This window comes from Winogradskyella aurantia (genome assembly GCF_002266855.1).
Taxonomy (GTDB): domain Bacteria; phylum Bacteroidota; class Bacteroidia; order Flavobacteriales; family Flavobacteriaceae; genus Winogradskyella; species Winogradskyella aurantia.
Genome location: NZ_NGJN01000005.1, coordinates 1 through 115,343 on the forward strand (window position 1 = coordinate 1; position 115,343 = coordinate 115,343).

At 36.6% G+C, this 115,343-nt stretch carries 115 protein-coding genes, 2 tRNA genes and 1 pseudogene; 45 read left to right on the forward strand and 73 right to left on the reverse strand.

What is annotated here, in order from left to right:
- Window positions 1-124: T9SS type B sorting domain-containing protein (locus CA834_RS09650; protein WP_133085482.1), on the forward strand; the 124-nt coding region annotated here is incomplete at its 5' end.
- Between the two features lie 69 nt (window positions 125-193).
- Here the strand turns inward: CA834_RS09650 and CA834_RS09655 are convergent.
- A complete protein-coding gene (locus CA834_RS09655; RefSeq protein WP_094968503.1) occupies window positions 194-1,705 on the reverse strand; it encodes an OmpP1/FadL family transporter in 1,512 nt (503 codons plus the stop codon).
- Between the two features lie 33 nt (window positions 1,706-1,738).
- Complete coding sequence (locus CA834_RS09660) at window positions 1,739-2,851, reverse strand: hypothetical protein (protein WP_094968504.1); 1,113 nt, start codon at window positions 2,849-2,851, stop codon at window positions 1,739-1,741.
- 101 nt (window positions 2,852-2,952) lie between these two features.
- On the opposite strand from CA834_RS09660, the gene proS reads away from it, so the two are divergent.
- The 3 genes from proS (at window position 2,953) to rpsT (ending at window position 4,884) form a co-directional block, all read left to right on the forward strand.
- Window positions 2,953-4,431 (forward strand): proline--tRNA ligase, encoded by a 1,479-nt coding sequence (gene proS / locus CA834_RS09665; protein ID WP_094968505.1) that lies wholly within the window; start codon window positions 2,953-2,955, stop codon window positions 4,429-4,431.
- Window positions 4,432-4,537: 106 nt separating this feature from the next.
- Window positions 4,538-4,609: transfer RNA gene (locus CA834_RS09670), tRNA-Glu, on the forward strand.
- Window positions 4,610-4,632: 23 nt separating this feature from the next.
- On the forward strand, window positions 4,633-4,884 hold the full coding sequence (gene rpsT, locus CA834_RS09675) for a 30S ribosomal protein S20 (protein WP_094968506.1): 252 nt from the start codon (window positions 4,633-4,635) through the stop codon (window positions 4,882-4,884).
- An 83-nt stretch (window positions 4,885-4,967) separates the two neighbouring features.
- Here the strand turns inward: rpsT and rho are convergent, their stop codons facing one another.
- Window positions 4,968-6,590 carry a transcription termination factor Rho gene (gene rho / locus CA834_RS09680; RefSeq protein WP_094968507.1) on the reverse strand — a complete coding sequence of 541 codons (1,623 nt, stop codon included), beginning with the start codon at window positions 6,588-6,590 and terminating at the stop codon, window positions 4,968-4,970.
- A gap of 215 nt (window positions 6,591-6,805) precedes the next feature.
- Between rho and CA834_RS09685 the strand changes: the two genes are divergently transcribed.
- Window positions 6,806-7,216, forward strand: a complete 411-nt coding sequence (locus CA834_RS09685) for a DUF4293 domain-containing protein (RefSeq protein ID WP_094968508.1) — start codon at window positions 6,806-6,808, stop codon at window positions 7,214-7,216.
- Between the two features lie 57 nt (window positions 7,217-7,273).
- Here the strand turns inward: CA834_RS09685 and CA834_RS09690 are convergent, their stop codons facing one another.
- On the reverse strand, window positions 7,274-7,771 hold the full coding sequence (locus tag CA834_RS09690; protein ID WP_094968509.1) for a metallophosphoesterase family protein: 498 nt from the start codon (window positions 7,769-7,771) through the stop codon (window positions 7,274-7,276).
- A gap of 74 nt (window positions 7,772-7,845) precedes the next feature.
- Between CA834_RS09690 and truA the strand changes: the two genes are divergently transcribed.
- Window positions 7,846-8,592: a tRNA pseudouridine(38-40) synthase TruA gene (truA, locus tag CA834_RS09695; RefSeq protein WP_094968510.1), complete on the forward strand. Its 747-nt coding sequence runs from the start codon at window positions 7,846-7,848 to the stop codon at window positions 8,590-8,592.
- Window positions 8,593-8,637: 45 nt separating this feature from the next.
- Complete coding sequence (locus CA834_RS09700) at window positions 8,638-10,404, forward strand: ABC transporter ATP-binding protein (RefSeq protein WP_094968511.1); 1,767 nt, start codon at window positions 8,638-8,640, stop codon at window positions 10,402-10,404.
- 3 nt (window positions 10,405-10,407) lie between these two features.
- Here CA834_RS09700 and CA834_RS09705 read toward each other — a convergent pair whose 3' ends face one another.
- From CA834_RS09705 to folP, 5 genes are read right to left on the reverse strand one after another with little or no spacing between them, the layout of a single operon-like run.
- Complete coding sequence (locus CA834_RS09705) at window positions 10,408-11,211, reverse strand: DUF3667 domain-containing protein (protein ID WP_165764787.1); 804 nt, start codon at window positions 11,209-11,211, stop codon at window positions 10,408-10,410.
- Between the two features lie 2 nt (window positions 11,212-11,213).
- On the reverse strand, window positions 11,214-12,002 hold the full coding sequence (locus tag CA834_RS09710) for a DUF3667 domain-containing protein (RefSeq protein ID WP_094968513.1): 789 nt from the start codon (window positions 12,000-12,002) through the stop codon (window positions 11,214-11,216).
- Window positions 12,002-12,784, reverse strand: a complete 783-nt coding sequence (gene cdaA / locus CA834_RS09715; protein WP_094968514.1) for a diadenylate cyclase CdaA — start codon at window positions 12,782-12,784, stop codon at window positions 12,002-12,004. Before cdaA ends, CA834_RS09710 begins: the two co-directional genes overlap by 1 nt.
- A gap of 39 nt (window positions 12,785-12,823) precedes the next feature.
- Window positions 12,824-13,510, reverse strand: coding sequence for a hypothetical protein (locus tag CA834_RS09720; RefSeq protein ID WP_094968515.1), 687 nt, complete (start codon window positions 13,508-13,510; stop codon window positions 12,824-12,826).
- Window positions 13,511-13,516: 6 nt separating this feature from the next.
- Entirely contained in the window at window positions 13,517-14,341 is an 825-nt protein-coding gene (folP, locus tag CA834_RS09725; RefSeq protein ID WP_094968516.1) for a dihydropteroate synthase, read from the reverse strand.
- A 94-nt stretch (window positions 14,342-14,435) separates the two neighbouring features.
- Between folP and CA834_RS09730 the strand changes: the two genes are divergently transcribed.
- The 6 genes from CA834_RS09730 (at window position 14,436) to CA834_RS09755 (ending at window position 19,467) form a co-directional block, all read left to right on the forward strand.
- On the forward strand, window positions 14,436-14,975 hold the full coding sequence (locus CA834_RS09730; protein WP_094968770.1) for a DUF1599 domain-containing protein: 540 nt from the start codon (window positions 14,436-14,438) through the stop codon (window positions 14,973-14,975).
- Window positions 14,976-15,062: 87 nt separating this feature from the next.
- On the forward strand, window positions 15,063-16,157 hold the full coding sequence (locus tag CA834_RS09735) for a BT_3928 family protein (RefSeq protein WP_094968517.1): 1,095 nt from the start codon (window positions 15,063-15,065) through the stop codon (window positions 16,155-16,157).
- 82 nt (window positions 16,158-16,239) lie between these two features.
- A complete protein-coding gene (locus CA834_RS09740) occupies window positions 16,240-17,316 on the forward strand; it encodes an ABC transporter permease (RefSeq protein WP_094968518.1) in 1,077 nt (358 codons plus the stop codon).
- A gap of 87 nt (window positions 17,317-17,403) precedes the next feature.
- A complete protein-coding gene (gene tpiA, locus CA834_RS09745) occupies window positions 17,404-18,153 on the forward strand; it encodes a triose-phosphate isomerase (RefSeq protein WP_094968519.1) in 750 nt (249 codons plus the stop codon).
- A 146-nt stretch (window positions 18,154-18,299) separates the two neighbouring features.
- Entirely contained in the window at window positions 18,300-19,136 is an 837-nt protein-coding gene (prmA, locus tag CA834_RS09750; protein ID WP_094968520.1) for a 50S ribosomal protein L11 methyltransferase, read from the forward strand.
- A 55-nt stretch (window positions 19,137-19,191) separates the two neighbouring features.
- Complete coding sequence (locus CA834_RS09755) at window positions 19,192-19,467, forward strand: ATP-dependent Clp protease adaptor ClpS (protein ID WP_094968521.1); 276 nt, start codon at window positions 19,192-19,194, stop codon at window positions 19,465-19,467.
- 64 nt (window positions 19,468-19,531) lie between these two features.
- On the opposite strand, the gene CA834_RS09760 is transcribed toward CA834_RS09755, so the two are convergent.
- The 7 genes from CA834_RS09760 to CA834_RS09790 all read right to left on the reverse strand — a co-directional run bounded on the left by CA834_RS09760 (window position 19,532) and on the right by CA834_RS09790 (window position 23,997).
- Complete coding sequence (locus CA834_RS09760) at window positions 19,532-19,801, reverse strand: heavy-metal-associated domain-containing protein (protein ID WP_094968522.1); 270 nt, start codon at window positions 19,799-19,801, stop codon at window positions 19,532-19,534.
- Between the two features lie 5 nt (window positions 19,802-19,806).
- Complete coding sequence (locus CA834_RS09765) at window positions 19,807-20,013, reverse strand: YgaP family membrane protein (RefSeq protein WP_094968523.1); 207 nt, start codon at window positions 20,011-20,013, stop codon at window positions 19,807-19,809.
- A gap of 30 nt (window positions 20,014-20,043) precedes the next feature.
- Complete coding sequence (locus tag CA834_RS09770; RefSeq protein ID WP_094968524.1) at window positions 20,044-21,450, reverse strand: MBL fold metallo-hydrolase; 1,407 nt, start codon at window positions 21,448-21,450, stop codon at window positions 20,044-20,046.
- Window positions 21,451-21,524: 74 nt separating this feature from the next.
- Window positions 21,525-22,328, reverse strand: coding sequence for a sulfite exporter TauE/SafE family protein (locus tag CA834_RS09775; protein WP_094968525.1), 804 nt, complete (start codon window positions 22,326-22,328; stop codon window positions 21,525-21,527).
- Window positions 22,328-22,744 carry a DUF6691 family protein gene (locus tag CA834_RS09780; protein ID WP_094968526.1) on the reverse strand — a complete coding sequence of 139 codons (417 nt, stop codon included), beginning with the start codon at window positions 22,742-22,744 and terminating at the stop codon, window positions 22,328-22,330. Before CA834_RS09780 ends, CA834_RS09775 begins: the two co-directional genes overlap by 1 nt.
- A 2-nt stretch (window positions 22,745-22,746) precedes the next feature.
- Window positions 22,747-23,304, reverse strand: coding sequence for a YeeE/YedE family protein (locus CA834_RS09785; protein WP_094968527.1), 558 nt, complete (start codon window positions 23,302-23,304; stop codon window positions 22,747-22,749).
- Window positions 23,305-23,361: 57 nt separating this feature from the next.
- Window positions 23,362-23,997, reverse strand: a complete 636-nt coding sequence (locus CA834_RS09790) for a Crp/Fnr family transcriptional regulator (RefSeq protein WP_094968528.1) — start codon at window positions 23,995-23,997, stop codon at window positions 23,362-23,364.
- 86 nt (window positions 23,998-24,083) lie between these two features.
- Between CA834_RS09790 and CA834_RS09795 the strand changes: the two genes are divergently transcribed.
- Window positions 24,084-24,157, forward strand: a tRNA-Arg gene (locus CA834_RS09795).
- 443 nt (window positions 24,158-24,600) lie between these two features.
- Here the strand turns inward: CA834_RS09795 and CA834_RS09800 are convergent.
- Window positions 24,601-25,053 carry a pyridoxamine 5'-phosphate oxidase family protein gene (locus CA834_RS09800; RefSeq protein WP_094968529.1) on the reverse strand — a complete coding sequence of 151 codons (453 nt, stop codon included), beginning with the start codon at window positions 25,051-25,053 and terminating at the stop codon, window positions 24,601-24,603.
- Between the two features lie 141 nt (window positions 25,054-25,194).
- Window positions 25,195-25,353 (reverse strand): SsrA-binding protein, encoded by a 159-nt coding sequence (locus tag CA834_RS09805; RefSeq protein ID WP_094968530.1) that lies wholly within the window; start codon window positions 25,351-25,353, stop codon window positions 25,195-25,197.
- A gap of 557 nt (window positions 25,354-25,910) precedes the next feature.
- Between CA834_RS09805 and CA834_RS09810 the strand changes: the two genes are divergently transcribed.
- On the forward strand, window positions 25,911-27,869 hold the full coding sequence (locus CA834_RS09810) for an endonuclease (protein ID WP_094968531.1): 1,959 nt from the start codon (window positions 25,911-25,913) through the stop codon (window positions 27,867-27,869).
- A gap of 33 nt (window positions 27,870-27,902) precedes the next feature.
- Here the strand turns inward: CA834_RS09810 and CA834_RS09815 are convergent, their stop codons facing one another.
- Complete coding sequence (locus CA834_RS09815) at window positions 27,903-29,990, reverse strand: M56 family metallopeptidase (RefSeq protein ID WP_094968532.1); 2,088 nt, start codon at window positions 29,988-29,990, stop codon at window positions 27,903-27,905.
- A 2-nt stretch (window positions 29,991-29,992) separates the two neighbouring features.
- Entirely contained in the window at window positions 29,993-30,352 is a 360-nt protein-coding gene (locus tag CA834_RS09820; protein WP_094968533.1) for a BlaI/MecI/CopY family transcriptional regulator, read from the reverse strand.
- Window positions 30,353-30,514: 162 nt separating this feature from the next.
- Between CA834_RS09820 and CA834_RS09825 the strand changes: the two genes are divergently transcribed.
- The gene (locus CA834_RS09825; protein ID WP_094968771.1) at window positions 30,515-31,471 is read left to right on the forward strand and encodes a calcium/sodium antiporter; all 957 of its coding nucleotides are present in this window, start codon (window positions 30,515-30,517) and stop codon (window positions 31,469-31,471) included.
- 57 nt (window positions 31,472-31,528) lie between these two features.
- Here the strand turns inward: CA834_RS09825 and CA834_RS09830 are convergent, their stop codons facing one another.
- The gene (locus tag CA834_RS09830) at window positions 31,529-32,545 is read right to left on the reverse strand and encodes a glutamine synthetase beta-grasp domain-containing protein (protein ID WP_094968534.1); all 1,017 of its coding nucleotides are present in this window, start codon (window positions 32,543-32,545) and stop codon (window positions 31,529-31,531) included.
- A 175-nt stretch (window positions 32,546-32,720) separates the two neighbouring features.
- On the opposite strand from CA834_RS09830, the gene CA834_RS09835 reads away from it, so the two are divergent.
- From CA834_RS09835 to CA834_RS09885, 10 genes are all read left to right on the forward strand, one after another.
- Window positions 32,721-34,907 (forward strand): glutamine synthetase III family protein, encoded by a 2,187-nt coding sequence (locus tag CA834_RS09835; protein WP_094968535.1) that lies wholly within the window; start codon window positions 32,721-32,723, stop codon window positions 34,905-34,907.
- A 226-nt stretch (window positions 34,908-35,133) separates the two neighbouring features.
- On the forward strand, window positions 35,134-35,259 hold the full coding sequence (locus CA834_RS14785) for a hypothetical protein (RefSeq protein WP_262508274.1): 126 nt from the start codon (window positions 35,134-35,136) through the stop codon (window positions 35,257-35,259).
- A gap of 217 nt (window positions 35,260-35,476) precedes the next feature.
- Window positions 35,477-36,127, forward strand: a complete 651-nt coding sequence (locus CA834_RS09845; RefSeq protein WP_240507559.1) for a Curli production assembly/transport component CsgG — start codon at window positions 35,477-35,479, stop codon at window positions 36,125-36,127.
- A 39-nt stretch (window positions 36,128-36,166) separates the two neighbouring features.
- Window positions 36,167-37,366, forward strand: a complete 1,200-nt coding sequence (locus CA834_RS09850) for an AIR synthase related protein (protein WP_094968537.1) — start codon at window positions 36,167-36,169, stop codon at window positions 37,364-37,366.
- A gap of 4 nt (window positions 37,367-37,370) precedes the next feature.
- Window positions 37,371-38,372, forward strand: a complete 1,002-nt coding sequence (locus CA834_RS09855) for a DUF3078 domain-containing protein (protein WP_094968538.1) — start codon at window positions 37,371-37,373, stop codon at window positions 38,370-38,372.
- A gap of 325 nt (window positions 38,373-38,697) precedes the next feature.
- Window positions 38,698-39,240, forward strand: a complete 543-nt coding sequence (locus tag CA834_RS09865; protein WP_133085483.1) for a hypothetical protein — start codon at window positions 38,698-38,700, stop codon at window positions 39,238-39,240.
- Between the two features lie 73 nt (window positions 39,241-39,313).
- Entirely contained in the window at window positions 39,314-40,012 is a 699-nt protein-coding gene (locus CA834_RS09870; protein ID WP_165764788.1) for a CsgE family curli-type amyloid fiber assembly protein, read from the forward strand.
- A gap of 12 nt (window positions 40,013-40,024) precedes the next feature.
- A complete protein-coding gene (locus CA834_RS09875) occupies window positions 40,025-40,444 on the forward strand; it encodes a curli assembly protein CsgF (protein ID WP_094968542.1) in 420 nt (139 codons plus the stop codon).
- A 30-nt stretch (window positions 40,445-40,474) separates the two neighbouring features.
- Window positions 40,475-41,857, forward strand: a complete 1,383-nt coding sequence (locus CA834_RS09880; RefSeq protein ID WP_094968543.1) for a CsgG/HfaB family protein — start codon at window positions 40,475-40,477, stop codon at window positions 41,855-41,857.
- 91 nt (window positions 41,858-41,948) lie between these two features.
- Window positions 41,949-43,460 carry a carboxypeptidase-like regulatory domain-containing protein gene (locus CA834_RS09885; RefSeq protein ID WP_165764789.1) on the forward strand — a complete coding sequence of 504 codons (1,512 nt, stop codon included), beginning with the start codon at window positions 41,949-41,951 and terminating at the stop codon, window positions 43,458-43,460.
- A gap of 552 nt (window positions 43,461-44,012) precedes the next feature.
- Here CA834_RS09885 and CA834_RS09890 read toward each other — a convergent pair.
- The gene (locus tag CA834_RS09890) at window positions 44,013-46,352 is read right to left on the reverse strand and encodes a hypothetical protein (protein ID WP_094968545.1); all 2,340 of its coding nucleotides are present in this window, start codon (window positions 46,350-46,352) and stop codon (window positions 44,013-44,015) included.
- A 76-nt stretch (window positions 46,353-46,428) separates the two neighbouring features.
- Window positions 46,429-47,664: a hypothetical protein gene (locus tag CA834_RS09895; RefSeq protein ID WP_094968546.1), complete on the reverse strand. Its 1,236-nt coding sequence runs from the start codon at window positions 47,662-47,664 to the stop codon at window positions 46,429-46,431.
- A 951-nt stretch (window positions 47,665-48,615) separates the two neighbouring features.
- On the opposite strand from CA834_RS09895, the gene prfA reads away from it, so the two are divergent.
- The 3 genes from prfA to CA834_RS09910 are packed head-to-tail and all read left to right on the forward strand — an operon-like array spanning window position 48,616 to window position 51,384.
- Entirely contained in the window at window positions 48,616-49,692 is a 1,077-nt protein-coding gene (gene prfA, locus CA834_RS09900) for a peptide chain release factor 1 (RefSeq protein WP_094968547.1), read from the forward strand.
- 26 nt (window positions 49,693-49,718) lie between these two features.
- Complete coding sequence (pyrF, locus tag CA834_RS09905) at window positions 49,719-50,534, forward strand: orotidine-5'-phosphate decarboxylase (RefSeq protein WP_094968548.1); 816 nt, start codon at window positions 49,719-49,721, stop codon at window positions 50,532-50,534.
- Between the two features lie 58 nt (window positions 50,535-50,592).
- Entirely contained in the window at window positions 50,593-51,384 is a 792-nt protein-coding gene (locus CA834_RS09910; protein ID WP_094968549.1) for an ABC transporter substrate-binding protein, read from the forward strand.
- A 274-nt stretch (window positions 51,385-51,658) separates the two neighbouring features.
- Here the strand turns inward: CA834_RS09910 and CA834_RS09915 are convergent, their stop codons facing one another.
- Window positions 51,659-52,369: a DUF4197 domain-containing protein gene (locus CA834_RS09915; protein ID WP_094968550.1), complete on the reverse strand. Its 711-nt coding sequence runs from the start codon at window positions 52,367-52,369 to the stop codon at window positions 51,659-51,661.
- Window positions 52,370-52,552: 183 nt separating this feature from the next.
- On the opposite strand from CA834_RS09915, the gene CA834_RS09920 reads away from it, so the two are divergent.
- Both CA834_RS09920 and CA834_RS09925 read left to right on the forward strand, forming a co-directional pair.
- Window positions 52,553-55,996, forward strand: a complete 3,444-nt coding sequence (locus CA834_RS09920) for a methylmalonyl-CoA mutase family protein (protein WP_094968551.1) — start codon at window positions 52,553-52,555, stop codon at window positions 55,994-55,996.
- 146 nt (window positions 55,997-56,142) lie between these two features.
- Window positions 56,143-56,760 (forward strand): DEAD/DEAH box helicase, encoded by a 618-nt coding sequence (locus CA834_RS09925; RefSeq protein ID WP_094968552.1) that lies wholly within the window; start codon window positions 56,143-56,145, stop codon window positions 56,758-56,760.
- A gap of 11 nt (window positions 56,761-56,771) precedes the next feature.
- On the opposite strand, the gene CA834_RS09930 is transcribed toward CA834_RS09925, so the two are convergent.
- Window positions 56,772-57,167 (reverse strand): hypothetical protein, encoded by a 396-nt coding sequence (locus tag CA834_RS09930; RefSeq protein WP_094968553.1) that lies wholly within the window; start codon window positions 57,165-57,167, stop codon window positions 56,772-56,774.
- A 117-nt stretch (window positions 57,168-57,284) separates the two neighbouring features.
- Between CA834_RS09930 and CA834_RS09935 the strand changes: the two genes are divergently transcribed.
- Window positions 57,285-57,725 (forward strand): Lrp/AsnC family transcriptional regulator, encoded by a 441-nt coding sequence (locus CA834_RS09935; protein ID WP_094968773.1) that lies wholly within the window; start codon window positions 57,285-57,287, stop codon window positions 57,723-57,725.
- A 5-nt stretch (window positions 57,726-57,730) separates the two neighbouring features.
- On the opposite strand, the gene CA834_RS09940 is transcribed toward CA834_RS09935, so the two are convergent.
- Together CA834_RS09940 and CA834_RS09945 are read right to left on the reverse strand one after the other, a co-directional pair.
- Window positions 57,731-59,326 carry an amidohydrolase family protein gene (locus CA834_RS09940; RefSeq protein WP_094968554.1) on the reverse strand — a complete coding sequence of 532 codons (1,596 nt, stop codon included), beginning with the start codon at window positions 59,324-59,326 and terminating at the stop codon, window positions 57,731-57,733.
- Window positions 59,327-59,428: 102 nt separating this feature from the next.
- A complete protein-coding gene (locus CA834_RS09945) occupies window positions 59,429-60,403 on the reverse strand; it encodes a YpdA family putative bacillithiol disulfide reductase (RefSeq protein ID WP_094968555.1) in 975 nt (324 codons plus the stop codon).
- Between the two features lie 53 nt (window positions 60,404-60,456).
- Here CA834_RS09945 and CA834_RS09950 point away from each other — a divergent pair, with 53 nt between their 5' ends.
- Complete coding sequence (locus CA834_RS09950) at window positions 60,457-61,053, forward strand: DUF1684 domain-containing protein (RefSeq protein WP_094968556.1); 597 nt, start codon at window positions 60,457-60,459, stop codon at window positions 61,051-61,053.
- Between the two features lie 48 nt (window positions 61,054-61,101).
- On the opposite strand, the gene crcB is transcribed toward CA834_RS09950, so the two are convergent.
- Window positions 61,102-61,467 carry a fluoride efflux transporter CrcB gene (gene crcB, locus CA834_RS09955; protein WP_094968557.1) on the reverse strand — a complete coding sequence of 122 codons (366 nt, stop codon included), beginning with the start codon at window positions 61,465-61,467 and terminating at the stop codon, window positions 61,102-61,104.
- Window positions 61,468-62,490, reverse strand: a complete 1,023-nt coding sequence (locus tag CA834_RS09960; protein ID WP_094968558.1) for an SRPBCC family protein — start codon at window positions 62,488-62,490, stop codon at window positions 61,468-61,470.
- 95 nt (window positions 62,491-62,585) lie between these two features.
- Between CA834_RS09960 and CA834_RS09965 the strand changes: the two genes are divergently transcribed.
- Window positions 62,586-64,625 carry a dipeptidyl-peptidase 3 family protein gene (locus CA834_RS09965; RefSeq protein ID WP_094968559.1) on the forward strand — a complete coding sequence of 680 codons (2,040 nt, stop codon included), beginning with the start codon at window positions 62,586-62,588 and terminating at the stop codon, window positions 64,623-64,625.
- A 138-nt stretch (window positions 64,626-64,763) separates the two neighbouring features.
- On the opposite strand, the gene CA834_RS09970 is transcribed toward CA834_RS09965, so the two are convergent.
- Window positions 64,764-64,949 carry a hypothetical protein gene (locus CA834_RS09970; RefSeq protein ID WP_094968560.1) on the reverse strand — a complete coding sequence of 62 codons (186 nt, stop codon included), beginning with the start codon at window positions 64,947-64,949 and terminating at the stop codon, window positions 64,764-64,766.
- A gap of 52 nt (window positions 64,950-65,001) precedes the next feature.
- Here CA834_RS09970 and CA834_RS09975 point away from each other — a divergent pair, with 52 nt between their 5' ends.
- Entirely contained in the window at window positions 65,002-65,391 is a 390-nt protein-coding gene (locus CA834_RS09975) for a pyrophosphohydrolase domain-containing protein (protein ID WP_094968561.1), read from the forward strand.
- A gap of 37 nt (window positions 65,392-65,428) precedes the next feature.
- Here the strand turns inward: CA834_RS09975 and CA834_RS09980 are convergent, their stop codons facing one another.
- Window positions 65,429-66,502 carry a branched-chain amino acid aminotransferase gene (locus CA834_RS09980; RefSeq protein WP_094968562.1) on the reverse strand — a complete coding sequence of 358 codons (1,074 nt, stop codon included), beginning with the start codon at window positions 66,500-66,502 and terminating at the stop codon, window positions 65,429-65,431.
- 116 nt (window positions 66,503-66,618) lie between these two features.
- Between CA834_RS09980 and CA834_RS09985 the strand changes: the two genes are divergently transcribed.
- From CA834_RS09985 to CA834_RS10000, 4 genes are all read left to right on the forward strand, one after another.
- Entirely contained in the window at window positions 66,619-67,122 is a 504-nt protein-coding gene (locus tag CA834_RS09985) for a DUF4920 domain-containing protein (RefSeq protein WP_094968563.1), read from the forward strand.
- Between the two features lie 100 nt (window positions 67,123-67,222).
- On the forward strand, window positions 67,223-67,558 hold the full coding sequence (locus tag CA834_RS09990) for a hypothetical protein (RefSeq protein ID WP_240507560.1): 336 nt from the start codon (window positions 67,223-67,225) through the stop codon (window positions 67,556-67,558).
- Complete coding sequence (mnmD, locus tag CA834_RS09995; RefSeq protein ID WP_094968565.1) at window positions 67,559-68,284, forward strand: tRNA (5-methylaminomethyl-2-thiouridine)(34)-methyltransferase MnmD; 726 nt, start codon at window positions 67,559-67,561, stop codon at window positions 68,282-68,284. It begins immediately after the preceding gene.
- 130 nt (window positions 68,285-68,414) lie between these two features.
- Window positions 68,415-69,329: a TIGR01777 family oxidoreductase gene (locus CA834_RS10000; RefSeq protein WP_094968566.1), complete on the forward strand. Its 915-nt coding sequence runs from the start codon at window positions 68,415-68,417 to the stop codon at window positions 69,327-69,329.
- A 125-nt stretch (window positions 69,330-69,454) separates the two neighbouring features.
- On the opposite strand, the gene CA834_RS10005 is transcribed toward CA834_RS10000, so the two are convergent.
- Both CA834_RS10005 and CA834_RS10010 read right to left on the reverse strand, forming a co-directional pair.
- Entirely contained in the window at window positions 69,455-70,243 is a 789-nt protein-coding gene (locus tag CA834_RS10005; protein ID WP_094968567.1) for an anti-sigma factor domain-containing protein, read from the reverse strand.
- Window positions 70,243-70,797: an RNA polymerase sigma factor gene (locus tag CA834_RS10010; RefSeq protein WP_094968774.1), complete on the reverse strand. Its 555-nt coding sequence runs from the start codon at window positions 70,795-70,797 to the stop codon at window positions 70,243-70,245. The genes CA834_RS10005 and CA834_RS10010 overlap by 1 nt, the downstream gene beginning before the upstream one ends.
- 130 nt (window positions 70,798-70,927) lie before the next feature.
- Between CA834_RS10010 and CA834_RS10015 the strand changes: the two genes are divergently transcribed.
- Window positions 70,928-71,440, forward strand: a complete 513-nt coding sequence (locus tag CA834_RS10015) for a fasciclin domain-containing protein (RefSeq protein ID WP_094968568.1) — start codon at window positions 70,928-70,930, stop codon at window positions 71,438-71,440.
- 174 nt (window positions 71,441-71,614) lie between these two features.
- On the opposite strand, the gene CA834_RS10020 is transcribed toward CA834_RS10015, so the two are convergent.
- From CA834_RS10020 to CA834_RS10035, 4 genes are all read right to left on the reverse strand, one after another.
- Window positions 71,615-72,664 (reverse strand): proline iminopeptidase-family hydrolase, encoded by a 1,050-nt coding sequence (locus CA834_RS10020; protein WP_094968569.1) that lies wholly within the window; start codon window positions 72,662-72,664, stop codon window positions 71,615-71,617.
- Window positions 72,665-72,711: 47 nt separating this feature from the next.
- The gene (locus tag CA834_RS10025; protein ID WP_094968570.1) at window positions 72,712-73,104 is read right to left on the reverse strand and encodes a DUF302 domain-containing protein; all 393 of its coding nucleotides are present in this window, start codon (window positions 73,102-73,104) and stop codon (window positions 72,712-72,714) included.
- A 271-nt stretch (window positions 73,105-73,375) separates the two neighbouring features.
- The gene (locus tag CA834_RS10030) at window positions 73,376-73,999 is read right to left on the reverse strand and encodes a hypothetical protein (protein ID WP_240507562.1); all 624 of its coding nucleotides are present in this window, start codon (window positions 73,997-73,999) and stop codon (window positions 73,376-73,378) included.
- Window position 74,000: 1 nt separating this feature from the next.
- The gene (locus CA834_RS10035; RefSeq protein ID WP_094968572.1) at window positions 74,001-74,255 is read right to left on the reverse strand and encodes a hypothetical protein; all 255 of its coding nucleotides are present in this window, start codon (window positions 74,253-74,255) and stop codon (window positions 74,001-74,003) included.
- Between the two features lie 510 nt (window positions 74,256-74,765).
- Here CA834_RS10035 and CA834_RS10040 point away from each other — a divergent pair.
- On the forward strand, window positions 74,766-75,395 hold the full coding sequence (locus tag CA834_RS10040; protein WP_240507566.1) for a 2OG-Fe(II) oxygenase: 630 nt from the start codon (window positions 74,766-74,768) through the stop codon (window positions 75,393-75,395).
- Window positions 75,396-75,821: 426 nt separating this feature from the next.
- Here CA834_RS10040 and CA834_RS10045 read toward each other — a convergent pair whose 3' ends face one another.
- The 6 genes from CA834_RS10045 to CA834_RS10070 form a co-directional block, all read right to left on the reverse strand.
- Window positions 75,822-76,619 (reverse strand): CDP-alcohol phosphatidyltransferase family protein, encoded by a 798-nt coding sequence (locus tag CA834_RS10045; RefSeq protein ID WP_094968573.1) that lies wholly within the window; start codon window positions 76,617-76,619, stop codon window positions 75,822-75,824.
- 307 nt (window positions 76,620-76,926) lie between these two features.
- Window positions 76,927-77,955 (reverse strand): DUF6090 family protein, encoded by a 1,029-nt coding sequence (locus tag CA834_RS10050; RefSeq protein ID WP_094968574.1) that lies wholly within the window; start codon window positions 77,953-77,955, stop codon window positions 76,927-76,929.
- A 538-nt stretch (window positions 77,956-78,493) separates the two neighbouring features.
- Window positions 78,494-79,036, reverse strand: coding sequence for a DUF4287 domain-containing protein (locus CA834_RS10055; protein WP_094968575.1), 543 nt, complete (start codon window positions 79,034-79,036; stop codon window positions 78,494-78,496).
- A gap of 5 nt (window positions 79,037-79,041) precedes the next feature.
- On the reverse strand, window positions 79,042-79,410 hold the full coding sequence (locus tag CA834_RS10060; protein WP_094968576.1) for a VOC family protein: 369 nt from the start codon (window positions 79,408-79,410) through the stop codon (window positions 79,042-79,044).
- A 244-nt stretch (window positions 79,411-79,654) separates the two neighbouring features.
- Entirely contained in the window at window positions 79,655-80,389 is a 735-nt protein-coding gene (locus tag CA834_RS10065; protein WP_133085484.1) for a DUF6090 family protein, read from the reverse strand.
- 357 nt (window positions 80,390-80,746) lie between these two features.
- The gene (locus tag CA834_RS10070) at window positions 80,747-81,796 is read right to left on the reverse strand and encodes a DUF481 domain-containing protein (RefSeq protein ID WP_240507569.1); all 1,050 of its coding nucleotides are present in this window, start codon (window positions 81,794-81,796) and stop codon (window positions 80,747-80,749) included.
- A 474-nt stretch (window positions 81,797-82,270) separates the two neighbouring features.
- Here CA834_RS10070 and CA834_RS10075 point away from each other — a divergent pair, with 474 nt between their 5' ends.
- The gene (locus tag CA834_RS10075; protein WP_094968579.1) at window positions 82,271-83,920 is read left to right on the forward strand and encodes a hypothetical protein; all 1,650 of its coding nucleotides are present in this window, start codon (window positions 82,271-82,273) and stop codon (window positions 83,918-83,920) included.
- Between the two features lie 199 nt (window positions 83,921-84,119).
- On the opposite strand, the gene CA834_RS10080 is transcribed toward CA834_RS10075, so the two are convergent.
- From CA834_RS10080 to CA834_RS10090, 3 genes are all read right to left on the reverse strand, one after another.
- The gene (locus CA834_RS10080) at window positions 84,120-84,578 is read right to left on the reverse strand and encodes a hypothetical protein (RefSeq protein ID WP_094968580.1); all 459 of its coding nucleotides are present in this window, start codon (window positions 84,576-84,578) and stop codon (window positions 84,120-84,122) included.
- Between the two features lie 84 nt (window positions 84,579-84,662).
- Complete coding sequence (locus CA834_RS10085; protein WP_094968581.1) at window positions 84,663-85,127, reverse strand: Crp/Fnr family transcriptional regulator; 465 nt, start codon at window positions 85,125-85,127, stop codon at window positions 84,663-84,665.
- A gap of 323 nt (window positions 85,128-85,450) precedes the next feature.
- Window positions 85,451-86,833 (reverse strand): TlpA family protein disulfide reductase, encoded by a 1,383-nt coding sequence (locus CA834_RS10090; RefSeq protein ID WP_094968582.1) that lies wholly within the window; start codon window positions 86,831-86,833, stop codon window positions 85,451-85,453.
- Window positions 86,834-86,960: 127 nt separating this feature from the next.
- Between CA834_RS10090 and CA834_RS10095 the strand changes: the two are divergent.
- Window positions 86,961-87,189, forward strand: a pseudogene (locus CA834_RS10095) (tRNA uridine-5-carboxymethylaminomethyl(34) synthesis GTPase MnmE); the annotation flags it as partial.
- A gap of 109 nt (window positions 87,190-87,298) precedes the next feature.
- Here CA834_RS10095 and CA834_RS10100 read toward each other — a convergent pair.
- The 6 genes from CA834_RS10100 to CA834_RS10125 all read right to left on the reverse strand — a co-directional run bounded on the left by CA834_RS10100 (window position 87,299) and on the right by CA834_RS10125 (window position 92,389).
- Window positions 87,299-87,910, reverse strand: coding sequence for a hypothetical protein (locus CA834_RS10100; RefSeq protein WP_094968583.1), 612 nt, complete (start codon window positions 87,908-87,910; stop codon window positions 87,299-87,301).
- Between the two features lie 107 nt (window positions 87,911-88,017).
- Window positions 88,018-88,743: a DUF6090 family protein gene (locus tag CA834_RS10105; protein WP_094968584.1), complete on the reverse strand. Its 726-nt coding sequence runs from the start codon at window positions 88,741-88,743 to the stop codon at window positions 88,018-88,020.
- 91 nt (window positions 88,744-88,834) lie between these two features.
- Window positions 88,835-89,860: a serine hydrolase domain-containing protein gene (locus CA834_RS10110; protein ID WP_206186866.1), complete on the reverse strand. Its 1,026-nt coding sequence runs from the start codon at window positions 89,858-89,860 to the stop codon at window positions 88,835-88,837.
- A 46-nt stretch (window positions 89,861-89,906) separates the two neighbouring features.
- Entirely contained in the window at window positions 89,907-90,677 is a 771-nt protein-coding gene (locus tag CA834_RS10115; protein ID WP_094968585.1) for a DUF6090 family protein, read from the reverse strand.
- Window positions 90,674-91,774: an acyltransferase family protein gene (locus CA834_RS10120; protein ID WP_094968586.1), complete on the reverse strand. Its 1,101-nt coding sequence runs from the start codon at window positions 91,772-91,774 to the stop codon at window positions 90,674-90,676. The genes CA834_RS10115 and CA834_RS10120 overlap by 4 nt, the downstream gene beginning before the upstream one ends.
- A 27-nt stretch (window positions 91,775-91,801) precedes the next feature.
- On the reverse strand, window positions 91,802-92,389 hold the full coding sequence (locus CA834_RS10125) for an ankyrin repeat domain-containing protein (protein WP_094968587.1): 588 nt from the start codon (window positions 92,387-92,389) through the stop codon (window positions 91,802-91,804).
- Window positions 92,390-92,619: 230 nt separating this feature from the next.
- Here CA834_RS10125 and CA834_RS10130 point away from each other — a divergent pair, with 230 nt between their 5' ends.
- Entirely contained in the window at window positions 92,620-94,746 is a 2,127-nt protein-coding gene (locus tag CA834_RS10130; RefSeq protein WP_094968588.1) for a helix-turn-helix domain-containing protein, read from the forward strand.
- 120 nt (window positions 94,747-94,866) lie between these two features.
- On the opposite strand, the gene CA834_RS10135 is transcribed toward CA834_RS10130, so the two are convergent.
- From CA834_RS10135 to CA834_RS10225, 20 genes are all read right to left on the reverse strand, one after another.
- Window positions 94,867-95,853, reverse strand: coding sequence for a PliI family lysozyme inhibitor of I-type lysozyme (locus tag CA834_RS10135; protein WP_094968589.1), 987 nt, complete (start codon window positions 95,851-95,853; stop codon window positions 94,867-94,869).
- Window positions 95,854-96,047: 194 nt separating this feature from the next.
- Complete coding sequence (locus tag CA834_RS10140) at window positions 96,048-96,398, reverse strand: bleomycin resistance protein (protein WP_094968590.1); 351 nt, start codon at window positions 96,396-96,398, stop codon at window positions 96,048-96,050.
- A gap of 294 nt (window positions 96,399-96,692) precedes the next feature.
- Complete coding sequence (locus tag CA834_RS10145; protein WP_094968591.1) at window positions 96,693-97,457, reverse strand: DUF6090 family protein; 765 nt, start codon at window positions 97,455-97,457, stop codon at window positions 96,693-96,695.
- A 388-nt stretch (window positions 97,458-97,845) separates the two neighbouring features.
- The gene (locus CA834_RS10150; RefSeq protein WP_094968592.1) at window positions 97,846-98,832 is read right to left on the reverse strand and encodes a HupE/UreJ family protein; all 987 of its coding nucleotides are present in this window, start codon (window positions 98,830-98,832) and stop codon (window positions 97,846-97,848) included.
- Window positions 98,829-99,653 (reverse strand): peptidyl-prolyl cis-trans isomerase, encoded by an 825-nt coding sequence (locus CA834_RS10155; RefSeq protein ID WP_240507575.1) that lies wholly within the window; start codon window positions 99,651-99,653, stop codon window positions 98,829-98,831. Before CA834_RS10155 ends, CA834_RS10150 begins: the two co-directional genes overlap by 4 nt.
- Window positions 99,654-99,694: 41 nt before the next feature.
- Window positions 99,695-101,551, reverse strand: coding sequence for a DUF3604 domain-containing protein (locus CA834_RS10160; protein WP_094968594.1), 1,857 nt, complete (start codon window positions 101,549-101,551; stop codon window positions 99,695-99,697).
- Between the two features lie 261 nt (window positions 101,552-101,812).
- The gene (locus CA834_RS10165) at window positions 101,813-102,991 is read right to left on the reverse strand and encodes a serine hydrolase domain-containing protein (RefSeq protein WP_094968595.1); all 1,179 of its coding nucleotides are present in this window, start codon (window positions 102,989-102,991) and stop codon (window positions 101,813-101,815) included.
- Window positions 102,992-103,064: 73 nt separating this feature from the next.
- Complete coding sequence (locus tag CA834_RS14670; RefSeq protein ID WP_165764791.1) at window positions 103,065-103,241, reverse strand: hypothetical protein; 177 nt, start codon at window positions 103,239-103,241, stop codon at window positions 103,065-103,067.
- Between the two features lie 202 nt (window positions 103,242-103,443).
- Window positions 103,444-104,172: a hypothetical protein gene (locus CA834_RS10175; protein WP_094968597.1), complete on the reverse strand. Its 729-nt coding sequence runs from the start codon at window positions 104,170-104,172 to the stop codon at window positions 103,444-103,446.
- Window positions 104,172-104,669 (reverse strand): RNA polymerase sigma factor, encoded by a 498-nt coding sequence (locus tag CA834_RS10180; protein WP_206186867.1) that lies wholly within the window; start codon window positions 104,667-104,669, stop codon window positions 104,172-104,174. The genes CA834_RS10175 and CA834_RS10180 overlap by 1 nt, the downstream gene beginning before the upstream one ends.
- Window positions 104,670-104,686: 17 nt before the next feature.
- A complete protein-coding gene (locus tag CA834_RS10185) occupies window positions 104,687-104,974 on the reverse strand; it encodes a hypothetical protein (protein ID WP_094968598.1) in 288 nt (95 codons plus the stop codon).
- A gap of 215 nt (window positions 104,975-105,189) precedes the next feature.
- Window positions 105,190-105,261, reverse strand: a complete 72-nt coding sequence (locus CA834_RS14825) for a hypothetical protein (protein ID WP_394346596.1) — start codon at window positions 105,259-105,261, stop codon at window positions 105,190-105,192.
- Entirely contained in the window at window positions 105,245-106,000 is a 756-nt protein-coding gene (locus tag CA834_RS10190; protein ID WP_094968599.1) for an agmatine deiminase family protein, read from the reverse strand. The genes CA834_RS14825 and CA834_RS10190 overlap by 17 nt, the downstream gene beginning before the upstream one ends.
- Window positions 106,001-106,326: 326 nt before the next feature.
- On the reverse strand, window positions 106,327-106,821 hold the full coding sequence (locus tag CA834_RS10195; RefSeq protein WP_094968600.1) for an SRPBCC family protein: 495 nt from the start codon (window positions 106,819-106,821) through the stop codon (window positions 106,327-106,329).
- A complete protein-coding gene (locus tag CA834_RS10200; RefSeq protein ID WP_133085485.1) occupies window positions 106,818-107,441 on the reverse strand; it encodes a hypothetical protein in 624 nt (207 codons plus the stop codon). The genes CA834_RS10195 and CA834_RS10200 overlap by 4 nt, the downstream gene beginning before the upstream one ends.
- A gap of 265 nt (window positions 107,442-107,706) precedes the next feature.
- On the reverse strand, window positions 107,707-109,248 hold the full coding sequence (locus CA834_RS10205; protein WP_094968602.1) for an amidohydrolase family protein: 1,542 nt from the start codon (window positions 109,246-109,248) through the stop codon (window positions 107,707-107,709).
- A 133-nt stretch (window positions 109,249-109,381) separates the two neighbouring features.
- Complete coding sequence (locus CA834_RS10210; protein ID WP_094968603.1) at window positions 109,382-110,152, reverse strand: hypothetical protein; 771 nt, start codon at window positions 110,150-110,152, stop codon at window positions 109,382-109,384.
- A 307-nt stretch (window positions 110,153-110,459) separates the two neighbouring features.
- The gene (locus CA834_RS10215) at window positions 110,460-111,635 is read right to left on the reverse strand and encodes a C45 family autoproteolytic acyltransferase/hydolase (protein WP_094968604.1); all 1,176 of its coding nucleotides are present in this window, start codon (window positions 111,633-111,635) and stop codon (window positions 110,460-110,462) included.
- 88 nt (window positions 111,636-111,723) lie between these two features.
- A complete protein-coding gene (locus CA834_RS10220; protein ID WP_094968605.1) occupies window positions 111,724-112,233 on the reverse strand; it encodes a nuclear transport factor 2 family protein in 510 nt (169 codons plus the stop codon).
- 162 nt (window positions 112,234-112,395) lie between these two features.
- Window positions 112,396-112,947 carry a MarR family winged helix-turn-helix transcriptional regulator gene (locus tag CA834_RS10225; RefSeq protein ID WP_094968606.1) on the reverse strand — a complete coding sequence of 184 codons (552 nt, stop codon included), beginning with the start codon at window positions 112,945-112,947 and terminating at the stop codon, window positions 112,396-112,398.
- 105 nt (window positions 112,948-113,052) lie between these two features.
- Between CA834_RS10225 and CA834_RS10230 the strand changes: the two genes are divergently transcribed.
- Window positions 113,053-113,466: a hypothetical protein gene (locus CA834_RS10230; protein ID WP_094968607.1), complete on the forward strand. Its 414-nt coding sequence runs from the start codon at window positions 113,053-113,055 to the stop codon at window positions 113,464-113,466.
- Between the two features lie 160 nt (window positions 113,467-113,626).
- On the opposite strand, the gene CA834_RS10235 is transcribed toward CA834_RS10230, so the two are convergent.
- Window positions 113,627-115,222: a S41 family peptidase gene (locus tag CA834_RS10235; RefSeq protein WP_240507570.1), complete on the reverse strand. Its 1,596-nt coding sequence runs from the start codon at window positions 115,220-115,222 to the stop codon at window positions 113,627-113,629.
- Window positions 115,223-115,343: the final 121 nt, after the last annotated feature.

A 115,343-nucleotide genomic window follows, 5' to 3' on the forward strand; every position in this document is an offset into this window, starting at 1 on the left:
CTGGGACGGAACCTTCAACGGGAGCATGATGCCGAGCAGCGATTACTGGTTCACCCTGACCTACAACGAGCCGCTCACGGGAGCGCGAAAGGAATTTAGGGCCCATTTTACCTTGAAACATTAATAACGGACCCTTTCAAACATAAAAAAACCCAGATTATTCTGGGTTTTTTTATGCTTTTATGATATTACTTTAGATGTTGAACGCTAAAGTGAGAATGAAATCATTGAACGTTGAATCAATTTGTGCGCTATCCGTTAAACCTACCGTATAAAGTTGATAGTTGACATCTCTCTGCGAATGGCTAAACGCAAAATCAATGGTCATACCACCAAAATTATAACCAAGTCCAGCGGAGTATCCATTTAAATCACCAAATAGGGCATTATTTATCGTCGGACTTTCTTCGAACCGATACCCTCCTCTAAAACTTATTTGCTTATAGCGGTATTCACCTCCAATACGATAAGAAATTGCAGTGTCAAGCGTGTTGTTTATTTGGTTATTTAAATTTGAGAAAAATATATCTGATGATGGTCTAAATTGAATATTACTATAGTCCTTTAATGAATAGTCAAAACTAATCAATCCTTTATTTCCAAAAACATAGGCCAAACTACCTGTAAGCTTACCAGGGGTTTGGAGTCTGTATTCAGGATAGATATTAATCACATTTGGGCTTATAGTGACTGGACTTTCATCTATTCGTGTTGAAGATAGAAACTGTGATGTTTCTTCAGAGATGCGATACCAAGTTGGTGAGTTGTATGATAAGCCAACCCTAAATTCGTTCGTAATTTTTGCGATAGCACCCAATTGAAACGAAAAACCACCACCGGTAACCAATAGGTCATTGCCAAAATTAACATTTCTCACACTAGACGTTTCATTTGAGTTTGATTCTCTTAAAAATGTGGAACGTTCATAGTTAATGAAATGTGCATTTAAGTTTATTCCAAAATAAATTTTATCTTCATAACTAGTGGCAAAATTGAATGCAAGCTTTCCATTATATCCCCTGCTGGCAAGGGAATATTGTTGATTGAAATCAACACCATTTATATTGCTCGTGTATTGTGTATTTTCATCTGTATCATTGACAGGGTCTATAATATAACCTTCAAATCCTAGAAAAGCCTGTTGGTTACCAAAACCATAAAGAGAGCCAATGGCGCTGTAAGCTTCAGAAAACGTTTCATCTTCAAAGGCTGAGATTTCATCTAAGCGTCTGCCTTGAGCATATTCTAAAAAGTAATTGCCTATACTGGTATTTGGGTTTACGCCACTAGCCAACCAATCTTGGTTAAAATTTGCCGAGCGATCATAGGCAAAACCTAAAGAAAATTTTTTCCAAGGCGAATCGGTGTAATTATTTCGGAAAACGAATACAGCTCCTATTTGATTTAAATCAAAATTTGTATCCGCTGAAGAATTAACCTCATTAAAATAGGAGACGTCGCGGTCTTCGTTGGATAAACCGAAGGTTAATGATGCATGATTTAGATTGAAAATCGCAGCACCTGCAGGGTTTATATTAACAGCTGACATATCACCACCCAATGCGCCAAATGCTCCGCTCATAGCTCTAAATCTTGCCGTTCCCTGAATCTCATCCATAGAATATCTGAGTCCGTCCATTATGTCTTGAGCATTAATTATGGAAATAGAACTAAGGCCTATGAATATTATGATAAATTTTTTCATAAGTATTTTTGATATTACATAAACGTTGTTAGATTAACCTCTACCGCGTCCTCCTCCAGAGGATCTAGAACCACCTGAAGACCTTGAACCTCCCGAGGACCTCATGCTTCCTGAAGACCTTGAACTACTGCCCGAGGACCTCATGGTTCCTGAAGACCTTGAACTTCCTGATGATCTTGAAGGGCTATTGTATATGCGAGTATTACCTGATGAAGCCCTTGGGGTTCGGGAACTTGGTCGTCTAGTAGAATTATTTCTAATATTTCTATTTGGTCGCGTCACTCTTGTGTTTACCCCTCTATTAGATGATTCTGCTCTAATGCCAGTAGTTCTATTCCTTCTATTAATAGTTGAAGAATTATATAATCTACTATTAGCAGAATAATTTCGTCTCGATATAGCTGCATTACTTCTTCCAATTCTGTTTAAATCATTATTGTAAAGCAGTGATCCACGTCTACTGTTAGAAAAAGCTATTCTGTTATTACCGTAGTAACCATTGTTCCATCCCCAACCAGGATAGCCATAGCCAGCACCCCACCAGCCTCCAAGACCCAGGCCCCAACCGGGATAACCCCAGCCCCAACCAGGACCCCAGCCCCAGCCTACATTCCATCCCCAGCCTACATTCCATCCCCAGCTGCCCCAGCCTACATTCCATCCCCAGGGATAATATCCAGCTCCACCGGGAAAGCCCCAACCAAATCCTCCATTCCATAACCAAGGGTTATTCCATCCCCAGCCGTTGTCTATAAAGTTTATGGTAACATTTTCGTTGGCTTGTCCCCAACCACCGTAAGGTTCTCTATATAATAACGAGTCTTGGGCTATGGAATCTAATTCTCTTTGGACAGTATCACTTTTATATGAATCTGGGTCCGTAAAAACTTCGTTTTGGGAAGCCGTTATGGCGTCTACCTGCGCTTTATTCTCAGCGAAATAATTTTTAAAATAATTGATATCGCTTGCTGAAGTTGTTACGGGAGCTTGTTCAACAACTTCTTCCTCTTCGTATCTATTATCTGAGTAAATACCATCATTGTCATACCCTACATTTTGGTAAGACCCACATGATGTTAATACCACAAATGTACCAAGGGCAATAAAAAATGGCAATTTTTGAATTGTATTGAATTTAAATTGCATAACTTTTTTATTTAATTGTTGAACATAACAAAAATAGTTAGTTTTGCGCTACTATTTTTTCTATTTAACATAAGCACAATATCTGTGCCAAACAAATTAAAATGGGTAAAAATCTTACAAGTAGGGCAGAAGATTATTCTAAATGGTATAATGAACTTGTCGTTAAGGCTGATTTAGCCGAAAATTCTGCTGTACGAGGCTGCATGGTTATTAAACCTTATGGGTATGCGATTTGGGAGAAAATGCAAGCTGAATTAGATAGGATGTTCAAAGAAACTGGTCATCAGAATGCCTATTTTCCATTATTTGTTCCTAAGAGTTTATTTGAAGCTGAAGAGAAGAATGCGGAAGGTTTTGCCAAAGAGTGCGCCGTAGTAACGCATTATCGACTTGAGAATGACCCGGATAATGTTGGTAAACTAAGAGTTGATCCAAAAGCAAAGTTAGAGGAGGAGTTGGTTGTTAGGCCAACAAGCGAGGTTATCATCTGGAATACGTATAAGAATTGGATACAGAGTTACAGGGATTTGCCGATTTTGATTAACCAATGGGCTAATGTAGTGCGATGGGAAATGCGAACGAGGTTATTTTTAAGAACCGCAGAGTTTTTGTGGCAAGAAGGTCATACAGCGCACGCCACTAAGGAAGAAGCTGTTAAGGAAGCCGAATTGATGAACGATATCTATGCTGAATTTGCAGAGCAGTTTATGGCCATACCCGTAATAAAAGGTGTGAAGACTGAGAGTGAACGCTTTGCAGGAGCCGTTGAAACCTATTGTATCGAAGCGTTAATGCAAGATGGTAAGGCCTTACAGGCCGGGACATCGCACTTTTTAGGTCAAAATTTTGCTAAGGCTTTTGATGTTAAGTATGCAAATAAAGAAGGCACACTTGATTATGTTTGGGCGACTTCTTGGGGGGTGTCCACACGATTAATGGGGGCATTAATTATGACCCATAGCGATGACAGAGGCTTGGTGCTTCCTCCTAATCTAGCGCCATATCAAGTTATTTTTGTACCAATATACAAGAGTGAGGAGCAGCTAAAAGCCATATCAGAGAAAGTCAGTGAATTTATGCAACAGCTTAGGGCACAAGGTATAAGCTGTAAGTATGATGATAGAACTACCCACCGACCTGGTGCTAAGTTTGCACAACATGAATTACAAGGTGTGCCCTTGAGAATCGCTATCGGTCCAAAAGATTTGGAAAATAATACTGTTGAATTGGCCCGAAGAGATACCTTAACCAAAGAGATTATTCAAATGGAGGATATTACAGGTATCTCAAAAGAATTGCTTTCGGATATTCAGGAGACATTGTATAAGAAGGCCTTAACATTCAGGGACACCCATATTACCGAAGTTGATAATTTTCAAGATTTTAAAGACCTCCTTGAAACTAAAACAGGATTTATATCAGCACATTGGGATGGCACCCCTGAGACGGAACAAAAGATTAAAGAGCTAACCAAAGCTACCATACGTTGTATTCCTATGGATAACAAAAAGGAGAATGGTAGCTGTGTATATTCTGGCAAACCTTCAAACCAACGCGTTTTGTTTGCCAAGGCTTATTAAATTTTTTAAAAAATATATATAAGGAGTTGCAACATTTAAAAATAGTTGTATTTTTGCATCCGCAATGTGAACATTGTGGCTCATTGAAGAGTGAAAACAACTTAATGGCCCGTTCGTCTATCGGCTAGGACGCCAGGTTTTCATCCTGGTAAGAGGGGTTCGATTCCCCTACGGGCTACAATTTTTTAATAAAAAAACATAATGGCAAATCATAAGTCAGCTTTAAAAAGAATTAGAAGTAACGAAAAGAGACGTGTACTGAATAGATATCAGCACAAAACGACTCGTAATGCGATTAAAAAATTGCGTGAAATTACAGATGCAAAAGAAGCAGAGAAAACGTTACCTTCTGTTATTGGTATGATTGATAAATTAGCCAAGAAAAATATTATTCATTCTAATAAAGCTAATAATTTAAAGTCGCAATTGACAAAGCACGTGGCTGCATTGTAATAAGGATAATACAATTAAGAGAATTATATAAAAAGCATTTCCATTTGGAAAGGCTTTTTTAGTTTTAAGTCTTTTATAATGTATTAACCATTCATTGAAATTAAGAACTCTTCATTGTTTCGAGTTTGTTTGAAACGGTCATTTATAAATTCCATAGCTTCAACAGGATTCATATCTGCGAGATACTTACGCATTACCCACATTCGTTGAATAGTATTGTCGTCTAACAATAAATCATCACGTCTTGTGCTTGATGACATTAAATCAATAGCAGGGAAGATTCTTCGATTAGAAATTTTACGATCCAATTGAAGCTCCATATTTCCTGTCCCTTTAAACTCTTCGAAAATAACTTCATCCATTTTAGAACCTGTTTCGGTTAACGCAGTCGCAATAATGGTTAAGGAACCCCCATTTTCAATATTTCTGGCCGCACCAAAGAAACGTTTTGGTTTGTGTAAAGCGTTAGCGTCTACACCACCCGATAATATTTTACCTGATGCTGGTTGTACCGTATTATATGCTCTAGCTAAACGTGTAATGGAGTCTAATAAGATGACTACATCGTGTCCGCATTCAACCAAACGTTTAGCTTTCTCTAAAACAATATTGGCAATTTTTACATGCTCGTGTGCTTCTTTGTCAAACGTAGAAGCAATTACTTCACCATTAACATGACGTTGCATATCCGTGACTTCTTCAGGACGTTCGTCAATTAACAATATCATCTGATAGACCTCTGGATGATTTGCTGCAATTGCGTTGGCCACGTCTTTAAGTAACATGGTCTTACCTGTCTTAGGTTGTGACACAATCATACCCCGCTGACCTTTGCCAATGGGTGCAAACAAATCCATGATGCGAGTCGATATCGTAGATTGCCTTTCTGCAATATTAAATTTTTCCTGAGGGAACAATGGTGTTAAATGTTCAAACGCAACTCGGTCTCTTACCACTTGAGGATTCTGGCCGTTTATTTTACTCACTTTAATAAGCGGGAAGTATTTTTCGCCTTCTTTCGGAGGACGTACATGACCAAGAACCGTATCTCCAGTTTTTAAACCGAACAGTCTTATCTGCGATTGGGACACATAGATATCATCTGGAGAGGATAAGTAGTTATAATCAGATGACCTTAAAAATCCATAACCATCTTGCATGATATCTAAAACGCCTTCACTTTCAATTATGGCATCAAATTCAAAATCTGGCTCACGGTAGCGATTACGACTGTCCTTGTTGCCATTATTTGAACTATTATTAGTGTTTTTGCTTCTACTGTTGTTATCTTTTGAACGACTTTGTGGTCTATTATCGTTGCCTTGATTTTGGTTAGAGCGTTTATTGTTGTCCTTACGGTGACTAGGCTTTTTATCCTGAGCACCACTATTTTGCTTGTTTTGTGTATCTTGTTTTTTAGAACTGTCGCCTTCATTTTTACTATTTGAAGACTTATTGTCCTTATTATCTTGTGGTTTTTTCTGAGCTCTTGGAGATTGTTGTCTAGGGCTGTTTTGTTTTGGCTCAGTTTTATTGTCTGCTTCTACCTTGGCCTTGACGGCTTGAGGATTAGCAGCTTGATAATCTAAAATTTGATAAACCAAATCCAGTTTTTTCAAACTGCGATATTTAGGAACCTTAAGTTGTTTTGCTATATCCTGTAGCTCAGGAAGCTTTTTAGCTTTTAACTGGGAAATTTCGAACATTCGTGTGTGATATATTGTATAATAACTTTGATATAATTAATTCAAGATTTTCTAAATGAAATAAAAAGAAAAAAAGTGAAATTAACTTGGAAGATTTGACGAAGCCATTAGAAAATGGTTTCTTTCTAATGCAATAATACAATTTTATTTTAAAATAATTTCTATCTTTTTAAAAAATAAACTACTAATTTTGCAGAGATTTTGAGATAACGGTAATGATTCAGCGTATACAAACACTATATTTAGCGTTAGCGATTATTTTTTCGGCAGGGTTGATTTTTGTATTCCATCTTTGGGAAGACACAGCGGGTGAAAAGATATTTGCTCTAGATAATTACACCTATTTAGGCTTGTTTTTAGGGTCTGCGCTATTGTCTCTTATATCAATTTTTAGATTTAAAAACAGGAAGTCCCAATTTGTTTTGGGGCGACTTAATATCATATTAAACTTTATTTTACTAGGAGTCTTCGTTTATCAGTCTCTAAATTTATCTGGAGAAACCAATGTTTCTGAGAAAGGTATTGGGATGCTTCTTCCTATTTTTTCTATTGTGTGTTTAGTCTTGGCAAACAAGGCTATTAAAAAGGATGAAGATCTTGTAAAATCTGTGGACAGATTGCGATGAACCTAACATCTTAGTAGTATTAGTGAGAAAAACCCAGACACTGCCGTCTGGGTTTTTTTAATATCTTTTATCAAACTCTATAACTTCGAGGTCCTCTATAGTAGCCTTGTTTATCTTAAAGCGCAGCATGGTCCTTATTTTATGGAAGCCATGCTTGCCCACTGCACCAGGGTTCATATGAAGTAGATTTAATTTTTTATCGGGCATGACCTTAAGGATATGCGAGTGGCCACAGATAAAAATATCTGGCGGATTGGCTGTAAGTTCGTTTCTAACCTTACTGTTGTAATTAGGTGGATAACCTCCGATATGGGTTATCCAAATATCCATCCCCTCACATTGAAACCGGTTGTGCAACGGAAATTCAGTTCTTGCCTTGGCGTCATCGATATTGCCAAAAACCGCTTTGAGTGGTTTTAAGGCCTTTATTTGATCAGTTACGTTTAAGTCGCCAATATCTCCAGCGTGCCATACTTCATCGGCTTGTTTTACATATTTAAGAATGCCCTCATCTATATGTCCATGTGTATCTGATAATAGGAGTATCTTTCGCATTAAGATAATATTGTGATTTTACCTACTGATTCTAATTATATTTGTACTTCTTTAAGCAAAAATAGGGCAATCTTTTGAGATATTTTGTAGAGTTCTCATATAACGGTAAGGCGTATCATGGATGGCAACGACAACCTAACTCCATATCTGTGCAAGAGGTTTTGGAGACAGCTTTGAGTACTATTTTAAAAGAAGAGATAAGCTTGTTAGGTGCAGGAAGAACAGATACCGGTGTACATGCTTCTCAAATGTTCGCCCATTTTGACCTTAACCATATAGTTGACAAAAGTGATTTGGTTTATAAATTGAATTCATTTTTACCTACTGATATTGCTGTACGCGATTTATTTGAGGTAAAACCAGATGCTCATGCTAGGTTCGATGCACTTAGTAGAATGTATCACTACAGAATCTCTACATCTAAAAATGTATTTGGATTTGACTTTACATATAGTATTCAACAGCCCTTGAACGTTGAAGCTATGCAAGAGGCGTGCAAAATCTTATTTGACTATAAGAATTTTCAATGTTTTTCTAAAAGCAATACGGATGTAAAGACCTATAACTGTGATATTATGGAGGCTAGTTGGGAGAAAAAGGATGACGAGATTCTGTTTATAATTAAGGCGGATCGTTTTCTGAGAAACATGGTTAGGGCTATCGTAGGCACCATGGTAAATATAGGTTTGGGAAAAGTAAAGCCTGAAGAGATGCACCAGATTATTGCGTCTAAGGATAGGAGTAAAGCTGGTTTTTCAGTACCAGCACATGGTTTGTATTTGGTTGAAATAACGTATCCTGATGATTTAAAATTGAAATGAACTAATTTAGTAGTGAGTTAATAATTCCTGTGAAACGGGCAAGAAATGGCAGAAAAGGAAAAAAAGATATTTGATGTTTCGTTATTTAAACGACTATTGCAGTATATACAGCCCTATCGTACCGTATTTATAGTTTCGTTGTTTTGCGTTATTGGATTATCCCTTTTTGGTGCTTTGAGGCCATATGTATTACAGCAGGCCATTGACACCCAGATTGCCCAGAAAAAGTATGATGGCTTTGTTATTTACATTGTCATTATGTTGGTTCTACTTTTGGTAGAGGTATTTTCCCAATTATTGTTTATTTATTATGCCAGCTGGTTGGGCCAATCCGTCGTTAGGGATATTAGGGTGAAGTTGTTTAAGCATATGCTAAAGTTTAAAATGACCTATTTTGATAAATCTTCAGTAGGTGTTTTAATCACTAGAGCCGTAACCGACATGGAGCGTATTGCCGATATTTTTGGCGAAGGTTTATTTATGATATTTAGCGATATTCTTAAAATGCTTGTTGTTGCTGGTTTCATGCTCTACATGAACTGGAAATTAAGTCTTGTAGTATTTACAACTTTACCGCTCATTATTTTCGCAACCAAAATATTTCAAAAGTATATGAAACGTGCTTTTGAGGATGTACGAACAGAAGTTTCTAATTTAAACTCCTTTGTTCAGGAGCGGGTAACCGGAATGAAAATTCTACAGCTTTTTACAAGAGAGACAACAGAATACAAAAAGTTTAAGGCCATAAATGAACGTCATAAAAAAGGATGGTTAAAAACGGTGTGGTATAATTCTATATTTTTTCCAATTGCCGAATTTTTATCTTCTTTAACCATGGGAGCCGTTATTTGGCTAGGTGGACTCAACACTGTGATTGGTCAAACGGCTAGTATGGGTGACTTAATTGCCTTTACTATGTTTATTCCCATGCTATTTAGACCCTTGAATCAAATCGCAAATAAGTTCAATACACTTCAAATGGGAATGGTGGCGGCTGACCGCGTTTTTAAAGTACTTGATACGGATTCTAATATTGATGATACGGGTACTATTGAAGCTAACCATTTTCAGGGTGAAATAGAATTTGATAACGTTCGTTTCTCCTATGTAAAGGATGAGGAGGTACTAAAGGGTGTTTCATTTAAAGTGGAAGCTGGACAAACTGTAGCTATCGTGGGTGCTACTGGTGCAGGAAAGTCGACCATTATTAATTTGCTCAATCGCTTCTATGAAATTAATTCTGGCAGTATCCGAATAGATGGTGAAGATATAAGAGCCATGACCTTAAGTTCCTTGCGAAATCAAATAGCGGTTGTTCTGCAGGATGTATTTTTATTTGCTGATACCATATTGAATAATATAACCTTGAATAACGAATACATCACCGAGGAGGATGTTATTACTGCAGCTAAATCTATCGGAATTCATGAGTTTATCTCTAGTTTGCCCGGAGGTTACCATTACAATGTCAAAGAACGTGGTGTGATGTTATCTTCTGGGCAGCGTCAGTTGATTTCGTTTTTAAGGGCTTATGTCACTAACCCTAGTATTCTAATTTTAGATGAGGCCACATCTTCGGTGGACTCCTATTCAGAGCAACTCATACAAGATGCTACGGATACCATAACCAAAGGAAGAACGTCTATTGTTATTGCCCATCGATTAGCTACTGTGCAACAAGCTGATAAAATTATAGTTATGGATGCTGGGCAAATCGTAGAAATGGGAACACACAAGTCTTTGCTTAAAAAGAAAGATGGGTATTATAAAAATCTATATGAGGTTCAGTTTTTGAAAGCTGAAACGGTTTAAGATTTATGCCTTGGGTTTAAAGTCTTCTATATTATACTGGCCAGTTACAAACCCCATAATAAAAGATACTATTCCAAGAATAACATAAAGGACAAAGAAAATTGCCAAAAATAAAATGGTCTTTACGAACAACTCCAACTTACTGAGATCGAAAATACGTTTGAGTAAATAGCAGTGATATAAGAGAATTATTGGGTATGTTAAAAAAATAAAAGTGATGTAGAACGTTGGATTTAAAAGCAATATAATCTGACCAGCAACAACAGAAAAAATAGAAACTAACGACATGCTGTAAAGGTAAATTACAATATGTTCAGTAAAGTTGTATTTCTTGTCCCAAAAAACAACCCATGAAATCAGACCAAAAACCGGTACAATTGCAGAATAAATTAAGGAGCTATATTCCATGGTGTCACTTGCGGAATAATTAGCTAAAGCTTTCTGTGATGCAGGATTATTGAAAATTTCTAGACTCGACATCCAAGCCACAATATCAAAATACTCAAGATAAAATTTTTGAATCAGAAAGACCGACAAACCAGAGAGTGTTAAGGACAAGCCGAAGAAGCTGATTGGATTAACATAGCGCTTCCTAACACCATCAATATAAGTTGCGATAACATCTTCGGGTTTTTTACATAAATCGATAATAGTTCTTAGTAGTTTGTTGTCATAATTAAAAAAGGTTTCACTTAAATGTTCAAATAAGTTTTTAAGGGTTAAACGCTTTCTTACAACCTTTCCACCGCAACTGCTGCAGTAATCAAACCCCTCTTGTAACTCAGTATAGCAGTTTTTACAATTCATTATCATTTATTTAAAAGTCCTATGGTAATAACTGCAGCTATAAGTGATAAAATCAATCCAAGAATTATATAGCCAGCAATGTAAACCACAATCACCAACAAGAGCTTAGCTATAGTGTCAACGTGACGTTCGTTAAATACACGTTTCAGTATAAAATACCAATAGATAAAATAAGGTATCATTAATAAGGTGGAAACAATTAAATAGTTAAGTCCAAATAATAAGAACAGGATACTTAAAACAGCAGTTATTATTATTACTTGTGCGGAATAATAAAGGTTTATAACTATATGTTCGGTAAAATTATAACGTCTTTCATTTACAAGATAATAAACAAACCATGTAGAAAAAGCGGAAATCGGAACTCCAATAATATAAAACAAGCCTTGATAATTTGTAAAAAAACCAAAATCCATATCCTTAAATGGATTGTTTTCTTGGCCTGGCATATTTTCTAATTTTTCATACATATTAATGTCTAGTGCTTCCTTAAAAAAGGTTGACATCAAAAAAACTTGAATCCCGGCTAGTGTTAAGGCAAATGCAAAATATTGTAAAACATCCACATATTTCTTTCTTGTGCCATCAATGTAGCCTACAATAACATCCTCAGGCTTGGTAAATAAAGTTATGAACGTACTTAACAACCTGTTGTCAATGGATAAAAATTCCTCATTGATTTGATTGGCAATGACCTTGAGCGTAAGCCTGTTTTGCAGTATTTTAGCCCCACACTCGTCACAAAACCTCTGGCTGTCTCTCAAACTATTGTGGCAATTTTTACAGTCCATCAGCCCAAATCCTTTTTAATTTTCTTCATGAGTTCATCGGTATCTTTAAACATCACAAACTCCCCATTTTTTAAATAGGATATTTGTCCGGTTTCTTCACTTACGGCAATGGCCAAGGCATCCGTTTTTTCGGTTATACCAACAGCAGCTCTATGCCTTAAACCGAAACGTTCTGGAATATTTTTCTCATTGTTAACAGGTAAAATTACTCGGGTTGCTTTAACAATGTTATTGTCAATAATTATTGCGCCATCATGAAGTGGACTATTCTTAAAAAAAATACTTTCTATAATGGGTTGAGAGACCAAGATATTCATTTCATCTCCTGTGTTGGTGAGAAAGTCGAGGTTATTGTTGCGTTCAATAACGATTAACGCGCCAGTATTGGAGGCTGCCATTTTAGTACAGGCCTTTACTATAGCTTCAACATCGGTAGTCGTTTGATCATCGTTTTTTAAGAACTTAAAATTTTTGAAAAGCCCTTTTTTTCCTGCAATATTGGTAGAGCCAACTAGTAGGAGAAACTTACGTATCTCGGGTTGAAAGACAACGATTAAGGCTATAATCCCTACCTTCATAAATCCATCAAATATGCTGTAGAGCATATACATATTGAGATAGTCCGTTAAGCGCCAGGCAAAATAAATAATGAGAATACCAATGAAAATATTAACGGCAACTGTCCCTTTTACAAGTCGGTAAATATAGTAGAGTAGAATGGCCACGAGGAATACATCTACAAAATCTATGAATCTAAAATCCCACAATTGTAAGTTGTCCAAGGTTAGCGCTTTTTGCTAATTTAACAAATAAAAATAGGATTATTGAAATAGATATTCAATTTTAGAAATTTTAAGAACATCTCTAGGTAACTGGTCTAGATAACTCTTTATGGTGATATAGCGTTGAAATGATAAGGTATCTTCAAAAAATAAAATGATATGGCTTGATTCTATCGATTCCAGTAGCTTGTAAAAATCGCTGTAATTTTTAATATCCTTAATTTCAGCCAGTATTATCTTAACATCGCCATCTAAGTCTATAAGTTTCATACTCCCATCTTGGTAACATTTAATTAGGGTATAGTGTTCTTGGTTTGATTTGCTGAATTCGATAAAGTCTGGATTTTCATTTTTGTAGAAGACATCAGTAAATTCGATAAACCCTAAATTATTGATAGATATATTATTACAGGTATAAAAGTTTTTGGCATTTTCATTTTTGTGCATTTGTGCATTACGCTTTTTGTCTTGCATAAATGTTATATGGGGAATGGCTTGCCTTAAAGATAGGCGCTTATCAACGTTGACGAGCCAGTTGGTTGTGCTAATTAAGTTTTTGCGATTTAAATGGCTAGAATCCGGTTGGGTTTCATCATAAAAAACATAGGCTGGAGAAACATCAAGGACTTTTGTGATTTTAGTGCGTGTAACTTCGGGTAATAGAATTACGCGTTCATTAGAACAGTTAAAGCAACATAATATTATAAGTAATAGGATTTTTCGCATAACTCATTAAAAATTCAGCTTACTAAACAATGTAACGCATTCCACAGCTTCTTTGACATCATGTACACGAAGAATTTTAGCTCCTTTTTGTAAGGCTACCATATGAAGTGCCGTGGTACCGTTTAAAGCACTTGCTGAATCTGTTTGCAGCGGTTTGTAGACCATGGATTTTCTTGAAATACCAACTAAAATCGGTTTATCGGCTATTTTCAATAATTCCATTTTTTGCAATAATTCGTAATTCTGTCTAAGGGTTTTTGCAAAACCAAAACCAGGGTCAATAATAATGTCATTGATTTTTGCCTTGTGAGCTTTGGCAATACGTTCTGAAAAGTAGGAAAGCATTTCTTTGATCAAATCCTCATAGTCAGTTTGCTCTTGCATGGTTTTAGGGTTACCTTTCATATGCATCATAATGTAAGGCACACCCATTTTGCCAATTGTTGGTATCATTTCGCCATCGAGATGACCCGCTGAAATATCATTTATTAGCGCAGCTCCTGCATCAATGCTTGCTTTTGCAACAGTACTCCTGAAGGTGTCTATGGATAAGATTGCATGGGGAAACGTTTTCAGAATCAATTCTACCATTGGGATAACCCGCTGTAATTCTTCTGATACGCTGACATGATCTGCTCCGGGTCTGGAGCTGTAACCCCCAATGTCTATAAAAGTAGCACCTTCATGGAACATTTTCCCTACCTGATTTAGAATCGCGGTTTCATCTTTGTATTGCCCGCCATCATAAAACGAATCCGGGGTTACGTTGAGTATGCCCATTACTTTAGGGCTAGATAAATCAATGAGTTGGCCTTTACAATTTATGGTCATTACAGGTGTAGGATACTAAGGTTAAAACTTTAAACCTCAAACTTTGAACTTCTAATTTATTTATGCGAAATTTACGGAAATTTTAATGGATTACATGCAAGACACTTCTAAAGAATACGATGCCATTGTTGAAGAATGCCGTACGCTATTTATAAAAAAAATGAGTGATTATGGTAGTGCGTGGCGCATCCTTAGACTCCCCTCACTTACAGACCAAATCTTTATAAAAGCACAGCGTATTAGAAGTTTACAGGAAAATGCCGTAAGAAAGGTAGATGAAGGTGAAAAAAGTGAGTTTATTGGTATTATCAATTATTGCCTTATGGCTCTAATTCAACTAGAGAAAGGAGTTGTTGAGCACCCCGATTTAAATGTTGATGAGGCAACGAGATTATACGATGAAAAAATTGCCTTAACCAAACAGCTAATGCTAGATAAGAACCATGATTATGGCGAAGCATGGCGCGATATGAGGGTAAGTTCCTTGACCGATTTGATTTTGCAGAAGCTATTGCGTGTTAAGCAAATTGAAGATAATGCGGGTAAAACCTTGGTAAGTGAAGGTATTGATGCTAATTATCAAGACATGATAAATTACGCCATCTTTGCATTGATTCATTTGAAAGAAAGTTGAATAATGCTGTCTAGCTGAGCATAGTCAAAGCCTGCTGCATTTAATTAATTTAAAAGATTCCTGTTCCCGCAGGAATGATAAAAAAACATGAAGTATTTAGTACAATTAAGTAGAGTTTTTGTTGGAATATTATTTATAATCTCTGGGTTTATAAAACTCAATGATCCACTTGGCTTTTCATATAAGCTCGTAGAATATTTTGGTGCAGACGTTTTAAATTTAGAATTTTTAATTCCTTATGCATTAGGTATTTCGGTCTTTGTTGTGGTACTCGAGGTGGTATTGGGGGTGTTTCTATTGATTGGTTACAAAATTAAGTTCACGATTTGGAGCCTTTTAGCCATGATTGTTTTCTTTACCTTTCTCACCTTTTATTCAGCTTATTTCGATAAGGTCAAAGACTGTGGTTGTTTTGGTGATGCATTAAAACTTACACCATGGGAGAGTTTTACGAAGGACGTTGTTTTATTGGTGCTTATTTTGGTTTTGGTTTTAGGCATCAAATACATTAAACCTTTATTTTCACAGTTGCCTAACACCATAATTGCACTTATTGCATTTATTGTATCCCTATGGTTTGGTTACCACGTATTGATGCACTTGCCTGCCATAGACTTTAGAGCTTATAAAATCGGCAATAACCTTCAAGAGCAAATGATAATACCAGTAGATGCTGCTAAACCCATCACTGAATACACATGGACGTTTAGTGTTGATGGTGAACAACAGACTTTTGTCACCGATGGCAGTTATCCAAATGTAGATGGAGAGTATATCGGCGTGGAAACCAAATTGATTGACGAGGGTTATATACCACCCATACAGGATTTTTCAATTGAATCTAATGACGAAGATTTAACCGCTGAATTTTTAAACGAAAAGCATTTGATTATTGTTGCCATGTACAGTATTACTAATGCTGAGTTAGATGGTGTAGTAAAGCTTAAAGCGTTCACCGATGAGGCTATGAAAAAAGGTTATACAGTTATTGGATTAACCTCTTCCGGTGAAGAAGACAAGGAGAATATTACATCACAATACGAATTGAATTTCAATTTTTATTTGTGCGATGAGAAAGTTATTAAAACCATTGTAAGAGCCAACCCAGGTATTGTTGTGCTAAACAAAGGTACGGTAACCCAAAAAGCACATTGGAATGATATAGACGATATTCAACTTTAATGGAATGATAATAACTACTAATACTAGATAGCTTTAAAAGTTTGGTTTGGCAGCATAAGCATTAAAAAAAAAGCACCGTTTCTTGGGAAGATATTTAATTAATAAGATTTTTTACGCCTTTATAACCCTTATGGGTGTGATTACCGTAATTTTCTTTTTGTTCACTATTTTACCTGGTGACCCTGCAAAAATGATGCTCGGCCAAAACCAAACAGCAGATCAGGTTGAGGCAGTAAAACGGAAATATGGATTTGATAAGCCTCTTGGGACGCAGTATTTGTATTACCTCAATGATTTATCGCCACTGTCATTTCATTCCAAGGATAGTGCTGATTATACCTTCTTAAACCCGAATAAATATAACGCTAAATCGCTATTTTCTTTTGGAACTACAAATGTGGCAGTCAAAACACCTTATTTGCGTGAATCCTTTACAAAACAAGGCAAAAGTGTGACGGCGGTTATTGGTGAAACGCTTCCAAATACATTTGTACTTGCTGTATCAGCCATTATTATCGCCATTTTTTTGGGAATTATCCTAGGGATAGTTTCTGCACTTAAACAAGATACCTGGATAGATAGGACGATTCAGGTCTTGAGTACACTGGGTATGAGTGTGCCATCATTTTTTAGTGCTATTTTGTTTGCTTGGGTATTTGGGTTTTTACTGCATGAATATACCAATTTAGAAATGACAGGAAGTTTATACGAATTGGATGATTTTGGAGAGCAAATGACCATAAAATGGAAAAATTTGCTATTACCCGCCATAGTTTTAGGAATCAGGCCCTTGGCTGTTGTTATTCAACTTATGCGAAATTCATTGCTTGAAGTGCTGGGTCAAGATTATATTAGGACAGCAAGGGCCAAAGGCTTAAGTCAATTTAAGGTTATAAAGAATCATGCGGTAAAGAATGCTTTAAATCCTGTGGTAACGGCAATATCGGGTTGGTTCGCCTCCATGTTGGCTGGTGCTGTTTTTGTAGAATATATTTTTGGCTGGAATGGACTAGGAAAAGAAATTGTTAATGCCCTAAATACATTGGATTTACCAGTCATTATGGGTGCGGTTCTGGTCATAGCTATCGTTTTTATAACTATAAATATTTTTGTCGATTTCATTTATGCATGGTTAGACCCAAGAGTGAAGCTATCCTGATAATTAGATGATAGTAGTCACTAACTATTGTTCTATATTATCTTATTTTTATAACTTTTAATGTAATACATTCAAAACACCATAATTATGAGAAAACAAATTGTTGCAGGGAACTGGAAAATGAATAATGGTCTAATACAAACGGAATCTTTGATCACGGAATTAAAACAGCAGGTTAAGACATCAGAGGCTGAGGTTATGATAGCACCTACGTTCACGAACTTATGGCATGCTTTTCAATCCACCAAGAACACCCACATAGAAGTTATTGCGCAAAACATGCATTTTGCTGAAAAAGGGGCCTATACCGGGGAAATAAGCGCGGGTATGCTAACAAGCCTTGGCATTAATACTGTTATTTTAGGGCATAGTGAGCGCCGGGCCTACTTTAATGAAACCGACGAGGCTCTAGCCAAAAAAGTAGATACGGCTATAGCCCATGACATGCGTGTTATTTTCTGTTTTGGTGAGGAATTGGCAGATCGTAAAGCGGGAAATGAAGACACGGTGGTTGAAAATCAAATTAAAAATGCCTTATTCCATCTTAAAGGAGATGCCTTTAACAATATTGTTTTAGCTTACGAACCCGTCTGGGCCATTGGTACAGGGGAGACCGCTACTCCAGAGCAGGCTCAAGAAATGCACGCTTTTATCCGTAAGACCTTGGCAGAAAAATACGGCAATAATGTAGCAAATAACGTGTCCATTCTTTACGGAGGAAGTGTAAAGCCCGATAACGCTAAGGAGATTTTTTCCAAACCTGATGTTGATGGTGGTTTAATAGGTGGCGCTTCTCTTAAAGCAGAGGATTTTTATGCTATTGTGAACGCATTTTAGAAGGTTTGTAGAATTCGCTGAAGATGAATTTCTATAACTTCCAAAGGACGTGTCTTCACATTAAATGGAAGAATTAGAATGGGGTTTCAGCCGTTGATATAGCATTCAATTTAAGGATTTAAGTAGTGAATTAGGGTAAGGGCATCATGTCAAATATGATTTATTTAGGATACGAGTTTAAAATTAAACCATTGCAGCCAGGAACAGAAATCCTAATTGCGGAATTGGGCTATGCCGGTTTTGAGAGTTTTATAGAGACGACGACAGGTGTTATTGCATATATTCAAAAAAACGATTGGTATCCGAATATTCTTGAGGATATTTTTATTTTAAAATCCAAAGAATTTGATATTTCCTTCTCATTCAAGGAAATACAGCAAACGAATTGGAACGCGGAGTGGGAAAAAAGTTTCCATCCCATAACTGTTGCCGATAAAGTGACTGTCCGTGCACCGTTTCACAGTGCGCCCACTACTGAATTTGATATTATAATTGAGCCTAAGATGAGTTTTGGGACAGGTCATCATGAAACCACACATATGATGGTTGAGCATATTATAAAAAATGATTTTAAAGGTAAATCCGTTTTAGATATGGGCTGCGGAACTGGTGTTTTGGCCATATTAGCTGAGAAAGTAGGAGCCTCTAAAATTGATGCTATTGATATTGATAATTGGTGTTATTTGAACAGTCTGGAAAATGCAGAACGCAACAATTGCAAAAATATCTCCGTCTATGAAGGAGATAGCCAGCTTTTAAATGAAATGTCCTATGATATTATTATGGCGAACATCAATAGGAATATCCTCTTACAGGATATTGAACGTTATGCTAAATCCCTTAACAAGAATGGCTTATTGTTTTTAAGCGGTTTCTACAAAGCCGATATTCCAATAATAGAGAAACAATGTAATTTGTTTATGTTAAAATTGAATGAAATTATTGAAAGAGGGCAGTGGATATCATTAAAATTTATAAATTAGTTGACGTTCGTGTTAAAATCATGACCTTTTAATGTGTCATTTTTAAGCATATGCTATGAGTACCAAAGAAAAACAATCGGAAGAATTACTTCTAGAAGAAGAAGTTATTAAACAAAATGAAATAGTGTTATTCAATGATGATGTCAATACGTTTGACTATGTTATTGATACGTTGATTACGGCCTGTGACCACACCCCAGAGCAAGCAGAACAATGCTCAATCATAGTGCATTATAAAGGAAAATGTACTGTTAAGACAGGTCCTTATGACGACTTAAAGCCTAGGTGTTCTAAGCTGTTACAAGCCGGTTTGAGTGCCGAAATAGTATAAAAAAAGCCTGCATATAGCAGGCTTTTCTGATTTTGTACCTCTAATCATTAAAAAATGGTAGAGATTATTTTGTTATTCTGCCAACGGCACAACTCACAAATGATTTAGCTTTTTTTGGGAATGAATTGGATTCGCCCACCATTGGATAGCCCAAATCGGATAATTTTTTTCTCACCAGCTCAAATTCTTGTTCAGAACCATGACTGAAACTGACTTCGTCAGTATCGTTATTTACGGTGACATCAGAAACATGATTTAATTTTGAAAGCTGCGTAATAATGGTATTGGCACAGCCGTGGCATTTCAAATTTTGAATTTTAACTGTGGAAGTCATATCTCCTATTTTTTAGTGCTACAGGTACTCTTTCCTAAAGCAGCGTATAAAGGGCAGAAGTTAGCAAAACTTGTTATAACTAGTACCATTGCCACAGCCAAAAGGATAATAGAGGCTGTACCTGTAATAACTTCAAAGTAACTTAATAAAACAACTACTGCTGCTATTAATACACGTATGGTCTTATCTAAACTTCCAACATTTTTTTTCATGATATTTTAATTTTGTATTTATTTAATGACCTATAATTTTGATGGGCAAACAAATGCCGTTGTTGGTACATCTGTTTTGTTAATTGAAGTAAAACCACCAGCTATGTCAACAAGCTTATCAAAACCGCGCGCCTCTAATATGGACGCAGCAATTACGGAACGATAACCACCAGCACAGTAAATATAGTAAGTTTTGTTTTTATCTACTTTATCCATTTGGTCGTTGATATAATCCAAGGCAAAATGTTGGGCATTCTCTACATGAGATGATTGGTATTCGCCATCTTTACGAACATCCAATACATTAATATCTGAAGCTTTTGCCCTTTTAGAAAATTCTTCAGCTGAAATTGATTCTATGGTCTCAACGTCTTTGCCAGCAGCTTTCCAAGCTTCAATACCACCTTCAAGATAGCCTAAAGTATTATCATAACCTACACGGGATAATCTAGTCACTGCCTCTGCAGATTTACCCTCTGGAACCACCAAAATAATAGGTTGTTTTATATCTGTGATTAAGGCGCCTACCCAGGGTGCAAATTGGCCGTTTAAGCCAATAAAAATAGAATTTGGTATGTGAGCTTTAACAAATTCAGATTCTGGTCTTACATCTAAAACCAATGCGGACTCATGATTAGCCATGGCTTCAAAGTCTTCAGGGCTTAAAGGGGTATCACCAGTTTTAAGAATGGTGTCGAAAGCGTCGTATCCCATTTTATTCATCATGGCATTTTTTGCAAAGTATTGTGGTGGTGGGGCAATGCCATCTAGAACCTCTTTTACAAATTCCTCCTTGCTCATATCAGCCCTTAGGGCATAATTGGTTTTCTTTTGTTCACCTAAAACCCCTACTGTTTCTTTACTTAGGTTTTTACCACAAGCAGAACCGGCACCGTGTGCCGGATAAACGATGACGTCATCAGCCAGCGGCATTATTTTGGTTCTTAGGGAATCGTATAACATTTTGGCTAAATCCTCTTTAGTTAAGTCAGATTTAATAGCTAAGTCTGGCCGTCCTACATCTCCAAGAAAAAGGGTATCTCCCGAAAAAATAGCATAGTCTTTACCATTTTCATCTTTTAATAAATAGGTTACGGACTCAAGGGTATGACCAGGGGTATGCAATACCTTTATGGTTAATTTTCCAAGTTTCAATTCTTCACCATCACGAGCTGAATGAATATCGTAATCTGTTGTGGCGCCTGGTCCAAAGACAATGGTAGCACCTGTTTTTTTTGCCAAATCTACATGTCCTGAAACAAAATCTGCGTGGAAATGCGTTTCTAGGATATATTTTATTTTGGCATTATTAGATTTTGCCTTGTCAATATATTGTTGCGTTTCTCGTAATGGATCTATAATAGCAACTTCACCTTCAGACTCTATGTAATAAGCCCCTTGTGCTAAACATCCTGTATATAATTGTTCTATTTTCATTTTCAACTAGTCTTTATTTTTTACAAAATTACAAAACTACAATTTTTCAAGTGTGATAATAATCACTTTAACTCTCAGAAGAGTTCTTTATAAATAATATAAAATGCCATAATAAGAGTAAAATAGCCAAACCCTTTCTTCAATTTTGTACCACTTATAAATTTAGAAATATAAACACCAATAATTATTCCAACAATTGATAGAGCTGTAAAAATAAGCAAGAAACTCCAATCAATGCTTAAGTTAGACAAGTCACCTAAAAACCCAATTAAGGATTTTACGGCGATAATCAATAAAGAGGTGCCTACGGCTTTTTTCATGGGTAGCTTGGCTAAAACGACTAAGGCTGGTATGATTAAAAACCCCCCGCCGGCCCCAACGATTCCCGTGAGAACACCAACCACAATACCCTCTAATCCGATGAGGGGATAATTGTAAATGATGTCGCTAGTTTCGTCATCATTGCTATTGTTTTTAGGTGTACGTATCATCGATAAGCTTGCCAAAAGCATAACAATGGCAAAAAAGACCATGATAAAAACAGCGTTAGTCACCTCAAAATCGCCAACCGTAAAAACTACGTCGGGAATCAAGGAGACTAGAAAGCGTCTTGTGAGATAAACAGCAATTAAAGCCGGAATAGCAAAAACCACTGAAGTTTTTAAATCTACCAATCCCTTTTGGAAGTTCTTAATGGCACCGATTACTGAAGTCACACCTACCACAAAGAGCGAATATGCCGTAGCTATAATGGGGTTGAGACCAATTAAATATACTAGAATAGGAACTGTTAGGATAGAGCCACCACCTCCAATAAGACCCAGCACAAGTCCAACGATGAGGGCGCCCAAATAACCTAGAAGTTCCGTCAATTCCATTAATGTGGCAGTTTAGATTGTATAGCCCCATAAACGTAAGTTCCAAAAACAGCAGCTATAATTACGATTAACATTGTAAAAACACCAGTGCCGACCAAAATATACATTGGTCCAGGACATGCGCCGCATAGGGCCCAACCAAGGCCAAAGATACTTCCTCCTATAATATAGCGCACAAGGCCCTTGTCTTTAAGGGGTACCCTCAAATAAGTACCTTCTGTTGTCTTCAATTTCATTTGTTTAGACACCAAGAGTAAAATTATACCTGTAATTACAGCACTTCCAATAATGCCATACATGTGGAAGGACTGGAACTTAAACATTTCAAAAATGCGATACCAAGAGACCGCTTCAGATTTAACTAATACGATTCCAAAAAATATACCTACCAAAAAAAACTTTAAATACTTTCCCATAATTAAAATAAGATTGGATAAATGAGATGAATCATAATTAAACCGCCTATAAAGAATCCTATAACCGCTATTAGCGATGGTAATTGTAGGCTACTTAGACCAGTAATAGCATGGCCTGACGTGCATCCTCCTGCATAACGGGTGCCAAAACCAACTAAAAAACCTCCAATGGTTAGAATAAGAAACCCCTTTAAACTAACCACTGCATTCCAACTAAACAACTCCGTTGGTAATAAGCTCTTGCCGACATCGTGAAACCCTAATTTTTCTAAATCTGTTATGGCAGCTTGACTTAACTCTATATCTATTGGATTAGATAAAAAATTATGAGCAATGTAACCACCAACTATAGCACCACAAACTACAATCAGATTCCATTGGTGTTGCCGCCAGTCAAAATCAAAAAACTTCACACGCTTACCTGCACCACCTATAGAACAGAATGTACTTAAGTTAGACGACATCCCAAAGGTTCTCCCGAAGTACAAAAGTAGAAACATGACAATTGCGATAAAAGGGCCGCTCACATACCAGGGCCATGGTTGTAAAATGTATTCCATAGTCAATCTGTTTTACAAAATTAGAAGTATAAAATATAGATAGTGTGACAAAAGTTACTAAAAGTCCAGAACAGTAATCTTATTTCGACCGAGTTCAATTCGCCCTTCTTTTTCCAATTGTTTCAAAAGTCTAGAAACCACAACCCTAGAGGTGTTTAAGTCTTCCGCAATCTCTTGGTGGGTCATTTCCAAGGTTGTTGAAGCGGAGAGTTTTACGTGGTCGATAAGGTACTTGTAGAGGCGTTTATCCATTTTCATAAAAGCCAAGGTGTCAATGGTTTCAAGCATTTCGTCAAAACGAATTTGATAACTTTGAAGTATAAAAATGCGCCAACTTTCATTGGTTTGAAACCAGGCGTGCATCTCATTAATCGGTATCATGATAACGTCCACATCTTCATCGGCAATGGCACGGATTTTACTCACTGCATTGGCCATGCAGCAGGTTAGGGACATGGCACATGTGTCACCAGATTCTAGGACATATAGCAATAATTCATTCCCATCTTCATCTTCACGAAGAACTTTAATATTTCCCCGAATAAGAAGTGGGATGAACTTTAGTTCTTGGCCTATGTCAATAATGATATCGTCTTTTTTAAAGGTCTTTATTTTAGCGACCTTTTCTATATTATTCAGAATCTCTTCATCGAAGAGATAACTAAAGGTTTGAAGTTGCTCTTGTGAAATCATGTTTCAAAAATAGGCAATTCCATTTTTGAAATAAATAGTTTGGTTGTTTTTTAAGTTTTATGTTATATTTGCACCCACTTAAAAACGGCCTCGTGGCGCAACTGAATAGCGCATCTGATTACGGCTCAGAAGGTTACAGGTTTGAATCCTGTCGAGGTCACGAATAAATCCTTCAAATTAGAAAAAACGCCAAGCTTGCTTGAGCGTTTTTTTGTTTGAAGGATTTTCAAAGCGTAGCAAAAAGGATGCGATAGCAATCCTGCGGCGCTTTGATATGGTTTTAACTGCGCGCGAGGTCAGCCTAGCGGAAAGGATGCGATAGCAATCCTGCGGCGCTTTGATATGGTTTTAACTGCGAGCGAGGTCAGCCTAGCGAAAAGGATGCGATAGCAATCCTGCGGCGCTTTGATATTGTGTTAACTGTGCGCGAGGTCAGAGGAGCAAAAAGGATGCGATAGCAATCCTGCGACGGTTTGATACGGTGTAAGCTCTAAGTGTTGTTAGGCGAGTCTAGGATGGGTAAAAATCCAAAGGCTTCCGGACACCAATTAGATACCATATTTTGGAATATGGAATTGTTAATGACGAAAGTGCGTCTTTTTGTTATGACCGCATTTTCCCTGTAAGTTCTTCAATCCTTATCAAGAATACTATGGGGATGTCCTCTGCATAAATTTTACTCGAAAATTCGCTGATGTAATCTAGGTCCTTGTTCTCTGTGTCCAGAATGATTTTCTTTATGCCTAGGGAAAACTCGTGCAGATATAGTTTAGCTGTACCGCCGTTAATTTCATCATAATTACCATGTACTAGAACTGATTTCCACTTGTTGGATCTGAAAATTTCAGCCACGGTTAACGAAATGGAAATCTGTTTGCGCATAGCTCTAATCTTGTGACCTAACCCAGAATAGCAGATGATATAATTCTCTTTTTTGTTAAAAAAATAGGTTATAGGTACAGTGTAAGGCCTTTTATTCTCAATGTAAGATAGGTAACCGACATAATTACGCATTAATACGTCCTCACAGTGCTTTTGGTCTAGACTCTTCATCATTTGAATAGGATTTAACCATGAAGTTAAAGTTAATACAGTTTATTTCAAATGACTTAAGTCAGTTTTTGAAAATGTTTAAAGACAGCAAGATTTAGTGCTTAAAAAAAGGCAATTTATAGGGTGCTTTGAAAGGCGTTGGAATTATTTTGAATCTAAAGCATTCTTCGTAACGTAAGTGCGCCAGCCTATTATAGCTAGCTGTAGTTTTGACGCTTTGCTCAAATCTAATTGCCGCTTAGTGTAAGACGGTAGAACAGTTTTGTTTAATTTTGCCAATAGCCTAAAGATCAGTTGTTTCATTCTGCATGATTCTAAATCTTCGGTAAAAGTAGTAAAACTTATCCTAGAACTAAGTTTTACTATATTTAGGTTGGTGTGCTTAATGTTGGTTATATCGATAAAATAATATCGATGATTAATTTGGCTAAAACTATCATAATGTCTTTGGTTTAGAGTTTAATTAATAATATTTGTTCTGATTGAGTATCCAATATATAGTATGGATGAATAGTCCTCCAAATGATTTTATTATTTTCTGCCAAATTGAATTTATTTTTATAACTAAAAAAACCATATATGTTATATAAATATACCATACGCCTTATAGTAAGTAATAAAATGTAATAATAATAGGGGTTTATGATTTCAAATATAAATAAATGAAGGGCTTTTTTTAGGTGTTTTTGAAAAACGTAGAGGCTAACTATTTCAAAATAGTCCTTTATTTACGATTTGATCTTTTTGGTTGCCTATGTTGATGCCTTTGCCCCTCGAAATAAGGACAAAAGAGTTTAATTTATTTTTTGGGTAATCTTTAGGCCTGATATTACGATTATATTTGTTCAAAATTCATTTTCATGAAACTGTTTTTATCATTATTACTTTTTTTAGTATCACTTTGTAGCATGGCACAGGATTTAATTATTAATGAACTTGATGCGGATACGCCTAGTACGGACACGGCAGAGTTTATTGAGCTGAAGTCCACTGTACCTAATTTCACCACTGACGGATTTATTCTGGTATTTTTCAATGGATCGAGTAATGGCGGTGATTCCAGTTACTTAGTTATTGACCTTAATGGTTATGTCACTGACAATAATGGATTGTTGGTTCTAGGGGGTTCTGAGGTTGTGCCTTACCCTCAAGTCTTACTGGCAGACAATATAATACAAAATGGTGCTGATGCTGTTGGGATATATCAGGCTTCTATTGACGATTTTCCCGAAGGAACGCTAGCCAACCAAAATAATTTAATTGACGCTTTGGTCTACGGTACCAATGACGCTGTCGATACAGAGCTGTTAGCGCTATTAGGTGAAACCGTGCAGTATAATGATAATGGTACAACAACTACCCCTAGGTCTATACAACGTTTTGTAGATGCCATGGGTAACGAAAGCTACGTTGCTGATACACCCACACCAAGAGGTGAAAACGATGGGTCGGGAATCCCTATCAATCCCATAGCGATTTCAGTGTCCCAAAGCCAATATAATGAAGGTGATGTATTTGATATTGTCTTTACGGCTGAAGTAAATCTAAGTTCCGACTTAAATTTCACTATTGGACTTAGCAATGGTGGGTTTGACACCGCTGATTTTACAGGAAACCTTAATCTTACAATCCTAAGTGGTGCTAATTCAACTTCAACAGCAATAAATCTCATTAATGACACAGCGGATGAAGGCGATGAGGTATTGCGAATTCAATTTTTGGACTTGGTAGAACCTATTGTACCTGCAAATAACAATATCGAAATTAGGGTGGTAGATGATGATTTTACAATGGCTCAGTGGGGAACACCTGTAAATCCTACTACTGGACTCGTTGCAAGTACACAACCCAATGGTTATTACAATAGTTTAGACGGTTTGGCAGATATAGAATTGAGGCAGGCCTTACAGAATATTATCGCAGATCCATCTATGGTAAGGGCACAAACCTATGCAGATGTTATTGATATTTTGTTAGAAGCGGATGAGAACCCTATGAACAGTAATCAGGTATGGTTGGTCTATTCAGAAGAGGGCCGCCCTAAATTAGATTTACAGACGGGTAGTAACAGCACAGGCAAATGGAACAGGGAACATACATTTCCACGTTCTCGAGGAGGGTTTGATAGTATAGAAGAGGATGATATAGCTGATGGGATTGATATCTTTTGGACAACAGAGGCCGATTCTCTGCGCCATGGCAATTCTGATGCTCATGCGTTGAGAGCTGCCGATGCTGCGGAAAATAGTTCTCGTGGCAATCAACATTATGGGGAATATGTTGGACCCACAGGAACCTTGGGAAGTTTTAGAGGAGACGTTGCAAGAAGCGTTCTTTACATGGAGATAAGATATAATGGGTTAGAAGTGGTTAATGGCTTCCCAGATACGGTTGGTCAATTGGGAGATCTGGCAACACTTTTAGACTGGCATAGGAATGACCCACCAGACGATTTTGAAATGAACAGAAATAATATTGTCTATCAATGGCAGCGCAATAGGAATCCGTTTATAGATCAACCGCTTTTGGTCGAATATATTTGGGGTGATAACGTTGGGGAAGTTTGGAATCAACCGCTTAGTATAAACGTTAACACCCTATCGGAATTGATAGTTTACCCTAATCCGGCGAAAGACCATGTATTTATTTCAGGATTGTCAAATACTACTAAATTCGAGATTTGGACTGTAGATGGTACATTAGTACAACGGTATACCTCCATTGCTCAGCCTTTGCAACTGAATTTGGCTCCAGGCCTCTATATAATGAAAGTTGAAGAAGGTCATCAATCTGTAACACGGAAATTGGTAGTTAAATAAAGAAGGTGACCCTTTGCAGGTCACCTTTAGAGTTTAATCGTTTTTGAAATTCATTTCACTAGTACGTGCAATAAGTGAGCCTTCGGAAATTCCATATTCTATTCCCGGAATACCGTCATCATTTTTCCAAGAGGCAGAACTTTCGTCACCAGAATTGTGCTTTACACTGATTTTGATACGAGTAATTTCCCCAGCTTTGTTACGTCTGATTTTTGAATACTTTACCGTAATTCCAGCTTGCTCTAATAGAGTTTTGTTTTTGTCTAGGATTCTATCTGGCGTATACTTAGTAATGTAGGCCAGGGTGGCATTTTTACTTTCGTCGTCACCTATGTAAGCCACGCTACTTACTTCCACTCTGTCAATAACCCATTTTGCTTTTTCCTTGGAGCTAGACCCTTTGGTTTCTACTATAATTACACCGTTTTTGCCTTTTTCACCATAAGAAGTATCTGTGATGGCCATATCGCCTTGTATAACATTAATCGATTTTATTTTATCTGGTTTTATATTATTTAAATCTTTATATTCAAGCACCTTGCCATCTACTACTACTATTGGCTTATCTGGTCTATCCAAAACCAATTTTATTCTGTCAATATTATCAGAAGTGGGATTTGGTATGTATATCTCTGATCCATTTATTTTGGTAGTGATAGTATCAGATATGCTATAAGAGGTACGATTATTTTCGCTATTTTTTGGGTTTGTCGAATCCGATCTATAGCCTTTGACAATATAAATTGTGTCAGTAATCCTTGTGTTTTTAGGGTTTTCAATAATCTCTTCTACTATAATATCGTCTTTTTTAATAACTTTAACCCTGGCATCTTCACTATCTTTAATAATTACTTCATGATGGCCATCACTTTTATGGATGATTGTGTGTTTACCGTCATGTTTAATGTCATCAATCAGAATTTCCTCCACAATCACAATATTATTTTTTTTATCGACAGCACCAACACCAAAACTGCCATCCTTTGAGGATCTAAAGTAAAAATCAGAGATACCATCTTCTTTTTTTATGGCATAATTGGCCGATCCGTTTTCGGTATTGAAATCTACGTCAATTGAAGAAATGTAGCCATTAGAATTACGTTTCAGTTCTTTTATTACCATGGTAATTCCATTAGACTTCAATTCTCTCTTAATGTCCTCCAGTTGTGTGTCAGTTGTAGCCTTGGTAAAAATAATTTCAATTTGTGGATTTGAGTCTGCATGATCTGCATGTATTGCAGTTTTAGAGGGTGTTTCAACATAAACCTCCTTGGTATTCATGCTCATTAAGACGAGCGCTAATAATGGGATAATTAAGGCATATCGCCATTGCTTTTTAGACTGTGATCTTGATTTTTGTAACATAACTATTCGTTCTTTGATTAATGAATTATAAAAATTATTGGTCAATGCGATATTGTGATTAACAATACTTGTTTTCAACAGCAATTTCTGGTAGGCTTTACAGTTTTGGGCTATTTCCTGGGTCTTAAAATCGGCGATGTATTCTAGGTTTTGCTTGGTCGCCTTTCGATATAACCATACTATGGGATTAAACCAAAAAATGGTGTAAGCTAGCTCTATTAAGATAATATCGATGGAATGTAATTGGTTTACATGCACTTTCTCATGGGTGAGCATCATATGCAGCTCGTCGTGGTCAAAGGAATTGGGATTAAAGACGATCCACTTAAAAAATGAAAAAGGCGATATTTTATTTTTGATAATAACATAGGTGTAAATGCCATCTTTTCGTTTAGGGTGTGATATTAAAAGTAGGGCTAGGGACCCAAATTGAAACAAGAATTTCAGGAGGAAAATCACTAACCCCAAATAATAAATAATTGGTACAACAGATTGCCATTCAAATTCCGCTTTATCCGTACTGGGTGTATCCACTAAGTTTGTGCTCTGCTCTAGCGCAAGAGAGGAATAAGGGACCGGTGAGGATTCAATAGGTATTTCTACAGTAATAACAACCAATGGTAGTACTAGGGCAGTAAAAACACCAATCAATAGAAACCAGCGGTTATGGTTGAAGAAGGTTTCTCGCTTTAAAAAAAGTGAGAAACACAGATAAAAAATGGCGATGACGATGCTAGCTTTTAATAAATATTCCATGTTCAGTCCTTTTTTTCAATTAAGGCTATAATCTCCTTTAGTTCATCGACACTTATTTTTTCTTCTTTAGCAAAAAAAGAAACCACATTCTTGTAGGAACTGTTGAAATAGTTGTCAATTGCCGAATTCATAAAACGCTTTTTGTAGTCTTCTTTTGAAACAATAGGATAGTATTGGTGGGTTTTTCCATATGCTGTGTGATCTACGTAACCTTTTTCCTCAAGATGCCTAATTATGGTTGATAAGGTGTTGTAATGTGGCTTATCATGTTTTATTTCAGCAAGTACATCCTTGACAAAAGCCTTTTCTAAATGCCATAAGATGTGCATTATTTCTTCTTCTTTATTGGTTAGTTTTTGCATAATCGCACCGTTTTAAAAGATAATTAAAATCAAATATAACTACTTTTTTAGTTTTATAACTATAAAAATAGTTATTTAACGAAAAATTTAGTTTTAGTTTCTAAACCAATCATGTCTTATCTTCGCAACTTATTTCAATAAGATATTGATTATAACATGGCGATGAGCATTTTTTTGGTATTGGTGGGGCTGGTATTGTTAGTTGTCGGTGGTGAGTTTTTAGTGAGGTCGTCAGTGGCACTTTCTTTTAAATTAAGACTTTCAAAGTTGGTTATTGGCATGACCGTTGTTTCCTTTGCAACATCCGCTCCAGAATTATTGGTGAGTATGCAAGCTGCATTCGATGGGGTGTCGGATATTGCTTTGGGGAATGTCATTGGCTCTAATATTGCGAATATTGGCTTGGTTTTGGGAATTACGGCAATTATCTCACCTTTAATAGTAGAACGTGATTTTTATCGCTTGCATTGGCCCATGATGATGCTATTGTCTTTTGCACTCTATTTCTTTTTAAAAAATGATCTCTTGTTGAGTGCTATTGAGGGGGGGATTTTTTTTATCTCACTATGTATATTTCTGTTTTTTTTAATCAGGAATTCCAGGAGATCTTTGTCTGCTGTTTCGGTTGGTGATGAGGTCGATGATGCGCTTTCTAGAGTGTCAAATTTTAAAATCATAATATGGCTTTTAATTGGTGCTGCCGGCTTGTATTTTGGATCAGAATGGCTGGTACAGGGTGCGAAGCAGTTAGCCACATCTGTTGGAATTAATGACTATGCTATATCGGTAACGGTAATTGCTATTGGTACAAGTGTCCCTGAACTAGCAGCATCGGTAATTGCGGCCATTAAGCAGGAAAAAGCTATTTCTATAGGTAATTTAATAGGCTCAAATATCTTCAACATTTCCTCGGTATTAGGCCTTACGGCGATGATTAAGCCTATTCCCGTTAACCCTGAAACCCCTGAGATTCTTTCAACCAATATTTTTTGGATGATTGGTTTCGCTGCTATCTTGATTCCATTGATGTTGCTTCCTAAGCGTTATTTTATTAGTAGAGGTAACGGTTTTCTATTATTAGTTGCATACTTGGGCTTTATCGTCTTAACCTTTATATAATAAAAAAACCCGCTTTATTCAAGCAGGCTTTTTATTACTTTCATATTCTAGTAGAACCTATACTTTAGCGGTTTTGACGGTTCTAACAATTCTTCCAGCTACTTTGTATGGATCTGCATTAGATGCTGGTCGTCTATCTTCTAACCAACCTTTCCATCCTTTTTCAACGGTGATAATTGGTATTCTAATAGAGGCCCCTCTGTCCGAAATGCCATAGCTAAACTCATCAATGGACTGCGTCTCATGTTCTCCTGTCAAACGCTGATCGTTAAATTCACCATAGACCTCAATATGTTCCTTAACAACTGGTCTAAAAGCTTCACATATTTTTTCATAAACCTCTTGGCTACCACATGTTCTCAATGTTGAGTTTGAAAAGTTAGCGTGCATACCAGAACCGTTCCAGTCCATATCTTTACCAAGTGGTTTTGGATGATACTCTATATAGTATCCGTATTTTTCGGTAAGACGGTCTAATAAATAGCGGGCGACCCATATCTCGTCACCAGCTTTTTTAGCGCCTTTAGCAAATAATTGAAATTCCCATTGCCCTGAGGCAACCTCTTGATTAATCCCTTCAAAATTTAGACCAGCAGCTATACACATGTCGGCATGTTCTTCAACTAAGTCCCTGCCGTGGGTATTTCTGCCACCAACCGAACAATAGTATAGACCTTGGGGTGCGGGATAACCACCAACAGGAAAACCTAAAGGCAATTGTGTCTTTCTGTCCATGATGAAGTATTCTTGCTCAAAACCAAACCAAAAATCATTATCATCATCATCAATAGTAGCCCTTCCATTGGATACGTGAGGTGTGCCATCTGGATTTAAAACTTCAGTCATGACTAGGTAGCCGTTCTTCCTCGCTGGATCCGGATAGATAGCTACAGGCTTTAAAAGGCAATCAGAAGAATCACCAGTTGCCTGACGTGTTGAACTTCCGTCAAAAGACCAAATAGGGCAGTCTTCTAATTTACCACTAAAATTGTCTTCTACTTTAGTCTTACTTCTCATATTTTGAGTAGGTTTATAGCCATCTAGCCATATATACTCTAATTTCGATTTGCTCATCGTGTTTTTATTTTTAAAAAATTGACCGTACAAAGATTGTGTTTTTTTTATTTCGGTCAAAAAAATAAGGGTCTTTTAGATGAAATGTTATTAATAATTGTTGATAACCCCTTTTTTTTAAGGGTATGAATTACAAAATGTGCATTTTTCGTACTTTTGGCAAAAATTTTCCCATATGTCGACCTTACGTTTTTATGCCCTTAAAGCATCTTTAAATAGAAAGCCAAAATTCCTTGACGAGACTGAACGACGTTCTGAGCTTTTCGGGCGTCACGTTTTTAACGAAACGGCTATGCGCCAATATCTAACCAAGAGCGCCTTGTTACGAATTATAGAGGCCAAAGACAAAGGCACAAAGATCGATCGTTTAACGGCTGAACATGTGGCCACAGGAATGAAGGAATGGGCAGTTTCAAAGGGTGCCACACATTACACGCACTGGTTTCAACCATTAACTGGGGCAACAGCCGAAAAGCACGATGCTTTTTTTGAAACCATTGGAGACGGATTAGCTATTGAAAAATTTGATGGCAGTCAATTGGTACAACAAGAACCTGATGCTTCAAGTTTTCCGAGTGGAGGAATTAGAAATACATTTGAGGCAAGGGGTTATACCGCTTGGGACCCTACTTCTCCCGCTTTTATTTTAGGTACAACATTGTGCATTCCAACTGTGTTTGTGTCTTACACAGGCGAAGCCTTGGATTTTAAGACACCGCTCTTACGTGCGCTGCACGCAGTGGATAATGCAGCAGTAGCGGTATGTAAGTATTTTGATAAAAACGTAAAAAAAGTAAGTGCTTCCTTGGGTTGGGAACAAGAATACTTCTTAGTTGACAATGACCTAGCTAAATCGAGGCCAGATCTCGTTTTAACTGGAAGAACCTTATTAGGACACTCTCCTGCCAAGGGGCAGCAACTCGATGATCATTATTTTGGTAGTATTCCATCTAGAGCTATGGCGTATATGCGTGACTTAGAGCATCAATGTATGCTATTGGGTATTCCTGTTAAAACTCGGCACAACGAAGTAGCGCCTAATCAATTTGAATTAGCGCCTATTTATGAGGAAGCTAATCTCGCGGTGGATCATAATTCCCTGCTCATGGATGTTATGCAAAAAGTAGCTAGACGGCATGAGTTTATCGTGTTGCTCCATGAAAAGCCCTTTGCGGGTGTTAATGGGTCTGGTAAACACAATAATTGGAGCTTAAGTACAGATACAGGTGTCAATCTGTTATCGCCTGGAAAAACACCCATGAGTAATTTACAGTTTCTGACGTTTTTTGTCAATACCATTAAAGCAGTGCAAACCTATGAAGAGTTGTTAAGAGCTTCCATTGCATCTGCAAGTAATGACCACCGTTTGGGTGCTAATGAAGCACCACCAGCCATTATTTCCGTCTTCATCGGAGAGCAATTGACCAAAGTTTTGGAAGAATTAGCCACAGTCACAAAAGGTAAGCTGTCGCCTGAAGAAAAAACAGATTTAAAACTCAATGTTGTGGGTAAAATCCCAGAAATTTTATTGGATAATACCGATAGAAATAGAACGTCCCCTTTTGCTTTTACTGGTAATAAGTTTGAATTTAGAGCAGTGGGTTCTAAAGCAAATTGCGCTAACCCTATGACGGTTCTAAATTCGATTGTCGCCAAACAACTTTTAGACTTTAAGCTTGAGGTCGATACACTTATTAAGGATAAGGGCATGAAAAAGGATGATGCCATTTTTAATGTTCTTAGAGAGTATATCAAAACATCAAAAGCCATTTTATTTGAAGGAAATGGTTATAGTGAAGCATGGGAAAAAGAGGCTAAAAAAAGAGGGCTGAGCAATAACAAAACAACCCCTGATGCTTTGAAGGTGAAAATATCGACAGAGGCCATTGAACTTTTTGAATCTTTAGGGGTAATGAATAAGATTGAATCCCAAGCTAGGTACGAAATCGAAATGGAAGAGTATGTAATGCATCTTCAAATAGAAAGTCGAGTTATTGGTGATATCGCCCGTAATCATGTGGTTCCAACCGCTGTGAGGTATCAAAATATTTTGATTGATAATGTAATGGGTCTAAAATCAATTTATGGAAACAAATATATGGCCTTAGCTAAAGAACAGCTCTCTTTAATAGAACAGATTTCTTCGCATATCGAAGCCATAAATTCTTTGGTTACGACTATGACGGAGGCACGAAAAAAATTCAACGCAGAAAAAAATATAGATAAACGCGCCAAGGGTTATTGCGAAAACATTAAGCCAAGTTTTGAGGATATAAGATATCATTGTGACAAATTGGAATTAATGATTGATGATGAGCTTTGGCCCTTGACCAAATATAGAGAGCTTTTGTTTACCAATTAGTCGTAAAACTCTACACAAAAAAGCATTCATGTGTTGTGCATGAAGGTTTCCAACTACGTAGAACTACGTATAAAAAAGGGTATAATTTTGTTTTACATGTCGTTTGTCGATAACATTAAACTCCTTGTCGAAAACCCCATCGAATTAGTCAAAAAAACAAGTTTATCCATTTGGCAAACTTTTTTATTTAGTATTTTTGTAGTGCTATTAATCAATATTTGTTAAGATGAAAAAGTTACTGTTAAGTGTAGCTATTCTTGTGGGTGCAACCTTAATTCTTTCACAAGACAATTCAGAGGATTTAAAGGATATTTCTAAAGAGGATGTGGCAAGCATCCAAACGAAAATATAATAACGTTCTGATTTAATTGAAGTGAAATACAGGCAGATTGTGCCTTTAAGAATAAAGAAAGATAATCTCATTTAAAATGATGTTATCTTTTTTTTTTTGCCTATTAACTATAAGTTCCTATTCTAGGATATGTTATATTTTTCTATCTTGCGCAAATCTTTTTTTTTGACTTTAAATAGAATAACATTAGATGTTTTATAGTGGTACAAAGTTTCGCTTGAATTTAATTTTCTTTTTGCTTGGTGTAGGCTTTGTTTATGCTCAAGGAGATGTCTTGGATGATCGAAAATCAGAGTTCAAGAGGTTGACTTTTTACGATTACAGGGGCACTAATTCCATTGATTTGGCTTTTGGCACTTCAGTCCCAAATGGAGACCTGCTAGAGCCTCAATTTGAGATTTACTTTAAGGGAGGCTACAAGCTCCATTTTGCAGAGCATTTTAATTTAGGTGTATCTTACAGTAAGTACAATATTGCATTTAAGGATATATACAACCAAGGCTTTATGTCGTTTGATATAAATCTCGAATATCTCATGTTACCCTATAACAAATTCACACCGTTCATATATGCTGGCTATGGGTACAATGCGGCCAATTATTTTGAAAGTACGTCCAGCAAGGTCCAGGGAGCAGCGGGATTGGAGTATATATTTGCAGATCGATTTGGCTTGCGCTTGTTTGCAGAGTACAATTATGCTTTTTCAGATGAGCTAGATGGATTAATAGCGGGATCCGGTGACGATACTTTTATTAGAACGGGATTAGGGCTTCACATGTATTTTGGTGGTCGTAAGAAAAAAGAACGGATACGGAAAAAATTAAAAACGGTCATTAATTCCAATTTAATCGTACCTTATAATAAATAGCATTGTGTAGTTTTGCACAGCGAGCAAAAATGAGATAAAATGAGTGGTTCGGTTAGTAAAAGATATGCACAAAGAGGTGTTTCTGCATCAAAGGAAGACGTGCATAATGCCATAAAGCATATAGATAAAGGCTTGTTTCCGAAAGCTTTCTGTAAAATAGTTCCAGATTATTTAACAAACGATGAGGATTATTGCCTCATTATGCATGCCGACGGGGCTGGTACAAAGTCTTCGCTGGCTTACATGTATTGGAAGGAAACGGGAGACATGTCTGTTTGGAAAGGCATTGCACAAGATGCACTAATAATGAACATTGATGATCTGCTCTGTGTGGGTGCTGTAGATAATATTATGTTGTCTTCAACCATAGGGCGAAATAAAAACTGTATTCCAGGAGAGGTAATTTCTGCTATTATAAATGGCACAGAGGAGCTCATCGAAGGGTTAAGATCATTTGGTGTAAACATACATTCCACCGGTGGGGAAACTGCAGATGTTGGTGATTTAGTGAGAACTATCATCGTAGATTCAACGGTCACTGCGCGCATGAAACGTAAGGATGTTATCGATAATGCTAATATCGCTGAAGGTGATGTAATTGTAGGCTTAGCTTCCTTTGGAAAAGCATCATACGAAACCGAATACAACGGTGGTATGGGTAGTAATGGTTTAACCTCTGCTCGCCATGACGTTTTTTCGAAATATCTTGCCCATAAATACCCTGAAAGTTACGATGCGTCAATACCTGAAGATTTGGTGTATTCAGGAAAAACCTTATTAACGGACAGCATTGAAGGTGCTCCAATTGATGCTGGTAAGTTAGTTTTGTCGCCAACACGCACGTACGCACCAATTATAAAATCCATTTTAGACAAGCACGACAATAGTGAAATTCACGGCATGGTGCATTGCAGTGGTGGCGCACAAACAAAGATTTTACACTTTATTGACGACCTACACATTATAAAAGATAATTTATTTGCCATTCCACCGTTATTCAAGCTTATTCAAGAACAATCCAAAACAGATTGGAAAGAGATGTATCAAGTATTTAATTGTGGCCATAGAATGGAGCTATATGTTAAACCAGAACTGGCTGATGATATTATTACAATTTCAAAATCCTTTAATGTAGACGCTCAAATTATAGGTCGAGTGGAAGCATTTAATTCTAAAAAACATCCAGACCAAAGTAAAAAACTGACCATCAAGAGCACATTTGGTACGTTTGAATATTAGATGCATGAGTTACGGTAAACGCTCAATTCAACTATTTTTTTCGCTGTTATTTTTTACACTGGCACATGCACAGCCTAGCACCTTATTTTTAAAACCTGACGACACCAAGAACTACGGCTGGAAAACGCTTGATGAGGTGGGTCTCTATTTAAATCAGGTATCCTTTACTAATTGGAATTCTGGTGGAGCGAATTCAATTTCGGCCATTTTTAATGGTAGAGGCGAAGCCAATTATAAAACAAAAAAGTTATTCTGGAATTCCGCCCTATTACTCAGCTACGGTATTAACAAACAGGACGGAGAGCCCTTAAGGAAAACCGAAGATGCCATTTCTCTGATTTCTAATTTTGGTTATGAATTTCGGAAAAATAGCAACTGGTTTTATTCAGCAAGATTCAGTTTCAACACCCAATTTGCCAATGGATTTAATAATCCTGATGAACCTCCTATTTCTCGTTTTATGGCACCAGGCTACTTGTTTTTAGGGGCTGGGGTTGAATACGGTAGACAAATTGAAAAGTTCTCGCTTTATGCCTCACCGATAACGTTTAAAACGACTTTTGTTTTAGATGAAGATCTTTCTAACTCGGGAGCCTTCGGTGTAAGACCTGCTATTTTTGATATGGAGGGTAACTTGGTGCGGCAAGGTGATCGGGTCCGTACAGAATTTGGTATTCTCTTGACCAATCAATATCAGGGTCAATTGATGGATAATATTAAGTTTAATAGTCTGTTACGACTTTACTCGGATTATTTGAACAGCTTCGGAAATATTGATATCGAATGGGAGGTCAATATAGATTTTAAAGTCAATAAATACATAAGTGCCATGTTAGGGTCGCACCTTAGGTATGACAACGATATCAAAACAGAGGTTGTTAGGGATGAAATAACCAATGTAGACAGAGTCGTGACAGGGCCAAAGGTACAGTGGAAGCAACTTTTAGGTATCGGTGTTGTTATAGATTTGAAAGAATTTATAAAAAATGAGGAAGACACGCCATAATGATGTTTCCAATAGCTTCGATGTTGATGAATTGTTTTATGGATTTCTTAAGTATCTTAATTATTTTGGTAGTTTATTGGTAATTCCTCAATAAATTCAAGGCTTTTTTTACAATTTTCGATAAACACGCCAAATACTCGTTTATTGATTTTTTTATTCGCCTTATTATGTTTTCTTTTGTATAGAGGCGTAGTGAGTTTAAAAACAAGATGTTAGATAGGTTAAATTTTAATTTGGCCATTTGAAAATCAAATTGCATGTATATCTTAAGCTCTTGAATGTTCCAAAGCCGTTTTGTTTGATTATAGATTAAAAAAAGTCATTTATGAAAAATCTTTATATTAAGTGTTTAGTATTCTTTTTGGTTTGGTCGTTAATGTCTTTTTCTCAAGAAAAGAAAGAGATAGACAACCAAAAAACACAAGAGGTTTCTGATATTTATAGTTATAGGGAGCAGGTAACAAATTTTTTACAGATTTCTCAAATCGAAAATGCGTCAAACAGAAACCAAAATACTAATCTTCAAAACGATAGAAATATAGCTGTTATCAGACAGGTGGGAATTGCCAATAATGCCTTAACACAAACCATATCAAATTCCAGTGACATTCAATATACTCAAATAGGTATAAGAAATACCATTGAGAGTAAAAATAACATACCTAATATTACAGAGCGGGTGATGCAAACAGGTATAGGAAACTCACTTACTAATTTCTCTTACGGTACTATAGAGACTTCAAATCTCAACGTCATGCAAACGGGGAGCAATTTAAATTTTGAAAAGTTTGGGTCTAATGCTCAAACTAATGGTATGTCATTTAGGATGTTGGGTAACAACCAGACCCTCATCGTTCGCAGTTATTAAAACCCAATTTCTAGATTTGGCCTCAAACAAAATAATATCCGGACTCCTTTGCTTATTCCTATCGTCTACGCTTATGGCACAGATAACAAATAAAGATGTTGTCGCTAAAATCAAAACTGAGAAGGTACTAGACCTCATCACCATTACAGGAACAGTTGAAAGTAAGACACCAGTTATAAAAAGCTTGCGCTACGTGATGTATGTTTATAAAGAAAATCCCGAGACATCAAATGTGTCTAAAAATGAACAATCGGGAAGGATTGTCCTTCAGCCCAACGATAGAAAAGAACTTTCTCAAACTAGAATAAATCAAAACACCAAAGATAAAGTTACGGTACTGCTGTTAGTCTATGACTTAGATGACTACCTAGTGGCTAAAGATCGACTAGTAGTGCTTAACGATGATGAAAAGGGTAAAAAAGTGATTACTGTAGAAGAGGATGACGCAAACGAAAACGAGGGTTTCACGGGCTTTAGAGGTATTGTTATTGAAGACACAAAGACCAAACCTGGAAGGGACTTCTACTTGGATTTTTATTCTAATTATCGTCTAAAGGGAATAAATGGAAAAGAAGTTGTAAAAATTACCGAACAATTTAGTTTCGGGAGAAATACTATTATGGAAGTTAGTGTTGGGGGAACCATTGTATATAGATTTTTTGTACAGCCAACCCGAGACTTTATTGAGAAACAATCTGACCAAGCCATTATAGCAGTAGCCAAAAGGCTTATTGCTTTAGAAAATCAAAAAAACTTTATCAGACAATACTAAGAGCCAATCGTTATGAAAAAATTAATCATCTGTTGTTGTGTTATCACATGCTTTTGTATAACAGAGTCCTTCTCTCAACAGCTTGTTTACAGGCCTGTAAATCCAATGTTTGGAGGAGATACGTTTAATTATCAATTCTTGCTTCAAAGTGCTCAAGCTCAAAATTCATTTACTGCAAATAATGATGATCCTTTTGGAAGACAGAACGATTTAGAGCGATTTACGCAGAATCTTAACAACCAACTATTAAGCCAGATTTCCAGAACTTTATTCACACAGCAATTTGGAAGAGATGGGGAATTACGACCCGGTACCTTTACTTTTGGTACCTTGTCCTTAGAAATATTTGAAACGGCTGAAGGTCTCGTTATCGATATATTAGATACGAGTAACGGTGACCAAACACAAATTATTCTACCCGGTTCTAATTAATTAAATAACAGTCAACTTTTCCCCATATCTATGAGAAATTTCAACGGTATATTGTGCTTATTTATAATGGTAACTTTGTCAAGTTGTGGTACGTATTTTAATCAACCCGTTACTGAAGAGACAGCACGTTTAGGTGAAGATACGAGAGTAAGTAAAATATTGTCCGAACTGCCAGAGCCGCAGCAAAAGGTGGTGGTTGGAGTATATAACTTTAGAGATCAAACAGGGCAATTTAAACCTACTGATATTGGGAGTACGTTTAGTACTGCAGTTACCCAAGGGTCTACAGCTATACTATTAAAGGCTTTGGAAGATTCCAAATGGTTTATTCCCACCGAACGGGAAAATTTGAATAATTTACTCAATGAGCGTCAAATCATAATATCTACACGGCAAGAGTATGCCAAGGCTAGTGGAACAGCTCCAGAACGCTTAAGACCGCTGTTATTTGCTGGTATATTGCTAGAAGGTGGCATAGTATCCTATGATACCAATATTGTAACTGGTGGAATTGGTGCTAGATATTTTGGTATTGGAGGTTCTACAAAATATAGACAAGACCGTATCACCATCTATCTAAGGGCTGTTTCAACCTCAACGGGAGAAATATTAAAAACCGTATATGTCTCGAAGACTATTTTATCCCAAGCCTTAGACGCCAATTATTTTAGATTTGTTAGCTTTCAACGCTTGCTAGAGGCTGAAACGGGTTTTACACGTAATGAACCCATTCAATTAGCTGTGACCGAAGCTGTGGAAAAAGCAGTGCATTCCTTGGTTATAGAGGGAATTGCAGATAACCTATGGACACCAAGTGAAGATAACCAAAAGAGAGCCCAAGAATTAGTAGATAGTTATTACAATGAGAAAACCTTAGAGAGCGATACAAGATTATACGATAGGCTTTACAGGGAAAGACGGGGCAGGAGCGTTATTAGTCTTGCAGGTGGTATCAACGCCATTGACGGAGATTTACCTAACTCCACACCAGATATTTTTGGAAGACTAGGCTATAAGCGGTATTTAACACCACATTTAAATCTCAATCTGTCTTTAAACCAGTTTAATTTAAAGAATGAAGACCTTTTCGAGGACTCGTTTACCTCCGTTGATATCAATGCAGAATTTACAGTTTTACCGTTTGATAACCTTACACCATACATTTATTCGGGCGTTGGATTTCACGTACAAAGTGACTTTCCTTACTCGGACACCAAACTTCAAGTAGGTGTTGGTCTGGAGTATTTGATTAATGAAAGCCTTGGGATAAACCTACTGGCGGAGTCAAACTTCACCTTTAGCGATGAAATTGACGGTGTCATTAATGGGAAAAGGGACGACTTCTATTACCGATTCGGATTGGGTCTGAACATTTACCTGAACCCTCCGGTGCACAAGAGTAAACGAAAGTAAAGATTTGAAAAAGGATAACGGCTAAAGACAGTACAATGCCTGAATATCAAAGAAAAAAGTAATGATTTGGAGCAATCAAAATAAAAATAACATGAGTCAGTATATTAACAGGATAATCGTGATGATATGCTTCGCGAGTTTGGCGATGGGTTGTAGCGAAGACACCATAGATAATTTTGAGACCGGTACGCTTACGGGTATTGTGGTCGCTGATGGTACAAACGAACCTTTAGAAAACGTAAAAATTTCTACAAATCCTAATACGAGTACCGTTTTTACTGATGTTGAAGGAGCGTTTACCATTGAAAATATTCCCGTAGAGCAATACTCTGTCCAAGCAGAATTAGAGGGGTATTTAACCACATTTGAAGCGGCTGAAATCACATCTTCAGGTGCAGCGGTTAACGTGGTTTTTGAGCTCCAGGTGGAAACGGCGAATAACAGACCACCAAACACACCAGTTTTGGAGACGCCAGCAGACAATGCCGTTGATATTCCATTAAATACAACCTTGGTGTGGTCCGGTAGTGATCCAGACGATGATGATATTACCTATACCATAGAATTGCGGAATAATGTAGATGATGAAATCTTATCCTTTTCAACGGTAAACGATACATTAGTTGAAGTATCTGGTTTGCGCTTTGGTTTGAAGTACTTCTGGCAAGTTGGTGCTGAAGATGATATTAACGACGACGTCATCCAAAGTGAGGTTGGTGTATTTAATACTATTGCTTTACCAGAAAACCGATACGTCTTTGTCAGGGAAATTAACGGTAATAACGTGATTTTTTCAGCAGATGAGGAAGGTAATGAATTAATGCTAACATCTGCTTCTTCTAACAGTTACAGGCCGCGCCAAAATACCTCAGTGAATAAAATTGCCTTCTTATCTAATGTAGGCTCAGAAACTCATATTTTTATTATGGACGAAGACGGCTCTGACGTGACCCAAATTACCTCACAAGTTCCGGTTAATGGCTTTAAGTTAGAAGAAATTGACTTTGCTTGGACCCAAAATGGAGATCGTTTGATTTATCCTAATTTTGATCGTTTGTATTCCGTAAACATTAACGGCGAAGGACTGCAGCAAATTTATCAAACTACAGATGGTAGTTTTATCACCGAGGTCGTTATAAGCCAAGACGAGAGTATTACCGTACTTAAGACCAATGATGTTAGTGGTTATAATGTTTCGATTTTTACCATAGATAATTCGGGTGCCTTGTTAGATGACATCCTTTCTGGTGTTGATGGTGCTGCAGGAGGGCTAGATATTTCAGTGAACAACCAAGCGGTGTTGTACTGGTATGATGTGTCAGGGTTTGAAAGCCCAAACTACAGACAGTTGAATGCAAGGGTCTTTTTATTTGATAGGGCTACAGCAACAGCCGTAGACCTTTCAGACGGCAAACCCGGCGGTACCAATGATTTTGATTGTAGGTTTACCCCAAACGAGGCGGAAATTATATTTACCAATACCTCCAACGACGGGGTATCTCAAAAGAATATAGTCATCGCAGATACTGATCCGGATCAAATTAATAATGCTTCTGAAAGAGCAGTGTTTATTCCGAATGGTAAAATGCCGGATTATGAATAAATTTTTGATTATAACCCTTACAAGAAAAAAGCATTTAAGATATATCTTAGGTGCTTTTTTATTTATGGAACTATGTGCAACTTTCCGAAAGCAAGGCTTAAGGTAAATAGTAGCTATTACTTTATAAGTTTATAGAAGGGTCTTAGTGACCTCGCTATTAGAAAATTAAGGAGTAGAGCTAACAACTTTGGCTAATAAGCGGTTTTCCTTCCTTTTTAGTTTTGCCTATGAGGCTGATTGTAATGCTATGTAGAAATTTCTAACGGTAAGTAACTTTTAACCATATCATTAATAAAAGAAGTATTGAAGGCTCGAGCCTATGTTGGCTAAATAATTTTAATACCGCTACAGCAGAGTAAAAAAATAAATACAACTCCGCTATATTTTAAACTTTTTACGATAATTAGGGAAGCTCGTCCATAAATACGATTACATCATGTAGCATAAGCTCAATTTAAATGTCAACAAGTGAAAAAAGACGTATAAAAAAAGCCGTTCCTGTAAAGAACGGCTTTTACAATTAGTGTTATACTAATTTATCTAAAGTCAAAATTAATTTTGCGTTACATTAGAGATATTTGAATTACCAATCTGTGAAACAGTGCTCATTTGATTAAGACCTGTCTGTAATACATTACTTGTGTTAAGATTTCCTGTTTGAAGAACTGAACTCATAGATCCAAAACTAGATGGGCCTAACAATAACCCTTGATCTGTATTAGCCGTGTTGTTATTTCCAGTTTGTAACACATCAGACATGTTGTTATCACCAAATTGGTAAGATGTAACAAAGTTATCATCACCTGTGGTACGGCCTGCGGTCATGTTATCATTACCTACTTGCCAGAAGTCATAAGTATTGTTATCTCCAATGATATTTACTCCTTCTCCTGGTAAGAAATCATCACCAGCGTTGTTTCTGTCTCCCCACTGATCCCATAGAACAGAGTTATCATCGCCTGTGACATCAATTAAAGAACTATTATCATTACCAGAAGCTGAGGTTTGACCTTGTCTCATTGTAATATCATTGCTATCACCTAATACTTCGGTGACATTATTGTTTCCATCACCTAATTGACGAACAAAAGAAATGTTATCATTACCGTTAATTCGGTTTACAATGCGGTTATCTACACCATTTTGATTTGCAGTTGATGTGTTACTATCACCTGTCTGACGGATAAATGCATCATTTTCAGATCCGTTTTGTATCGTTTCTACGGTATTATCATCCCCAATTTGTCTTTGCTCAGATTCATTATTGCCACCAAAAGTCTGGATATTTTGCTGAGTTGATGCATCATTTCCGTCACCTTCCTGATACTGAATACTAGAGTTTACATCTTCTTCTTGGTTAGTAAAAGCAGTGTTTCCGTCTCCTAGTTGATCTTGGTCTACAGTACCACCTCTTGATTCCCAGATGGTAGTACCTTGCTGAGATGTTGCTGTATTGCCATCACCTGTTTGGTCTTGATTTAAGGTATTATCAGTACCGTCTTGTTGTCCATTAGCAGTGTTACCATCACCTGTGGTGCGGCCTGCCATATCGTTGTTATCACCAACTTGATTGTAGTCATAGGTATTGCCATCACCAATAATGTTTATACCTTCACCTGGTAAGAAATCATCAGCGGCGTTATTAAAGAAGCCTTCCTGATTCCAATCCACATCATTACCATCGCCAGTAACATCAATTAATGCGCTGTTGTCTTCACCAGCTGTATCATTAAATACATCGTTGTTGTCTCCTAGGACTTCCGTAACGTTATTGTTTCTTACACCGTTTTGAATGACTTCAGTACGGTTATCATCGCCATTGATTCTGTTTACAATGCGGTTATCTATACCATCCTGAAACGTAAAAGATTCGTTTAAGTCTCCAGTTTGGCGGACGTTAGACTCGTTTAAATTACCAAATTGTTGTAGAACCATATCGTTATCATCTCCAATTTGACGACCAAATGCATCGTTATCATCCCCATTTTGATTAATGACCATTAAGTTGTCATCGCCTATAATATTGGCACCATCGCCAGGTAAGAAATCGTCACCAGCATTGTTGCGGTTACCATTTTGATTGAAATCTACAAGGTTGTCGTCCCCATCAACGTCAACCAGCGCGCTGTTATCGTCACCACTTTGAGTCACATAGGCTTGGTTTGCATTTCCCGTAAATTCAGTAACATTGTTGTTACGGTCACCTATTTGACTAAGAAATGTGAGGTTACCGTCACCAAACGCTCTTGTTCTTGCTCTGTTGTTATTGCCGTCTTGAGTAACCTCAGAGTCATTCCCATTTCCATTCTGTGTCAATTTAGAGTCGTTTAAATCTCCATTCTGTAATACACCAGTTTCAGAATTATTACCTGCATCGTTGTCGTTACCGATTTGGTCAACCTCAGAGTAGTTGTCATCGCCATATTGCTCGGTCTTTTGGCTGTTACGATCTCCGTCTTGTACAACATAGGATTCGTTACGCTCAGCAACTAATGCAGGGAGATCCCACTGCTGAACAACAGAACGGTTGGTATTACCATCTTGGGTAACCTCACTTTTGTTCTCACGACCAAGTCTTGAGGTGCCACCAGCGCTATTGATTTGGCCTTGGCTAACTCGAGAATTGTTGTTGTTTCCCCCTAATTGGGTTACGGTACTCATGTTCATCTCATTGACTTGACCTACTTTAGATCTGTTGTTTCGCCCTGTTGAAGTCACCGTACTAACATTTAAGTCTCCACGTTGTTTAACTTCAGAATTGTTAACTTCTCCGGTTTGAGTAACTGTTGAGGTATTCGTTGTTCCTTCTTGTTGCACATCACTTGTGTTTTCTTGGGCAAACATTAAAGCCCCACACATCAGTGCTGCTGCACATATATATAATTTTTTCATATTAAATTATTTTTAGATAATAGAAAATTTCATAGCCTTAAAATCATATTTTAAGGCTATGAAAAGTCTTTATTTATTAGTTGTTAGACTGTGTAACTGTAGAAATATTAGTTGTACCAACTTGCAATACAGTACTCATATGATAAGTTCCAGTTTGTGTAACTGTACTGGTGTGACCAGTTCCATATTGTGTCACATTACTCCTATTAAAATCTCCATTTTGTAAAATTGTACTAAAAGACCCTGAACTCATGGGAGCCCCTATTGCGTCTTGGTAACCTTGGCGAACATCATTGATGTTTCCATTACCGTTACTATCAATATCAGAATTATTACCATCACCAAATTGTTCAACATCAGAGGAGTTATCATCACCTATCTGAAGCACGGAAGAAAGGTTTCCGTCAGCACCAAACTGTCTTACCTCAATTCTGTTGTCATTTCCTTCTTGATAATTATCACTACTATTACCTGAACTCAGTTGTCTGCTTCTGGCATAATTGTCATTTCCATTTTGGAAATTTTGACTAAAATTAAAATTTCCTCTTTGAATACTCTTAGCCGTGTTGTCATTTCCGTCTTGAGAGTTGTTAGAATAGTTGTCATTAGCACCTGACGCTAAAGAACTGGTTTGGTCTATATCTGCAACGTTGCCATCTCCAAATGATTCGTTAATAGCAGCATTACTATTACCTTCTTGAGTGGTGGTTGACTCATTATTATCACCTTCTTGTTCGGTGGTTGCATAATTATCTATACCCCCGTCAGGTGCAACATTGAAGCCGTCTTGTGTAATGGAAGCGGTATTACCATCACCACTCTGATCTATATCAGCAACATTTAAGTCACCTTTTTGATAAATGTCTCCTGTATTGTTATCACCTACTTGGTCAATAAACGCTTCGTTGCCAAGAACAAATCCATTCTGAGCTCGTTGCCATACATCCGCAGAGTTATCATTTCCTTCTTGTAAGACGTAAGCTTTATTTTTCTGCCTTCTTTGAAAAAGCCCTAATGTATTGCCATCTCCAATTTGGTCTAATTCTAATACACTTTTTTGACGTTGTCTTGCATAAGGAGCATCAGAAGTTTGAAGCTTCGAGTTTTCTAGTATATTACCATTTCCTTCTTGATTGACTGTTGCTAAATTAGCATTAACCTCTTGTTTAAGGTTACTTAAGTTACTTTGTCCAACCTGATTTATTGTAGCGTCATGATTACTTCCTGTCTGATTGACAGTACTTTCGTTGTTTTGTGCGAACATTACTGCGCCACACATGAGTGCTGCTGCACTTAAATACATTTTTTTCATGTTAAAAAAATTTGAATTAATTAATAGTATTATTTATGTTAATAGCATACCACAGTAAGCAAAAAGGTTACATGTAGAATGGGGCTTAATTGTGTGCTATTAATCAAGGGGGGAAATAGTGTAAGATGTACTATCTTACTGACATAAATATAATTCTTTTCAAGAAAGTCACCTATGTAATTCGCTGAAGTGCAAATAATTCAGTTAAACCATTTTAAAGGGCTAAAAATATCGACGAATATTTTACTATTTCGAAGTAAACTGTTGAAAAAATTATCATATTATCAAAATAAAGCTCTTCGTTATAGCACTTATTGTGAATTTAATAATAGCAAGGTTTCGTATTTAGATGAATTCACTTAATGATAAATCTTGGTAGCACCACAGTTAATGCCACAAATAAAATACCTAGATAACCACTTACCGGTATAATCATTGTTGTAGGAATTATTCCCGGTGATATTATTATGGGTTATAAGGAAAATGTAAAGGAGAAAATGAGTTTCGGTATTGCTCAACGCCATATAAAATCTCAGTTGCCTCATAGTTTTATATAAAGCCTTTTATAATGGCGATAAAGGAGCACGTAAGAATACTATCGAGAATAAAAAGTACCGTAAAAAACTTAAAATTAGAGACACCACTTATGCGATAATACTGCAGACGCTTTCTTACGCTACGATCCCTAAGCATGATCCACAATAGAAAAACCAAAAATAGCTTAGTGCATAGGGCCAGGATTAGTTCCGGGTTGATAACGGTAATGGCCAAGGTCAACAGGAAGGACCAAAGCGCGAGGGGTTTATAATAGTTTAGTATAGCAGTGACTTGCTTTCGCATATATAGGATAACGCTAAAGTCACCAAAAATATTTTTGTAGTGTTAGCCCTGAAACAAAAATTTTTAATCCATAAAATATCGTATTTTTGATGTTCAATTTTCAGAAGATCGATGGTAGAGAAATTACAGATAGTTGAGCAACGGTTTGATGAGGTTAATGACCTTATTATTCAACCTGATATTATTGCAGATCAGAAGCGTTATATAAAACTAAATAAAGAGTATAAAGATCTTAAACAGATCATAGATAAAGGGGTTGTCTACAAAGAACTTTTAGCCAATATACAAGAGGCCGAAGAGATTATTTCAGATGGTTCAGATGATGAAATGGTTGAAATGGCTAAGATGCAATTGGAAGAGGCCAAAGAAGCCTTGCCAAAGATTGAGGATGAGATACGCTTTTTATTGATTCCCAAGGACCCAGACGATGCTAAGAATGTTGTCGTGGAAGTTCGGGCGGGTACTGGTGGCGATGAGGCCAGTATATTCGCAGGGGATTTGTTTAGAATGTACTCCAAGTATTGCAGTGATAAAGGATGGAGTGTTGATGTGGTAAGCATGAACGAAGGGACCTCGGGAGGCTTTAAGGAAATTATTTTTGAAGTAACTGGTGAGGATGTTTATGGTACCTTAAAGTTTGAAGCTGGGGTACACCGCGTGCAACGTGTGCCACAGACTGAAACCCAAGGGCGTGTGCATACCAGTGCGGCAACGGTCATGGTCTTGCCTGAGGCTGAAGACATCGATTTTGAGCTCGATATGAGCGAAGTGCGCATAGAACGCACCACATCCACAGGACCGGGAGGCCAATCTGTAAATACAACCTATTCTGCCATTAAATTACACCATGAGCCTACAGGAATGATTGTAAGTTGTCAAGATCAGAAATCCTCACATAAAAATTTGGAAAAGGCGATCAAGGTGTTGCGTTCGCGCTTGTACGATTTAGAATTGGAAAAGCAGCGTGCGGCAGATTCAGAAAAACGCAAAAGTATGGTTAGCTCTGGTGATAGAAGTGCAAAGATTAGAACCTATAACTATCCTCAAGGCCGCGTAACTGATCATAGAATCGGTTTAACACTTTATGATTTGTCTAATATTATTAATGGGGATATTCAAAAAATAATTGACGAATTAATGTTAGCGGAAAACACTGAGCTGTTAAAAGCTAGTGACGATGTATTATAAGCTCAAGTAATGAGGGATAGGTATTTATGACAACAGATTACTTAATAGCACAAATCCATAAGAAAAAATCCTTTCTCTGCATTGGCCTGGATGTCGATTTAAATAAAATCCCAAAGCATTTATTAGAAACGGACGATCCTATTTTTGCCTTCAACAAAGCCATCATCGATGCCACACATCACTTATGTGTAGCTTATAAGCCAAATACGGCATTTTACGAGGCATATGGATTAAAAGGTTGGCAAGCCCTTGAAAAAACAATTCACTACCTCAATACCAACCATCCAGAAATTTATACCATAGCAGATGCCAAGCGCGGTGATATTGGTAATACTAGTACCATGTACGCCAAGGCCTTCTTTGAAGATTTGGGTTTCGATAGTGTAACCGTAGCGCCTTACATGGGAAAGGACTCGGTAGAGCCTTTTTTGGCCTTTGAAAATAAGCATACCATTTTGTTGGCGCTTACCTCTAATGCAGGGGCCTTCGATTTTCAGACCAAAAGTGTGGATGGCGTAGAGCTTTATAAACAAGTTTTGGAAACCTCAAAATCTTGGAAGAATTCAGAAAACCTCATGTATGTTGTAGGTGCAACCAAAGCCGAATACTTGGCAGATATACGTCAAATCATACCAGATAGTTTCTTGTTAGTGCCCGGTGTAGGAGCTCAAGGTGGCAATTTGCAAGAGGTTTGTAAATACGGAATGAATGATTCGGTTGGCTTGTTAATTAATTCGTCTCGAGGGATTATTTACGCATCCCAACAAAAGGATTTTGCGCAAGCTGCAGCAAACAAAGCAGCAGAGCTCCAGCAACAAATGCAAGCTGTTCTGTCAAAATAGAAATTGGCTAGTTTGTGTTTTTTGAATTTTTTCCCCTGTTTTTTATTAGCACTTTACTATGATAGTTAAAGACCAATTACAGCGATCTGTTCAACTCCAAGGCGTTCCAAAACGTATTGTCTCCTTGGTGCCATCACAAACCGAATTGTTAGTCGATTTAGGCTTGGAGACTTCTATCGTCGGTGTGACTAAATTTTGCGTTCACCCCTCACATCTTAGAAATAAAAAAACAGTTGTCGGCGGTACAAAGTCCGTTAAATTGGAACGTATCCAAGCCTTGAACCCAGATATCATTCTTTGTAACAAGGAGGAAAACACTAAGGACATGATTCGTCAATTGGAAAAAATTGCCCCCGTCCATGTCAGTGATATATACACGATGATAGATGCACTAGAATTAATAGCGTTATATGCTGCTATTTTTTCTGTTGAATATGAGGCTAAGAGCTTATTAGATAACATCTTAAATGAAGATGACAAGTTTAAAAACTGGCTGAGAAAGGAAGGCAGAACAAAAAAGGTAGCCTATTTTATATGGAAAAATCCTTTTATGGTAGCGGGGTCAAATACATTTATCAACAGTATGCTTTACGAAGCCGGATTTGAAAATGTTTTTGCTGAATATGAGCGCTATCCAGAAATTGAACTTCAGGATAAGGTGCTGAAAAACGCTGACTGTATTTTTCTCTCTAGTGAACCGTTTCCGTTCAAAACAGAAGATATAGAATTCATAAAAGAGAAGTTTCCGACCAAGGAGGTAAAAATTGTTGACGGTGAATTGTTCTCTTGGTATGGCAGCCGCCTACGCCATTCGTTTGACTATTTCAAAACCTTACATCACCTAAAATAGAAAAGTCGATACGAGTGTACCGACTTTCTAATCTAACTAACTTCTGCAATCTCTTTTAAGACTTAATCTAACTGTTCTTTTGCAATACAAAGATGTTGATTTTCTGAGCATTAAATGTTATCCTAACATTAGCATTTAATTAAATGTAGTTTAATAGTTTAGCATGCTGCTAAAATCCGTATTGAATAATGTATTATGTTTTATTATTTAATTCTTTACAGACACCTTCAAGGTTTAGCAAAGCTATAAGATTTTACTTAGGAACATGCAGGTATTAATCTTGAAGCACAAAAACCTTTTTTAGTAAATCTGTCGTGCGAGAGGATACATTAGTGCGTATTTCTTTTTCCTCAACAGCAATCATTTTGTAAACCCCATCTAACGCTTCATTGGTAACATAATCCGTAAGATCGGGATTGACGTTATTGGTTAAGGGAATACTGTTGTATTTTGTAATGAGATTGGTCCATATTTGATCTGCACCAACTTTGTTAAAGGAGGCATTGATAACAGGCTTAAACTTAACATATAGCTCATTTTGGGTTTTAGAGGTCAAATACATTGTAGCCGCATTGTCTTCTCCCAAAAGGATGTTTTTGGCATCGTTAAACGTGATCTCCTTAACAGCATTTACAAAAATAGGTGTGGCTTCCTTAACAGCATCTTCGGCAGCTCTGTTAAGTACCTTTATACCTTCATCGGCTAAATTACCAAGTCCAATGCTCCGGAGGGCATCATCTACTTTTTGAAGCTCTTCTGGTAATAAAATTTTAACAAGGTCATTTTTAAAAAAGCCATCTTTTTGTGTCAGTTTAGTAACTTGTTTATCAATACCCATATTTAAAGCCTGTCTTAGGCCGGAAGCTATATCGGCATTGCTTAAAACCGGATTGGATGGTGGCAATTGGTCCACCACTTGCTGTAATTCTGCACAAGAAAAAAACAGAAACATTACGACGAAGTAAGCACAGGTCTTTTGAAGCATAATAATTTATATAAGCACCAAATATAAGTCTATTCTAAAATCTAATTAAGCTTTTTCGGACCGAAAAGAAAGACATAATTATAAATTTTAAACGTATGAAAGTCCTTATATTATTCTTAATAAAGCAGATAATTTTTTCAATATTCCGTAAATTCGCATCACTAAATTTCTATAATTTTACGAATGGAACAAGTTGCACCCTATAAGCCAAAACACAAAGTTAGAATTGTTACCGCGGCGTCCTTATTTGATGGACACGATGCTGCGATAAACATCATGCGCCGTATTATTCAGGCAACAGGTGTTGAGGTGATTCACTTAGGACATGACCGAAGTGTTGAGGAAGTCGTAAATACAGCTATCCAAGAGGACGCTAATGCCATAGCCATGACCTCTTATCAAGGGGGACATAACGAGTACTTTAAATACATGTATGATTTACTCCAGGAAAAAGGAGCTGGCCATATTAAAATCTTTGGTGGCGGCGGTGGTGTAATTCTTCCGGAAGAAATCAAAGAGCTTATGGATTATGGGATTACGAGAATCTATTCTCCAGATGATGGGCGTGAGATGGGGCTGCAAGGCATGATTAACGATTTGGTGCAACGATCAGACTATGCCATAGGCGATACTTTAAACGGAGAAGTTAATGTTCTAAGCAAAAAGAACCCCAAGGATATTGCAAGGGTAATTTCTGCCGCTGAGAATTTCCCAGAGGTCGCTAAAGAAAGTTTAGAGCTTATTGAACAGAAGAATAAGAACTCTAAAACCCCTGTGCTTGGTATTACAGGAACAGGAGGGGCTGGTAAATCTTCCCTTGTTGACGAATTAGTGCGACGATTTTTGATTGATTTTCCCGAAAAAACAATAGGACTTATTTCTGTAGACCCATCAAAACGCAAAACGGGTGGTGCCTTACTAGGCGATCGTATTAGAATGAATGCCATCAATTCGCCAAGGGTTTACATGCGCAGCTTGGCAACACGTCAATCGAATTTGGCGTTGTCAAAATATGTGAATGAAGCGATAGAGGTTTTAAAGGCAGCCGAGTTTGATTTAATCATTCTAGAAACGTCAGGTATAGGTCAGTCAGATACAGAAATCATGGAGCACAGCGATGTGGCATTATACGTCATGACACCGGAATTTGGTGCCGCAACACAGCTTGAAAAAATTGATATGCTCGATTTTGCTGATTTGGTGGCTATTAACAAATTTGATAAACGCGGTTCTTTGGATGCTTTACGCGATGTGAAGAAACAATATATGCGTAATAACAATCTTTGGGATATTCCACAAGATGAGTTGCCGGTTTATGGCACAATAGCTTCTCAGTTCAATGATCCGGGAATGAACACGCTGTACAAGGCCATTATGGATAAGTTGGTTGAAAAGGCGAATTCGCCATTGAAATCCACTTTCGAGATTTCCCATGAAATGAGTGAAAAGATCTTTGTGATTCCACCCAATAGAACACGATACTTATCAGAAATCGCCGAAAATAATCGCGCTTATGACAAGAAGGCCATCGAGCAGGTTGAAGTGGCCCAAAAGTTATACGGGATTTACAAAACTATTTGTTCCGTGGCTGGTATCTCAGTGGAAAGTGAGTCATCACATCTCAGTAAGTTTGGTTTGAAACAAGATGAGCTACTTAAACAAGTTAAGGAAGCAAGTACAAAGGAGTTTTTAGAGTTGCTCTTTAAGGAATTTGACCGTGTAAAACTAAATCTAGATCCATACAATTGGGAGGTTATTACCGGTTGGGATGAAAAAGTGAATCGCTATAAAAATCCAATCTATACGTTTAAGGTAAGAGATAAGGAAATTAAGATTAAAACGCATACTGAATCATTATCGCACACACAAATTCCTAAAGTGGCCTTACCCAAATACCAAGCTTGGGGCGACATCCTTAAATGGACCTTACAGGAAAATGTACCAGGAGAATTCCCTTATACGGCAGGGTTATATCCATTTAAGAGAACCGGTGAAGACCCCACACGTATGTTTGCGGGTGAAGGTGGTCCAGAGCGCACCAATAGGCGCTTTCATTATGTGAGTATGGGTCTACCTGCAAAACGATTATCTACCGCTTTTGATAGTGTTACCTTATATGGAAATGACCCTGACTACAGACCAGATATTTACGGTAAAATAGGTAATGCCGGTGTTTCCATATGTTGTTTAGATGATGCCAAAAAACTGTACTCAGGATTTAATTTAGCTGACCCAATGACCTCGGTTAGTATGACTATCAATGGTCCTGCTCCCATGTTGCTCGGGTTTTTTATGAACGCGGCGATAGACCAACAGTGTGAGTTGTACATCAAGGAAAACGACTTAGAAAAAGAGGTAGAAGATAAAATCAATAAAATTTACAAGAACAAAGGGGTTCCCCGTCCGAGATATAATGCCGATTTGCCTGAAGGTAACGATGGGTTAGGTTTGATGCTATTAGGTGTGACGGGTGATCAAGTTTTGCCTAAAGCTATCTATCAAGATATAAAGGCAAAAACCATTGCTCAGGTTCGAGGTACGGTACAAGCAGATATCTTAAAGGAAGACCAAGCCCAAAATACCTGTATATTTTCCACGGAATTTGCCTTGCGGTTAATGGGTGATGTACAAGCCTATTTTATAGAGAATAATGTACGCAATTTCTATTCGGTGTCTATTTCAGGGTATCATATTGCTGAAGCTGGGGCGAATCCTATCACACAATTAGCATTGACCTTATCTAATGGGTTCACTTATGTGGAGTATTATTTGAGCCGTGGTATGGACATTAACAAATTTGGACCCAATCTATCCTTTTTCTTTTCAAATGGTATAGACCCAGAATATGCCGTTATAGGTCGTGTGGCACGAAAGATTTGGTCTAAAGCTATGAAGCATAAGTATGGCGCTAACGAGAGAGCCCAAATGCTGAAGTACCATATTCAGACTTCGGGGCGCAGCCTGCATGCGCAAGAAATAGATTTTAACGACATCAGAACAACACTGCAAGCGCTGTATGCTATTTATGACAATTGTAACTCCTTACATACCAATGCCTATGATGAGGCTATTACCACACCTACAGAAGAATCTGTAAGGCGTGCTATGGCTATACAGCTAATTATCAATAAAGAGCTCGGTTTAGCTAAGAATGAAAATCCTATTCAAGGAGCGTTTATTATAGAAGAATTGACGGATTTGGTTGAGGAAGCTGTATTATTGGAATTTGATAGAATAACTGAACGTGGTGGTGTGTTGGGCGCTATGGAAACCATGTATCAGAGGTCTAAAATACAAGAAGAAAGTCTATATTATGAGACTCTAAAACACAATGGGGAATTTCCTATAATAGGTGTTAATACCTTTTTAAGCAGTAAAGGGTCTCCAACGGTTCAGCCTGCTGAAGTCATTAGGGCCACAACAGAGGAAAAGGAACTTCAAATCAAAACTCTCGAAAACCTTCACAAGGCCCATGATACGGAAGCACTATTGAAAGACCTTCAAACCAAGGCTATTACTAATCAAAATATATTTGAAGCTCTAATGGAGGTATGTAAGGTTTGTTCTTTAGGTCAAATTACAACGGCTTTGTTTGAAGTTGGAGGTCAGTATCGCAGAAATATGTAAGTAGTGAATCGTGTTTTCTGAAAAGAAAATTAAGGGATTTACCACTGGCAATGACGATTCAGGTATTGTTATTCTTAACCATAACTAGAGCTGAGGCCCAAGGTTTTAGAGCTGTTATTTTAATATGGTATTAAAACCCTAGATGTATGTCCTTCAAAAAACTAAACCCTCTATTAAAAGAAGCCTTAGACAATTTGGGTTTGGAAAGGCCTAACGCACTTCAGAAAAAAGTCTTACCCGTACTAAAAGGCGGAGCTAGTGCTTACATCATTGCTCCAAAAGAATATGGTAAAACTACAGCTCTTATTATTGCAATAGTGCATAAGTTAAAAGCTGAAGCCTTTGAAGATTCACCAAGAGCAATAGTCATTGTAAAGGACAAACAAGAAGCCTTGATATTAAAGAATGCGTTTGAAGGGTTTACAAGATCTACGGATTTAAGAGTTTACGCACTTTATGACGAATATGATATTGAAAAGCAAAAGGAGGAAGTCTATTATGGGCAAGATATTGTAATTGCAACACCATCAAGATTAAGTAAGCTCTATTTTTTAAATGGGATTCATTTGGGCCAAATTCAATTATTTGCCATTGAGGATGCCGATTATTTATCCAAAAATAATGCCAATAACCATATTTTACGGCTCTCTGAAAGCATAAAAAAATGCCAGTACATTATCATTGCAGATACTTGGAACATGCAGCTATTTAATTTTCAAAATGGATTTATGAGTAATGCCCAAGTCTTAAGCCTAAAAGGATAAGGTAATGAAGGTTAAAGCGTCATCATCCAGCTGCGCTGTAACTTCCTGAACTTTTTAAGTTCACCTCGTAGAATTGGTAGGTAGTCCCTGCCGTTACTATTAGAATTTTCCAGACGCTTACAGTTCTTGTGTAATAAATAGGTAAGTCTATCTAAGCGCTCTAGGTGTTTTTTCTTCTTGTCTGAATGACGTTCACGTTCTGCATTAATAATTTCCGGTGCCAGGTTAGTGGATTGTTGAACAATGTCACCTGAAAAATAAATGTGACTATCTTCAGTACCATCCGCATTTAAATAGCATAAATCTTGTTTGAGATAGGTAGATATGCTCCTAGAGAGCATAATAATATCTAGTGCCTTTCTATATATAGGCAAATCAGCAAATTGAGAAGGTAGGTTATAATTCATTTTTTACTAGCAAGGGTTACGAAATTACGTACTATAAAATATAATATACTTTAATATTTAAAGAAAATAGATATATTTACTTTAGAAATTATGTTTATTTACATTAAAACAATTAAAATGAGTCTTGATACCCTTAATTGGAAAATTTTAAAGCTATTACAGCAAGATGCACGAATGTCGAATGCAGAAATAGGAAGGCGCATAGGCATTAGCTCTCCTGCTGTAGCCGAGCGTATTAAAAAGCTTGAGGATGCCGAAGTTATTCAAGGTTACACTGCGTATGTGTCGCCATTTAAGGCTGGTTATCAACTTAAAGCCATAATAACCCTACGTGCCTTTATGGGAATGCTGAAGCCTTTTTTGGAGAAAGTGAAATCCTTTGATGAGGTGGTTAATTGCTATAGAATCACAGGTAATGAAAATATAGTTATGGAGGTAGTACTTAAAAACCAAAAGCATCTTGAGACTTTTATCGATAAGCTCATCACCTATGGTGAGACCAAAACCCAGATTGTGTTATCACATGTGGTCAAAGACAGTGAAATTAAACCTGCTTAAGTGCTTTACTCTTTTATCCCAGGTTGCTTCAATACCCAACCTGTTTTGTCCTTCTCTGTATCGACCATCTCCTTGACGTCTTTTAAGAGTTGTTTAGCATCATAAATAATTCCATCTTTAATGGTATACTTAACGCCACCAACTCTCACAACCTCATTGTCCTCTGTCAATTTAATAGCACCTGTGCCATAAAGTACTTTAAGATTTTCTAGAGGATTTTCTTCAACAATAACAAAGTCGGCTAGTTTACCAATTTGGACGGAGCCAATTTTATTGTCCCAGCCCAACGCTTCGGCACCATTAAGTGTAGCTGATCTAATGACTTCCAGTGGATGAAATCCTGCTTCACGCAAAAGTTCTAATTCCCGGATATAGGCAAAGCCATATAGCTGATAGATAAAACCAGAGTCTGACCCAGCAGTCACCCGACCCCCTCTATTTTTGTATTCATTTATAAAAGTCATCCAAAGCTTGAAATTCTGTTTCCATTCTATTTCTTGTTCCGTACCCCAATAATGCCAATAACTGCCATGACTAACCTTACTTGGTTCGTAGAATTTCCATAGTGATGGCAGCGTATAATCCTCATGCCATTCTGCTCGTCTAGCCCGATGCAGGTCTCTACTTGCCTCGTAAATATTGAATGTTGGATCTATGGTAAAATCTAATTCCAATAATTCATTCATAACGCCGTTCCAGTGCTCAGAATAGGGTTTGGCTGCTTGTTTCCAGAGTTTTCCAGCCTCTTCGAACCGATCTTGTTCATTTTGATAATTATAATCTAGTGGATAATCCTGAACGGTTCTGTCTTCAAATAAGGCTTCCGGTAAGCCATACCAGTGTTCCATTGAGGTTAGCCCAGCTCTAGCAGAATGTAAAACATTCCATCTTGCGACACTCAATTGGGCGTGATGACAAGCCGACCTCAATCCTAATTTCTTGTTTTCATCTAAAGCTGCTGCCATGATTTCTGGTTCTGCTCCAAAGAACTTTATACCATCGGCGCCATTTTTGGCATTGGCTCTTACCCATGCTCTTGCTGCCTCAGGTGTACTAATGGGTGTATCGTTTAAGGGATTAAAGGTTTTAGTAGTTTGCCCAAATCCTGTATAGGCGAAAATTCGAGGAGCCACAATAGAATTTTCTGCACTTCTTCGTTTTAAGTCTAATGTCCAATCAATACTGCGTCCGCTCGGCTCTCTTACTGTAGTTATGCCATGCGCCATCCATAATTTAAAAACATAGTCCCAATCCGCACCTTGAGCCACACCACCAATATGCCCGTGCATATCAATAAATCCGGGTAATAAATACATGCCTGAAGCGTCTAGTTCTTTACCTCCCGGTTTCAGTTGAGGTCTATCGCTAGCCTTAATTTCAACACCAGGATAACCAACAACTTTGATGTCTTTGATTGTATTGCTCTCAACGACTATATCAACTGGCCCTCTCGGTGGCGCACCATCACCATTTATTAAGGTCACTCCTCTAATAATAAGTTGTTCATAAGGGCCATCACCAAGACTGGTATTCTGAGCATTTAGAAAGCAGAAGGCTGTAATGAGAATTAAATAAACGAGTAGGAAGGACGTGTTTTTCATGGAATTTGAAATAGTTGATTTAAAAATACGCAATATTGATTATACCCCACCTAGAAGTTTTAATTAAAACGATATTTTAAAGGATAGATTAAAAATTAGCCTCTAAGACAATTCGGCTGAGATATGTTTTATAATTAGTTTAGCATGTATCCTTGAGTTTTCTATAAACCATTTGTGGGTTTCCATTCCGCCACAGATAACTCCGGCTAGGTAAATACCTTTCACATTGGTTTCCATAGTCTCCTCGTTGTAATGTGGTATATGTTTTTCGTCTTTGGAAAATGTAATACCGCAATCTTCTAAAAATTTAAAATTGGGTTTGTAACCGGTTAGGGCCAACACAAAATCATTCGGTTCCGTGACATCACCTTTTGGTGTACTAATGGTGATTTTATCCTTTTCTATGGCTTTTATTGTTGAATTGAAGTAGGCCTTTATACTTCCTTCTGCTATGCGATTCATTATATCTGGTCTTACCCAATACTTCACGCGTTCGCCCACATTATCGCCTCTTATTACCATGGTGACTTTACCACCTTTACGATAGATTTCCAAAGCAGCATCGACGGCAGAATTACTTGCGCCAACTACAGCAACATGCCGTAAGCTAAAAGGGTGGGCTTCCTTATAATAATGAAAGACTTTAGGGCTTTCCTCACCTGAAACATTAAGCAAATTGGGAATATCATAAAATCCCGTGGCAATAATGACTTTTTGAGTATGGTAGTGTGCCTTGTCCGTGCTGACTGAAAAACCAGATTCTTGAGGGGTAATGGTACCTACTGTTTCATATAAATTAATTTTTAAATCGTTGGAGGTTACTACTCGCCGATAATATTCTAAAGCTTCGTTTCGTGACGGTTTTGGGGTATTGCTGATAAAGGGAATACCATCAATTTCTAATTTTTCTGAAGTAGAAAAAAAAGTCATGTTCAACGGATAGTTATATAAAGCGTTGGTAAGGGCGCCCTTTTCAACCACGATATAGTTTAAATTTTCCCTCTTACAGGCCAAGGCACAAGCAATACCAATAGGACCTGCTCCAACGATAAGTACATCTGTAGCTTGTTCTTCCATCAATTTTTTATCGAAGATAAGTCGTATTTTTGATACATTAAAATTTAAGCACGATGCGTTATTTTTTTATGATTTTATTAGGGCTTTCCTTGTCATGCTCAAATTCTAAAACCCCTATTTTAGGAGAGACCGATTTCCAAAAAAGATTGAATGCTGAATTTAAAGATGCCTCTGTCTCTCCATTAAAAGCCAAAGATTTAAAAGCCTTCAAAGGTCTCGATTTCTTTCCTTTTGACTCTACTTTTGTGGTTGAGGCCGAACTAAAGCGCACACCAGACTCGGAATGGTTCAGCATGAAGACCACAACGGATCGTATTTCTAAGGAGCGCGTTTTTGGAATATTAAGTTTTAAATTAAAAGGACAACCGTATCAGCTTAAGGTGTATCAAGGCGAGGAAAATATGAATACTGAAGGCCTTGAGGATTATCTTTTTTTACCCTTTTTAGATGATACCAACGGCGAAAGTACTTATGGGGGTGGACGTTATGTCGATTTGAGAATACCAGATAGCGAAACCATATTGATTGATTTTAATACGGCCTACAATCCTTATTGTGTCTACAACGAAAAATTCTCTTGCCCTATAGTGCCACGTTCCAATTATTTAGATATAGAAGTAACCGCTGGTGTAAAGGCTTTTAAAAAATAGAGGATTTGCAAGGTTAAGAAAAACCTATAGCGCTCGCAGTGGATGAGCCTACTTTACTAAAAACATCCCAAAAAATACAGCCAAAAAACCTATTATAAAACTACTAATGGTATAGATGGCAAAGCTTGTGAAGTCACCAGATTTTAAAAAGACATGATTTTCGTAGGCAAAGGTTGAAAAAGTAGTGAAGCCACCACAAAAACCAGTTGCTAGGAAAAGGGTTTGGCTAGGAGAGAGGCTGTCCTGTTTGGCTGCCATTCCTAAGATGATGCCAATTAATAAGCTGCCTAAAATATTCGCCGCAAATGTGCCGTAGGGAATACCATCTGAAGTACTGTTGAGCCATTTTCCGATTATAAAACGTAAAACGCTTCCTATTCCACCACCAATAAAAACCAGTATAAGTTGTTTCATTTATTTTACTGCAACAAAAATTTCGGTTACCCAGTCTGCTGGGTTTGGTTTAAGTATTGGGTCGGTAACATATGTTTCTAACATAGGGCCTTTAGGGTCTATTTTCAAACTATTAGTTTCAATGTAAGCCATGGTTTTTTCCCATGCTTCCTTAAGATTATCGTAATTCCCTTTTAAAGTAGTTTTAACACCTTTAAAAGCGTTTAATTGTCCTGTAAGAATATCGGGATCGTCTGTGATTATTTTTGAATTGGTAGGGTAACAGGAAGAGAAAATGACGGCGTTATTTCCTTCATCCCATTTGTGATAGAGTACAAATGGTGCCCCAGACCGACTGATATTATGTGTTAATGCATAGCTGCCTACTTTCGCTAGCATATCTTTCATTTTGTTTTGGAATTCAGAAAATTTACATGATGTGGTGTTGAAAAGGTAAAAGCCTCCGCTATGCTGTGTTACACCATTAACATCTATGGAGTAGACTCTCATTTCTGCATTAACTAGACTGTCTAGTTTAAAGAGCCCACGTTCAAAATTAGGACCAGTTTCAGATTCGATAGAACCCATTACGACCGTAAACAGTTTAGTGAGGAAATCTTGTTTGCCATTCATTGACCAAGTAACCTTAGTCCCTTCTTCAGAACGTTCAAAGTCCCAATTAATATTGGATGTCGCCTCGTAAGGTGCCGTAAACTCTATTATTTGTGCAATACTTGTATTGTTTTTTACTTCTAAAGTTCGCATGGTCCCTTCTCCAAGAACTTCACCTTCCCATGAATACCAAGCACCTTCTCCCGAAGTTTTTTTGCCGTAAGTCAGAGTAGCTTCGGTATCTTGCTCAATCCATGGTGAAAAGCTCGGCCAGTTTTTAAAATCATTCACCTTATTAAAAAGCAAGGACTTTGGAGCCTTTATCATTCGGCTTCTGCTAAAACTATAATCATTAGGTTGCACTGCAACATAAATGGAGAAGCCAATGACTAGCACAAGTAATAGCAGTAAGATGTATTTAAAGGTTTTCATCAATTGATTAGAGTTAGTCCTTTACCAAAGATAACAATTTTATGATATGTGATATTAGTATTACATTTGTGGATAACTCAAAATCAACAATACGAATGAAATTAAAATCCCTAATGTACTACCTCTTTTTTGCGTTACTTTTTGTGGCGTGCAAAAACGAGGCAAATGTCCAAGTTGATGAAAAAGTAGCATCAACCACCCAAACAGAATTTAACTACAATGTTGAGCAATTTGCAGACATTAAAATACTGCGTTATCAAATCCCAGGTTGGGAAAACTTAAGTCTAAAGGAACAAAAATTAGTGTATTATTTGGTTGAAGCAGGACTGGCCGGTCGCGATATTATGTGGGACCAAAACTATCGTCATAACCTAAAGATTCGCAAGGCTCTCGAGTCTATTTATACCAATTATGATGGTGATAAAACCACTGACGATTGGAAGGCTTTTGAAGTATATCTAAAACGCGTATGGTTTAGCAATGGGATACACCACCATTATTCAAATGATAAGCTAAAACCCAATTTCTCTGAGGATTACCTCAATTCTCTTTTGGCTAATAGCAATACCACACTGGATGGTGAAGCATTTGATGTTATTTTCAATAATGAAGATGCAAAAAAAGTAAATCAAGCTAAAGGTGTTGATAATGTGGCTTTATCTGCTGTAAATTTCTATGGGCCAAATGTCACTACCGAGGACGTCATTAATTTTTATAAGAATAAAACATCTCCAAATCCAGAACGGCCATTATCCTTTGGATTAAATTCGCAATTGGTCAAGGAAAATGGTGAATTAAAAGAGCGTGTGTATAAGTCTGGAGGTCTTTATGGCAGTGCTATAGATGAAATTGTGAAATGGTTAGAGAAAGCCCAGGGTGTTGCTGAGAATAAGGCTCAAGGGGATGCTATTGGCTTATTGATTCAGTATTACAAAACTGGCGATTTACAAACGTGGGATGACTATAACGTTGCTTGGACTGCTGCTACAGCTGGTAATGTCGATTACATCAATAGTTTTATAGAGGTGTATAATGACCCTATAGGCTATAGAGGCTCCTACGAAACTATTGTTCAAATCAATGATTTTGATATGTCGCAAAAAATGAAGGTACTATCAGATAATGCACAATGGTTTGAGGATAATTCCCCATTAATTGAAACCCATAAAAAGAAAAATGTTGTTGGTGTCACCTATAAGGTCGTGAATGTTGCTGGTGAGGCTGGTGATGCTTCTCCTAGTACCCCAATTGGTGTTAATTTACCAAATGCCAATTGGATAAGAAAAGAAGTGGGCAGTAAGTCCGTATCCTTGGGCAATATTATCAATGCGTATAATAATGCCGGGAGCTCTGGTCGACTCAAGGAATTTGTCCACGATGATGAGGAATATCAACTTGAAAAAGAATATGGTCAGCTTGCAGATAAGCTCCATACGGCCTTACACGAGGTTATAGGGCACGCCTCAGGGCAGTTAAATCCTGGTGTTGGTGAAACTAAAGAAACCTTAAAGAATTATGCTTCAACCTTAGAGGAAGGCAGAGCTGATTTGGTGGGCTTATATTACCTCTACGATTCAAAATTACAGGATTTAGGCTTAGTCGTTGATTGGAAGAACGTTGGTATGGCGGCTTATGATGGGTATATTAGAAATGGCTTAATGACCCAATTAATTCGGTTGAATTTAGGGGATGATGTAGAGGAAGCTCACATGCGAAATAGACAGTGGGTTAGTGCTTGGGTATATGAAAAGGGTAAGGCCGATAATGTCATTGAAAAAGTAACACGGGATGGTAAGACCTACTTTAATATTAATGACTATGAAAAATTACACGACTTATTCGGGCAACTTTTAAGGGAAACTCAACGCATTAAATCTGAAGGCGATTATGAAGCTGTTGAAGCTCTGGTTGAAGGTTATGGAGTTAAGGTGGATCAAGACATACATGCCGAGGTTTTAGAGCGTAACAAGCAGTTTACGTCGGCGCCTTATAGTGGTTTTGTAAATCCGGTGCTTGTACCTGAGATGAATGATTCAGGAGAAATTACGGCGATTAAGGTTACCCAGCCAGAAGGCTTTCCGGAACAAATGCTAAACTATAGTGCTAAGTATAATCATTTGCCAGAAGTCAATTAGATTAAACTGAAAAAGAAAGAAAAAGCAACCTAAATGAGGTTGCTTTTTTATTTTAAGGCTTTTTAATACATTCGATGTAAACGGAAGTTATTATTCCCTGTAGAACGGGAGCTTTGATTTAAATATCGAAAATGTCTTTTACATAAATAAAAATTTAACCGTAGCAAGCATTGCAATAAACCCAATGAATGCAATCAATATCCAAACTGTGCCTTTATAATAGCGCTTATGAAGTTTTAAATCCTTGCGATATTGAATGGAAATAATAATGACGAAGGCTACAAAGAATAATAATGCAAAAATCAGTTGACCACTCGAAAACATTCTTTTAATTTTAGGCAAATTTAAGAATTAATCGTGTTAAAAAGTCAAAACCATGCAAGATAAGATCAATGCTGTCAAAACCTTTCATACAGCCTTTAAAATAGGTCATCGCGAAACACCAAAAGCCAATCTAGGTCTAGAGAAAAATATGCTGCGCTATAAACTGATGCGCGAAGAAAACGAGGAGTATCTTGAGGCTGCAAATGACAATGATTTGGTTGAGGTTGCAGATGCTCTTGGCGACATGCTCTATATCCTGTGCGGGACCATTATAGAACATGGACTACAATACAAAATAGAAGAAGTCTTCGAAGAAATACAGCGTAGCAATATGAGTAAGCTGGGTAATGATGGAGAACCTATATATAGGGAGGACGGCAAGGTATTGAAAGGCCCCAACTATTTTAAGCCCAACATTAAATCCATACTCGATAAGTCGTAGATTGTAATTATAAAATAAATGTGCCGGAAACCAGGCCTTATTTTACCTTATATCGCCAATGATGTGGGTCTTCAGATAGGTTATGCTGAATCTGTAAAAGTTTTTCCTTAAACAAGCTAGCATAAGAATCCTTTTCCATTTGCTCTATTTCAAAAACATCACCACCATGCTCAAAAGCTGACACTGGACTAATTACGGCAGCTGTTCCTGCACCAAATATTTCCTTTAAGCTTCCATCTTTGGCTGCAGATTTTATTTCCTCAACACTAACGCGACGTACTTCACAATCAATATTTAGGTCCTCAGCCAATTGTATAACGCTTTTACGGGTTACACCGTCCAATATTCTATCGTTATTAGGTGCTGTAACAAGTTTATCGTTAATTCTAAAGAAGATATTCATCGTTCCTGCTTCTTCGAGATATTGGTGGGTTGAGGCGTCGGTCCATATGATCTGTTGAAAGCCTTTCTTTTGGGCCAGGCTAGTAGGGTAAAACTGCGCTGCATAATTACCTGCTGCTTTTGCAAAACCAACACCGCCATCGGCAGAACGACTAAACTTTTCCGCAAAAAGAACACGTACAGGTTCGTTATAATAGGCTTTCGCTGGAGAGCAAATTATCATAAAACGATATTGATTGGCAGGAGAAGCAGAAATCGCCGGTTCTGTTGCAATGACAAATGGTCTTACGTATAGTGAATTGCCCACGCCTGGTTTAATCCAATCCTTATCTAATTTTAGTAGGGTTTGAAGGCCATCAAAAAAATACGACTCTGGAAATTCTGGAATGGCAAGACGGGCAGCTGACGTGTTTATCCTTTTAAAATTTTGGTCTGGCCTAAATAAAAAGATATCATCATTCTCATCCTTGTAAGCTTTCATTCCTTCAAAAACAGCCTGTCCATAATGAAATACCCTGGCAGATGGTTCAATGGTCATCGCTTGGTAAGGTATGATTTGTGGTGTTTGCCATTTACCATCTTTAAAATCACAAATAAACATATGGTCGGTAAAGACACGCCCAAAAATGAGATTACTAAAATCTACACTATTTATTTTAGACTGTTCGGATTTTACTACAACGATTTCGTTTGGGGTATCTTCTGTCATCAACTGTCGGAATTTAATTTGTGCAAAACTACAAAATCACAGGCGTTAAAAAAAAGTAATATTATCTTAATATTCCGTAAATTTGCAACACTAAAAATCAATTTAAATCTATAGAAATGAAGAAATTTTTTATGGTTTTCGTCTTGGGATTAGCCCTAATCTCTTGCAAAAACGAACAAAAAGGAACATCAGAAACAACAGAAGACATAAAACCGGAAATAGCCTATGCTTCCTTCGGTATGGACATAAATGATGCTGATGCTTTAAATGCAGAAGGTATGATGGAGCAGTACAAAGGGTTAAAAGTTGGCGATACGATTGATGCAAAAATGAGAGGAAAGATTAAGGAAGTATGTTCTGTGAAAGGATGTTGGATGACTCTTGATATGGGCGATGAGAAGCAGGTGATGGTTAAATTTAAGGACTACGGATTCTTTATGCCTTTAAATGCTGAAGGTGAGGTAGTGGTTAACGGTAAGGCCTTTATTACGGAAACACCGGTTGAAGAACTGAAACATTACGCTGAGGACGCTGGTAAGTCTTCAGAGGAAATAGCTGCAATTACAGAACCAAAATTGGAATATCGTTTTGAAGCCGATGGCGTTTTACTCAAACAGTAATGGGTTTATCTGCTTTTGTCTTCTAGTATTAAGTTTCTGGGGTTGCAAGGATAAGGTTGCCGAAAAGCAGGAGTCAGTAACAGAGGAAAAGTCGTACGTGATGTACCAGCCTTCTGAAATGGCTACTTTTATGAATGCTATGTATGCCTATAATCAAAAGGTAAAACAGCAGATTATAGCGGGGGAGACCCCTACACATTTACCTTTAGATTTAATGGAGTTGCACAGTGCCGAAATGACTGCCGGTAAAAGTAGAACACCTGTTTGGAATAGTTTTGTGAATGTATTTATTGATTCACAAAAAGCAGTACTGGATACTTTGTCGAATATTGAATTGAAAGAACGTTATAATTCAGCTATTACTAATTGCCTATCCTGTCATAAGACGGAGTGTGTAGGGCCTATTCCTAAAATCAAAAAATTACTGATTCAATAGTTGAAGCGTAGAATTATAACGACCTCGGATGGTTCAAAAACCATTCAAATTGAAGACTGGAATGAACAGTATCACTCCATTCACGGTGCTATCCAAGAGGCGGAGCATGTCTTTATAAAGCACGGATTGCATTTTTTTTGTAATGCTGGCAATTCTTCTTATGGTAGTCAAGACCACCAGAACGCTTTTGTAGAAGTTGTTGACCATAACAAATTATCTATACTTGAACTTGGGTTTGGTACGGGGTTAAATGCTTTTTTAACTTTGATTGAGGCTGAAAAATTAAAACAACCCATCCATTATATGGGTATTGAGGCCTATCCTGTTCGTAACGCCGAATTAGAGCAATTAAATTATGCCTCATTGATTTCTGCAAATCACGAAAGAATATTTCATGAGCTTCACAAGGTCCCTTGGGAGGAAAACCATCAAATTTCGTCGTATTTCCAATTAGCAAAACAGAAGAAATTGTTTAAGGACATTAAGACTAAGGACCAGTATGATATCATTTATTTCGATGCCTTTGGTCCTCGAGTACAACCCGAGTTATGGACGGAAGCTATGTTTAAGTTGATGTTTGATGTACTCAGGGAAAATGGTATTTTGGTTACCTATTCGGCAAAGGGCAGTGTGCGCCGGGCTATGCAATCCGTAGGGTTTGATGTGGAAAGGTTACCTGGTCCTCCAGGAAAACGCGAAATGCTAAGAGCTCACAAGGGTTCTTAACAGGCGATTAAACGCAGTGAGCCAATGTTTGCGTGCAGAAAAATTTCTTAGTTAAGACGTTGAGTTCTTAAAACGTTAAATCCAAACTAAAGTATTATACTTAGCCTGAAGCCTTTCTTATCTTTACATCATGGATAAACAGTGCGTTTTAATTACGGGTGCAACGGGTTTGATTGGGAAAGAGATTGTGAGGCAATGTCATGACAAAGGTATCATTGTCCACTATTTAACGACCTCCAAATCCAAACTGAATAATACTGAAAATTACAAAGGCTTTTATTGGGACCCAACCCATGGTGAAATCGATCACGAATGTTTTGTTGGCGTAGACACCGTTATTAATTTAGTTGGTGCGTCTATTTCCAAACGATGGACCAAAAGTTATAAAAAGGAAATTATAGAAAGTCGCACAAAAACAGCGGAGTTATTGCAACATGCAATTCGGTATAATGATTACAAAATCAAGCACATCATCTCGGCTAGTGCCATAGGGATATATCCATCAAGTTTAACCAATTATTACGACGAAGATTTCACAGCAGTATCTCCAACTTTTCTAGGTAAAGTTGTGCAAGAATGGGAAACAGCTGTCGATGGTTTTAAGTCCTTGGGTTGTAAAGTCGCTAAAATTAGAATAGGGTTGGTATTGGCAAAGGATGGCGGTGCTTTACCCGAGCTTGTAAAACCCATTAGATGGGGTGCAGGTGCTCCGTTTGGTAGTGGCGAACAATGGCAAAGCTGGATTCATGTCGAGGATCTGGCGGGGATATTCCTTCACGTATTTGATAACGGTTTAGAAGGTATTTATAATGGCGTTGCTCCAAATGCCGTAACTAATAAGGAACTCACTGAACTAACAGCTAACGTCCTACAAAAACCATTGATTTTACCTAATATTTCAAAATTTGTAATGAAGTTGGTCTTAGGTGAGATGCATATCCTTTTATTCGAGAGTCAGCGTGTAAGTTGTCAAAAAATTGAAAACACAGGATACAATTTTCAGTTTGCTAATTTAAGACCAGCTTTAGAAGATTTATTGTTATAAATGGCTCTTTTTTAGTTCGCCTAACTTTAGAGAGAGCCGGCCTTCAGGTTACTTCCCTATAAGCTAGCCGTAATAAATGGTGTTATGCCAATACAGAATGGGTGGCCACAATCGTTTGCCAGAGTTTATCTCAAAATTACGTTAGTAACTAAACGCTCAACAGTGGGATGGTCATTACCACCGGCAGGTTCAATCGTAACATTAAGCGATTCAGAATGATCAATATAATTCATAGCTATTAAGGGCTGGGTTTTATCTATAACACCCATGTTAATCATTTCACCTTCTACATCAGCCCACATCTGGTAGTCGTGTGCTTCATCAAGCTTCGGCAGGCGCTCTGTATTAATAACCACTGATTTGGTACTGCGGTTTACATAGCTTATGATTTTACCTTCTGGCATTAGAGCGTTACCCTCTAAAATGTACTGTTTGGTGTCTGGATGGGTTATGGCCGCATAGAGTTCTGTATTTTGAGTCAACTTACCTTTTAAATCCTCAACCGTACCATTAAGGTTTACATTTTCGGTTTCTATGCTTTGTACTTCACCCTTCAGTTTACTTAATTCCGAATACATCCAAAACGAACTCACAAGTAAAAGTGCAGCAAGGCTTGCAGCTATACCAAAGTAAAACTTAAAGTTGGTTCTGTTGGTCTGTGAATCAATTTGTGCAGTTTTGGAGCGTGAGGATTTGATTTTGTCCAGAAGATTGTTCTTTACCGCAGGTGGCGGGGAAATGGCATTATCCATTCCTAAACGTTCTAAATCTCTCTCTAAAGCATCAAAGACATCTCTCAATTTAGAATCGGCCCTTAAAATTTGCTCCACCTGATGACGCTTCTCAAGGCTGAGTTCGCCTAGTATATATTGTTCTAGTAGTCCTTTTTCTAATATCGTTTTCTTATCCATCATCACAGCACATACAGTATTAATAATAGCACATTCATAGCTTTCGCATAAGATGCCCTAAGTTGTTTAAGCGCTTGCCGCACGTAAGATTTAAATGTGCCTAGGGGTACATCCATTTCCTGATGTGCTTCCCTATGTGTCAACCCCCTAAAGTACACCAATTCAATAGCTTGACGATGATGCAGCTCAAGTTGGGTTATGGCTCCATTGAGCTCTAAAAATTTTGGATCAATACGTATGGCGTCTTCTTTATTCTTATATACACTTAAATCATCGCTTTGGATGAGCGGTTCATTTTTTCTTAGAATATTTAAGGTCTTATTCCGTGCGATGCGGAATACCCAAGTATAAAAGCGTCCTTTAGAAGAATCGTATTGTTCTGCCTTTTCCCAAACGGTCAAAAATGTTTCTTGAAGTATATCTTGGGCCTTACCTTCATCTTTGATCATTTTCAGAATAACACTGTAAATGGCGGCAGAATACTTATCGTATAGCCCGGACAATGCGCGCTCATCACCTTTTTTAAGTTGTTCTATCAGCGCCGTATCGTTTTCCATGAGTGTTAAAAATTTCCCAAAAATTGAAGATTGCTCATCCATAGCAAATGAGCGAGTGTAAATATAAATGAAAGCACTTCAAAAACGAAAAAAGTGCATTAAATAGTTTAACCAAAAATTTTAAAAAATTATGAAAAAGTTAGTTTTTATCTTAACAACTTTTGTAGCCCTAACCTTGACACAACAGGCGACAGCTCAAAAAACAATTGTGGATGTAGCAGTAAGTAACGAGAACTTTTCAACCTTAGTAACAGCTTTAAAGGCTGCTGATTTGGTCGGAGCTTTACAAGGTGATGGTCCTTTTACTGTGTTTGCACCAACAAATGCGGCTTTCGCTAAAATTGATAAAGAAGCTTTAGGAAATCTTTTAAAGCCAGAAAACAAAAAAGCATTAGCTAACGTATTAACATATCATGTTATTCCAGCCAAACTTATGGCGAGCGATGTTGTTGCGGCATTGAAGAAAGGCAATGGACAAGTAGAGGTAAAAGCCTTAAACGGTGGTGTTTTAACGGTGATGCAAAAAGATGGAAAAATATGGTTGAAAGACCAAAACGGTAATTACAGTGAAATCACAGCAACTGACGTAACAGGCAGTAACGGTGTAATTCATGTAATTGACACTGTAGTAATGCCTAAATAATAAGGTTTAGTGTATTAATAGTTTTCAGATTACTACAGTTAGCTATTAATCAATTGTGGTTGATGGTTAATGATTAATAGCGCCAGCGATTTAATGTTTAAATTGCTATGAAAGGAAAAGCACTTACAGCAATGTAAGTGCTTTTTTATTGTGAATAATCGAACTAATATAAACTTATTGAAAATCTCCAGAATCTACATCCTTAATAAAAGTTATCAATCCTGTAAAGAAGTTTTCTGGGTCGTCAAATTGAGAACAATGGCTTCCGTTAGTGATTACACTTCTGCCGTTTTGGACCTCTGTAGCCATCCATTCCATGTATTTTGGATCCATGGTATCGTACTTGCCTCCAAGCATTAAGGTTGGCACTTTAATTTCTTTTAGCCTATTGGATACATCCCAATTTTTCAGGGTCGCATTACCTGTCATCCCAAATTCACTATGACCTTGCATATATACATAAATATTTGGATTCAGGTGCTCAAACAATAAGTTTATTGACTTTGGCCATTTTTCTAGAGGCATTCTCAGAATATGCTTCGTATAATAATGAGTCATTAAAAGCTCGCTGTATCTTGGATTGTCAAAATCATTATTTGCCTCCATATCCATAATTTCCTTAAGAACCTCAGGGTCCATTTGCGGACCTAAGACCTCATTGGCGTATCTGGTATAAGCTGGGGCGCTTGCCATCATGTTGCAGATGATGAGTCCTTTTAGATTATCCTGATATTTTAAAGCATATTCCATAGCCAAAATACCGCCCCAGGATTGTCCGAGAAGATAAAAATTATCCTTGTTTAGGTTTAATGCCTTACGCACTTGCTCAACTTCCTCTACATAGTGTTCGGTGGTCCAAAGGGTAGAATCGTTGGGTTTGTCGCTGTAATAAGAATCGAGTTGGTCGTAATAAATATATTCGATTTCTTCATTGGGCAGATAGCCTTCAAAATTGCCAAATTCCTCATGAGTGCCTCCGGGCCCACCATGAAGCAACAATACACGCATTTTGGGATTGTTGCCCATGCGTTTTGTATACACATTGAATGTCCCTTTGGGCGTTTCGATAGGAATCATTTTAATACCACCCGTAACTTGGTCATCGCTGTTAGAGTAATCGAAGTAAGCGCTTTCTTTTACATTAGTGTTATTCTCTTTTTGATTAGATGTACAGCTCATAGCTGTTAGCACTATGATGAGTGTTAATGCTGTTAAATGTTTCATGGTTGTTTATTAGAGTTAGTGTTGATTATTAAGTGTACCAAAGGGGTTTAATTAAGGCTGTTGACTACCTTAATGAGCTTTTGTTGAACTTCTGATGCAAGATTTCCTAAGTTCTTATTTTCAACTGTACCCATGGAAGCAATTGGGTCTACGGCAGAAACTTCAATATCTCCATTTTCATGCTGTTCCACAATAACATTGCACGGTAATAAAACGCCTATTTTATCTTCACTTTGCAATGCTTTATGGGCAAAGTGTGGGTTGCAAGCCCCTAAAATCCGATACTTTTTAAAATCAACATCTATTTTATCTTTTAATGTCTTTTTAACATCGATTTCAGTGAGCACACCGAAGCCTTCTTTTTTTAATTCAGCTGTGACTTGGTCAATGGCTTCATCGAAGCTTTTACCTTTTAATACCTTGTTAAAATAATAGCTCATAATTTAGTTTTAAAGTTATCTGTAATGCGATAGAACACTAGAGCAAAATAGAGGTTTGCCAAGTGTATTAAAGATAACAAATATTTAGGACAATGATTTTTTTAAACCAATTAATCTGCGCCTAGGCACGGAACAACATGGTATAAACGATTAGACTTTTACTTATCAAAATATAGGAATAAGTAGCGCTTAAGCCGATACTCTGATTTTGAAGGGTAGTGGGTAGGCTTGCGCTAGCAATTAAATATTATGCTTCTGTGTATGCGTTTTTCTATAGATCAATCATAAATATTACGCCAAGTGAATTTAAGTTTTTCATTTTTTGCTTGTCGTTTATGCCTTGATTATTATTTGATTCAAACTTGCTAAAATCAGATTGCCCAATATAATTGATTCCCGCACTAAAATCATCAAACAATTTGAATACAAAACCGACGCCTATTTGGAATCCAAAATTCCAACCGTCATAGGCGTTTTTTTGGGTAATGTTAATATATCTGTAGTCGTCTTTGATAATAGTTTGCCCATAAAGACCAAAATTTGCAAAAAACCTCAAATGTTCAGACACTTTTGAGTCCATTGTTAATAATAATGGAATTTTAATTAAAGTTCTTTCCTGATAAAAATTGCCAATAGAATTAAATCCATTTCCAGACAACTCATTAAGTCCAATTCCAGTCGCAATTCCGTAAACTTTACTTATTTTATAATTCAATAAAAATTCAGCATTATTTGTGTTCAAGTTATAATTAGGTTCGTTATCATTTTCCACAATGCCGTAACCTATACCACCATAGCCGATGAGATTAAACTTTGATTCTTTTTCTTCTTGAGCTTGTATCATATTATAAGTCACAAAGAAGATAAGTAGTAATATATAGTTCGGCTTTTTCATTTCATTTATTTTTTTTGTATTTCTTATGTTCAATTTTTTTCTTTTCCAAAATGGCATAAAATTTCCGTGGTGATATTTTTAGGTCTTTAGTTATATCGCTCACTTTTTTCTTTCCCTTTTTATAGAGCTTTAAATTTTCATTTACTTTTTTATTGAAGTAATGATTTTCTAATTTCTGAACGATTTGCATTTCGGTCAGACTTGATTTACCCGCATAATTTTCAATTTCTGTTTTAATCTTTGATAAATTACTCATAAGTCTCGTTTTTAACATTTTTGCCTCAATGAATGCCAGCGTTTTTGCTATAGGTTATACCGTCAGTTCGCTACTTTATTCATCTTGAGTCATTGTGAAATGGTTTTGTGGACCAATTTAGCTAACGTGCCCATTCGAAGTTGGGCCAATGCTAGCTAAACCAAAGATAACAAATATAAAAGGAATTTCCGAGAGGAAATTCCTCCACAATGTATTATAGCCATTGTAACCAATACTTATTTTTATTTGAAATCCAGGAATCCAAAAACGTATTCCGTTCAAATTGGTCATAATTTATCCATAAGCCCCGACCGTCTGACGCTATACTTCATTAAAGCTCAAATTCTAAATTCGATAGAAACGGTACGATAATCGCGCGAGCAAAATTCATGAATTCAGATAGAACATAAACATCACAAGAATTAAGTTGCTTTCTGGACTCGTTGGGGGCAGTTATTTTCAAATTTTCTATTAGGAAATGAATTATATTTACCAACTTTTTTGAATTAATTGGAAAATTGCCACAAGCTAGAGGATTGGCTTTCCTGGATGGATGAGCTTTCCTTAAATGATTTCGTTATCGTAGATGAATTTTTGGATGAGCATAGATTGAATGTGATTCAGTCTTTTTTTGAATCTCATCTTGAAGGATTTACAAAGGCTGGAATAGGAGCATTGGGCGACCATGTTATTCGCAGAGACATACGCGGCGACTATACGTTTTGGCTAGACAGAAAAAGAGATTCAGAGTTGAACGAAATTTGGTGTTTGATTGATGAAACCTTGTACGTGTACAATCGCTATTGTTTTCTTGGATTATCTGGTTATGAATTCCATTTAGCACATTATCCAAGAGGTGGGCATTATGACAAACACTTAGATCAATTTAATAATAGAAATAATCGTACCATAAGTATGGTTATTTACTTGAATAAAGACTGGAAAAAAGGGGATGGCGGTGAGTTGGAGATTTTCTTGAAAGATGGCTCATCCGTCCTGGTGGAACCCATTGAAGCAAGATGTGTCATGTTTAAGAGTGCGAGCGTTCCACATGCTGTGTTGGCATCTAATAAACCACGATTTAGCCTAACAGGTTGGTTGCTACAACAACCATCTGCACTAGGTCAGTTTTTTGGTTAGGCCTTGTTTAGAAATTATTACACCCATCAGTTTCTGCAATGACTTCGTTGAGTGGTTAATCACCTAATTTAGCAAACCTGCCTGCCGGGAGGCAGGTACAAATCCCATAGATGCGAGCGCAGGGGAACCTGTCCGTCCGCAGTTGGGCTGTCACTGGCTAAACCAAAGGTAGCAAATACATAGAGAATTTCCGAGAGGAAATTCTGCCACAATCGATTATAGCTATTGTTTTACAAACTACGGTTATTTCCATTTTTAAATGCCGGAATTGTTGTTTTGTCAATTACTTATTTTCAAATTTTGTCAGTCAAAATCAGTTCGGTTCCAGTTCTAGTAGCATTACCGATTTGTCGACATGGATGGCACATAACAATTGTTAAACCATTATTTTTTTCTGCATCTCCGACTCTCAAATCATTGCTTAAATCAGTTGTATATTTTTTCATTTCCCTTTAGGTCTTGAAAGAAAAACTTTCTGATACCGATAAAAACAAAAATCATAACTGAATAAACTGAAAAGAAAGGTAGAATAAAGGCTTTTAAGTCTAATACAAGCATAACTGCAATTACCAGCAATTGAAAACCCAAACCAAACGTAGAAACACTTGTCATCAACCAATTTGGTAAAACTATACCTTTAGGAGCATTGCTATCGAAGGCATAAATGGTCTTGTCAAAAGCACCGTAACATAGTTTGTACAAACCAAAAAGAATATTAACATGCTTTTGTTTTTCACCTTCTAGCGCTATTGGTGTTTTGTTTTCAAACACACGACTAGTAGTGTCTCCAGAAACATTCGTTCTTAAAATAACATAGTAGTAATTGTATAGTGTGCCCTGTAGTTGCAAGCCTATGAACGCTAGAAGGTATAACCATAAAGAAGTGTCGGTAATATACCATAAGGAAAAAAGAAATAGAGCGTTCAATATAATATCTGCTACAGAATCTAAATAACGACCCGTATAAGATGGTTTTTGTTTCACACGGGCCAATTCACCATCTGCTGCATCTAAAATGGACTTTAATAGTAAAAAGAATGCAGCTAGCCAGAAATACCCTTGAATAATACAATAAATGGCAATGAGACCAGATATTATAAATGCAATAGTAACGTGAATTGGTGTGAAAGAAGTATTTTTTAATTGGTTCGCTATGACTTTTGCTATAGGTCTTCCATAATCTGAAAGATCAACAAATTTATATTTTTTAGGTAATTTGGACATGTATTATTTAGTGCAAACCGTAAAGTGGAATATACCAAGGTCAAAAGCGGTAAAGATACTGTTAAACTAGGTCTTATGGATACCTTTGAAGTGAATATATTGAAAAAGAAGTATTCAACTATATGACTTTAATATTGATCAAGGGTTTTGACCAATACAACGCCCTCGACTATGTGAAGTTGCAGGTTCCGGCACTAGACCTTGCAAGCCTGCCTGCCTGCCGGCAGGTACACACCAAGTTAATTTCTCGTGGAATTCCCTAAGTAGGGGGGGACAGCGCCATTAATTTTACTCGTTTCTGCTTAGGTTAGTTTTCAACCTTTTCATATTCTATTGGATCTCTGTCAATAAATTGGGTTAAAACTTTGTTTGTACCATTATCATCACTTCTAAACTCTAGGGTTTGACTCCAGTAAATAGCGTAGAAAAGAGAACTATTCAATTGTACGAGTCGCGATTTTGCTCCGCCCCACCCAGTAACATATAGAGATTCATTGGCATAACTAATTTCTATGGGTTCAACAGCTTTATTGGTGTAGCTTCCAATGTATTTGCTGTATAATTCTTTTTCGGGTGTGAGTTCATTAAAATTAAACTGATATAAAACCTTATTTAAAGATTTGAGCAGGTTCTTATGGTATATGACTCTACCGGTTTCCCGTTTCGTTTTTTGAATCAAAAAAGCTAAAAATGATTCATTTTCATAAAGATTCTTAACTGCTATTTCTTTTTCTTTTAAAGTGTATTTCTTTTTAAGAGCAATAGATCTCCTCATGCCATCATCGCTTAAAGGTGGAAAAAAATCTTTTGAAGCGGTCATCATTAAATTTAAAAGATTATCAGATTTAGCTTCATCTTCAAAACCAGCTTGGTATTGCGAAGAGAAGTTTGCTAAAGCTTTGAGCAATTCTTTATTTTTAATGATAGAGGTTTTTCCTGAACCTATAATTGCGTTGTAACTTCCCGTAACCGCTACCGCTCGATGGTCTGAAAAGGCACCCCTGCGAATATATTCTCTAATAATATCTGGATGAATTGAATAATCTTGAGCTTCTATAGCGTCAATTAAATCTCGAGAACCCAATATAGACCGTTCCTGATTCTTTATAGTTTCAAGAAAATTTAAACGTGTGGCTATAAAATCCTCTTTAATGTCTGAAAGAATTATAGCTTCTTGGTCTTTCTCTTTTCTTAATTCATTACTGTTGTTAATTTGTAAAGCAATTAATATTCCAATAACTACGAGAATAATCTCACCTATAGCATATTTAAAATACTTTGCAGTTTTGTTTTTCTCCATGAGGTCATATCTGATTTTTCGAAAGAATTTTATCATTTTCTGATGCTTAAAGTACAGTTTGTCTGCACAGCAAAGGTCTACCAGACCTTTGATTTTGCAAAGGCAAAATTATACTAGGATAGTAAAACACTTTATCATAAATCTAATTTAAGCATTTATTATGTCCGCAAGTGGCTATCTCCCTTAAATGTCCACGGGACATTTGATTTACTATGTAAATATTGGCTCGATAATATCATTGGTTAGCTGTTAAGTGACATTAACTGAAACGATCTGCTAAACGCAATCGCGTATCTTGTATCAAAAGTCACTAAATTCTGAAGCAATAATTGGAGAAATAATCTTGGTCCTTATTTGGAATTCTTGATGGTCAAGCAGCCTCGCACGCCGAGATGTAAATTATAGTGACGTCATGCAGATTAAAGCTAGCTTTTGTCAACCGGAGCACAGCGAACGGATAAATTCCTATTTATAAAATGGCTATTTTTATGAATATTGTGAGCTATAACTTTTAGTATTTGAATCGTGATATCCCGTAGGCTACTATGATGTTGAATCTATTGGTGTCGTCGGTTTATTGTGATTTCTCGTATGCTTCTCTCATCCAACTTTTCAATTCATCATCAATTTCGGATGCATCAGTCAATCTTACCCTATGCGTACACATTGTGCCAAAAGGGCCAGAGTTTTCAAGTCTATTGGTAATCGGTTTGTCTTTTAATTTAAGGCCTAAGTCTATTCTTGTTTTGGTAGCAGGTTTAATCAATACAAATTGTCGATTACGAATAATGCTCACACTCCCTTTTTTAGGCGTTATTGTAACATCAGAACCTAAAGATTGAATATACTTGATCAGTTCCTTGTAGATAGGAATTAACGCTTCTTTTCCTTTGTACTGAGATTCTACAAGGTCGTCTGATGTTTTATCATCTTCCTTCGATAGTACTACAATTGTATTCGCAAACCCGTGTGTAACGTTATGTTCTGACTTAAGATAGTTAACGCTTTCCGAATGTTTAGTGAAAGACTTTGTGTCTAATATTTTTTTCCATTCCTCTAATGATTTACCTGTTTTTTCAGGCATATTTTCAATCATCGTTTTTAGTGCCTTGTCCATACGTTTTAGTGTGCATTATTATCATCTTGCCAAAGTCCATGAATATTCCCATCTGGGTCTTTAAAAAAAGACAACCAACCAGATTTTGGAATAGGAGTTTTGGGAACAACAATGGTACCTCCCGAATTCTCTATGGCTTCCATACTTTTATCTATGTCTTCAACTGAAATAGAATTTGTGATTGGCTGATTGGGGTCTCTTTTCTTCATTATAGCTCCATTAATCCCAGGTGTGCTGTCATCTCCCGTATGCGTAAACCAATAATCTTGATCGCCAAACTTTTTAAAGGACCAGTTGAATACAGTTTTGAAAAATGCCATGGTTTTTTCAGGGTCATCGCATGGAATTTCAAAATGAGTTACTCTATTATCCATAATTAGTTCTGTTCAATTACTTGCATCAGGTTGTTTTAATTCTCTTTAGCCTGTTTGTTAACGATTTAGTTGCGTATTTCTGAATCTAATTTAACGAATACAAATTAAATGGACATAAGCAAACCTGTTTGTGGTAAGGTGGGTAGATTTCAACAATTCTCGTATTCCTATCCGAGTTTGTCGAAGTGATGCCAGTAACGGAGCCATCAAATCTACGCACTATTTAGCTTTAGATATTTCTGAGTTAACCATGAACCTCGGCTTTATACTTTTCTAAGTTTTGAATTAAACTGGAACATCTTTTTCTTAAATCATTTATAGCGTCCATCCGTGCAAAAGTGAAATTGGCTCTAATACCATTTATAAATTCATTGTCCTCAAGTGCTACATAAATTTCGTCTTTGGTCGGTTCTAATACATTTCTAAAATAAGTTCCTGCAAGGTTAACTAATTTTACATTTGCACTATTGAACATATCTTCTGAAAATACCTCGTAGGAATATGTATTATAAAGTGAAACTATTTGTCGCCTCAAATTAATATCTCTTATAATATTTAGTTTTCCACTGTTTTTTAATTCTTCAATGGTAATGCTTGTCGGTGTAAATCTATTTCTAACGGCCCATTGAATTGTGAAGTGATAATCAATAGAATCGATATCTACTTTATGTCCGTCAAGTAGAGGTTCTATTTTTGTTTTAGATGCTGATTTAGATTCCAAAAAAATATTAATTTGGTTGAGCATAATAGCATCATTTTTTAAGTCCTGAATTAAATCGTTTAAATATCTTTTTTCCGACAGAATATTTTTTCTATTTTCATTCCAGTCACTAATTGAGAGGGCTATCAAAATCCCGATAACCACTAGAATAATTTCTCCGACTGCGTATTTCAGATACCTTCCTGTCTGGTGGGCAGGCTTTCCTGTTTTATTTTTCCCTATAAGGTCGTAACGTATTTTTCGAAAGAATTTTATCATATTTCTAGTTTTAATGGCCAACGCGGTAAGCTGGCCCTATCACTAAAACAGTCCGCTGGACTGTTTCTAAACGTTCGGTCCTGTATCCTCGTCCAAGGTCTTATAGACCTCGGCTTTTTCATTTGAAAAACTAAATTTGGATAGTGTCTAAAAAACTTTATCATAGCTTTAATTAGTGGTTTGGATGTGCCTGATTGCGGATACCTCATAACAGCCTTTTAACCCGACTCTTCTCTAAAATAGCTATTAGACATGTGTTTAAAAGTCCTTGGAGGCCTGTCTTACTTCATAAATTATTACTCAATATTATCAATGATTAACGGCTAACATAATAAAGCAGAACAGTTTCATTTATGGTTACCATTTCCACCCAAAACCTGTGGTAAAAATATAATCTACTTCTTTTCCTGCCTCGACTGGACGGTTATCATAATTTAATGTAAAACCGGCTCTTATGTAAAAGTCCTCTATAAAAATATCATCATAGACTGCATCAAATCTAAAGTCTGTACGCACGCGGCCAGATTTTACATTAGATGCAGAAACAATTGTTGGATAAACAATTACGTTAGTTAGCAGGTTTAAATCACCAATATCGTATAAGTTTAATTCAGTGCCAATAAATGCTTCCATGGAATTTCTACCCGGCGCTTGCGTTGTAGTTCCATCATCTGGATTAAATACAGATGAAAAGGTTTCTTTGTTAAATGCAACTCCCGCAGAAATATTCCAATAAGAAGAGTTCGTGCGGATAACATAATTACCGACACCAACCTTACCAGTAGTACGCAGTTCTAATGATTGCTCTGTATTTGATAGAAAGATTAGGTTAGCTCCTAAGTTCCAGTCTCTTGGCAGAAAGTAGATAAAGCCAAGACCCGCATCGTTTCTTTGTATATCAGTTACATTATCTTGAGTAGTTAGCAACGAGTTGTAGTACACTTCAGTAGACCATCTGTCAGCCACATAGCCCATTCTCAAATTACTATTTAGTTGCCGCTGATTATTAGCTTTCGTTAGGGAAAAACCAAAGTCTATATTCGCATAGAGTCGACTTAAAAAGCCACTGTCAACGCTTTTTATATTAACAACGTCACTTTGATTAACGGTGAGATCCTCGCCATCTTCATTGTCAATGAGAATTTTCCCTTTACCTTCACTTCTGAATGTACCATTGATTCTTTGACCATCAGAAAGCGTAATTAAGTAGCGCTTTAATGCTATCACTTCTACTATATCGTTCCATTTGATCTTAAAATCGGCATCAGAATATGTCGGTTCAATAATTAAAACGCCTTTTTCCATACTTTTTAAATCTCCAACAATTACATCGCCATTGTTGAGTTTTAGAGTATCATCCTGCCCGAAACTTAAATAGTGAATATTAAAAAATAAAAAAATTAGCACATAAAATTTATTCATAATTGTTTAATTTTTAAGGAATTTAATTTTTTCAAATGGTCGCCAACATAAGCATTAAACCACTTTAAAGGTTGAGAAAGGCTCTGTTCTAATTCGAGGAATAAAAGATAATAAATTTTTAAATAATACTAAGTGAAGAATAGTTCCAATACGCTGTGACTAATGCCTATCATTTAGCTGTGCTTAAGCATGGAGCATATTGTAGAATGTATTAGATTGAGACCTCTAGAGATAGTGCTACATGCACATCACGTCCAAAATGGACAGCATTATGGGGGGGGTAGTAATTGAAACGGACCCCGAATGAAAAACGTTACATGGGTCGATTCGATATAGATTATGTGGTGATGTCGAAAAACTAACGATGTGATACTGACCAACTTTAAACAATGTGTGGCATTTTTTACTTGGATAAGGTCAAAAAATAGTATATTCATTTAGTCTTTTTAAAGTAACAGCATGAAACGAAAGCGTATAAAACTCTTAGGAATTTCATTGTCCGTGATCGCGATTCTGCTCTTGAGTGTCAACCCTGCGTTAGAATACGCAATACACCATTACCTACAAAATAAGATGCGCATTCTACAGGATTCTTCCGCGTATGTCGTCTCATACAAGAAGCTCAATCTGAATATTTTTAATACTGAGGCTCAGTTCACCGACCTGAAATTCCTGTCGGTTTCAGGTGAAGACCCTACGAGTTCTAAAAAGGGTTTAGGCCTTCTGAGAGAAATAGATATAGAGAGGGCCCGCATTAAAGGTGTCGACATCGGACATTTCCTCTGGAAAGAATCTCTTGAAATTTCTCGGATAGACTTTGATTCGGTCAATCTCACGGTGCTAAAACCGGTTGCATCAGTGGAATTTAATAATGAGGAATCCGTAAAACCGGTAATGGATTCGCTTAAATTACCAGGCATAAAGCGTATCAAATTAGGAGATATAGGTGTTAGCAATTTAACTCTTAACATACTGAGCGCTCAGCTTGGTGACACAATTTCGAGTTATAGGAGTAAGGATATTCATATTGAAGGAGTTGGTCTGAGTAGACATGGGGAAGGTGAGGGAAACAGCTTTATACCGGAACTGGACGAAATGGTTTTCCGTTTGGGGGAGCAACAGTACCTCCTAGAGAATGGACTTTATTCTATGGCCTATAAAGGCTTGTTATACGTTCATAAAGATGAATCGCTTCTCATCGATAAATTGCAAATTGCACCTCACATTTCGGTAGACTCTTTTGCGACGCGAAATTCTGGTAAGAACTACGACCGTCTTAGCATGGGACTTCACGCTCTGCGCGTTGAAGGTCTAGGATTGCATCGCATAATCAGTACAGGTGCCGTCCAACTTCAGAAGATAGAGCTAGACAGCCTTGAAATAGATATTTTCAAAGACCGCAGCCACCCCCTTGATCCCAATTTGGATATTCCATTACCGAGCAGGACACTGGAGGATTTGGGGCTCAACCTTTCTATAGATACCGTACTATTCAATGGTCATCAGCTTTCATTTTATGAAAAACAGCCTAACAGTAGTAGACACTTGGAGACCTACTTGACTGGGCTGAGAGGAGAAATACGCAATATTAAATCAGGTGGGTCGGCCCGGCATTCAGAGGTGCCATTGGAACTTAAATTACAGGGTGATTTACTCGGTGCGATTAAATTGGAGCTAGATATTAAGTTCCCCTATGGTAAGGACGCTTTGTACATCAATGGTCGTACAAGTGGTAGTTCTAATCTTGCTTCCTTGAATCCGACCATGATTCCAGCTATGAATATGCGCTTTGGAGATGGCAAGCTTGATGGGCTTACATTCCAGGCTAATGGTAATTCCCAGAATATGGAGGGCGAACTCACCATGTTGTTTTCAGATTTGGAAGTAGAGCTTTTAAAACCAGATCATCATGAGGACCTAACCTTGTCCTGGCTTGCCAATGCTGTAGTAAAGGACTCCAACCCCAATAAAAGAGGCAGAACCCTAAGAGCAACGATTTATGCAGAGCGCGACCCAAACAAGGAGCTTATGAAATATATTATTAAAGCAATTAAATCAGGTGTGGTCAATACTTTAAACCCTTTGGGTAAAAACCGTAGAGATAGGTAAGGGTTTCAAAAACATGAGGTATTTTCGGCTCTCTATTACTTTTAAGACCATTTTTTGTCTCTTTCTTTGATAGAAGTGGAAGCGCAAATTAGTAATGTTTTCCTTCAAGGAAATTGATCTCAATTTTGGGAAATTAAAACGAAGCACCTGAGTTTTTAACCAAACCGCAATTGCTTTTATACAATGCTGAATACCGTTATTATTCGGGTGGGTTTATTTTCCGATTTTTATAATAGTAATAGAAGCTTGTCAAAATGGCAAGTGCGGAAATTATTGTCATTATCGAACCAGGAACAAATTTCACATAACCACCCAAGTCTAGAAATAAGAAGTAACCTAAATCCGCTAAACCACCAGTAATAGTAGCAAGAAAAATAGCGTTTTTATGTCCTTTCCAAATAAAGAAAGCCGAAATGAAGGTCACTATTCCAATCCAAAATAAATTAAATCCGTGCTGTCCTATTACTGCACCTGTTGCCTTCGGATAGTTCATTTGCAGCGATGATGGGTCAACCGCATCTGCAATTCCTGTAATTGAGGAAGAAATATCTTCACTCAAGATTCCATTCATTGTCATTATTCCTGCCAGAATATGAACAATTCCCCAAATAATCCACAGTACTGCCGAAATCTTTAATAGTATTGATAAGTTTTTCATTTGTATATAAATATAGTTTATACAAATGTCTTAGACTATTCTGTAGTACGCATTAATGTAGATTAAGAAATGACGCTGTCATTTCTATTTTATTCGCTCTTTCTTTATTTTACTTAAGGCCTCAGGTGTTATGCCTAAATAAGAGGCAATCATTTTTTGAGTAACACGCTGAATAATGTCAGGATAGGTTTCTTCAAAGTGTTCATATCGTTTTAGGGCCGAAAAACTCATTAACATAATAACTCTATTTTGCAATACTGCAAGACGATTTATAAAGGCACCAACATTTTGGCTTTCTCTTTTAATGTCTTTATTGAAGGCAATAATTGTTGAGTCCTCTAAAGCGTCAATGTATAAATCGCAAGGTGTGTCTTTTGGTTGGCTATCCGCTATTGTCCAATTTTCAGGTGCGAACATGAAGATATGCTCTTTTCCTTTTTCGTCAATTGTAAAACTTCTTAAAAGTCCTGAAATAACGTGATAAACACTACTGTTTAAATCTCCACTCCTCTGAAGGATTTCTCCTTTCTTGACGTTAATTTTTTTCAATTACTCGGGTTTTCTATGATGGTATTCGCTTGACTTGTACATGGTTTTGTTCCGCTGTTTATTATTATCCGTTGGTTTTTGTCTTCGCCATTTTATTTAAAATATCCAACAAAAATCTCCTAGTTTTAATAGTTGTCTCCAGCATTTGAGCCCTTTAAACATCTTATTGGTTAGGTGATTCGACAATTAAATTAGCAAATACAAATCAGATTGAAAGGAGCACAGCGAGCCTACTTGTCCGGCAGGCGGTCTGGTTCAGTAATATTTGTATTCAGTACCTGTGACCCAGTAATGATTTAATTGATGCGATCTTGTTGACTAGATTAGTTGGCATGAAGCAGCTCATTAAGTGTTTCCCTTATCTCTTCTGAAGACGGTTTATCAGCGACAGAATCAATAATTTTACCTTCAGTATCAATAAGAACAAAAGATGGGAGCCCATTTACTTGATACTCCTTATAGACCTCAGAATCAAAATATTCTGTCGCTCTTAGGCTGGTACCCACATTCTTTTTGGCCTTGACATAATCTCGCCACACATTTTCGTCCTCATTCACCGAGATACTAACAAAGGCTATGTTCTCAGTGTTATATTCGGATTGAAGTTTTAAATAATGCGGTAGCTCTCTTGCGGAACGCGGACATAGAGTTTGCCAAAAATCTAAATACACATACTTGCCCTTAAAATCGCCTAAAGAGACCATATTTCCATCAACATCTTTAAGGGTAAATTCTGGTGCTGGTTGACCAGGAGCAATTTTCTTCTTTTCTGCATAGGCCATTTCCATTTGTGCTTTGTAATAGGGGTCGGTATTAGTTGTTATGAAATATTGGTAATGTTCTTCGAAATCATTTATACCTGATTCTTTTAATTTCATGATCATAGCATTGTAAAAACAATAGGCTCTAATAGCTTCATTTTCCAATTCTTCAATCACCTTGAGGCTTTCGTTAAATTCAACCTCTGGTGACTTTTGTTGTTTTGCATCTAATTGTTGTACTCTTAAATTCGTTTCTCTTTCAAGATAATATACCAAAAATGAACGGTATTTTGAAATGTCTAATAGTTCTGGTTTAGAAAGGGTAGTGGTATTTAGAAAATCATAATAATTATCTGGCTGTTCATCTTTGCGTTCTCCTAGCATTAGTTTTAAAAATGCTAGATCATATTTTATGTATGCTTTTGTGTAGTCTTGAAAATCACTTGAAGTAGGATTTGTAGAAGTTAGCTCTTGTAGTAACTTATAGCTGTCCTCTTCCAAGGAATCAATATACTTTTTGGCCACTTCTAAAGGTTGCGAAGACACAAAAGGGAAATCAACCGTTTGTAGCCTTGAAGAAACAGCATCTAATATTGAATTTTCATGGGCTAAATCACCATCATATTTAAAGGTTCCTTCTTGTATATATACTATTAACGATTTATTGGGTTTAAGGAAAATATCCTTTCGCGTATTTCCGTAAGCTAAGGTTTTAAATACAGGTGTATTGATGTTTAAATTGACAGTAAATGCACTATCCATTACTTCAATATCCTGTTGCCATTGGGACTTCCCGAGGAAATCAAATAGTTTTAACTTGTGTTTTCCCGGATTGGATATTTTGCCTGAAATGCTAGGGTTAGAGTAACTTGATGCTTCACTTTTTTTCTGACAAGATGAGCAGCATAGCAGTGCTACTAATACTAAAGATATGGCCGTTTTCATAGTTAGGATGGTTAGTGTTAGTTAGCAACTAAATTAGTGAATAATTCATGGAATGAAAATTACACCAGACACTAGGGAAGTAAACCTACCCGTCCGGCAGGCGTACTGGTGCTAGCAATTTAAGTAAATGAGCGATAATAAAACCATTGTAACCAACTCACGCCATTATGATGCCCTTTTTTAAAGCCTTTGAGGAAATTCAAAAAGTCAAGGAAGGTCTTGAAACTGGTTTATCTCGAGATTTACTGGCCATAGATATTCGCCAATCTTTATGCCACTTTGGTGAAATCACAGGTGAGATAACAACGGATGATTTATTGGGTAATATTTTTGCTAATTTTGATATCGGCAAATAGAATTGAAAGGTATTGTACAAGTCTTTCTAAAGTCAGATTTGATGTAGATGATGTATTAAATACTTTAGATTCTTTTACTTAAAATAACTAAAAACAATTGGATTTTAGCTTAGTTCATCGTTTTGCTTATTTTTGGTTTTGAATATTCAATTAATTCCTCCACGTAGTGAAAATCACCTTGATTCTGAGTGAGTTTTATGAAATTTTTTACAGCAGGTGCATATAACCAAACTTCTGTTTCATTTGCATTATATCCTCTAGAATTTATGGTTTTACCCGTGTATTTTATGGTGTAGGCCATAAATGTTCCTGCTTCTACTGTTTCTTCTTGGTAGGATAATACTTCGGCATTCTGACTTTGGTTTCCAGTAGTTCCATCTTGACTTGTCCAACTGTTTTCATATTTCCATTTTTTACCCACTTCGAGAGGCCAGTCGTACTTTGGTGTATCGCTTACCTCTGGTTTAACGATTTCAGTAAGGGGAATAGTATCTTTACCAATAGTCATACCTAGGGCTCCGTCAAAACTTACTATTACCCTTGTATCTGTTCCATCTGAGCGTACCTCTCCTTCAGTCGTCACACCTTTGTATTTCCAGACCCATTGCTCACCGAGCTGATAGTCAGTTAGAGTTGGTTGGTAGGTAATTCTGGATTTAGTGGAGTCGTCACAAGCACTAAATAGCACTAACGCCAATATTATTAGAATTTCATTTTTCATTTTATTCTTTAGATCTATATGACATGTTTGATTTAAACTTGTTACAATTACTAAAGGTAACTGCCAAGCAGAGAATTATATGCGTCTTAAGTTAGTCTTTCGATATTCTATTCTAACGTATGATATTCATTGTTTATTCGGTCGATTAACTCTGCAATATTCTTTTTTAATAAAACTGACTGCCTTGTATAATAATTAAGTTGTCTAGATGAAATATAAATATCAGCTAAAATTTGTTTATCAGTAATTTTAATTGGTGAGCCAAAATCACCATATTTTATTTCATGCGCATATTTATTTCGTAATTCATTGGACCGTTCCAATACATCGTCCCCAATACTTATGATATTTTGGGCTTCCAATTCATAGATATTTTGAATATTATTAAATAGCTTACGATTGCTAATAATATTTGATTTTCCCTCAGATATCATTGAATTATAAGTTCCGATTTTTGGCCGAAATTTTCTGTCGGTAAAGAAGATATATTCTAATTCAGATACGCCTTCCACTTTAGGAAGCTTACCAATAATTTCCTCGAATATAAAGTCAATAGTCGAGTCCTGAGACATTAATTGAGCAATTCGCCATTTATGATCTTTAATGACTTGAGACAACAATAATGTATCTTGAATTAAATCACTCTTTATTTCTTTTAGATAGACTTTCTCTGCGTCTCTGGTTTTTTTTAATTCATTCGAATTATTTATACTAAGCGCAATTAGAATACCGATAACCACTAGTATAATTTCTCCAATAGCATAAAGCAAATACTTAATAACCTTGTTATCCTTAATCATATTTTGTCTTGTTTTTCTGAATAATTTTATCATAAGTTAATGGTTTCTGATAATTAAGTACGTTGGCTCCCTTATGATGTCGTAACTGACTATAGAAGGCTCTGCGCTATGCGCAATGTTGTGGCTACTTTTTCTTTCTTATAATTTTCACAATTCGGTTGATATTAATTTCCGATAAATTCCATTCGTAGCCATTAAAATCAGTGGTGTTTATAAATTGAACAACAACCGTATCAATATCTTCGTGATACTCTGCAAGACTTTGATAGCCAACAACCAAACCTCCATGATTATATTCATAAGGGTAGATTTCCTGTTCACCTTCATCAAAAATGGTCCCATCGTTTAAAGCTCTCAAGAATATACCCACATCTTGTACTGTAGCTAGCATACCATAATCACGATCTTTAAAATCTTCGTCATACCCCACATAATAACCACTCATCACATCTTCTAAGTCTACCTCGTTAATCGAAAAAAATGTATTTTCAATTTTAAGAGGTTTCAAAATGTTTTCTTCGATATATTCGTTATGATTGTATCCTAAAACATTGTCCATAATCCTACGGAGTAATAAATAATTGGTGTTTGAATATTCATAACCTTCACCAGGTTCAAAACTAGCCGGTAGATCCAGAGCAAAATCGAGTGCATTTTGTCCGTTGTCCTGTTCGTTGTCCCAATACTTGGGATTATCCGTGAAGTTTGGAATGCCAGAACGGTGTTGAATCATCATTTTCAATGTGATATTTTCTGCATGTTCAATTCTACCAACAAGTTCCGGAAAGTACTCCCCAAGAGTTTGATCAAAAGACAACAGTTGATTTTTGACCATTTTAGTCAGTGCGACTGCCGTATACAACTTGCTAATGCTTGCAATTTTAAAAAATGAACTGGGGTCAGCAGGTATTTTTTTATCTCGGTCTTTCCAACCGCCTGTATAAAAAGCAGGTGGTTTTCCTGCTTCATCCACATAAACAATCATTCCGTCAAATCCGTGACTAATGGCTTCATCAACTTGTTCTTGTACTGTATCTGGCAGTGGTAAAATCCAAGCTTTTACTAAAATCCATGGCACAAAGTATAAGGAGATTGCTGTCCCTAGCAATAAGACTATTCTAAATAGTTGTTTGGCGTACATTTTTCTCATTTTACCTAGGATTAATAGCTTATAACTGTTGAACGTTTTTGGGATTTTATAAATTATTTTCTGTAAGCTCCTCTATTTCTTTGATGACGAGCGCTCCAGTATGTTTTAATTCTTGATACTGGTCTATCATCGTATCGTATTGAAAGGCTGCAAGACTTACAACATTTCTAAATGGAGCTAGGGACGAATACGCCTTAAAAGTTTTAATCAGCTTTGATTCTGGTATATCTAATTGTGCCAAAGAATCTTGTGGCATAAATGCGGAGGCCAATACTAGCGTTCTATCAAAATGCTTAGAGATATGCGCTTCTTGTGTAAGTAAATAGTCGTTGTAGCTCTTTTCGTTTTCAGCAATTTGCTGAATTATACCATGATACTGAATCAATAACGAATCCAAAGCTGTATTGTTAATTTTTCCGAAAGAACTGGAATTTTTTAAAGATTCATAGCCGTCTGTTTTGGGTTTAAAGTAAAAGTCTGCGAACGCAGTGCCACTTACCATCATCAAGTAAACATTATCCTCTTCTGTCTGGGTAAGCATGGCTACTCTAGCTTTTTTACAAATATCCGCTATCCGTTTTCGACCCTTAGAAATGCTATCTAATTGACGCAAGTCTTCTTTGGTATGCGACTTTATTTTTACCAAATATTCATGAAGTATGCTGTTTTCCTTTTTGGCTTCATTCCAATTATTAATCTGTAAGGCAATCAAAATTCCAATAACCACCAGTAGAATTTCTCCAATAGCATATTTTAAATACTTACTGGCTTTTCCATTTCCTATAAGTTGAAATCTTATTTTTCTGAAAACTTTCATTGGTCCAGTGTTTTAGTGGCTATTTCTTGTTTCTTTTTACCTTCTAGAAATTTAAAATTCCACTTTAGCCCGAATAAAGGATGCAATAGGTTAATTCTTCTTAAAACGAATTCATAAATGATATAACATCCAATGAAGGTAATTAAAATAATTAAAGGAAATGACATATATACGGGTAGCTTTAGCGGTAAAACTAATGCTGATGTGCCATACAGCACGATCATATGTATAATATATACAGGATATGCCGCCGTGCTCAGATAGGATAAAACTTTACTTGATTTGTTTAGGTATTTATGGCAAAATCCAAATACAGCAAAAATCCAACTATTAGATTCAATCACCATTAAATATCCAGGCGCTTCAGTAGCGTAAATTGTAAATCTTATGGTGAAAAGAATAGCAGCAATACCAAAGTATAACCATCTCCATTTTAAAATATTTTCCCAAAATGATTTTCCTATGTGCATGAAGAAGAACCCAAAGAAAAAGCATAAGAATCCTAGGAAGAATCCATGCCAGGTTTTAGCATACATTGAAAAAGGACTTGGTTTAAGTATAAAGGCTTCAGTAATGAATAGTACATTTATAATAAACGGTGTTAAAGGATATACCATCAATTTTTGCCAAATCAATTTTAGTTTATTGTTTTCATTTTTCTTAAGCCATAAGAACAGAGGCAATAATAATATGACATACACGAAAATGTTTCCTAAAAACCATAAGTGCCCCATATGAGGGTAATAATTTAATGCCATGTTATAGTACTTTTGAAATACAAACATGTGCAAGGGTGTTATTGCCACAATGCCAAATAAAAAGGGTACTAAAATGCGTTTAGTACGTTCCTCAATGAGTTGCATCCAATTTCGCTTTCGCATAGCAAAGAATAATCCCATACCAGAAACATAAAATAGGATAGGTATTCTCCAAACATTCAATAAGGTCATTGGTTTCCACAGTTCTGTAGACAAGATGTCGCTTCTAATAAAGGCTAAGAACATTGCCCACGGTTGAAATACTATTGCGATATGATAGATTAATAACAACCCAATTGCAATCACTCTCAACCAATCTATATCGTATCGTCTTTCCATTGTATTCGAGTTTAAATTTTTGATTAATTATTGCAACATCATAGCAACTACAGGTCTTGCTTTTTCTACCTCATTGAGGTCAAGTTTGAATCCCATGGGTTCTAGTTGCAAAATCATCATTTCATAAAATGGTTTGATTTGTTCAAAATCTCCTAAAACTGTTTCTCTTGGTGTAGCGCCAAAGTTGTTTTTTATGGTTTTATCTGCATTTGCATCAATAAGCATTTGCACCATTTCTACTTTTCCGAAAAAAGCAGCCGTATGCAAAGCAGTAGAACCGTCATTGTTTTGAATGGATAAATCTACATCGGCTTTTAACAAGGCTTTCGCCATTTCTGTTTTGTCAAAAGTAATGGCTGTAATTATTGGTGTCGATCCACCCATGGCTTCCTTTTTATTAATATCTCTGCCGGCTTTAATGTGCTGTTTTAAAACTTCGAAATTATCAGTGATTATAGCCTCATGAATGTCTTGTTTTGGGGCTTCAACTATGGAAGTATTTTCTGATTTAGATGATGTCTCTTTGTTTTGCTCTGCACATGAACTTGCAAATAGTACAAGTAATAAAGCGAATACTTTTAAAGTTTTCATTGGATTGATGTTTACTGTTTTCATGGTTTTAAATTTTAATAGTTATGATATTTTTATTTGATGTTACAAATGTCTTATAAGTCTTGCAGCAAGGCTAAATAGTTGTGCGTCAATACCTATTGAGTTTGAAGCGCGGGTATAAATTATGATGCAGTACTATAAATTATGACGCAAGCTCTTGTTGAAGAGTATAAAATCAGTATTTTCATCAACAGTTTTTAGGAAATACTTATCTTGTTATTTTATCAGTATTCATGTCTGAATCTTCTTCTTTTACCGACTTTATAAATCAAGCAAAGGCATTGGTCCTGAATGAAATATCCAATGAACACTTTGGGGTTTCGGAATTGGCTGATGCCATGCATATGAGTCGATCTAGTTTGCTTCGAAAGATTAAAAAACAAACGGGGTTGTCGGCAAGTCAATTCATTAGAAAGGTACGTTTAGAAGAAGCTAAAGCCTTACTTGAGGAAACTGAGTTGACCGTTTCTGAGATTTCGTATCAAGTGGGGTTTAGCAATAACTCCTATTTTATTAAATGTTTTAGGGAAGAATTTGGATTTCCTCCAGGAGAAACCAGGAAGCGCCTTGAAGAGGCCAAAGAAGATCGTGGAGAAGCAAACGACGACGAGAGTTCAGATTCACTCTCTCATAAAAGGGTAGAATCAAAAAGTGAAATGCCAAGGTCAGTCATAAGTAAGCATAAGAATACAATCATTATTGCTGTTGCAGGTATCATCATTGCCTTCATTAGCTACTATTATGGTAGTTCATCAAAAGATAGCATTCAAGATTCTGATAGTTTAAAATCAATAGCTGTTTTACCATTTAAAAATTTGAGTGCAGACTCGTCCAATCTTTATTTTGTAAATGGTCTTATGGAAGCCTCATTGGGAAAACTTCAAAAAATTGAAGACTTAAGGGTTATTAGTAGAACATCAGTAGAAAAGTATAGAGGCTCAAAACTATCTATTGTTGATATTGCGAAGGAATTAAATGTGAAATATATAGTTGAGGGTAGTGGACAAAAAAATAAAAATAAGGTCTTACTAAACATTCAACTTGTTGATGCAACAACTGACGCCCCTATATGGAATGAACAATACAACTATGAATTAGATGACGTATTTGAGCTTCAAAATACAGTAGCAAAAAAAATTGCCTTAGCCATTGAAGCTAACATTACACCAAAAGAGTTGGCCCGAATAGATAAAAAACCTACAGAGAATATTGAAGCTTATGATTTGTTTTTGAAAGGCTATGAAATTAGTCAAAATAAAACCACTGAAAACTTGCTGCTGGCTATTTCATTTTACGATAGGGCTACTAAATTAGATTCTGCCTTTGCTCTGGCCTATGCGGAAAAAGCAATAGCATATTATTATTTGGATGAATTCAAAATTGAAAAAAAATATACTGATAAGCTAAATGAAAATGCAGATAAGGCTTTGTTGTACGATTCTAAGTCTGATATTAGTTTAATGGCAAAAGCCTTATACTATGTCTCCGTAAATGAGTTCAATTTAGCCATTCCACATTTAGAGAAAGCTTTAGAATACAATCCTAATTCGGCGGGAGCCGTATTATTTTTGTCTGATTTATACGCACGTGCCCTACCAAACACAGCAAAATATCTAAAATATGCATTAAAAGGTATACAGCTCAATTTGGAAGCCAATGATTCCATTGGAAAAAGTTTTATTTACCTCCACTTGAGCAATGCTTTGATACAAACAGGATTTGTAGATGAAGCTTTGGAAAACATTAATAAGTCAATTAGTTATAATCCAGATAATGAATATGCACCATTTCTAAAACTATTTATAGAATATGCTAAATACAAAAATTTAGAAAAAACCACAGAATTACTCGAAAAGGAATGGCGAAAAGATTCAACTAGGTTTGACATTTTAAATGAAGCAGCCAAACTAAATTATTTTCAAGAAAATTACAAAGAGGCTTATGAATACTACAAAATATTAAATACTTTAAAAAAGGAACAAGGAATTGATTTATATCCACAGGAAAATTTAAAGATGTCTATATGTTACGAAAAAATGGGCTTTGAAAAAGAGGCTAAGCAATTTTACAACAGATATGCATCCTACTGTGAAAATGATAAATCGATTTATCAACCGGCTAGCTTGGCGTTTAAGTATATCTATGATGGTAATAATGATGAGGCTATTGCCCAATTCAAGGAGTTTTCCAACAAAAGTAATTTTCAGTACTGGATAGTTGTCTTTCTAGAGCAAGACCCATTAATAAAGAAATTACAGTCACATCGCGATTATCGAAGAACCATCAATAGTATAAATGATAAATTTTGGGGAGACCATAAGGACATTAGGAAAACGCTAAAACAAAATAAACTTTTATAGCTGACTTATTAAAAGCACGTTGATGTTATTTGTACCAAAATTGTACCTCCACTATTTCTATCTAGTTTTCAATAACCCGATATTTTTGGTAGTTAGCAATACCCGCCAATACGATAGTTTTTAATAGTCAGTAATTTGATCAATTTCAAGTTTTTTTAGGGCCTCTCCTTCAACTAGTCTATAGGAAACTTGTCTGGTTCCACCAGTTGGTTCAGCGTTTGTGTCTCCTGGCTTATATATCGGAAAACGCTGACCCAAAGTATTCTCTACAAGTGAGAATTCATCATGGCCCATATAGCCCTCATTTATCTCGCTGTTTTCTGCTGTGGGTTGAAAATAAACCTCGCTCATGGATTTCTTATTGTTGGCTGAAAAGGCATATACTTTTCCATAACTACCACTTCCAAGGGATTGGGTATAAACAAAAAGTTCGGGCGAGCCGTCAGAATCAAGATCTTCAACTTCTGCGTTGATTACTTCTTCACCTTCTATATTGAACGTTTCGTTGTATTCACGTTCTTTTAATCCAAATGTGAAAATAGTCAGGGTATTTTTGCCGTCTTTTTCTATTGATGAGATATTAAATCCAACGTCTTGCAAATTCAGTACTTTACTAAATTTTGTGTTGTCAATTTGACTTTGATCAAGGGGTTCATTTAGTTTTAAATACGATCCGGCAATACTTGCACCACCAGAGCAATAAAAATAAAGCAAGCCTTCGTCTTGTTCGTTTTCTGCAGTTATGCGAATTTGTGTAGGAGTAAATTTAAACAGAATGGTTTTTCCATTGATTTGAGTCTGGTATGTATTATCATCCACTTTTTTAGCAACTGCATCAAAGGTGCAAGTTGGTTCTTTCTTGTCTCCACGTGATCGGACAGAAATATTTAGTTGATGATTCTCTGTTTCTGCAACCGATACGGCTATCCAATCGTAGCCTTCGCTTCTTTTAGAATAATCTTCAGATACGTAGTTGCCCATTGGAGTTGTCGTTTCAGTAACTTCTGTTGTTGGAACATCTTCAATTTTTTTTGCTTCGTTTTTACAGCCGATGGATAGAAAAAAAACCATCAGTATAAGGTAAAATTTATTGAACGTATTTTTCATTTGTTAATGGGTGTGTTTCTATTAAAATTTTAATCAATGTGGGTGTGTCATTTGAGCAACTAAGTTAGCAAATACAAACCGAATAGACACCAGTACAGTGAACTGGTTAAAGTGATATTAGATAGTTTACTGTGACGAAGACCTTACTAATATATACTGTTGGCGGTTGGTTGTTTTTTCTTTGTGTTCAATTTTTACATGCTTTGCCCAAAAGTTAGCAAATTAGTATCAGGATCAAGCAGTGCAAATTCTTTTTGTCCCCAAGGTTTGGTATTCAATGCGCCGTTTGGATGAATGTCTGTTTTCTTGGCGATCAAAGATTTATATAAACTTTCAATGTCGTTAGTTCGTATATACACTTGTCCATAATTTTCTTTTGGGTTAAGGTTTTTAAATTCAAAAAAGTGAATTTCTATCTGGTCTTTTTTAAACATTAAATACCCTTCATAGTCGCCGATTTCTGTAAATCCCAATTTATTTAAATAAAATTCTCTCGTTACATTTTTGTCGCGCATTGGTAATTTAGGACTAATTTCAGTTAGCATTTCTCTTGTAATAGGTTTGAAAGTTTATACTTTTTTTGTTCGGTATTTTTTTAAAATGCAGAACAAAAATCTCTTAATTTAAAAAGTTGACTTTGCCAGTTCAACGTTTGTGGCGTCTCCCATGGTTGGGTTATTTAGTAACTAATTTAGCGAATTTAAACCTAATAAATACGAGCAAAGCGAACCTATTCGTCCAGCAGGTGGGCTGGTGTCAGCGATTTTAGAAAGCTGTGATAAGCTTGGTGAGGGGTAGGCTTGTTCTAGCCATGAATTATGAACGGTGTTGTGCTTTCGTTATTTTTTTAATTCATTATCTATTAGTCTTAAAATATCGTTTAAATAATTTCTCACTAGAAACGATTCTTGCTTCGTGACGTCACATGTAGATGCTATAGTGAAGATATAGTCATCTACATCTTTATTTTCAAGAAATTCTTTAACAGCGTTTTCTCTATTCTTTTTATTTATATAGTATTCTTTTTCTTGGTAAACACCATCAAACAAATCCTTAACTGAAAAGTTCTGAGTTAAAAAAGGATCGTAATTATTCATGTTATACTGTCGTAAATCCTGCTCATACTCTCTTAACCGATCTACTTGTCCTGACCAATTTGTAAGTTTCGTTTTTAAGGCATTATTTTTAATAATATAAAGTTTGCCAGATGACAAGAGTTCGTTGGTTGTACCCAATACAGGGTCAAAAGTAGGGGTGTTGTAGGTATAGGCGATATAAAGCCTGAGCGAATCAAGAGGTATCTCAGTATAATTTTCTTCGTTTTTTATTTTGAATAATTTCTCTGCTGATGAAATCATTCTTTCTCGCATCACATCTTTCCTTTCCAATTCTTGTAGGTTTTCTTCAAATTCACTTCTTAGTTGTAAAAGAATTTGATTTTCTTTCTTTCTATCCTGTTGCTCCTGATTCCAATTATTAATCTGTAACGCTATTAATATTCCTATAACTACAAGTATAATTTCACCAATTGCATAAAGTAGATACTTATAGAATTTGTTTTCAGTTAACGTTTTTTGTCGAATTTTTCGAAAGAATTTTATCATACGGTAAGTGGTTGGTTATAATGAAGATCAACGCCCTTCTAAATGAAGTTAAAATCTAGATTTTAAAATTTAATGTGACTGAAAGTTACGTATAAATTTTAAAGACCATAGGAACGATTCTAGATTGGTTTTAGAGAGTGTCGGATTGGGTTTTTAATGTCTTTAATGAACGTGCCGAAGCCTTCTCATCCCAACCGTTTTGGAAATTTACCTTAGCAGGGCCTTAAATCATATTTTCTTTTGGGATAGGAGTTCAGAAAAAAGGAACATCGCAGGTTAGTTTAGCTAATCTGAGCGGAGCGAATAGAGGAATACCAATTTATAGAAATGGATAATTTCATTAATAGTTTGTTCTCGCATTTATATGATGTTGTAGCATGTTTTTATGCTAAAACCCAGCAATTCGATCGATTAACCAAAACGCAGCCAATGAGCCTATCGCATAGGGCATAAGTTTAGCCATTCTATGTTTTGTTCGAAGAATAGGACGAATCAATTGCATTACCATTAAAACCACCAAAACAAACAAGATTTGTCCTAGTTCAACTCCAATATTGAAGGTGGCCAAGGCGAGGTTTATAGCACTTTGCGGTAGGCCGATGTCTTGCAAGGCACCGGCAAATCCAAACCCATGTAATAAGCCAAAAACAAAAGCCACCATCCAGGGCATCTGGCTCGTCAAAGTGGATTGACCCTTCTGGACCTTTAATATTTCAACAGCCAGAAAAAGAATACTTAAGGCTATTACTGATTCCACTGGAGGCCCGGGCAAATTGGCAATTCCTAGAACTGAAAAACTCAAAGTAATACTATGTGCTACAGTAAATGCAGTTATGGTTTTCAATAATTTTTTAAACCCTTTAGTGATTAATACCAGCGCTAACACAAACAGTAAATGATCAAAACCAAGTAGGATATGTTCTATTCCTAAAATGATATAGGTTTTTGCAACGTTCCATTTGCTAGGTGTATCCGGAATAAGGATAGAATTATTGGTCGGCTGAAGTAGAAAACTATGGTGTTCGCCATTCAGCAAACGAATATCAACCAATACATCAGTTCCTGTAGTGTTGAGTTGATCGATGGTTAGACGAGAGTTAGGGATGCTCATTTCGCCTTTAAGCTGGAACGTATACAGTACAAAGGCCTCTAAAATTCGAGGGGGCGATATTTCTTTGAGCGAAAAGCTTTTTTCAAATTTAGGTTGAATATCCAAAACTTTATCAACCGTGCGGGGAACTTTCCACAATACAGCATAACTGTTGGGTGATTGTTCCTTAATCTGCAAGTAAGCTGGGCGTACTTCATGACCAAACAGGGAGTGACTCGCCACTTCAAACAGTAAGAATATAATGATTTTTGTAAAAAGCCTCATGGGTTAGTAAAGCTTTCTTTAATGCTGGTCGGCACCTTTTCGGAAGTGATCTTCACACCATATTTGTCCAGCAATTCCTGGTAAACCTCTTCCTGGGTTTCAAGCTCGGTTTGGAACTCATATTCTTTCAGTATATAGGGTTTGATATCTTCAAACGCTGCTGTTCTGGCACTTTCCTTCTCAGATATAAATATCACGTGCTGACCGAATCCTGAAGCTACAGGTCCTAACCATTGATTGAGTGGTAGGCTGTCAAGAGCCTCAGCAAAATCGCCTCCAAACGCTTTACTTATCTCTGTTAATGAACTGTTGTCCCATTGATTGGGAAGGGATAATTTTCGTTTCCTGTTTTTGGGAATTGCTTCTCCGCGGCTCAAAGCGCCCTTGCTGCTTTCTATTCTATCCGATAGATTTTGCTCATCTTTTAAAAACAGTACTTGTTGAAATGTATAGTTTGGGGGTAATTTAAAAAGATCCTGATTGGAATCGTAAAAGGCTTTGAGAGCCTCCTCCGAGGGAGCTTTAATCATCGAATTCAAATCGTTGGCCACAGCTTCCATCTTTTGAGCTAATCGCCTTTTCACAATGATATCATTGTGATCTAAATTCATGACTAAGGCTTCTTTGTAAAATACTTCCCGACGAATATATTGGTCTAGAAATGCCTTGATGTCATCCTCATTGGGTTCTCTTTGCCATTGATTTTTCCATAAGCTCAGTAGATAATCATATTCAGCATCATCAATAACGACGGCCGAATCAGGTGCCTCAGTATCATTTGTAAGATAGTAATACCCAAATATTAAGGCACCTAAGAGCATGAAATGCACTAAAGGCTCTTTTAAAAGCTTCTTCATAAACTTTATTTAGCAGGTTCAATCCAGATTGGAGAAGCCCAAGCTCGCTCCTGAATCACTCTTTTCGTGTCGTCTGGATAGTGGACATCAGGATTTCTAATTTCATCCCATAAACTATATCTTGCGGTTGGTAGCTGAATGACCCTAACATAGTAATATGCATTTTGATCGGGATTATATTCTGGGTCTTTCCATACAGCCATCAATTCCGGAGCACCTTTTTCTTTATTGAACTCGCCTGTTTTCATGTTCACGGGTGCATCGATTGGGATCACTGTTCCATCTGGTTTAAGCCGATTCTCTGATGCAGCGACATTATAGATGGTGTCTTTCATCTCCCCATTTTCAACCCATCCTTTTATGATTTGGATGCGGTCTAAATTCGGAGCTATCGGGTCTTTAATAGCCCAGACCAAAAACTCAGGAGTCTCGCTACCTCCGTAATTCTGTCCCATTGGTACCCCTTTGGCATAGCCATCTTTAACCATTTCTTCATAGGAATCATAAGATGATTGATAGCCATTTCCAGCAAAAAAACGCACTTTGATTCTTGGTCCTGAAGTGGCAAATGATTCGCGGTTGTGCATGCCGTCCCAGATGGCTTCCCTCGTATTGGAAGTCGCCCAGACGCCTGTTAACCCACCTGGATTCATGTCTCGATTGTACATTTCACCATCTTGTTCATTTCTAGATCGGTCCAATGCGGTTTCGTCTGCCATGCCATGATGACCCACATAATTGAATTCTTCAACGTTAGACATCACTCCGTTATGACTGTCGGTTCCCCCAACAAAGCCATATTTGAAGGGGTTGACTCCTAATTCTTCTTTGTATTTTACCCCTCGGGTCAATCCATAGCGCACAAAATTGTGTTTCTCAAAGATTCTTCCATTGTACTTTTGAAGCGAAACAGCATTTTCAAAATCTGCAAATTCATCATTCGGCCAGAAATCAGGAACTACTTCTGAGTTCCCTTTGGTTTGCATCATTTCAAGGTTCCTTTCAAAATGTTGACGTGTTTCCGCATAAGCTTTATCAATGGGTTTGTTGTTCATGGCTACTTCTGGAAACAACATTCCTTTACTTTCATTAGGGTTGTGAGGGTTGCAGAATACCTTCACCCCGTTTTTTTCCTGTGCTATCATCCAGTCCCAAAGTTCTTGAGGAGAAGGTCCTTCATTTGCTGAGAAGGGCATGTCAGGCAAATTAGTATCTCTAAAAAATACATTTCGGTGTAGGTTAGCAGTATTAGGAGCAGAACTCCATTCATAGGCGTGGATGGTAGTAAAGGTTCCAGGTTTGTAATTTTTTTCGGTGGCTTCTATATTTTTCTGCCATTGGGATTTTACGGCTTCATACCCTTGCCAAAAGTCTGGATGTGCGTTGCCGCCAGCCAAAGCATCCAGCACATATTTTTTATAAACCGTCAAGGCTGTTTTTAAATCTGGAGAATCTCGCATAGCTTTCGCTGCTTCACTGTTATGACCTGGAGCTTCTGGGTTTAAGAGGGAATAGGCTTCTCCTAAAAATTCGGCATGATCGGTTACTGCTGCCCAGTCTAATGCTCTGTGAATTTTATGAGGCTTCCCATTGACTCTTACTTCTTCGCCTTGTGCAAAACGGTAGGCATCATCTGGAGTAAGTCGAGTTCCTGCAATGAAGGCATCCATCGAGGCAGCGGTGTGCAAATGCTGTTCTCCAAAGTAGGCCTCTTTTAATTCGTTTTCCACGACGTTGTACACAGTTCCTTTATACATATATCCCTCTTCTTGTTCGGGATTTGTGGTTTCTTGTTTATTCGGTTTATTGTTACAAGAGGCAAGAATGAGTAACAAAAGGAAAAACTGTAAATATGCTTTCATTTTATATTGATTTAATGTGCTCTAGTCGGTTTGTGAATGATTTACTTCATCATTTAGGCGCTTGGAGCGTCTCCTGTCATTGCGCATTTGAAGATTAAATTTAGCAAATAAATTGCAGATACAAAATACCTGAGGACACTAGCGAAACGAACCTACCTGGTCAGGAGGAAGGTTCTTGCTAATTGTTTTCGAAAGCCTGACACGGGCTTAGCGAAGAATAGTCGACAACAAGTACTAATTTATATACTATAATATACTCAGTTATTTAGTCTTTAATATCGGAATCATTCTGTCCTGTAAAACTTTTCGAGTTAGCTTTTGAGGCTCGTCATTAATATTCCAACCATTAAAAACAACTATTAATTTGTATTCTGGTACTACCATCAAGTATTGTCCGCCATAACCAATTCCAGCAAAAATTTCGGTTGTTCCGTTGTTGTGTTGAAGAATCCACCATTGATATCCATATCCAGTTCTGCTTTTGTTATCAGGGTCGATGCTATTCACAATGGGACTTGTAGAAGCTGAAACCCAACGTTCAGATATAATTTGTTCTTCACCCCATTTCCCTTTATTAAGAAAAAGAGTTCCAATTTTAGCTAGGTCTTCTATTCGTAGAAATAAACCGCCCTCGGTGTCAATTTCTCCATCTGGTGTTTCCTTCCAATAGTACTCTTTAATTCCAAGGGGTTGAAACAATTTTTCTTCAGCCCATTTGTCAATCCGTTTTCCAGTGATATTTCTGGTGATTTTACCTAATAGAACACTTGCTCCACTATTGTACTCGAATCTGGTTCCTGGAATTGTATCTGTAGGTTTATTCAAAACATAGGTTATCCATGCATCACTTTTTTCTAATAAGTCACAGTCATTTTTTGGATCAGTATAGTCATCTTCGTTCCATTCCAAACCGCTTCTCATGGTCAATAGGTCTTCAATCGTAATCTCCTTTTTTCTAATGTCTTGAGAGTTGAATTCATAATCTTTGAAAAAGGGCATTGCTTTTGTTTCAACAGTATAATCATCATTCAAATCTAGGGCTATACCAAGGAGGATTGAAGAAACACTTTTGGTCACGGATTGTAGTGTGTGTAGTTCGGTTTGGTTGTAATATGGATGCCAATTGGGATGGTTATAATTATACTGATGATCAGTTGTATCATATTTTTGAGCAATTGATTCATAGTCTTGCTCATATTTAAAATCTGCCAATACCTCTTCATTTTGTATGACCATAAAACGGTCAATTAACCCGTAGTCTCCATTGATTATTTCTAAGTTAACAGAATCAATTTCAGCGGATAGAACATTTTTGGTAGTTGTATTTTGAGTGTCAGTAATAGCCCCTTTATTCTTGTTTTTAGTGTTACAACCAATTGCCACAACAATAAAGAAAAATGAAAATGTTAGTGGTTTAATTTTAGTTTTCAGTGTTCTCATAAAATTTTTGTTTAAATGGTCTAAAGGTTTTATATACGATTGTTTGCTGCTTTTACTTCAAAGGTCAATTCATTTATTTAAAAAGGTTAAAGAATAAAATATAGGCCAAAACACCAGAGCATACATATTTCCACAATATCTTAATTTTGGGATGTTCTACCTTATCGTGTAGAGGTCCATAAAAGACAAAATGGAAAGGAATTACAAAGGCTAAAATTTTAAGAAAAGTAAATACATATTTATTTTTCATTCTTATTCCTTTTTAAATATGGTTTGACAAGAGTAAATATATCGACTATTGCAATTAAAAGAACACCGTAACCAACATAATTCTTCCAGGTCCCAACATCCTCGGGCTTTATAAAAACGGTATTCAGTAATCCTATTATTATAAAAAGAAGCGTTCGTGCAATTGTCCAATTATTTTTTAGTGATTTCATTTCGATGCCCTTTTAATTATTTGTACCAAATATGAGCAACAAAAAAATAATCACCCCGATAATCAATATACTTCCAAGCGTGACCATGTTTTTTATCCTATTAGTTTTATATTTTTTAAGGGTTGATGCGTTAATGGTGTTTTCTTCAATTTCAACTAGACAACTTTCCAATTGCTTTATTTGGTAGTTGTTTTGTGTTATATGAGCAATAGCACTCACTCCATAACTTAAAATAACACCTATGGTCAATACTATAAAATCATCCAATTCAAAAACAGGGATTTGCCCGTACTTGAAGTGCAGATAAAAAAGAGAACCGCAAAGAAAAAATAAAGTACTTGATAAGGCACTTACAAATATGGATTTAATATAGTGCTTATTATAGAAGTCAATATAGGCTCTTAGTAAATCTTTGAGGTGTTCTTTTGTGACACTTATTTTTTCTACCATGTTGTAAATTTTTATCTGCCAAATAATTCCAAAGACGGTTATGAAACTAAAAAATGTACTAGTAATAATGGCAATTGATTGATTTTTTAAAAGAAAAATTAATACAAGAAATGAAATGAATAAAATACTTTTAAAAACGATATCGAAAAGTAAAGCCCTTTTGTACTGACCCACAATTTTTGAGGTAGATTTCATAAAATCGTAAATTTCAATTTCAGAAAGGCGCTCCACTTGAAAGGATTTTTCGTTTTTCCAAGCTAATTGATATTTGTTTAAATCTAAATTTTCCATCAGCTTATCTTTTTAATCATTTTTGTGAGCTTCTTTTTGCTCCTCACTAATTTTACGCTTACATTTTTTTTCGAGATTCCAATAATTTGAGCAATTTCACTATAAGTTTTTTCTTCAAGCCATAGCATAATTATCGCCTTTTCTATTTTGCTAAGTTTTGAAATGGCTTTATAAAGAATTTTAAGATCTTCGGAATAGTCAATATCTTCAGCAATTGAATACTCATCATATAGTTGTGTTTTGTGTTTCTCAAATAAGGCAGCCTTCTTGTTTAATGTAATTGCTGTGTTTAGAGCAACCCGATACATCCATGTTGAAAATTTTGATTCTTTTCGGAATGATGGATAAGACTTCCATAATTGTAAAATAATTTCTTGATATAGGTCTTCCTTATCTGCTTTGCTATTTGAATAGACAAAACAAATCTTATGCAAAATCCCTTGATGTTTTTGGATTTTTTCTATGAACTTTTTTTCTATTTCTCTTTGATTTGGCACGCAGGTAAATGGCAGAATTATGAATTTTGACTCATATAAATTGCAACGAAAATGACAAAGCCAATTAACAAAGAGCTTATCATTAGTTTTGTTTTTTTTACATCGATTTGCTCTATTCCTCTTTGAAATTTTTGCTCTAAACTAAAACCTGCAAAAAATAGTATTGGTAAGGCAGCCGAAATAGCAGCGGCTATACTATCAGACAAGGAAAAAACAACAAGATCGGCCACTATTGCCAGTAAAGCACCTAATAACCAGCCCGCTCCCTTAAAAATTTTCCATTGATTGTTATTTAAATTTTCCATTTGATATCCTGGTTTAAATTAACTGTTTATTCAGTTAGTATATCAAATTCCAAATTAACTACACTTTGATGAGCTTTTTTAAGTTGCACCAACAGTCTCTCAAATGAAATATAGGATCTTTCTGATCTACAAACTTGTCTGGCAAGATAGCTTGGCAAAAAACAAAAACTCGCAATAATCTTTATCCTTATCATGCCTTATGCCTATTGTTGGCTTCAGTTTAGCTTAGGCTCTTGCTGGGTGGCGCAATGAATACCACCACCAAATAAGTTAATTTCTTTTGACATTAAACATATAATAGCTCTGTCTGGGAAATATTTTTTTAGAATAATTTTCGACTTTTAAGCCTTCTGTGTCCACCAAAGGCACTCCTTCTAACCAAATCATTTGCTTTTTACCGTAGAGTCTTAGAATTTCCTTTTCAATCTCTTCGATTGTAAACCTACCTTCATTATGCTCTAGGGCATAGTCTTTTATCGACATTGCTGAATGATTGTTTACATCAATACCCCCACCATCGTATCTCACGGGACTATTTTCAATCTCATACCCAAAACGAACAGCTATGCTATCATCGACAGTTTTTCGAAGCGTTGAAGAACCGGTATAAACTTCAGTGGTATCGACCCCCAGCCAATTAGCCATTTTAAGGTCTGTACCATTGGATAGAAAAATAGGGCCGGGATCTCTCAAAAAATAGGTTGGCTCTGGATAGATGATGGTGGTAATTCGCGATGTGTCTACCGACATCTTCACTAAATCACTTAAAAAAGCCTCAGACAACGAATCAGAAGTAGTTAACAGTTTAACCGGTACATATTTGTGAAGTGCTTCTATCAGCTTCAAGCGCGCTGTGATTTGCACCACTGTATTTTCCGGGTCTGCCCACCGATCGTTCACGGACATCCAAACCGCTTGCTGGGGTTTCCATTCAGGAGGATAAACGAAAGGACTGCTCTCTTCTTTGGTTTCTGAGCATCCGCTTAAAAGGAGTAAAAAAGTTAATACTTGTAAAATCATCTTCATATTCTAAAAGTTAAAGGCAAGGTGTTTGTGTATGATTTACCTACGCTGATTGTTTTTTAGATATCGGCATTATTTTAAAATGCCTAAAAAAAATCTCCTAATTTTAATAGTTAACTTCGCCAGTTCGTCCTTTGTAGCCTCTCGTGTCGTCGACTTATTTAATAAACAATATAACAATTTTAACGCGAATAGACACGGGCGAATTTAACCTACCCGTCCGTTAGGCGGGCTGAGACCAGCAATTTTGGTAAGCCTGGCCTGAGCTTGTAGAGGGTGTAACGACCAGCGCCATTAATTATCGATAGGGTTGTGGTGAGTTTTTAAAATCAGCTATTAACCAAATCCTTTGTTTCGTCCTGACTTAATCCTTTAGCATGTAAGGTGATACCATGTTCCAAGTAGGCTTTTAGGTTTGTTAGCCAAAAAGTCCATCCCGTTATACAACCAACAAAAATATCCATCTTGCTGCTGTCATCGGTTGGAATATCTTTTTGTATGAGCTCAACTTCCGTGCCGTATTGTACTTCTTTAAGTGTAACAGCAACGATACCACCCGAACCAAAAGTAAATGATAGTATATCTTTTCCGTTGGCTTCTAAAACCTGACCTTCTTCTGTAAAATCCCAATTATTCCATTTCCATTGGAAATCATCATTCTTTTGAATTAGTTCATGAGGTTTCCTTACTCGGTTTTCGAAAATAAAATCAGCTTTTTCGAGAAACCATTTTTCAATTTGACTTTTGGTTGCCCAACAGTTATAAACTTCTTCAATAGGTTTGTTTATCCTGATTCTTTTCGTAAATGTTTCCCAGCTTTTCATGTCAAATCCTTTTTAATTTTTCGTTCGTATGGTCTGCCAAATGCTTCTGTGATTAAAATCCACTGAATAATTGTTGATCCAACTGCAATTTTTACGAGCCAATTAAAACCTGTCCCAAATCTAAAGAAAAGAAAGGCTACAATGGATAGTGCTAATGCTATAATCAGTGGTTGTAGGTTAATTTTGGTCCAACTGAAAGTAGGAATTTCATTTTTAATTTTTCTTTCCTGGTAAATTAGTACAATGGTCGCACCAAAGAATAAAATAAAAGGAATAACCAACCATCTAAAACCTACCGATATTCCCCACGTCCCAAATGAGACTTCAGTATCAGATTGAGTACTGCCATAGATTATAGCACCCGTTAGAAGGGAATGCCAAATCAATAAAAAAACGTGATACACTTGGCGAATTCTTCCCCGACCTTCAAAGTAAAATATTGATATTGCAAAAATTACGAGTAAGGGAAGTAGCCAAAACTCACCCTCAAAGCCTTTGCCACTTAAAGAAAAAATACTCCAACTCGAAATTTCTGGTTTATAGATAATGCGCATTGTTGATGTCCAAAAGAAAGTTGAGGTAAGGACTGTCCAAGTTAAAACTATTGCGCGAAGATTCATTTTTATATTTTTTATTATGATTTCTCTTAAATGACGGCCCGTGGTTTCGACTATGGCTTCGCTGCGGAATGTACGCGATTACCATAACGCCTACACAAGCCTGACGAAACTGCACGCACGGCAGGCGGGCTGGCGCCACCTAACCATAAATTTAATAAAACGGCTTGAAATTCTTATTAGTATACGAGCACAAAGTGCGAACTGGTATAAGCAATTTCAGCCATAATGAACTATAGCCGCTGTTGTTTGTAGTTCTTTATATATCCTACTTTGATAAATATTTTTCAATACTAATTTTTCTGCTTTCATTATTGGCGTTTTTAACCGACTCTAAAATTTCATCGAGTTGGCTCCTATCCAAATACTTTCCTCTGACCATTACTGCATGAATATCTCTAGTGTTTTCGATGTTTTCCAACGGATTACCATTTAATATTAAAAGGTCTGCTATCTTTCCTTCTTTAACAATCCCAGCATTGCTGCCAATCCATTCGGCAGCGTTTTTTGTTGCAGTATTTAGTACATATTTGTTATTAAGACCTATATCAGACAGGTGTTCTAATTCATCATGCAGCGAAAATCCAGGTACAATGCCAGGATTTCCTGCATCTGTCCCCGCGGTTAGGTTTACTCCATTTCGGGCAAATGCAAGGGTTATGATATTTACGGCTTCGATATAGGTATTCCAATAAATCTCAGCATTTTTTATACCTTCAGGGCCCGTGTTCCCAGTATCTTCATACCTATTGCTTCCTGGAAACCAACTTGGATTAAAAACAGAGCCTTCTAAAATACCAGGATTGACATATTCAAGCTCTATGGATTTCAGATATGCAGTTAAATCCAAATCCTGCTGTTTTGCTCTCGGGTATACATTTATAGTAGTGGAAATCGTAATGTTTTTATCTCTTATTCTTTGAGCTATACTGTCTGCATTTTCTCTAACAAAGGAGAGGTAGGCTTCCGTGTTGTCGTAATATATTTTAGAACGACCTCCAAACTCTCGTTCCATGGCCTTGGTAATTTCTTCCACATGTGCAACCTGCGATTGATTGGAACGAAACAAGTCTTCAAGGCTAACTGCCGGTGTCAAATGACCAACCATAGGAATACCATATTGTTTAGAGGCTTCGGAAACTGCAAAGTAATTGTCTCTATCAAGACTGTAGGCCTTCAATCCGTCATACCCCGTCTCCTTGAATTCGGCAACGGCTTTCTTGGTTTGATCGGGGTCATTGAACAAGGGGATTGGACCTAGGTAACCGTATACTTTACTTCTAAAATCTTCTGCACTATTCATCGGTCCGGCGGCAACGTAGAGTTGGGGCATCAATGCTCCATTTTTTGCTTCTTTTCGCCATTCAAGGAAGAGACCACGCCATGAACTCATAGTGGCTACATGGGTAACACCATTAGCTAAAAAAAGTAAGAGGTCGTTTTTGCTTCTGTAGGGATGTATATGAGTATCAATTAAACCTGGAATCAAATACTTTCCGTTACCATCAATAATGTGATAGTTATTCGGTATGTTTTTGTTCTCGCCGATGTATTCAATCTGTTCATTGTGTATTAGTACCGTGCGATTTGGAAGTATAGAATCCTGGTCAGCCGAAAGCACACCGATATTTTTTAGCGCTATCTTACCAAATTGAGTTTTAAACTGGGAATTCTCAACAATGGTAGTATTCTCACCAGAAAGTTGTTTTTCTTCAGAACGGACAAACCACCAGGCGAACGCGGTTAAAAGTAGCATTAATAGGGCCGCCATTCCGACAAACCATTTTAAAAAGGTCAATACTTTTTTCACATTCAAAATCTTTTAATGTATTCTTTAATAACGCACAATGGTCTGGCCGCACGCAGTGCAGTATAGTATTGTCGGCTAGCCGTTGTTCTGTGCTGTTTGTTTTTAGCCATTGTTAATTCCGGACTTTTTTACTTCAAATGGCATTTTCGTTAGTGAAAAATCGTATTATTTCTTCCTTTTTTAACAGCTCCTGAGTATAATTCACGACCTCATCTTTTGATATTTTGGTAGATTTTATTTGTAATGATCTTAAGGATTTATCTTTTTGCGGAGCGATCAAAATAGTTTTGCCGTATTTCAAATTAAATAACCGAGTGTTCACGATAGCATAACTCTCTCTTTCTGCAGTTATAAATGCCGAATAGTCTATTAAATTATTTTTTGTTTTGTAAAAACCTTGCCCTAAATAATCTGGGTGATTTCGTGAAATGATTATAGAAGATAAGTGATTGTAATTAACGATATCTAAAGTGTCGGTCAAAACTACGATATGAAAGAAAACGTCATTTTTTAGGGTATCTAAATAGTGTTCATTGATAGTACTCGCATTTTGAAAAAAGCTATTCATCAGTATTGTTTTTCCATTAACTTTATACTGACCTGACATGTTTCCAACGCCTTTAAATTTTCCATGCAAGTCGTATTTTGGTTCGGGAAAAACGCCTTCTTGAAACGGTCCAGAGGGTAAATCATCAATCCATTTCATATCATCATCAAACATCTGTTTATCCCAGGTAATTGAATCTTCTCTGTTTTTTAAGTATTTCTCCCGCTTGTCGTTTGTCCAATAATTTGCCTCGCTTATGGGATAGTTCTGGTTTTTTGTTGGAGAACAGCTTACCGATGCAATGAATATCAAGTAAACTGACAACTGAAAGCTAGTGTAGCAGAAATTTTTGTTCATCGTAATTAAATTAGTTTTGAGCTCAGGGTAATTGTTACTTTTTACTCAGTTTATAATAGTAAGACGATTTTGGCTATAATTTACTTCGTAAGTTCGCCTCTTATCGCCTCTGTTGTCATTGTGCGATCAAACACTAATTTAGTAAATAAATCAAAAATAAACACGATTACAGCAAATTGTGATGAGCAAATAATTCTAAGGGTACGAGCGCATCGAACCTGTTCGTCCGATAGGCGGGCTGGCATCAAAAAATTTTGTAACTAACCTTGCACTAGCAATTAATTTTATACGGTGTTGGTTATAGATATTAATTCATATCTGAAAAATTAAATCTTAGAAATTCCGATTCATCAGGTGGACCAACAGTTAATTTCATATAAGGGTTATCGGACATTTCCATTACAACCGAAGCAAAGGTAAAGCCATAGCCATTTTTATTATTTGCTCTACAGACGGGATTATTTTTATTGTCTTTGGACTTCAAAGTCTCAATGAGAGCTGATTCAGTTAATTCGCCCCTATTTGCTATTCTTTTTTCTACAGCTTTAAATCTGTATAAACTATTAAATGTTGATGGTTTTGAGTCTTCTGGTAAGCTAGGATTATACATGTCATACCAAGGCTTTACATCATCATTTACTAAAGGATGATTTGTATGGTAGACCGTTCCGTTTTTATTGGAAGGATTGTATTGGACTACCTTATTGGAAGAAGCTTCAAAATCAAAAACCTCTCCTTTAATACCTAAAATATAATTCTGACCAGACGCATGATTGACATCTTGAATAAATTTCAGGACTTCTTCTTTATTATTAGAATTGATAATTTTTCTGACCACAAAGGCAACTGGTAAACCCGAGGGTGATGCATTTAATTGCATTATGGTATTAACACAAACGCCGATACCTTCTTCATTAAGTCCATTTAAAGCAATTAGTCCAGGGTGAGTTAAGATTAATTGTTCTGGGCTATCATCAGCTCTACTTAAACGCATAAGTACCTGAAAACCGTCTATGTAATTCTCCAAATCCATGTTTTGGGATAAGTATCCTGGGTTTCCATTTCTTGATGGCACACCAATGCCACTGCAGTGATGATTATTTTGGTTATCGATATATACCCAAAACTCGTCAAGTAGATTCAGCACAAAAATATCATTTAAGTTTTGTCCAGATCCCTCAGCTATTCCTCTAATCTCTTCGTACAACTCAGGAGTCCATTGCTTTATAGATTGATCAAAATTCGCATAGTCAAAAAACTCCTTTAAAACAATATCAGCATTCTTATCTAATTGATTTTCTACATTCTTTTTCCATGCTTGAACTACTTGCCCTATTTCCTGTTTTAACGCTGTGCCATGTTTAAACCCAAGTTCATAACCTGAGCCATCAAAATGAACTACCTTAAGTTCTCTTATTATTGGTTCTTGCGAGCAACTCGTCAAGACCAATAATGCCATGAATAATTTTATTAATAATTTCATAAGTGATATTTAATTTGTACCAACGATTTGGTGTATGGTTTAGCGTCGCTAATTATTTTCCCCAGTTCGTTTTGGTTAGTATCATTTTTTAGCGTTCCCTTTCGTCCATTGTTACCTTGTCCCGAATTTGCCAATTACCGTTTTCTTTAGACATAATATAAGTGGTATTTATTCTTCTCGTTGGTGTAACAACGTTATTAATAATTTGCCCTTCCCTTTCATGGTACTCATGCAAGATGGCAACATCTGGTCGAATAAAAATAACTTCAGGCTCGTCTTGCCTTCCAACTTTTGATATCGAGTAACCCGGAGCATTGTGGAGATATTTTGTGAAATTAATAATAGTGTCTCTTCCATGAAAAACTCTTCCAAATGCCTGTAGCCATCGAGCGTCTTCGGCCCAAACAATTAAATTCAGACTGTCGTTGTCAACTCTCAGACTGTTTTTATAAGTGGTAATTACAGAAAGCGTGTCTTGTATAGTTGGAATTTTATTGTCTATTGTTTGCTCGGCACTTTTATGTTGATTGCAACTAATAAAAGTAAGTAAACAGGTAACGACAAAACCTGCCATAAAGAAATTCAATATATTTTTCATACACTTTTGATAAATGGTAACAGCTTTGGCTTTGTTTTAGCGAGCTGATTATTTTCCTTGGTTCGTTTTTGTAAACGTCATTTTTTTAAAGTGCCGTACAAAAATCTTCTATTTTCAATGAATGGCTTTGCCAGTTAGACACATTTAGCGCCTAGTTCTTCCTTAATTTATCAGTTTATCTAAAAGACCACTAACTTGAATTTTTTCATTCAGGTTTAGTGTCTTTGTTAATTTAATAAAAATAGAATCAATTCTTGGTTTAATTGATTCCAATTCCGCAATACCTTTTTTTGTTATTTTTATTCTCTTTGCCCTTTTGTCTTCCTTATCTGGAAATTCGTCTACCAGTTTATTTTTTAGAAGTCTCTTTATAATTTCTATTCCTGTTGGTGCTTCAAGATTGTGCAATTCCACTAGCTCCATTTTTCTAAAACTTTCTTGGTAATCTAAGTGTAATAAAAAGCTGTATTCATCAATAGAAGAGACATTGGATTTAGATAAAACATTTTTTGTCTGCTTTTTCAGTTCTTTATTTAGCAACATAATTTTAAAAGCAATCAATAATTCGTCGTGAGCTGAATGCTCTTTACTATGATTTAACGAGAACAATTTGTTGTTGAGCCAGATAGTGAAATCCTCTATTTTTTCAGAGTCGTTTGTAGTTTGAAATTCCTCGATTAGTTCGATTATTTCTTTAAGTAATGTAAGTTTCATTGAGGCAATATAGTATTATAATGAACAAAATTACAAAATATTATTATGTATTTGAAATAATATATTATATTTGCATCAAAAACATAATAAAATATATAATTAACAATGAAATTGAATAAAGTAGTTTTAGTAACAATGCTAGCATTGTCATTCTCTTGTAATCAAAAGAATAATCAAATAATGGAAAAAACGATGAAAAACCCAACGTACACCTTTATGTCAGTATCAACTGCAAAGCCAGGTAAACTTGACGATTTAGTTAGGATTGCAAAAGCTCCTACATTAAAAATGGACAAAAAATCTGATGGTCTTATAGCTTATCAGGTTAGTGTTGATGAGGGAAGAAATTCAGTTGTTGTATGGGCAACTTATGATAAAAAAGAAACCCTTTATAATTTCCTTGAAACAAAAGAAGGGAAGGAAGACCACGGCGAAAACGAGGATATGGAAAGTATTATAGAAACTTTCGTAATGTATGACCTTGAACCTGTCAGTGGAAGACTTCTCTCTAAGGAATAATTTTTTTCAGGACGTATCAATATACAACACAATAGTAAAGTATAAGTCCAGTGCAGGATTACCGATAGATGCACTATCGGCCACCTCAAAGATTTTTAGGAACCAAAACGGTTAATTTTAGTCGTTCAGCCTGCATTGTGCTATATAAAGTTGGCAATCTTTATTTTTCATTCGTTTCAATCAATTGCAATGTGAATGCCATTTGAGTATCTCTATGAGCTAAAAAATCCTGATACGTTTGAGAAACTTCCAGATCGGGAATAATTCCCCTGTCGTAAGATTGATTGTCTTTTTCGGGAACATCTTGTTCTATATTGTCAATGGAAAAGTCCGTGATGATTTTTGATTTAGGTAAAACGTAACCAAACGAAATATGTCCATTATGTCCATAGTAACCACCCATGGTTTCTTCTCCAATTACCGTTGTGTTTTTATTTCCGGCAACCATGGCTGCAAATAAACTTCCTGCTGAGGCTACTGCAGGGCTTATCAGAAGATAAATGTTTCCTGTAAAGGCATTTTCATTGGGTTCTCTTATTTTCATTTCGTTCTCTTCATCACTGATATAGTATTTGCCGTCTTTTTCTTTGGGAAATCTATTTTGAAAATCTCGATTGAATTTACCAACGCCCAAAGGCCTAAGGAATTTAGGCACTGAACTATCAAAGTGTTTTAAAAGAGGAATTTTATTGAAACTGATCCACACTTGTTTACTTTCTTGAAATTTCCTTTGGGTGAGATACGAATAAGTAACCACATCATTAGGGTCGGTTCCACCGCCACATTGGCGAACATCCACGACTAGATTTTTTAACTTTTGAGCTTTTATATCTGCAAAAGTACTGTCAAGGAAAGCAAGATAGTTTTTGTGTTCTTGAGTGGTTTCACTTCCCATAGCAAAAGTGTTAATGGTTAAAACACCCGTTGAAGCATCTATTTGCTTGTATCTATATTTTTGATTTTCATTTAAGTCCTTATAATAATCGTGGTCGTAGGGTTTTGAATACCTGCTGTGGAAATGTTGGTAGTACGCTTTATAACTCACGCTTTGCAATGACTTAGTTTCAGTTTCGTTAGAACTCGCTCTTTTAAATACCACATTAAAATTCTGTTGCTGTCCGTAATGAAACCTGAAATACTTAGCGAAATGGGTTCTTATGCCTATTCTTTTTCCCGTGATATTTCGTCCGTCGGTGGTGTAGTATTTATACAGATTTTCAATGACTTCTGAGATTGGAATACCGTTTATCGAGATGATTTCGGTACCAAGCGGAACTTCACCATTTTCATAATTGATTAGCCATTTTCCATCTATCCATTTGATAGGATAGGGGAAATAGCCTTCATTTTCTTCTCGTAATCGCTTCGCATATTTTTTAGGTAAACTGGTGTTATTATGAAGGCTTCCTTCATAGTCCGTTAGTTGGCAAATGATGTTGTAAAAGTCTAGATAAGTGGATGATTTTTCAATTTGTTGGTCAGCCCAATGGTAAGTACTGTCTATTTGTTCTTTTGTGCGGTATTTATAAAGGCCTGAGTTCGCCTGAATTCTTATTTCCTTAAAAATTTTAAAGTCCTTCTTCATTTTCTTTTGAGAAAATGGGTCATCAATGGATTGTGCGAAACCCCCAATTGTTAAGATTGAAAAAAGAAAAGTAAATATTGTTTTTATCATTCTATTGGATTCGTTCTCATGGTTACCAACGTATATGTATACGGTTTGCTCCGCCAGTTTGTCGCTTTGAGCATTCCTCATATTCCGTGGTTTAGCATCTAAATTAGCAAATAATTCAAAAAACAGAAATGAGTGTAGCAAATTGGCGTGGTATTATTCGTAAGCCTATCCTGTGTTTGTCGAAGAGTCGGCAATAATCGTC

What these genes read in the sequence shown, in the direction of transcription:
- CA834_RS09655 (WP_094968503.1), bottom strand. Translation starts at nt 1,705, where the DNA reads ATGAAAAAATTTATCATAATATTCATAGGCCTTAGTTCTATTTCCATA.
- CA834_RS09660 (WP_094968504.1), bottom strand. Translation starts at nt 2,851, where the DNA reads ATGCAATTTAAATTCAATACAATTCAAAAATTGCCATTTTTTATTGCC.
- proS (WP_094968505.1), top strand. Translation starts at nt 2,953, where the DNA reads ATGGGTAAAAATCTTACAAGTAGGGCAGAAGATTATTCTAAATGGTAT.
- rpsT (WP_094968506.1), top strand. Translation starts at nt 4,633, where the DNA reads ATGGCAAATCATAAGTCAGCTTTAAAAAGAATTAGAAGTAACGAAAAG.
- rho (WP_094968507.1), bottom strand. Translation starts at nt 6,590, where the DNA reads ATGTTCGAAATTTCCCAGTTAAAAGCTAAAAAGCTTCCTGAGCTACAG.
- CA834_RS09685 (WP_094968508.1), top strand. Translation starts at nt 6,806, where the DNA reads ATGATTCAGCGTATACAAACACTATATTTAGCGTTAGCGATTATTTTT.
- CA834_RS09690 (WP_094968509.1), bottom strand. Translation starts at nt 7,771, where the DNA reads ATGCGAAAGATACTCCTATTATCAGATACACATGGACATATAGATGAG.
- CA834_RS09700 (WP_094968511.1), top strand. Translation starts at nt 8,638, where the DNA reads ATGGCAGAAAAGGAAAAAAAGATATTTGATGTTTCGTTATTTAAACGA.
- CA834_RS09705 (WP_165764787.1), bottom strand. Translation starts at nt 11,211, where the DNA reads ATGAATTGTAAAAACTGCTATACTGAGTTACAAGAGGGGTTTGATTAC.
- CA834_RS09710 (WP_094968513.1), bottom strand. Translation starts at nt 12,002, where the DNA reads ATGGACTGTAAAAATTGCCACAATAGTTTGAGAGACAGCCAGAGGTTT.
- CA834_RS09720 (WP_094968515.1), bottom strand. Translation starts at nt 13,510, where the DNA reads ATGCGAAAAATCCTATTACTTATAATATTATGTTGCTTTAACTGTTCT.
- folP (WP_094968516.1), bottom strand. Translation starts at nt 14,341, where the DNA reads ATGACCATAAATTGTAAAGGCCAACTCATTGATTTATCTAGCCCTAAA.
- CA834_RS09730 (WP_094968770.1), top strand. Translation starts at nt 14,436, where the DNA reads ATGCAAGACACTTCTAAAGAATACGATGCCATTGTTGAAGAATGCCGT.
- CA834_RS09735 (WP_094968517.1), top strand. Translation starts at nt 15,063, where the DNA reads ATGAAGTATTTAGTACAATTAAGTAGAGTTTTTGTTGGAATATTATTT.
- tpiA (WP_094968519.1), top strand. Translation starts at nt 17,404, where the DNA reads ATGAGAAAACAAATTGTTGCAGGGAACTGGAAAATGAATAATGGTCTA.
- prmA (WP_094968520.1), top strand. Translation starts at nt 18,300, where the DNA reads ATGTCAAATATGATTTATTTAGGATACGAGTTTAAAATTAAACCATTG.
- CA834_RS09755 (WP_094968521.1), top strand. Translation starts at nt 19,192, where the DNA reads ATGAGTACCAAAGAAAAACAATCGGAAGAATTACTTCTAGAAGAAGAA.
- CA834_RS09760 (WP_094968522.1), bottom strand. Translation starts at nt 19,801, where the DNA reads ATGACTTCCACAGTTAAAATTCAAAATTTGAAATGCCACGGCTGTGCC.
- CA834_RS09765 (WP_094968523.1), bottom strand. Translation starts at nt 20,013, where the DNA reads ATGAAAAAAAATGTTGGAAGTTTAGATAAGACCATACGTGTATTAATA.
- CA834_RS09770 (WP_094968524.1), bottom strand. Translation starts at nt 21,450, where the DNA reads ATGAAAATAGAACAATTATATACAGGATGTTTAGCACAAGGGGCTTAT.
- CA834_RS09775 (WP_094968525.1), bottom strand. Translation starts at nt 22,328, where the DNA reads ATGGAATTGACGGAACTTCTAGGTTATTTGGGCGCCCTCATCGTTGGA.
- CA834_RS09780 (WP_094968526.1), bottom strand. Translation starts at nt 22,744, where the DNA reads ATGGGAAAGTATTTAAAGTTTTTTTTGGTAGGTATATTTTTTGGAATC.
- CA834_RS09785 (WP_094968527.1), bottom strand. Translation starts at nt 23,304, where the DNA reads ATGGAATACATTTTACAACCATGGCCCTGGTATGTGAGCGGCCCTTTT.
- CA834_RS09790 (WP_094968528.1), bottom strand. Translation starts at nt 23,997, where the DNA reads ATGATTTCACAAGAGCAACTTCAAACCTTTAGTTATCTCTTCGATGAA.
- CA834_RS09800 (WP_094968529.1), bottom strand. Translation starts at nt 25,053, where the DNA reads ATGATGAAGAGTCTAGACCAAAAGCACTGTGAGGACGTATTAATGCGT.
- CA834_RS09805 (WP_094968530.1), bottom strand. Translation starts at nt 25,353, where the DNA reads ATGAAACAACTGATCTTTAGGCTATTGGCAAAATTAAACAAAACTGTT.
- CA834_RS09810 (WP_094968531.1), top strand. Translation starts at nt 25,911, where the DNA reads ATGAAACTGTTTTTATCATTATTACTTTTTTTAGTATCACTTTGTAGC.
- CA834_RS09815 (WP_094968532.1), bottom strand. Translation starts at nt 29,990, where the DNA reads ATGGAATATTTATTAAAAGCTAGCATCGTCATCGCCATTTTTTATCTG.
- CA834_RS09820 (WP_094968533.1), bottom strand. Translation starts at nt 30,352, where the DNA reads ATGCAAAAACTAACCAATAAAGAAGAAGAAATAATGCACATCTTATGG.
- CA834_RS09825 (WP_094968771.1), top strand. Translation starts at nt 30,515, where the DNA reads ATGAGCATTTTTTTGGTATTGGTGGGGCTGGTATTGTTAGTTGTCGGT.
- CA834_RS09830 (WP_094968534.1), bottom strand. Translation starts at nt 32,545, where the DNA reads ATGAGCAAATCGAAATTAGAGTATATATGGCTAGATGGCTATAAACCT.
- CA834_RS09835 (WP_094968535.1), top strand. Translation starts at nt 32,721, where the DNA reads ATGTCGACCTTACGTTTTTATGCCCTTAAAGCATCTTTAAATAGAAAG.
- CA834_RS14785 (WP_262508274.1), top strand. Translation starts at nt 35,134, where the DNA reads ATGAAAAAGTTACTGTTAAGTGTAGCTATTCTTGTGGGTGCAACCTTA.
- CA834_RS09850 (WP_094968537.1), top strand. Translation starts at nt 36,167, where the DNA reads ATGAGTGGTTCGGTTAGTAAAAGATATGCACAAAGAGGTGTTTCTGCA.
- CA834_RS09855 (WP_094968538.1), top strand. Translation starts at nt 37,371, where the DNA reads ATGAGTTACGGTAAACGCTCAATTCAACTATTTTTTTCGCTGTTATTT.
- CA834_RS09865 (WP_133085483.1), top strand. Translation starts at nt 38,698, where the DNA reads ATGAAAAATCTTTATATTAAGTGTTTAGTATTCTTTTTGGTTTGGTCG.
- CA834_RS09870 (WP_165764788.1), top strand. Translation starts at nt 39,314, where the DNA reads ATGGCACAGATAACAAATAAAGATGTTGTCGCTAAAATCAAAACTGAG.
- CA834_RS09875 (WP_094968542.1), top strand. Translation starts at nt 40,025, where the DNA reads ATGAAAAAATTAATCATCTGTTGTTGTGTTATCACATGCTTTTGTATA.
- CA834_RS09880 (WP_094968543.1), top strand. Translation starts at nt 40,475, where the DNA reads ATGAGAAATTTCAACGGTATATTGTGCTTATTTATAATGGTAACTTTG.
- CA834_RS09885 (WP_165764789.1), top strand. Translation starts at nt 41,949, where the DNA reads ATGAGTCAGTATATTAACAGGATAATCGTGATGATATGCTTCGCGAGT.
- CA834_RS09890 (WP_094968545.1), bottom strand. Translation starts at nt 46,352, where the DNA reads ATGAAAAAATTATATATATGTGCAGCAGCACTGATGTGTGGGGCTTTA.
- CA834_RS09895 (WP_094968546.1), bottom strand. Translation starts at nt 47,664, where the DNA reads ATGAAAAAAATGTATTTAAGTGCAGCAGCACTCATGTGTGGCGCAGTA.
- prfA (WP_094968547.1), top strand. Translation starts at nt 48,616, where the DNA reads ATGGTAGAGAAATTACAGATAGTTGAGCAACGGTTTGATGAGGTTAAT.
- pyrF (WP_094968548.1), top strand. Translation starts at nt 49,719, where the DNA reads ATGACAACAGATTACTTAATAGCACAAATCCATAAGAAAAAATCCTTT.
- CA834_RS09910 (WP_094968549.1), top strand. Translation starts at nt 50,593, where the DNA reads ATGATAGTTAAAGACCAATTACAGCGATCTGTTCAACTCCAAGGCGTT.
- CA834_RS09915 (WP_094968550.1), bottom strand. Translation starts at nt 52,369, where the DNA reads ATGCTTCAAAAGACCTGTGCTTACTTCGTCGTAATGTTTCTGTTTTTT.
- CA834_RS09920 (WP_094968551.1), top strand. Translation starts at nt 52,553, where the DNA reads ATGGAACAAGTTGCACCCTATAAGCCAAAACACAAAGTTAGAATTGTT.
- CA834_RS09925 (WP_094968552.1), top strand. Translation starts at nt 56,143, where the DNA reads ATGTCCTTCAAAAAACTAAACCCTCTATTAAAAGAAGCCTTAGACAAT.
- CA834_RS09930 (WP_094968553.1), bottom strand. Translation starts at nt 57,167, where the DNA reads ATGAATTATAACCTACCTTCTCAATTTGCTGATTTGCCTATATATAGA.
- CA834_RS09935 (WP_094968773.1), top strand. Translation starts at nt 57,285, where the DNA reads ATGAGTCTTGATACCCTTAATTGGAAAATTTTAAAGCTATTACAGCAA.
- CA834_RS09940 (WP_094968554.1), bottom strand. Translation starts at nt 59,326, where the DNA reads ATGAAAAACACGTCCTTCCTACTCGTTTATTTAATTCTCATTACAGCC.
- CA834_RS09945 (WP_094968555.1), bottom strand. Translation starts at nt 60,403, where the DNA reads ATGGAAGAACAAGCTACAGATGTACTTATCGTTGGAGCAGGTCCTATT.
- CA834_RS09950 (WP_094968556.1), top strand. Translation starts at nt 60,457, where the DNA reads ATGCGTTATTTTTTTATGATTTTATTAGGGCTTTCCTTGTCATGCTCA.
- crcB (WP_094968557.1), bottom strand. Translation starts at nt 61,467, where the DNA reads ATGAAACAACTTATACTGGTTTTTATTGGTGGTGGAATAGGAAGCGTT.
- CA834_RS09960 (WP_094968558.1), bottom strand. Translation starts at nt 62,490, where the DNA reads ATGAAAACCTTTAAATACATCTTACTGCTATTACTTGTGCTAGTCATT.
- CA834_RS09965 (WP_094968559.1), top strand. Translation starts at nt 62,586, where the DNA reads ATGAAATTAAAATCCCTAATGTACTACCTCTTTTTTGCGTTACTTTTT.
- CA834_RS09970 (WP_094968560.1), bottom strand. Translation starts at nt 64,949, where the DNA reads ATGTTTTCGAGTGGTCAACTGATTTTTGCATTATTATTCTTTGTAGCC.
- CA834_RS09975 (WP_094968561.1), top strand. Translation starts at nt 65,002, where the DNA reads ATGCAAGATAAGATCAATGCTGTCAAAACCTTTCATACAGCCTTTAAA.
- CA834_RS09980 (WP_094968562.1), bottom strand. Translation starts at nt 66,502, where the DNA reads ATGACAGAAGATACCCCAAACGAAATCGTTGTAGTAAAATCCGAACAG.
- CA834_RS09985 (WP_094968563.1), top strand. Translation starts at nt 66,619, where the DNA reads ATGAAGAAATTTTTTATGGTTTTCGTCTTGGGATTAGCCCTAATCTCT.
- CA834_RS09990 (WP_240507560.1), top strand. Translation starts at nt 67,223, where the DNA reads ATGTACCAGCCTTCTGAAATGGCTACTTTTATGAATGCTATGTATGCC.
- CA834_RS10000 (WP_094968566.1), top strand. Translation starts at nt 68,415, where the DNA reads ATGGATAAACAGTGCGTTTTAATTACGGGTGCAACGGGTTTGATTGGG.
- CA834_RS10005 (WP_094968567.1), bottom strand. Translation starts at nt 70,243, where the DNA reads ATGATGGATAAGAAAACGATATTAGAAAAAGGACTACTAGAACAATAT.
- CA834_RS10010 (WP_094968774.1), bottom strand. Translation starts at nt 70,797, where the DNA reads ATGGAAAACGATACGGCGCTGATAGAACAACTTAAAAAAGGTGATGAG.
- CA834_RS10015 (WP_094968568.1), top strand. Translation starts at nt 70,928, where the DNA reads ATGAAAAAGTTAGTTTTTATCTTAACAACTTTTGTAGCCCTAACCTTG.
- CA834_RS10020 (WP_094968569.1), bottom strand. Translation starts at nt 72,664, where the DNA reads ATGAAACATTTAACAGCATTAACACTCATCATAGTGCTAACAGCTATG.
- CA834_RS10025 (WP_094968570.1), bottom strand. Translation starts at nt 73,104, where the DNA reads ATGAGCTATTATTTTAACAAGGTATTAAAAGGTAAAAGCTTCGATGAA.
- CA834_RS10030 (WP_240507562.1), bottom strand. Translation starts at nt 73,999, where the DNA reads ATGAAAAAGCCGAACTATATATTACTACTTATCTTCTTTGTGACTTAT.
- CA834_RS10035 (WP_094968572.1), bottom strand. Translation starts at nt 74,255, where the DNA reads ATGAGTAATTTATCAAAGATTAAAACAGAAATTGAAAATTATGCGGGT.
- CA834_RS10045 (WP_094968573.1), bottom strand. Translation starts at nt 76,619, where the DNA reads ATGTCCAAATTACCTAAAAAATATAAATTTGTTGATCTTTCAGATTAT.
- CA834_RS10050 (WP_094968574.1), bottom strand. Translation starts at nt 77,955, where the DNA reads ATGATAAAATTCTTTCGAAAAATCAGATATGACCTCATGGAGAAAAAC.
- CA834_RS10055 (WP_094968575.1), bottom strand. Translation starts at nt 79,036, where the DNA reads ATGGACAAGGCACTAAAAACGATGATTGAAAATATGCCTGAAAAAACA.
- CA834_RS10060 (WP_094968576.1), bottom strand. Translation starts at nt 79,410, where the DNA reads ATGGATAATAGAGTAACTCATTTTGAAATTCCATGCGATGACCCTGAA.
- CA834_RS10065 (WP_133085484.1), bottom strand. Translation starts at nt 80,389, where the DNA reads ATGATAAAATTCTTTCGAAAAATACGTTACGACCTTATAGGGAAAAAT.
- CA834_RS10075 (WP_094968579.1), top strand. Translation starts at nt 82,271, where the DNA reads ATGAAACGAAAGCGTATAAAACTCTTAGGAATTTCATTGTCCGTGATC.
- CA834_RS10080 (WP_094968580.1), bottom strand. Translation starts at nt 84,578, where the DNA reads ATGAAAAACTTATCAATACTATTAAAGATTTCGGCAGTACTGTGGATT.
- CA834_RS10090 (WP_094968582.1), bottom strand. Translation starts at nt 86,833, where the DNA reads ATGAAAACGGCCATATCTTTAGTATTAGTAGCACTGCTATGCTGCTCA.
- CA834_RS10100 (WP_094968583.1), bottom strand. Translation starts at nt 87,910, where the DNA reads ATGAAAAATGAAATTCTAATAATATTGGCGTTAGTGCTATTTAGTGCT.
- CA834_RS10105 (WP_094968584.1), bottom strand. Translation starts at nt 88,743, where the DNA reads ATGATAAAATTATTCAGAAAAACAAGACAAAATATGATTAAGGATAAC.
- CA834_RS10110 (WP_206186866.1), bottom strand. Translation starts at nt 89,860, where the DNA reads ATGAGAAAAATGTACGCCAAACAACTATTTAGAATAGTCTTATTGCTA.
- CA834_RS10115 (WP_094968585.1), bottom strand. Translation starts at nt 90,677, where the DNA reads ATGAAAGTTTTCAGAAAAATAAGATTTCAACTTATAGGAAATGGAAAA.
- CA834_RS10120 (WP_094968586.1), bottom strand. Translation starts at nt 91,774, where the DNA reads ATGGAAAGACGATACGATATAGATTGGTTGAGAGTGATTGCAATTGGG.
- CA834_RS10125 (WP_094968587.1), bottom strand. Translation starts at nt 92,389, where the DNA reads ATGAAAACAGTAAACATCAATCCAATGAAAACTTTAAAAGTATTCGCT.
- CA834_RS10130 (WP_094968588.1), top strand. Translation starts at nt 92,620, where the DNA reads ATGTCTGAATCTTCTTCTTTTACCGACTTTATAAATCAAGCAAAGGCA.
- CA834_RS10135 (WP_094968589.1), bottom strand. Translation starts at nt 95,853, where the DNA reads ATGAAAAATACGTTCAATAAATTTTACCTTATACTGATGGTTTTTTTT.
- CA834_RS10140 (WP_094968590.1), bottom strand. Translation starts at nt 96,398, where the DNA reads ATGCTAACTGAAATTAGTCCTAAATTACCAATGCGCGACAAAAATGTA.
- CA834_RS10145 (WP_094968591.1), bottom strand. Translation starts at nt 97,457, where the DNA reads ATGATAAAATTCTTTCGAAAAATTCGACAAAAAACGTTAACTGAAAAC.
- CA834_RS10150 (WP_094968592.1), bottom strand. Translation starts at nt 98,832, where the DNA reads ATGAGGCTTTTTACAAAAATCATTATATTCTTACTGTTTGAAGTGGCG.
- CA834_RS10155 (WP_240507575.1), bottom strand. Translation starts at nt 99,653, where the DNA reads ATGCTCTTAGGTGCCTTAATATTTGGGTATTACTATCTTACAAATGAT.
- CA834_RS10160 (WP_094968594.1), bottom strand. Translation starts at nt 101,551, where the DNA reads ATGAAAGCATATTTACAGTTTTTCCTTTTGTTACTCATTCTTGCCTCT.
- CA834_RS10165 (WP_094968595.1), bottom strand. Translation starts at nt 102,991, where the DNA reads ATGAGAACACTGAAAACTAAAATTAAACCACTAACATTTTCATTTTTC.
- CA834_RS14670 (WP_165764791.1), bottom strand. Translation starts at nt 103,241, where the DNA reads ATGAAAAATAAATATGTATTTACTTTTCTTAAAATTTTAGCCTTTGTA.
- CA834_RS10175 (WP_094968597.1), bottom strand. Translation starts at nt 104,172, where the DNA reads ATGGAAAATTTAGATTTAAACAAATATCAATTAGCTTGGAAAAACGAA.
- CA834_RS10185 (WP_094968598.1), bottom strand. Translation starts at nt 104,974, where the DNA reads ATGGAAAATTTAAATAACAATCAATGGAAAATTTTTAAGGGAGCGGGC.
- CA834_RS10190 (WP_094968599.1), bottom strand. Translation starts at nt 106,000, where the DNA reads ATGAAGATGATTTTACAAGTATTAACTTTTTTACTCCTTTTAAGCGGA.
- CA834_RS10195 (WP_094968600.1), bottom strand. Translation starts at nt 106,821, where the DNA reads ATGAAAAGCTGGGAAACATTTACGAAAAGAATCAGGATAAACAAACCT.
- CA834_RS10200 (WP_133085485.1), bottom strand. Translation starts at nt 107,441, where the DNA reads ATGAATCTTCGCGCAATAGTTTTAACTTGGACAGTCCTTACCTCAACT.
- CA834_RS10210 (WP_094968603.1), bottom strand. Translation starts at nt 110,152, where the DNA reads ATGAACAAAAATTTCTGCTACACTAGCTTTCAGTTGTCAGTTTACTTG.
- CA834_RS10215 (WP_094968604.1), bottom strand. Translation starts at nt 111,635, where the DNA reads ATGAAATTATTAATAAAATTATTCATGGCATTATTGGTCTTGACGAGT.
- CA834_RS10220 (WP_094968605.1), bottom strand. Translation starts at nt 112,233, where the DNA reads ATGAAAAATATATTGAATTTCTTTATGGCAGGTTTTGTCGTTACCTGT.
- CA834_RS10225 (WP_094968606.1), bottom strand. Translation starts at nt 112,947, where the DNA reads ATGAAACTTACATTACTTAAAGAAATAATCGAACTAATCGAGGAATTT.
- CA834_RS10230 (WP_094968607.1), top strand. Translation starts at nt 113,053, where the DNA reads ATGAAATTGAATAAAGTAGTTTTAGTAACAATGCTAGCATTGTCATTC.
- CA834_RS10235 (WP_240507570.1), bottom strand. Translation starts at nt 115,222, where the DNA reads ATGAGGAATGCTCAAAGCGACAAACTGGCGGAGCAAACCGTATACATA.